Here is a 109219-nt window from a genome sequence, read left to right as displayed (position 1 = left end):
CGCCGATCTGCCGCTGCGCCCGGGTTCAGCTCGGAACGACGACCGCGCGCCCTCGCACCGTGCCCTCGTGGAGCCTCCGGTAGGCGGCGACAGCGTCGTCGATGCCGTAGCGCTCGACGTGCACCGAGACCTCGCCGACCCGGGCGAGGTCGAACACCTCCTGCAGCTCCGACCGTGTTCCCCAGTACGGCGCCCGGACGGCCGCGCCGAACGGTGTGGAGAAGAACCCCGTGGGGAGCACCCCGCCGCCGATCCCGACGATGTGGATGTACCCGTCGATCGCGACGACCTCACGCGACATGTCCAGCGTCGGCTGCGCACCGACGAAGTCGAAGACCGCCTCCGCTCCGCGTCCGCCGGTCAGCTCGCGGATGCGCACCGCCGTGTCCGGCCCCGACACCAGCGTCTCGTGCGCGCCGACCTCGGCGGCCAGGGCGAGCTTGTCGTCGTTGAGGTCGACGGCGATGACGCGAGCGGCCGAGATCGCACGGAGGATCTGGATGCCCACGTGCCCGAGACCGCCTGCCCCGATCACCACCGCCGTGGCGCCCGGGTAGAGCTTGTGCTGTGCGGCTCGGATCGCGTGGTACGGCGTCAGGCCGGCATCCGTCAGCGACACGAACTCGACCGGATCGAGATCGCCGAGCGGCACCAGGTGACGCGGATCGTCGACGATCATGTACTCGGCCATGGCGCCGGGGGCCCCGAGCCCGGGAGGGGCGATGCCGAGGTCGGCGGCGTTCGGGCAGTAGTTCTCCGCGCCCTGCGCGCAGGCGTGGCAGAGGCCGCATCCCCAGGGGCCGTACACCGCGTACGCGCCGCCGACCTCGACTCCCGAGACACCGTCGCCGAGCTTGTCGACGATGCCGGCGCCCTCGTGACCGAGCGTGAGCGGAAGGCCGTAGATGTACTGCTCCTCGGGCAGATCCATGAGGAACCAGTCGGAGTGGCAGAGCCCGGCCGCCGTCACCTTCAGCCGGATCTCGCCGGGCCCCGGCTCGGGAACGTCGATCTCGACGACCTCGGGCCCCCTTCCGATCTCGCGATACTGCACGGCCTTCATGGCGCCTCCTTGCTCGAGGTGGTCTCTTCACCCCCACTCTCCGCCGTCGCGGGACTCCCCACCACCCCTTCTCCCGCTGAGTGCACCCGAGAACGGGAGAAGGTGGACACCCGCGGGTCAGCGGAAGAACAGGCCGAGGAATCCCGTCTGACCGATGAGCCAGAACAGCCCGATCACGCCGAAGACGATGATCGCGACCCACGGCACCCCGCGCTTCAGGCGCCGCCCGGGGGCGGCGACCCCGGGCGGAGGACGCAGCGCCGCCGGGGGAACCGCGAACGGGACGGCGGTCGCGGCGGGTGCCGACGATCCGGACGGGGGGAGAGCGGATGCTGCGGCCGCAGCGTGGGCAGCATGCGCGGCCGCGTCGCCGAGTCTCTCGTCGCGCCAGCGCGCCCACTGGGCGAGTTTGTCGAGCAGTGCACCGACGACGGAGAACAGCCAGGCCCAGGTGGCGGGGTCGAGGGTGGAGAAGTCGCGTTTGGCGTAGAGGAAGAGCCAGTCGTCGACGATCTCGACGTCGAGAGCGGCGGCGTTGTCGATGAACCGGGCCATGATGTCGGGAGTGAACAGGTAGAGGGCGTCGCGCTCGTAGCCGGCCGGGCAGAAGAGGGAGAAGTAGCGGTCGAAGTCGCCCTCGAGACCGAGACGCTGATCTCGGTCGAAGGTGAGCGGCAGGTTCGATCCGAACAGTCCGTTGTTGCCGGTGGCGTCGAGGACGATGTGCGGCAGCGGCACGTCGAGCTTCACGGCCACGTAGCCCCACTTGTGGGTGGTCTGGTTCTTTCCCGACCCGGTGACGTAGCGGTAGTTCGCGAACTCCACGAACCGGGGCCGGTCGCCGCGCACCAGGTCGGTCGACTGGCGCGACCGTCCCTGGGAGAAGATCATGCCGGGAAGGCCGGGCGAGCCGAACTGCGGCACGTAGGTCATGCCGTTCGCCCGGGCGAACCCGTCGAGGCGGTACCAGCGCTCGGCGGAGCCCTGCACCGCACGGATGATGAGCACGATCGCCAGCGCGATCGCTCCGATCACGAACACCGTCGGCACGAGCGCGGCGACCGCAGCCGCGAGGCCGTTGCTCTGCGCCAGCGCGAACACGATCCCCGCGATCACACTGAGGAACGACGACCCCACGATCAGCAGCACCACGCCGGCGACGACGAATCCGATGATCGCCTGCGGCGAGCCGAACATGCTGGTGACGCGGCCCTCTGCGCGAAGGCGCCTCGCGAACTCCCGCACCGCTCGCCCGTCGACCGGCTGCACGAGCGGGCCGGCGTCGAACGGGTACGACGTTCTCATCACCCCATCCCGCGGTGCCGTCATCGGTTCACCTCATCGCCGCCCCACGACAGGTCGGCGCCTTCGTCGATCGACCATGCTTCCAGGCACGCGTCGGTGCACACCGCGCGGATCGCCGCAGCCGAGCCTGCGATCACCGTGGAGTCGGCGTCGACCTCGGTCGCGAGGACCCAGGCATGGTCGGCCGGCCACACAAGACTCGGCGACAGAGCGGATGCCGCGCCGCCGGGCGCCTCCAGCGCGGTGTCGCGCCACGGCACCTGCCACGGCCACGCCGGGTCGGCCAGCAGGGTCAGGTCGGCGTGGAACAGCACGTGGTCGCGGTTCGGCAGACGCAGGCGTGCGCCGCGAGACACCTCGTCGTCGAGGATGCCCGGCTGCCACGAGGGCTTCCGGAACACGTCGTTGAACTGGTCGCGCGCGGATGTCGCGAGGAAGTTCGCGTGCCGATCGGTCGTCGGATCGATGGCCTCGCCGGCGGCGGTGAAGAGCACGCGCGATGGACCGTATCCGAGGTGTCCGACGAGCCCACCCCATCCCTCCCACAGCGCGACGAACCCGTCGGCCGGGGTGGTGGTGTGTGCGAGCAGCGTCCGGGTCGCGGCGGCGACGAGGTCGCTGGGAAGCTCACCCGTCGGCGGATCGGAGTAGCGCCAGCCCGCGGCATCCCTCGGCCCGTCCTCACCCTCGACCTCACGGGAGCCGACGACGCCGTGCCACTGCGCCTGGGCGTGCATGGTGGTGCCGAAGGCCTCGGCCACGGTGGCCCAGCTCACCCGCTCGGCGTCGATCTGCGGTGCGTCGGCCTGGAAGGCCGCCCACTCCCGGTGGTGGCGACCGTAGGGAAGCGGCGGCCAGGAGCGCCCGACGGGGCGATCACGGTCAGCCGGGTGGAAGATGCGCGCATAGGCCTCGTACCCGCGCGGGACCCAGGCGTGCATGGTCTGGCCCCACTCCGGGCCGTCTGCGTCGAGGCGCTCGCGCAGCCAGGCTCCCGCCACGACATCCCCGGTCCATTCCATCGGTGTCCGCGCCACGGCGCCAGGCTACCCGGCGCTCGCGGACATCTCGGCGCGCACGGCGCGCTCCGCCCACCTCAGGTAGGCCTCGTGGGTCCAGCCCGACTGACCGACGAGTTGCTGATACCCCTCGGGGGAGAGGAGGAACGACACGGCGGCCGCGCGGCCCGGTGGATCGGCGGATGAGGGGACGAGGCGGCGTGCGATCAATTCGTCGACGAGCCGACGGTAGTCGGCGGCGCGACGGTCGAGGATGCCCTGCAGCGCTGCCCCGACCACGGGATCGGATGCGGCGGCGCCGAGCAGCACCGTCCACAGGGCGTACCCGCGGGCATTGGCACTTCCGATCTGACGGATCACCGTGGTGAGGAACACCTCGTCCGGAAGGCCGAGCACGTCGGCGGCGACCTCGGTCTCGGCCAGTGACGGTGCGGCCTCGGTGCCGGCGAACGTGACCTCGAAGGCGGCGATGAGCAGCTCCGCCTTCGACGCCGCGGCCTTGACGGTCTCGGCCGAGACGCCGGCGCGCCGCGCGATCGCGGCGAGGGTCGTGGCCTGATAGCCCTGCGTGGCGAAGAGATCGGCGGCGGCGGCGACGATCTTCCGTCGCGTCTGCATCGCCTGCTGCGCGCGAAGCTCCGAGCGGTAGCTGCGGCCGGCGGTCGAGGGGGGAGACATCTATTGACTAACCTCACGGGGTAGTGAATACTTCCTGGGGTTATCGATTCTACGGGGGAGTCCGCTCATGTCCACCTTTCTCATCACCTGCACACCCGCCCACGGCCACGTCATGCCGCTGCTGCGCATCGCCCGTCACCTCGTTGACCGGGGTGACACCGTGCGCTTCCTCACCAGCCGGCGGTACGCGGCGCAGGTGCAGGCGGCGGGTGCCGAACTCGTCGCGATGACCGACGACGCCGATGTCGATCTCGACCACGCCGACGAGGCCTTCCCCGACCGGGTCGGACTGACGGGGCCCGCTGCGCTGCGCTTCGACATGAGCACCCTCTTCCTCCGGCCCGCACCGGCGCAGCTCGCGATGGTGCGCGCGGAACTCGCCGCACACCCGATCGACGCCGTGCTCACCGAACCGCTCTTCCTCGGGTCGGCGCTCGCCCTCCACCTCCCCGACCGTGAGCGGGTGCCGGTGATCGTGCTCGGGATCTTCCCACTCGGGGTTCCCAGCCGCGACACGGCGCCCTTCGGCCTCGGCGTCACGCCGCGAGCGGGGTGGATGGGCCGGGCGCGCAACGCCGCACTGCGCGTGGCCGCGCGGCACGTCATCTTCGGCGGCGTCCAGCGCGAGGCCGACGCGCTCAGCCGGCGCGAGGTGGGCGCGACGTTCGGCGGTCTCTTCCTCGACTGGCCGCGCCACGCGGACGCGATCGCGCAGTTCAGCGTCTCGGCCTTCGAGTACCCGCGCTCGGATCTCGCCCCGAACGTGCACTTCGTGGGGCCGCTGACGCCCGCGGCATCCGACTCCTCTGTTCCCGCCTGGTGGGACGACCTCGACACCGATCGCCCCGTGGTCCACGTCACGCAGGGCACGATCGCCAACAGCGACTTCGATCAGCTCGTCGGGCCGACGCTCGAGGCGCTCGCCGAGCGGGATGTGCTCGTCGTCGTGTCGACGGGCGGTCGTCCGGTCGAGGCGCTCGGGGCCCGGGTGCCGGCGAACGCCCGGGTCGCGCGGTACCTCCCCTACGACCGTTTGCTCCCTCGGGTCGATGTCATGGTGACCAACGGCGGGTACGGCGGTGTGCAACAGGCCCTCGCCGCGGGGGTGCCGCTGGTGGTCGCCGGTCAGACCGAGGACAAGGTCGAGGTGAGCGCCCGAGTCGGGTGGACGGGGGCCGGGGTCAACCTGCGCACCTCGACGCCGTCGACCGTGGCGGTCGGTCAGGCGGTGGAGCGGGTGCTGGGTGAGCCCTCGTTCCGCGAGCGGGCGCGCTCGCTCGCCGCGGCGTACGCGCGCGCGGACGGACTGGCGGGACTCACCGCGCTGCTGCAGACCGTCGTCAGCCGCCCTGGCGCGCCCGCGTCGACGGGGGCGGCGTCGACGGGGTCGTCGGGATCGTGACACCCGCGCGATCTACACTGTCGCCGTGCCGACACTCGCCGAGGCCCTGACGCGAGGAATCGTCGTGCTCGACGGCGGCCTCGGCACGCTCCTCGAAGCCCACGGTCATGACCTCTCGTCGCACCTGTGGACGGCGCGGCTGCTGCGGGATGACCCCGTCGCCGTACGCCGCGCGCACGAGGCGTACTTCGCCGCCGGCGCGCGGGTGGCGATCTCGGGGTCGTATCAGGTCAGCTACGAGGGCCTCGCGGCGGTGGGGCTGGACCGGAGCGAGGTCGACGCCCTCCTCTCCCGCAGTGTCGAGATCGCTCGGGAGGCACGCGCCGCGGCGGGACTCGATTCCGGGGAGGCCTGGGTCGCCGCGTCGGTCGGACCATACGGTGCCGCTCGCGCCGACGGCAGCGAGTACACCGGCGACTACGGGATGACGGTGGCCGAGCTGCGGGCCTGGCACCGCCCGCGCCTCGCGGCGCTGGCCGCGGCGGGTGCCGACGTGCTCGCGGTCGAGACGATTCCCTCTCTGGCCGAGGTGGAGGCGATCTGCGCCGAGCTCGCCGACCTCGACGTGCCGGCCTGGGTGAGCGTCACGATCGGCGACGACGGGCTGCTGCGCACCGGCGAGTCACTCGCCGAGGCGGCCGGAATCGCGGCATCCCTCCCCCGACTGGTCGCCGTCGGACTCAACTGCTGCGACCCGCGCGGTGTCGCGGATGCCCTCGGTGTGCTGGGTGCGGCGACGGATGCTCCGCTGCTGGTGTACCCCAACAGCGGAGAGGCGTGGCGGGCGGACGAGCGGCGGTGGTCGGGTGCCGGGCGCTCACTCGCTGACGACGCTACGGCGTGGCGCGACGCCGGCGCGAGCGGCATCGGCGGGTGCTGCCGCGTCGGCCCTGAGGAGATCCGCGCGATCGCGAACGCCCTCGGCTGACCCGCGGAATCGCGCCGCGACCGACCATCCGGTAGCATGGGAGGGTTGTCCGGCTGGGCCTGTGCGCCTGTGAGCCCGTGACGACGTGCACACACCCTCCTGCTACCGGGAAATGCCCGGCAGCCGTTCTAGTCCGAAGGAGGTGGGTAAGTGACGCACACGCACCAGTACGAGCTCATGGTCATCCTGAACCCTGAGATCGACGAGCGCCAGGTCGCCCCGAACCTCGACAAGTTCCTGAAGGTCATCACCAACGCTGATGGCTCGATCGACAACGTCGACATCTGGGGTCGCCGCCGTCTCGCCTACGAGATCCAGAAGAAGACCGAGGGCATCTACGCCGTCGTGAACTTCACCTCGACCAGCGAGGCCGCTCAGGAGCTCGACCGTCAGCTGAAGCTCAACGAGAGCATCATGCGCACCAAGGTCCTGCGCGCCGAAGAGGCACAGGCCATGGTCGCCGCCGAGAAGAAGCGCGCCGACGAGAAGGCCGCCCGCAAGGCTGCCGCTCCCGCCCGGGCCCCGCGCCGCGAGTCGGCTGAAGCGAAGGCGTAACGACGATGGCCGGCGAAACGATCATCACCGTCGTGGGAAACCTCACGGCAGATCCCGAACTGCGCTACACGCAGAACGGCCTGCCCGTCGCGAACTTCACGATCGCATCGACGCCGCGTACCTTCGACCGTCAGGCGAACGAGTGGAAGGACGGCGACGCGCTGTTCCTCCGCGCGAGCGTGTGGCGAGAGTTCGCCGAGCATGTCGCCGGTTCGCTGACGAAGGGCTCCCGCGTCATCGCGACCGGTCGCCTGAAGCAGCGCAACTACCAGGACCGCGAGGGCAACAACCGCACCTCCATCGAGCTCGAGGTCGACGAGATCGGTCCGTCGCTGCGTTATGCGACGGCCCAGGTCACGCGCGCATCGAGCGGTGGCGGCGGAGGCGGCGGCGGAGGCCGTCAGCAGGCGCAGGTGGCGGATGAGCCGTGGGCGACCCCCGGCTCGTCGAACGCCGGCGGCGCCGACGCCTGGAGCACCCCCGGGTCCGCCGCCTACGGCGACGACACGCCCTTCTAAGAGATCTCAAGAAACGTAAAGGAACACCATGGCTGGAAAGTCGAGCGGCGACCGCCGCAAGCCGCGGAAGGGCGCGAAGAACGCCGCTCCCGCGAAGGCGATCCGCGTCGGCGTCATTGACTACAAGGACGTCGCCACGCTTCGTAAGTTCATCTCGGAGCGCGGCAAGATCCGCGCCCGTCGTATCACCGGTGTCTCGGTTCAGGAGCAGCGTCTGATCGCCCGCGCGATCAAGAACGCCCGCGAAATGGCGCTCCTGCCCTACTCCGGCGCTGGCCGCTAAGGAGCACCCATGTCGAAGCTGATTCTCACGAACGAGGTCGCCGGCCTCGGTTCGGCCGGTGACGTCGTCGATGTCAAGGACGGGTACGCCCGTAACTACCTCATCCCGCAGGGCTTCGCCGTGCAGTGGACCCGCGGTGGCGAGAAGCAGGTGGCGTCGATTCGCGCCGCCCGCGAGGCCCGCGCGTTCCACGACCACGAAGAAGCTGTGGCGCTGAAGAACCGTCTCGAGTCCAACACCGTCAAGCTGATCGTCAAGGCCGGCGCCGAGGGGCGTCTGTTCGGCTCGGTCAAGACCGGTGACGTGGCCGACGCGGTCAAGGCCGCCGGCCTCGGCGAGCTGGACAAGCGCACCATCCACATCACCTCGCCGATCAAGGCCGTGGGCGAGCACGAGGCGACCGTTCGCCTGCGTGACGACCTCACCGCCGTCATCACGCTGCAGGTCGTCGCCGCGAAATAACGCGTCGACCCGCAGAGCGGGTTCCGGATGCCGCGGAGCGGCCCTCTTCCCAGGGGGCGGCTCCGCGGCATCCGTCGTTCTCTCCTTCGCCCGCGCCGAAACACCACATCCTCGCCGAGACACCACGCGTCGCTGGGCGTTTCGGCGGGAAGGTGGTGTCTCGGCGAGACTCAGGCGTCGATGCCGCACGAGCCGCCGCGGACCGGGTGGCTCGGTGCGGGACGCCCGAGATGAAGAGCCGGATGCCGCGAAGCAGCCCATCCCCCAGGGGCTATCGCCCCGCGGCATCCGTCGTAGCGGCGTGACGATCACAGTGCGCATCCCTCGCGATGCGCGTCCGTGACCGTGTGGATTCACGCCGTACGGTGACGCACCTTCCGCAGGCCCACGCCCAGGACGATGAGTCCGAGCGCCAGCAGCAGAGCCGCGGGACCTGTTGCCGTGCCGCCGGTGGCGGCGAGGGGTGCGGTGGCGGTTGCCGTGCTTCCCATCACGCGCTCGGCGGCGAGCGACGGAACAGCGGATGCGCCCATTGCGCCAGGGGTTCCCGGCTCACCAGGGGTTCCCGGCGTTCCGGGGGTGCCGGGCGTGCCGGGCTGGCCGGGCTGACCGGGCTGACCGGGGGTTCCCGGGGTTCCGGGCGTTCCGGGCTGGCCGGGCTGGCCCGGGGTGCCGGGGGTGCCGGGGGTTCCGGGCTGGCCGGGCGTGCCGGGCTGGCCGGGCTGGCCCGGGGTGCCGGGGGTGCCGGGGGTTCCGGGCTGGCCGGGCGTACCGGGTGTTCCCGGGGTCCCCGGCGTTCCGGGCTGACCGGGCGTACCCGGGGTGCCGGGCTCGCCCGGATTCCCAGGCGTGCCGGGGGTGCCCGGAACAACCGTGGTCGACCCGGTCTCGCTGTCACCGATGACGGAGATGGCGTTGCCGCCGATGGTGACAGGTGCGGTGATCGGCGCCAGGATCTGGGTTCCGCCGAGGATGCTGTCCTCGCCGGAGGTCACGCCGGTGATCCCGCCGCCGCTGCCGCCGTTCCCGCCGCTGCCGCCGTTCCCGCCGGTGGTGATGGCGGTGTCGGAGGAGCTGTTGCTGTCTCCGATGCCGGAGATGGCGTTCCCGGCGACGGTGACGGGTGCGGTGATCGGAGCGATGACCTGGGTTCCGCCGAGGATGCTGTCCTCGCCGGAGGTCACGCCGGTGATCCCGCCGCCGCTGCCGCCGTTCCCACCGCCGGTCGTCCCGGTCTCAGTGGTCGACGAGCTGTCGCTGTCGCCGATGACCGACACGGCGTTACCCGAGACGGTGATCGGAACATCGACCGACACGATCCCCTGTGTTCCGCCGAGGATGCTGTCCTCGCCGGAGGTCTCGGCTGCGACCGGAGCCGTGACCGGCGCCGTGGTCGTCGTCGACGATTCCGACGTGCTGTCACCGAGCACCGAGATGGCGTTGCCGGCGACGGTGACAGGGGCCTCGATGCCGAGCACGGCCTGCGAGCCCGATCCGGCGCCGTCGGAGCCGTCGGTGGTCAGGGTCGGCTGCGAGGCCGCCGACCCTGCCGGCTGCGCCGCAGACGGCTGCGCCGTCGCGGACTCCGACCTCGATTCGCTGTCACCGATCGCGGAGACGGCGTTGCCGACGACCGAGACCGGCACGTTCAGATCGACGACGGCTTGGGTGCCGGAGAGGAGCCCGTCCTCTCCCGTGGTTTCGGCCGCGGAGGCGACCGTCGCGCCGAACAGCGTGAGACCGCCGGCGATCACCGTGCCCCAGAGGGCACGCTTGACGAACGTGTGCATGGAAGTTTCTCCCTTGAACTGATGGATGTCGCGCGAACGCGGATGACTCGGGCAGCGCCGCAAAGCGGCGCGGAGTCCATCAGTCGGGGGAGGCGTCTGTCTCGAAGATCGGCGCCCCCGGCAGGCGATCGTCTTCAGGACCCGAACGTCGCATCCAGGCACGGTATGCGAAGAGCGGTCCGAAGGCGATCAGCCCCCAGGCGCCGAGGCTGGCGCCACCGGGCCCTGCCGCGGTGGCGTCGACGGGGAGGGATCCCCCGGTCGTGTGGAAAGGTCGGTTGCCGCCGACGGCGTCGGCGGTCCCGGCCGCCTCGTCGGCGGTCGGAGCGGGGTTGGGAAGATCGGACGACGCGGTCGCCGGTGACTGCCGGAAACGCTCGTCCATGAGCCGCTGGGTGCGTTCGAGAAGATCGGATGCCGCGGACGACGCCGCGCCGGTGGCATCCGATTCCCGCACCGCGTGGTCGACAGGCGCGTCCACCGTTACCGGCGCCGGGGACCCTCCCGTCGCGAGAGGCCCGCCGGGGAGCGGCGGCCGAACGCTCGGAAGGGAACCGGCGGGGGCGGCGGGGGCGAGGTTCTCACCGGAGCCGCTCACGACACCGCCGACGGTGCCGACGCCGTCGTCGACGGATCCGCCGAGCTGTTCCGCCGCGTCGGTAACGCCCAGGTCATCGGCGATATCGCCCACGACCGGCGTCTGCTCGACGACGTCGGTCACGACGCCGACGACCTGCGACACCGGGCGCTGCTCGCCGACGGTTTCGATCAGCGCGCCGACACCATCGACGGCGGTGGAGGCGAGTCCCGCGACCGGGCGCACGACGGGCTGCAGCGGAGCGGCATCCAGAAGATCGCCGGCTCCGTCGGTGACGCCATCGACGAGACCCGCGGCGGTGCCGGTGACCGCACCCGTCGCGTCATCGACGATGCGGGTTCCACTGGTGACGACCCCGCGGACGGGCTCTGTGACCGGTCGGGTGGTGTCGCTGACCGTATCGCCCACGTCGCCCGCGACGTCGGTGACGGCACCGACGACCGGCGCCGCGATTCCCTGAACCGTGCTCGGTTCCTCCGTCGCGACACTCGAGACGGTGTCGGTCACAGGGGCGGCGACCGCCGCGAGCGGCGCTGCCGCCTCCTGGACGGTGTCCGTGCCACCCGCGGTGGTGGCCGCCCCGTCAGCGGGCTGCTCAGAGCCGCCAGACAGGAGTGAGGTCGCCGTGCTGGTCACGGGCTCGGCGGTCTCTTGAACGGCGGAGACGCCGCCCCCGACCACTGCGCCCGCGGTATCGGTGACGGGCTCGGCCACCGTCTCGACGGCCTCGGCCCCACCGTCGACGACCGTGCCGACAGTGCTCAACAGTCCCCCAGAGTCCTGAGACTCATCCGCGAGGGCGCTCGAGGACGACAGCCCGAGCACGAAGGACAGCAGCATCCAGCCGATCGCCATTCCCAACCCCGCCAGCACAAGCTGCACGAGTCGTGGGCTCCGACCGGGGACCGCCGCGTCCATCCTTCACCTCCGCACGCGAATGATTCGCTCCGCGCGCCATCGCGCGGATCTGGGGTGCCTGGATTTCCGACCCTATGACTGGCCTATGACACTGTCAAGGGGCTCGGGCCAAGCCGCAGCTCGAAGCACAGCGAGTTCGGCATGGTCGCGCGGTAGGGCTCGTACACCGGCATCGGGGTGAATCCGAGGCTGGTGTACAGCGCGATCGACTCGGGCTGCGGAGCACCTGTCTGCAGGATGACCCGGCGCGCATCCCCGGCACGCGCCCGGTCGATGACCCGTTCCGTGAGGGCGCGTCCGATCCCGCGGCCACGGGCGGCGGCTGTGACGATGAGGCGCTTCAGCTCCCACTCGGATCCCAGGCGCCGAAGCATGACGTGCCCGACGGGCGCGTCATCGGTGACCGCGATCCAGGTCGACACGACCTCCTCCGGCGCGACGCGCAGCGCCTCGATCCGTGCTGCCTTGATGTGTGCCGGCTCATCCCCGTTCAGGGGTCCGTAGCGTCGTTCGAGGTCCTCGTCGAGTGCAGCGCGCAGCGCCGCGGCGCGCGGATCGTCCACGGGAACCTCGAGAATCTGGTAGGTCACCCCTCCATCCTCGCGGTGCCGCGGCATCCGAATGACCGCCACCTGACCGCGCACGTTGTCCACATCTGTTTGTCAAGTCGGCAAACCTTCAACGAGTACTTCAAGCACATCGTTATCCACATTGTGTGAGCGAAAAAAGTCCAGATCATAAGCTTAATCCGTCACCGCATCGGTGATCATTCCCAGAGTTGTCCACAACCGTTGTTCACAGGCCAGACGGCGTTTCGCGCAGAGTTTGCACAGAGTTATCCACAGGCCGTCTTGCGAGTGTCCGACCCCCTCCTTACCGTGAGTGGAGCTCAGAACGAGCCGCACGCACAGCGTCGACGCGGACGCTGCGGGAACATCGGGTCCCGGGGCCGGCGTGACGGGTCGTCGCTTCCGCGCGCGCACGAAGGATGGGGAGAACACATCGCCTATGTCGATCGCAGACATCTCTGATGAACGCATGGGCGGTCGGCGCGAGCCGGAGCGCACACCGCCGCACGACATGGCGGCCGAGCAGAGCACGCTGGGCGGGATGCTGCTGTCGAAGGACGCCGTCGCCGACGTCATCGAGACGCTGCGCGGCGCGGATTTCTACATCCCGAAGCACGAGATCATCTACGAGGCGATCCTTTCTCTGTATTCGCACGGTGAGCCGACGGATGTCATCGCGGTCACGGATGAGCTCATCAAGACCGGTGACCTGCAGCGAGCGGGTGGGGCGGACTACCTGCACACCCTGACCTCGATCGTGCCGACCGCGGCGAACGCGGGCTACTACGCATCCATCGTCGCCGAGCGGGCGCTGCTGCGGCGCCTCGTCGAGGCCGGGACCCGCATCGTGCAGATGGGCTACAAGGGCGAGGGCGACGCGATCGAGCTCGTCAACAACGCTCAGGCCGAGATCTACTCCGTCAACAGCGGGCAGGAGACCGAGGATTACGTCCCGCTGACCATTGCCGTCGACGCCGCGGTGGACGAGATCGAGGCCGCGCGCGGGCGCGATGGTCAGATGACCGGCATCCCGACCGGCTTCTCGGGGCTCGACCAGCTCACGAACGGTCTGCACCCCGGGCAGATGATCGTCGTGGCAGCGAGGCCGGCTATGGGCAAGGCCCTGGCACTGGACACGCCGCTTCCCACTCCCACCGGTTGGACCACGATGGGCGAGGTCAAGGTCGGCGACGAACTGTTCGATGCCGACGGACGGCCGACGAAGGTCGTCGCGGCCACCGAGGTCATGACCGACCGGCCCTGCTACGAGGTCGAGTTCTCTGACGGGTCACGCATCATCGCCGATGCCGAGCACCAGTGGCTGACGGAGACTCGCGCCGCGCGTCGCGGTGGCCGTGCGGCCGCCAGCGTCATCACGACCGAGAAGATGGCGGCGACGCTGACGGTGGGTGCCGAGAAGCGGGCGAATCACTCCGTGCGCAATGGTCGACCGCTTCAGGCTCCTCATGCTGACCTTCCGGTGGCGCCGTACGCCCTCGGCGCGTGGCTGGGCGACGGTCACACCGCGGGCAATCGCATCACAAGCGAGACCGACGAGATTCCCGGTTTCATCCGCCGCAACGGACTTCGGGTCGAGGCGCGAGGCGGCATGCTCTACTCCGTTCAGCTTCTTCAGCGGGAGGAGCTGACGCGGGTCTGCGAGATCTGCGGCGCCGGCTTCCGCGCGCGCCACCCACACGTCCGCACGTGCGGGCGCACCTGTGGACCGAAGAACAAGGGCGCCCACCCCGAGCGTCTATCCTGCCCGGACTGCGGTCAGCCTTTCTCGGGGGAGGCACAGCGCTGCGCCGCCTGCCATCGCGACCACGGCTCGTTCACGGCCCTCCTGCGAAAAGCGGGCGTGCTCGGTGACAAGCACGTGCCGCTCGCGTACCTGCGAGCGTCCGAGGCGCAGCGCCGCGAATTGCTAGCGGGGCTTCTCGACACCGACGGCACGGTCGTGCGGGGCGTCGGATCGTGCCAGTTCGCCGTGACGAACAAGAAGCTGGCCGACTCCGTCTACGAGTTGATCGTCAGTCTCGGTTACCGGTGCGGACGCACGACCAAGCGCGTGAACGGGCGATCGGCGGAGTCGTCCACCTGTTACATCCTGAACTTCTCGACGACGGACGACGTGTTCTGGCTCGAGCGCAAGCGCGTCCTCCACGAGCAGGAGCGTCCCGTCGATGTGACGAGAACGGGTCGCCGCTATGTCACGGCGGTCCGGCCGATCCCGAGCGTCCCCGTCCGCTGCGTGCAGGTCGACAACGACGACCACCTTTACCTCGCCGGGGAGTCGATGATCCCGACGCACAACTCAACGCTGGCTCTGGATTTTGCGCGCGCGGCCGCGATCAAGAACAACATGCCCACCATCGTCTTCTCCCTCGAGATGGGCCGGAGCGAGATCGCCATGCGCCTCATGAGCGCCGAGGCGGCCGTACCGCTGCAGAACATGCGCAAGGGCACGCTCGACTCGCGCGACTGGACGACGATCGCCTCCACCCGCGGACGCATCAACGATGCTCCCCTCTACATCGACGACAGCCCCAACATGACCCTGGTCGAGATCCGCGCGAAATGCCGCCGTCTGAAGCAGCGGGTGGGTCTGAAGATGGTCATCATCGACTACCTGCAGCTCATGACGAGCGGCAAGCGCGTCGAGTCGCGTCAGCAGGAGGTCTCGGAGTTCTCCCGTGCCCTGAAGCTTCTCGCCAAGGAGCTCCAGGTGCCGGTGATCGCCCTGTCGCAGCTGAACCGTGGTCCCGAGCAGCGGGCGGACAAGAAGCCGGCCCTGTCCGACCTCCGTGAGTCGGGTTCGATCGAGCAGGATGCCGACATGGTCGTCCTGCTCCACCGTGAGGCGGCGTACGAGCGCGACAGCCCACGCGCCGGCGAGGCCGACCTCATCGTGGCGAAGCACCGTAACGGCCCGACCGACACCGTGGTCGTGGCGTTCCAGGGCCACTTCTCCCGGTTCACAGACATGGCCGTGGGGATGTAGCGCGGTCTTCTGTGAATTCCCACTGCACGTGTCGATCCCGCCGTAGCTGGCACGACATCTGCATCTGGCCCTTCCCATGCTGGGGTACCGACCGACCACCCGGTCGGTTAGCATCATCAGCATGCGATCGCAGATTCTGCACACAGCCCGCCGCCTGACGCTCGAGGGGGGTGCGGTCCCGTCTCTGAATGCCGTCGTGGAGGCCGCGGGGGTGTCCAAAGGCGGCTTGATGCACCACTTCCCCACCCGGTCTGCTCTGGTGGTGGGACTGGCTCGACAGGCACTCGATGAGGTCGATGCCGCCATGGTCGAAGCAGCTGCGGTGGGCGCCGCGGCGCGAACGTGGCTGGAACTGTCTCTCCCTGACGACAACGACAGGGCGCTGTTGCAGGCCCTCGCCTCGAGCTTTCGGCCGACCGATGACGAATTCGGCCCCCTCCTCAGAGACTCCGTCATCGCCATCGACCGGTGGGAGGCGCTGATCGCCTCCGAGGTGGGAGACGAGATCCAGGCGCACGCCATCCGCCTCGTCGGCGATGCACTCGTGGCCAACTCACTGGTCGGCCTCAATCGTGTCCAGGAGAACGTTGACGCGCTCCTGCGCTTCCTGACCTTCGAGCGCGCCTCCCCGGATGATGCTCGATGACGGGTGTACTGATCGCCGGCATCGCGGGGCTGGCGCTGCTCGATTCGCTGAACCCGGCGACGATCGTGGCGGTCACCCTCGTCCTGCTGGCCGCTCCTCGCCGGCCGGCGCTCGTCGCCGGCGCCGCCGTCCTCGGCGCTGCCTTGACGGTCTTCACCGTCGGGGCCGCGTTGTTCCTCACCGCTGGCGCCGCGGCCGGAGCGGTAGAAGGGATCGTCATCGGACTTCGGTTCGTGGCATTCGGCGCAGCGGGCATCGCGCTCATCGTCGCCGGCATGCGCCGATTGCGAGATCGCCCGCGACGCGCCATCGAAGTTCCGGGCTGGTTCAGCCCCTGGACCGCCCTGCCGTTCGGGATGCTCCTCACCGCCGCTGACCTCCCGAATGCGTTCCCGTACTTCATTGCCATCGAGAGGATGGTCTCGACCGGAGTGACGCCAGGCACGGGCTTGGCGATCCTCGCCGGATACACGGTGATCTACTGCCTGCCGTGTCTCCTCCTGCTCGTCGTCGGCATCATCAGTGGGAAGCGGGTCCGTGAACGGTTGCAGCGACTCGTCGACACGCTCGGCAACGGAACCGCAAAACGGTCGGTCCCGATCGCAGTCGTCCTCTGCCTGCTGGGGCTCACTGTCGCGTCCGTACCGTTCTTGCTGCTCTAGAGATCGCTTCTTTCGCCACTGCGACGCGGGTGAGACATCTTTCACCGGAATTCGGCGTGGTGGTCTTGGGACTTCTCCCCCCGAGGGCCGCTCGAACCGGGCATCTGTCGGCGGAATCTACAGCGGTTCCCACCGAGTTCATCGGCTCAGGATCCGGCCCGACCGGTTCCGTAGACAGGCCAGGATCTAGGTATGGCAGCGGACGTGACGGTGGTCGGTGGCGGAATCTCCGGGCTCGCGTGCGCCCGAGCGGTCACGGTCGGAGGCCTGTCGGTCCGCGTTCTCGATCGCGGCCGCCGCGTCGGCGGGCGTCTGTCGAGCCGAACGCTCTGGGGGCGCCCGGTCGATCTCGGTGCCTCCTACTTCGTCTCGGACGATTCCGACTTCGACAGCGTCGTTCGCGCATGGGCGGACCGTGGCCTCGCCCGCCCCTGGACCGACACCTTCGCCGTGATCGACGCCGACGGTGAACAGACGCGCAAGAAGGGACCGATGCGCTGGGCTGCGCCGCGAGGGCTGCGATCGCTCGCTGTAGATCTCGCGGAAGGCCTCGATGTGCGCACCGAACACACCGTCGAGCGCGTCGAGCCGCACCGCATCGACGGGGACGAGGCCGGCGAGGTCGTTCTCGCCATGCCCGGCCCCCAGGCTGCGCGCCTCATCGACGTTGCTCCCGGCGGTGAGCTCGCGTGGGAGCCCGTCATCGCCGTGGCGCTGCGATGGGACAGCAGGCAATGGCCGATCGATTTTCACGGCGCCTTCGTCGACGCCGACCCGGACGTGTCGTTCATCGCCGACGACGGCGACCGCCGGGGCGACGCCGCGCCCGTGCTCGTCGTGCACACGACAGCCGAGCGCGCCCGTAGGCACCTCCACGATCCTGCGACGGCGATCCCGCCCGTGCTCGACGCCGTGCGACGGCTCCTGCGGATCGACGCCGAACCCGCCGTGACGTTCGCCCATCGCTGGACGTTCGCCCGCCCCGTGGAAACGACCGGTGCGCCGTTCTTCCGGACTCCGGGGCTGTCCGCCTGCGGCGATGCCTGGGGTGATCGGGCCGCTGTCCGCACGGCGTGGGGCTCCGGTCACGCCCTCGGAAGAGCACTCGCCGAGACGTGAGGCAGCGCTGTGCGGGGGATCGCATCGAGGAGGCATGATCGACGGATGACGTCATCACGACTGGTCGACCTGTGGCCGGCTGCCGGACTTCGGATTCGCGCGGGGGATCTCGAGCTGCGGTGGATAGATGACGAGCTCGCTGTTGACCTGGCCCTGCTCGCGGGTAGAGGGATCCACGACGAGAGCCTGATGCCCTTCGCCCACCCCTGGACGCGAGGCAGCGCGCGGGATGTGGCTCGCAACGTCCTCACTTTCCAGTGGGCGGCGCGTTCCCAGATCGGTGTCGACCGGTTGGTGCTCGAGTTCGGCGTGCTGGTGGGAGGGGAGCCGGTCGGCATCCAGAGCGCTTCAGGCCAGCATTGGTCTGTGCTTCGCGAGGTCGAGACTGGATCCTGGCTGGGACGAGCTCATCAAGGCCTCGGCGTCGGAAGCCGGATGCGCGCGCTCATGCTCCACTTCTGTTTCGAAGCACTCGGCGCGCAGAGCGTGATCTCCGCCGCGTTCGCTGACAATCCGGCGTCGCACGCGGTCTCGCGCCGTACCGGCTACGTCGTCGACGGTGTCCAGCGGGTCGTTCGCGACGGCGCCGCGACGACCCAGACGCGCTATCGCCTCGATCGTGATCGCTGGCAGGTCGTTCGTGATCAGAACCGCGAGCTCCTTGGCGCCGACGTTGAAATCGTGGGCGTCGAGGCGTTGCTCGCGGACCTCGACCCGTCTCAGCGCGCAACGGACGATCGATCAGCCGGCGAACGCCCTGACACGCGGAAGACATGAGAGCGACGATTCGAGCGCCGCGACCGGCGGACGCGGCAGCGATCGCCGAGGTGCACGTCGCAGCCTGGCGGGAGACCTACTCGCACCTTCTCGCCGCAGACTTCTTCTCCCCGTCGTACCTGGCCGGTCGCCAGCGGCTCTGGAGACACGTGCTCGCTGAGCCACGGGACGACATGACGATTCGCGTCGCGGAGATCGGCGGTGACATCATCGGGTTCGCCTGGCTTGGGCCCGGTGAAGGACGGGACGCCGAGGCACCGCCGCGCGACCGGCTCCTCTACGCGATCTACGTCCTCGCTGACCATCACGGAACGGGCGCCGGGCAGGCCTTGCTCGATGAGACCGTCGGTGAGGGGCCGGCGATGCTCTGGGTCGCGAAGGAGAATCCCCGGGCGGTCGCCTTCTACCTGCGCAACGGGTTCCGCTTCGACGGCGTCGAGCAGAACGACCCGCATGCCCCGCTGATCACCGACGCGCGAATGGTGCGGTGACGTCGATGCGCGGCCATCCGTCCGCCCTGTCCGCCCCGTTCGTTCGTCGAAGATGTACGCGTCCGGCGAGTCTGGGCGTACATGTGCGACGGACGAACTCCCAGATGCGCCGCCTCTCCTGACCTCCTCGTGCAACGACGAAACCCCCGCTCGATCACATCGGGCGGGGGTTCGTTTTGGTACTTCAGCGTACGTAGGCTCTCATGATCGACATCCTTCCGTCGGGGGACCTCGAGAGTACCCAGCGATCCGCGATCAGGCAAGGGGTGGGGTGCCCCCAGGTCAGCTGCCCGCGCCACGCCATTCGTCGGAAGTGAGGTGAGATCCGGCCTGAGGACCCATCTGCAGCATCCCGCCGTCGACGACCCAGCTGGCCCCCGTGACGTAGGACGCCGCAGGCGAAGCGAGGAACGCCGCCACAGCAGCGATCTCGTCAGGCCTTCCCGGACGACCGAGCGGGATGCCGGGGCGATGCGTGTTCTCGGCCTCGTCGGCGTCCATGTCGTTCAGGGGTGTGGCGATCTCTCCCGGACCGAGGGCGTTGACGGTGATTCCGTACTCGCCGAGCTCCTGCGCCATGGTCTTCACCAGACCGCCCAGCCCGTGCTTCGACGCGACGTACGCGGCACTTCCCACCCGGGGCTGGTGCTCGTGCACGCTCGTGACGGCGATGATGCGTCCACCGCGACCCGCGGCGACCATCCGGCGCGCCGCAGCCTGCATCCCCACGAACGCGCCGTCGAGGTTGAGGAGCACATCCTTCCGCCAGGCTTCGACGTCGAGATCGAGGAACGGACCCCCCGACCCGCCGCCGGCGTTGTTGACGAACACGTCGACGCCGCCGAGTTCGTCGGCCAACGCGTCGATGACCTTTGCGGCTCCCTCGAGATCGGTCGCGTCGAACTGCGTCACCACCGCCCGGGAGCCGCGGGCACGCACCTCTTCGGCGGTCTTCTCGGCGCCGTCCTTGTCGGAGTGCCAGGTGATGCCCACGTCCAGCCCGGCCTCGGCGAGAGCGATGGCGGTCGCTGCACCGATTCCGGAATCGGAGGCGGTGACGATGGCATGCCGGGGAGTGAAGGTGTCGGTCATGGTCCGACGGTATGCCGGAATGGGTCCACCCGCGTGGGCCTTGCGGTGCGTGACGGCGCTCGCTACGCATTGACCGGGCCGGCCGCGGATGTCGCCGAGCTCATCCCGCTCCGGTTACGGTCGAACATGCCCACTGCGACCACCACGCCTGGCCCACGCGTCGGAACGGGGTGGCGCGTCACGGTGGTCCTGGCAGGGACCATCGTGATCTGGGGTCTCATGGTCTGGCTCTCCACTGCCGTCTGGGGGGATGAGGTGGGCCCGGCCAGACGCATCTCCAGCGCCCTCTTCGTCCTCGCCCTCACGGTGCCGATGATCGTGGTCGTCCGACGCTTTCTCGATCGCCGGCCGTGGTCGACACTGCGGCTCGAGATGGGGCCGAGCCTGTGGCGGCCCCTTCTCATCGGGGTGGGCTCGTTCGTGGTCCCCTCGGCGATCGGGCTGGGGGTCGCGAATGCGGCGGGGTGGGTCCGGATCACGACAGACCTCCCACCAGCCACGTTGGTCGGCGCTGTCGCCTTCACTGTGCTGACGGTCCTCCTGCTGGAGGCCATTCCCGAAGAGGTGATCTTCCGGGGCTACGTCTACCGCACTCTGTCGGCATCGGTCGCGCCCGTGCGGGCCGTGCTCATCCAAGCCGTCCTCTTCGCGCTCCTCGGCACGACACTGTGGGTCACGACGACCGGTTGGGGCGTGATCGCGGAGAGGGGCTCGCTCTTCCTCGTCATGGGTGTCGTCCTCGGCATCCAGCGACTGGTGTCAGACAGCGTCTGGACGCCGATAGGTTTCCATCTCGGCTTCCAGGTCGTCGCCCAGTCACTTCTGACGAATCCCGCCGTTCAGACGAGCAGCGCCCTGGTGGTCACCGTTGCCGGCATCGTGCCCGGTTTCGTTTTCTCCGTCGCCATCACGCGATTCTTCATCCGCCGGAAGACGAACTGGACACTCCCCGAGCCCGACGCGTCGCTCTGAGGCCGTCGGCGTCCGTCAGTTGCCGGCGGGGTCGTCCGCGGAGTCGCGGCGTGCCGCGGGCTTGCGGGCCGGTGCCGGAGCAGCCGCAGCCGCCGGCGCCGCGGCCCCCGCCATCCCCGTCCCGATTCCCCGGCCGACCGCCTGGCCCTGGATGATCGAGGCCAGGTCGAGTCCGGTGGCCGACTCGACGCTGTCGAAGACCGATCGCAGCGCTTTCGCGCTGTCGCCGCCCACGACATCCGACGCGCCGTCGTCGCCCGAGCTGCCGATGATCGAGACGTTGCCGATCGTGGAGTAGCCCTTGGCGAACTCGGCCATGATCGAGGGCAGCACGTCGAGCACCCGCTGCGACAGGAAGGCTTCCTGGTTCGAGGCGATGGCCTGGGCCTCGGCCTGCACCGCCGCAGCGCGCGCCTCACCCTCGGCGCGGATCGCGTCGGCCTCGGCCTGGGCGCGCAGGCGGCGCGCCGTGGCCTCGGCATCGGCGAGGGAGCGCAGCGCGTTCGCCTCACCGGTCGCCTTGGCCTCTGCCGCCGCGGCCTCACCGGCCGCGCGGGCGCGGTCGGCTTCGGCCTGCTGCTCGGCGATACGCGTGCGTGCCTCGGCCTGCTTCACCTGCTCGATCGCCGCGGCCTCGGCCGCCCGCTCGCGCGTGTAGAGCTCCGCCTGCGCGCGGGTCTCGGCCTCGTAGCGCTGCGCGTCGGCGACACGCTTGACGTCGGCATCGAGCTGGGCCTGCTTGTTCTCCGCCTGCTGCTGCAGCACTGCCTGCTCGGCCTGGGCGCGGGCCAGGTACTCGGCCTGCTCGGCCTCGGCGCGGGCCCGACCGACACCGGCATCAGCGTTGGCGGTGTTGGTGTCGAGGGCGGTCTGCTCGACGAGATTCGCTTCCTTGTTCGTGATGATCTTCTGGTTGATCGCACGATCGGCGTTGGTCTGAGCGATCTCGGCGGCCTGGCGCTTCGCCTGGATCTCGGGAGCACCGAGCGACTGGATGTAGCCCACGGCATCGGTGATGCCCTTGATCTGGAACGAGTCGAGGATGAGACCCTGCTCGGCGAGTTCGTGCGAGACGTCGGCGGCGATCTGGTCGGAGAACTTCTTGCGCTCGCGCATCAGTTCCACGACCGACAGGGTCGCGACGATGCCGCGCAGTGCACCTTCGAGCTGCTCGGTGGTGAACTGCTCGATCGCGGCGTCCTGCGAGGCGAAGCGCTCCGCGGCGCGGCGCACGAACAGCGGGTCGGAGCCGATCTTCACGATCGCCACTCCATCGACGTTCAGCGTGACGTTGTCGAGCGACTGCGCCTCGGCGTTCAGCGACACCTGGCGCGACCGCAGGGAGATGATCTCGTGGCGCTGCGTGATCGGGTTCACGAGCGACTTGCCGTTGACGATCACCGTGACCGGCGACTCCGACATCTCCGATGAGCTCGTGCCGTCGGCGGCCAGCACCGTGCTCTGCACCTTCTGCTTGCGGCCCGAGATCACCAACGCCTCGTCGGCGCGGGCGACCTTGATCCAGCTCCGTGCGAACAGCAGTGCGATCAGACCGATGACGACCGCGGCGACGACCGCGATACCGACGATGATCAGGATGCCGACGACTCCGGCGATCTCCATGTATGACTCCCCTTGTCACGCAAAACGGCGGCGGCCCACCCGACACCCCCACCCACCCTGCCAGACCGGCCGTGTGCTGACCGTATTCGGTGGAAGAGATGTGGAAACCGTTGACCAGCGAAACCGCCGAGGGTCACGACGGGTAGAGAGCGACCAGTTCACGCGCGCGCCTCGCGACGGCCTCGCAGAGCGCATCGGGTGCGAGGACGCGCGCGTCGAGCTCGAGCTGCCACACCGCCCACACGGCGTGGCGAAGGTCGTCGAATGCGACGTCCAGCCGCAGCCATCCGGGTTCGGCCGGCCGTTCCGCACGGAGGGCCCGCACCGTTCCGAGCAGTTCGTCTCGGCGCGAGGCCCTGACCTCGAGGGTCACGGACAGGTGATCATCGGCGAGGAAACGCGCGCTGCGCTCGGCCCAGACACGGTCCAGGTCGACCCGAGCCGGGCGGTCGGCCGGTTCGGCGAGCTCCTCGGCGGAGAGCATCCGTGACAGCCGATACGTGCGGTCCTCCCCCGCGGCGAGGGCGAGCAGATAGGTTCGGTCGCGCACGGTCACCAGGCCGATCGGGTCGACGAGGTGCGATCGAGGCGTTCCGGTGGGGGCCGCGTAGTCGAATCGCAGCTTGTGTCCGGCCAGCACCGCGCGGCGGACCTCGCTCATGACCCCGGCCACCAGTTCCTCGGGGGCCGTTCGCCGGGACAACAGATCGCTCTCCGGTTCGACCAGCAAACGCCGGGCGGCATCGTCCACGTTGGCGCGGTGTCTGTCGGGCAGCGCGTCGATCACCTTCCGCATCGCCGATGCGAGCGGGGCGCTCAGGCCGAAGATGCTCCCACCCCGCGTGGAACCGGCCGTGAGCATCGCGAGCGCTTCGTCCTGATTGAGGCCGGTCAGTTCTGTGCGGAATCCGGGAAGCAGGGAAAAGCCCCCGTGCCGACCGCGGTCGACATACACCGGCACGCCGGCAGAAGACAGCGCCTCGATGTCGCGCAGCACCGTGCGGGGTGACACCTCGAGCTCGCCGGCCAGCTCGCGGGCCGTCATCCGCCCCCGCTGGCGCAGCAGCAGCACCAGCGAGACCAACCGATCCGCACGCATTTTCTCATTCTCGTGCAGAAACACGACACAAGGTGTCATGTTTCGTTGCCAGGCTCCTAAGAGCGGGCAATGACGGCTCCCGGCCGCCGGCTCCCGCGCACACAGAGATCGGAGTGGAAATGGATCGAACAGCAGTCAATCCGGTGACGTGGTCGCAGGCGATGGGCTTCAATCAGGGTGAGGTCGTCTCAGGAGAGACCCGCACCCTCTACATCTCGGGACAGACCGCCATGAGTGCCGACGGCCGGCCAGAGCATGACGGTGATCTCGCGGCTCAGCTCGCCTTGGCGGTGGACAACCTCGAGGCGGTACTCACCGCTGCGGGGATGTCACTGAAGAATCTCGTCCGGCTCAACGTCTACACCACGGATGTGGACGCGCTGTTGCCGCACTACGGCGTGCTCGCTGCCCGGCTCGGCGCCGCCGGGGTCGCCCCGACGACGACGATGCTCGGGGTGGGCCGGTTGGCGATCCCCGGCCAGATGGTCGAGCTCGAGGGGACGGCGGTCGCGTAGCGGGCATGCCCTCCTCTCCACGACGGTCGGCGGGAGCCCCGCCGACCGTCGTGACGAACTCCGCGGGCACCTCCCGCCACGTCACCCCTGACGCACCCCCGCGAAGCATCCCGGGTCTGGTCCTCGCGCAGGAACACCGGCACGATGGCGGTGACCCCGCCGTCGTCATCCTCGCCGCGTGTCTCGCGCACCGACGGTTCCTTCAGGAGGAAGCAGTGCTGCACAACCGGAAGTCACGCCGAGACGAACTGCTGGATGAGATCTTCGCCTCGCCCTATGCCGCGAGCACCTTGCCGAAGTACCGCATCCCCGACGACGAGCACCTGCCCGATCGAGCGCACCAGATCGTGGTCGACGAGCTGATGCTCGACGGAAACTCCCGGCAGAACCTGGCGACTTTCTGTCAGACCTGGCTCGAGCCGCAGATCCAGGACATCATGGCGCGCTCGATCGACAAGAACATGGTCGACAAGGACGAGTATCCCCAGACGGCGGCGATCGAGGAGCGCTGCGTGCACATCATCGCCGACCTGTGGAACTCGCCCGACGCCGCCGACACCATGGGGACGTCCACGACGGGTTCGAGCGAGGCGGCGATGCTCGGCGGGATGGCGCTGCTGTGGAAGTGGCGCGAACGACGCCGCGCGGCAGGCCGGCCGACTGACCGGCCGAACCTCGTCACCGGGCCCGTGCAGGTCTGCTGGCACAAGTTCGCGCGCTACTGGGACGTCGAGCTCCGGGAAGTCCCGATGGCGCAGGACCGCCTGCTGATGACCCCTGCGGAGGCGCTGGCCCGGGTCGACGAGAACACGATCGGTGTCGTGCCGACGCTCGGGGTGACCTTCACCGGCGCGTACGAGCCGGTCAGCGCCATCAGCGATGCGCTCGATCAGCTTCAGCGCGACACCGGGCTGGATGTGCCGATGCACGTCGACGCCGCCAGCGGCGGGTTCCTCGCCCCCTTCGTCACGCCCGACCTGGTGTGGGACTTCCGACTGCCGAGGGTGAAGTCGATCAACGCCAGCGGCCACAAGTTCGGGCTCGCGCCGCTGGGTGTCGGATGGATCATCTGGCGCGACGCCGCCGACCTGCCGAAGGACCTCATCTTCGACGTGAACTACCTCGGCGGCAACATGCCGAGCTTCGCCCTGAATTTCTCCCGGCCGGCCGGGCAGGTCATCGCCCAGTACTATCTGCTGCTCCGCCTCGGACGCGAGGGTTACCGCCGGGTGCAGCAGTCCTGCTACGACACTGCGCAGCACATCGCCGCGGAGATCGCCCAGCTCGGCCCGTTCGAGATCATCCATGACGGGGCGCCGGCAAGTGGCATCCCTGCGATCTCCTGGCGGCTGAAACCCGGGCAGGAGGCGCCCTTCACCCTCTTCGATCTGGCCGACCGGCTGCGCACGCGGGGATGGCTCGTGCCGGCCTACTCGCTCCCGGCCGACTGCGAGAACACGGTGGTGCAGCGCATCCTCGTCCGCCACGGCTTCGGTCGCGACGAGGCGTCACTGCTGATGGACGATTACCGCTCGGCCATCGCCCACTTCGACAACCACCCGATCACGGTGCCGATGTCAGAGGAGGAGGCGGGCAGCTTCCATCACTAGGGACGCCGGACGAGCGCGACCGAGCGCTCCTCGGCGACGAAACCCAGGCCCGAATAGAGCGTGTTCGCGCCGGTCGGGCTCTCGGTGTCGACGTCGAGGATCGCCTCGTCGATGTCGGCGTCGGCGATGGCGCGCAGCGCGTGGGAGATGACGAGTGGCGCGAGCCCTTCACGGCGCCGGTCACGCACCACGCCGATGAGGTCGATGTAGGCATTGCTGCGCCCCCGGGCCTCCCAGTCGTCATGGTTCACGGTGACGAGGCAGAAGGCGATGATCCGTCCGTCGGCGTCGACGACGAGTCGGGAGAGGTCGCCGCGGAAGAATTCGCTGCCGACGAACTTCCCCCACCCCTGCGGGGTCGAAGGGAGACTGCCCCAGTGGTCGCGGAACGCGTCGTTGCGCGCCGTGCGGGCGTCGTCTTCCCGATCGCTCGAGTGTGCGACGACCTCGACACCGTCGGGCTTCGTCACGTCGGGCACGGCGGATCGCTGCCGCACCATCGTGGCGAACCACCGCTCGGGGGTGAAGCCGAACGACGCGGCAAGGGCCTGATGACCGACGTTGATCGCCTCGGCGTACGTCTTCAGCTCCGCGGGCAGCTCCACCGTCGCCCCCGCAGCGGCCTCGGCGACCTGCTGCTCCGCCCGGGCGTTCTGCCACGCGAACAGCTCGCGACCGATGCCGCGCCGGCGCCACGCGGGATGCACGGAACCTGCGAGGTGCACGCTGAACTTCTCATCCCGCGAAGGGTGAAGGAACGAGCTGCCCGCGGCGACCGCCGTCCCATCCTCGGCGAACCCGATCAGGGTGTCGCGCGTGTGGTCGATGTGGGGAAGGTCGAACGTGTCGGCCACCTCCTCGCGAGGAGTGACCCAGGAGGGGTGATCGACGGCATCCGCCGCAGCGAAGACGCCGTGGATGGCGTCGATGTCGTCGCGCGTGGCGGTTCGCCACAGCGCGACATCCGGATGCTGCGGCGACACCGGCTCCCCGTGATCGCCGAATCGGGTTCCGACCGTGCTGTCCTCGCTCACGGGCCCACCCTACTCAGGGCCGCAGGAGTCGATCCGGCCCGGGCGCGGGCGCCTAGCGGTGACCGTCCTGATCGACGTCGGTGTACTCGCCGGGTGTTCCCTCGGGGTGGGTGCGGGTGCCGTCGCGCCCTTCGGCATCCTCGTACTCGCCTGGGGCTCCGCGGTGATCCGCGGTGCGCGTGCCATCTGCCCGCTCGGCGTCTTCGTACTGCCCCGGCACTTCGTCGTCCTGATGGGTGAAACGGCCGCTGCGCGTTTCTTCGTCGGTGTACTCGCCCTCATCGGGGGTGGACCTGTCGCTCACGATCGTCTCCTTCGTCGTCGTACCCCACACGCTACGCCCGAGGGCCGCCCCGCGGCATCAGGTTGACAGCGGATATCACCCCAGCTCGAGGCTCGTGATCCCGAAGAGGCCGTCGGTGTCGATCCGCGGCGGCTCTCCCGTGTACATGCGGGCCGTCTCGAACGACGGCGCCCACCTCTGCGCCTGCGCCCATGCCACGGCGCGCGCATTGACGCCCGGCACGTCGACGGCCACCGAGGTCGCTCTCCGGTCCTCCGCGAGCGCGCTGGCGAGCGCCGAGGCGATCGCAGCGTCGTCGGTGAAGACGGGCCCGAGCCGCGAGGCGGCAGGGGCATCGCGCAGCACCGAGAACCCGACGATCTCGTCGTCGCGCAGGGCGACCCGGGCGCTGCGCGCGGGCAGGCTCACCCACGCCGCGAGGAACGCGTCGCGGGGCGCCCCGAAGAAGCGCCGGTCGTACGCCGCCAGGCGGTCGAACGGGATGTCTCGGGCATCGACGAGGCGCACACCCGCGGGCGGCGACGCGGGCGCCGGAGCGCCCTCATACCGGATGTTCGTCCACGCCGGGCCGAACCCCGACCGACGGTAGTTCTCCTGCTGCGCGACGACCCCGTCCAGGGCGACGACGCGTCCCGTCATCCGTTCCATTCCGGCCCGCCACGTCTGGAAACCGAGGCCCTTCCCCCGCACATCGGGGCGGGCGATGTACATGCCGAGGAACCCGAACGCGTCGCCGTAGCCGATGACCGAGATGGATGTCACGGGCTCGCCGTCGAGCCGGCCGATGAGGAACCCGCGGGGGTCGGCGACGGCGAACGCCTGCGCGTCGGTGACGCCCGGGTTCCACCCCTCGGCCGCAGCCCACTCGGCCATCATCGTCACTTCGGCGGCGCTCGCCGTGCCGATCTCGAATCCCATGGTCAGACCGTAGCGCGCGGTGCCCGGGCGGTCAGCGCCGGGCAGTCCGGTTCGTGCCGGGTGGCCCAGCGCTCAGTCGTTCTCGCCGAAGCCGTCCTTCACCAGATCCCGCAGGGCGGCGACCGCCTGCTCGGCGTCGGGCCCGTCGGCTTCGATGCGCAGAACGTCGCCCTTGGACGCTCCCAACGACAGCAGGCCGACCATACTGTTGGCCTTCACCGGTCCGGCTCCCGAGGTGGCGTTCGAGATCCGGATGTCGGCGGTGAACGTCCGCACGGCGCGGACGAGCGTCGCCGCCGGGCGCGAGTGCAGTCCGACCTTGTTGACCAGCGGCTCCTCGGCGGTGATCCCGTCGACAGGCGCCGGTGCAGAATCCGCCGGTTCCGGAGCTTCGTCCGCCTCGTCCCGCCGCTTCGCGGCCAGGGCGCCCCGGGCTTCAGCGGCGACCTCGTCGAGGGTGCTGCCCGAGAGGGCCCGCACGATGCCTGCGGTCAAGCCCTCCACGAACGGCCCGTCGCTGATCCGCACCGGCTGCGACGACTCGCGCAGGTCGAGGGCCAGCTCAGCGCTCAGCACCGCCGAGCCGAGGTCGGTCATGATCAGCACCCCGTCGGCGTCGGCGAGCTCGTCGATCGCGTCGGCGATCGCGGCCGCGTCGGTGCCGAATCCGCCCTGGGCGCCCGAAGCGATCCGCACCGGCGGGGGTTCGTCGTGCACCATCTGCATCGCGAGGTCGAGCGCTGCCTCGGCCAGGGGACGGCTGTGCGAGACGACGACGAAGCCGATCACCCCGCAGACTCCGTCAGCGCCTCGCTCATCGTCCGCAGCAGAATCGTCGCCGACACCGAACCGGGGTCGATGTGCCCGGCGCTGCGCTCGCCGAGGTACGAGGCTCGGCCTTTGCGCGCGACGAGCGGCTCGGTGGCATCCGATCCCTTCTGCGCCGCCTCCGCTGCCGCCGTCACCGCGTCGGCCGCCGACGCGCCCGAGGCGACCGACGCCGACAGGGCATCGATCGCCGGGTCGAGCGCGTCGACCATCGTCTTGTCACCCACCTCGGCGTGACCCCGCGCGACGATGCCCGCCACCCCGGCACGCAGCGCCTTTTCGAGGTCGGCTGCGCTCATCTCACCGTCTGCGGGAGAGTTCTTGCCCATCTCGAGGAAAAGGGTGCCGTACAGGGGTCCGCTCGCGCCGCCGACGGACGAGATCAGCGTCATCCCGACGGTTTTGAACAGGGCGGGGATGTCGGCGGGCGAGCCTGCATCGAGCTTGGCGGTGATGGCGGTGAACCCACGGTTCATGTTCGTGCCGTGGTCGGCATCGCCGATCGCCGAGTCGAGCTGGGTGAGGTAGTCGGCGTTCTCGCTGAGCGCCGCGGCGGCGCGGCGGAGCCAGTCCTGCAGCGTGGCGGTGGTGACGGCATCCGCCATCTCAGGCGCCCCATCGCAGGCCGCTGGTGTTGACGGGGGCATCCCAGAGGCGCAGCACCTCGTCATCCGCCTGGGTGAGGGTGAGCGAGCACCCGGCCATGTCGAGGCTCGTGATGTAGTCGCCCACCAGGGAGCGGGCGACCTCGATGCCGCGCTGCTTCAGCGCCGCGGCCACTTCAGCGTAGACGACGTACAGCTCGATCAGCGGAGTGCCGCCGAGGCCCGTCAGCATGGCGATCACCGGCCCGCCCGTGAAGTCCAGGTCGGCGGTGATCGACGAGACGAGCTCCTCGGCGATGTCGTGCGCGCTCGCGAGCGGCACGCGCGTGCGACCGGGCTCGCCGTGGATGCCGACGCCCATCTCGATCTCGTCCTCGGGCAGGTCGAAGCTGGGCTTGCCGGCGGAGGGCACCGTGCAGCTGGTGAGGGCGACGCCCATCGACCGGCTCGCCTTCGAGACCTTCTCGGCCACGGCGGCCACCTCGGCGAGGGGGCGGCCTTCGGCGGCGGCGGCCCCGGCGACCTTCTCGACGATGACGGTGCCGCCGATGCCCCGGCGCCCGGCCGTCCAGGTCGAGTCCTCGACCGCGACGTCGTCGGCCACCAGGACCGACGCCGTCTCGATCCCCTCATCCTTGGCGAGGTCGGCGGCCATCTCGAAGTTCAGCACGTCGCCGGTGTAGTTCTTCACGATGAAGAGCACGCCGGCGCCGGTGTTCACCTTCGTCGCAGCAGCGAGCATCTGGTCAGGGGTGGGCGAGGTGAAGATCTCGCCCGCGCAGGCCGCGGCGAGCATGCCCGGGCCGACGAAACCGCTGTGCAACGGCTCGTGCCCCGAGCCGCCACCCGAGACGAGCGCGACCTGGCCTTCGTTGCCGGCGGTCGGGCGCAGCACCAGACGGTTCTCGTGGTCGACCTCGAGTTCGGGATGGGCGGCCTCCACCCCTCGCAGCGCGTCAGCGAGCACCGTTGCGGGGGCATTGATGAGCTTCTTCATGCGGGTCTCCTCTTCATCGAGTGCCTCGGTGGCCGGCGCGAGACCGGGATCTGCGCACCTGAGATGACAGTAGACACATCCGGTGGGGTTTCGGTATGGGTTCTTGGGGAGTTCGAAGGAGCGGGCGCCGCCGCGCGTCGCGGAATGCCGAATTCGCTGTCGAGGTTGGACAGGACATGGATGCCACGGGCCAGACCTCTTCCCGGCTCGCCGACGCCACGGCGATGGGCCCGGTGACCCTTCTCGTCGGCGATCTCGACGCGATGACGCGGTTCTACCGCGATGTCGTCACCCTCGAGGTGCTGGGGGCCGAGGGCGACACCGTCACTCTCGGGCGTGCGGGGCGAGCCATCGTCATCCTCGTCCACGCGCCCGAGCTCCGTCATGCGCCGCAGGGCGCAGCCGGGCTCTACCACACGGCCATCCTGTTCGAATCGCAGGCGGCGCTCGCCGCCGCGGTGTACTCGGTGGCGCGTCAGGCGCCGCAGACCTTCACCGGCAGCGCCGATCACCTGGTCAGCCAGGCGTTCTACTTCACCGACCCCGAGGGAAACGGCATCGAGCTGTACTGGGATCGGGAGCGCACCGAGTGGTCGTGGACGCACGGGCGCGTCGAGATGGGGACGCTCTTCCTCGACCCCAACGCGTTCCTCCGCGAGCACCTGACGGAGGATGCCGCGGCGGGAGCCACCGCCCGTGACACCGCAGGCGTGGGCCACGTGCATCTGTCGGTGGGCGACATCGCCAGCGCGCGGGCGTTCTACGTCGACGGCCTCGGCTTCGCCGAGACCGCCGATCTCCGGGGTTCGGCCCTCTTCGTCAGTGCGGGCGGATACCACCACCACATGGCGATGAACGTCTGGAACTCGAGGGGCGCGGGCCCCCGCATGCCGGCGCTCGGGCTCGGTCGCGTCGACCTGGTGCTCCCCGATGCCGACGACCTCGGCGAGCTCGGTGAGCGTCTGCAGCACCACGGCGTCGCGGTGCGCGACGACGGCCGGGGACTCTCCTTCGACGACCCCTGGCGGAACGCGGTCTTCGCCACCGTCGCCTGATGTCCCGTCTCGTGTCAGACGACGGTGCGGCGCAGGCGGTGGCGACGGTCAGGCGTGCCGACGACACGTACGCGCCGCGATGGTGGTCGCCGGCGTCGCCCGACGATCACGGCGTCGACATCGCGTCCTGGACCGACACCTTCGACTGACCGCGCGTGCGTCCCGGCCAGGCGGGATGACGACGGATGATGGCGGCAAGCGCCACGCCGACCACGGCGCCCAGCCCGTTCGCGACGAGGTCCCGCGGGTGGGAGATACGGTCGAGGGGGATCTGCGCCAGCTCGATCCCGAGGGTGAGCAGCAGGGGCAGCGCGAGCGCGAGTACGCCCCGCAGGAGCAGGCCGGTGGCAACCCCGATCGGCACGAACATCAGGACGTTCAGCAGGATCTCAAGGCTCCGCCCGTCGGTCCACGCCGCCTCATCGGTCCACGCGGCGGGGTTGAGGATGCCCCAGCGCGCCTCCGACCCCTCGGTCGCCCACGGCAGCGGGCGAAGCGTCACCCAGAGGACGAGGCTCGTGTAGAGCGCGCCCAGCAGGAACACGGCGGCCGACACCGTCCGTCGAACGGCGGGCGGGGCGGTGCTGCTCATGGTTCGATCGAACCGGGCGTGCGCCGGCACGTCAACGCGATACGGCAACCCCAGCACCTCTGCACCGCGGTTTCCCAGGCGTCGCGTGGCGGCGGAGCGCGCTCATCGGCGGGCGAGCGCCTCCCAGTCGGCGTCGATCATCCGGGGCTTGCGACGCGAGATGCGCGCCCGCAGGACGGTTCCCACCTCGGGCCAGTACCGCTTGTCGAGCACGACCTCGGTCTGCAGGGTCTCGCTCTCGAGTCCGGGCGCTTCGAGCGCCACGTCCATCGTGCAGGTCTGGTAGCGCCGGCGGAGGGTGGGCGGCGTGAGGGAGAGGATCCGGATGGTGCCCACGTACGCATCCGCCATCTTCGATCCGCTCAGGCGCTCGAGGGTCGCCGCCGCGTCGTCTTCCCACTCCTCCATGGTGCGAGCGTAGTGGGCAGGGCGCGCCTGGCCCGCGCGCGTCACGACCCGTCACCTTTCGCGGTCTCGGTCTCCGCCGAGCCGCCGTTCTCGACGGATCGCCGCCGGCAGATGCGCGGACGACGAGGCCCGGGGCCGCCCGGGCTGTGCTTCGATGAAGACATGACGCTGCAGGGGAGAACGCGATGAAGGCCACCATCATGTACGGCGCCGGCGACGTGCGCGTCGAAGAGGTCGCCGATCCCGTCATCCAGCAGCCGACCGACGCGATCGTCCGCACCGTCCGCACGTGCATCTGCGGCTCCGACCTGCATCCCTATCACTCGATGAAGCCCTCCTCGCGCGGCCAGAGCATGGGGCACGAGCTGCTCGGCGTCGTCGAGGAGACCGGTTCCGCGGTGACGACGGTGAAGAAGGGCGATCTCGTCATCGCCCCGTTCGCCTGGTCGGACAACACCTGCCCCACCTGCCGCGACGGCTTCCAGACGGCCTGCCCGCACGGCGGCTTCTACGCCACGCGCCAGACCGCGGGCCTCCAGGCCGAGCTCTCCCGCATCCCTCTCGCCGACGGCAGCCTCGTCCCCGTGCCGGGGGTGACCGAGGATGACACCGCGGTGCTCCCGTCGCTCCTCACCCTGTCGGATGTGTACCTCACCGGTTATCACGCCGCGTTCATGGCCCGGGTGCGTCCCGGCCAGACCGTCACCGTCGTCGGGGATGGCGCGGTGGGTCTGTCGGCGGTGCTCGCGGCGAAGCAGCTGGGCGCCGAGACCATCATCCTGATGGGCCGTCACCGCGCGCGCACCGACCTCGGCGTCGAGTGGGGCGCGACCCACGTCGTGCCCGAGCGCGGCGATGAGGGCGTCCAGCGCGTGCTCGAGATCACCGACGGCCTGGGAACCCACGCCGTGCTCGAAGCCGTCGGACACATGCCCGCCTACGAGCAGTCGTATCGTGTCGCGCGGACGGGAGGAGTGATCTCCCGGGTCGGCGTGCCGCAGTACGAGGAGGCGGGGGTGGGCTTCCGCTCCCTCTTCGGGCGGAACCTCACGCTCACCGGCGGCCCCGCACCGGTGCGCGCCTACATCGAGGAAGCCATCCCGCAGGTGCTCGACGGCACCATCGAGCCCGGTCGCGTCTTCGACGTCACGATGCCGATCGACGAGGTGCCGGCCGGGTATGCCGCGATGGACGCGCGCGAAGCACTCAAAGTGCTCGTCACGGTCTGAGGGTGGCAGCTCCCCGCACGGCAGCGCGCCCCGTCGGCACGCCGGCGGTGCTCGTCGCCCAGTTCCTCCTGCGCACCGCGTCGGCCGCCGGCGCGCTGGCGCTCGGGGCCTACTTCGTCGACCTCGCTCGCGCCGGAGCACCCGTCGGCGCCCTCATCCTGGGGGTGCTCTCGGGGCTGAGCTTCCTCGCCGAGCTCGTCCTCGCCCCGATCGCGGGATCGGCGAGCGACCGGCGGGGGCGTCGCGTCTTCCTCATCGCGGCGCCCTTGCTCGCCGCCGCCGGCATCCTCATCACCCCCGGCGCGTCGCTGATCGCCGTGGCGCCGTCCGCCGCCCTCGTGATCGCGGTCGTCGCGGCATCCCGCCTCCTCGACGGGGCGGGAGCCGCGATCGCCGCCCCCGCGACCCTCGGCCTTCTCGCCGACGCCAGCGACGACGACCGGATGCGACGGGGACGCGTGACGAGCATCTACGAGCTGTCGTCCTCCGGCGGCATCGCGCTCGGAGCGGTGACCGGTCCGCTCCTGTACGGAGCGTGGGGACTGTGGTCGTTCGTCGCCCTCGCGGCCGTCTATGTCGCGGCATCCCTGCTGGTGGTCGTCTTCGTGCGACCGGATGCCGCGGGCGCGACGCCCCGGCGGACGCGTGGCGTCCGTGAGCGCATCCGGATCATCGGCCAGCCGCGCCTCGTGGCGTTCCTGCCGGCGTGGATCGCGGTCAACGCCATCCTCGGCACGTGGGTCACCTCGCAGATCACCTTCGTGCTCGCCGGCGACCGCACCGCCGAGGGCCAGCTGCTCCCCGGCGCCTTCGCCGACAACGAGGCGGGCCTCTCCGCCGTCCTCGGCGTCTACGTGCTCGTCTTCAGCCTGTGCATCGTGGCGTGGGCGTTCTTCATCGGCCGCCTGCCGACGATCCCCACCCTCTTCGTCACCGTGGCGGGCGCGGTCGTCGCGTCGATCGGACTGCTGCTGCTCAATCGCGGCGCACCGCTGGCGGTCGCGATCCCGATCGTGATCGCGGGGATGTTCCTCGAAGCGGGGTTCACCCCCGCCGCCCTCACCCACCTCAGCGACATCTCGTCCGAGTTCCGCGAGGACCGCGGTCTGATCATGGGGGTGTACTCGGTGGTCGTGGGCGCGGGCTACCTGCTCGGCAACGTCCTGGGCGGCGTCTTCGCCGAGTGGCTGCTCTTCGACGGGCTGGCGATCCTCACGATCGGGCTCGCGATCGTCGCGATGGCGTCGATCCTGGTGATGGCGGTCGTCGAGCGGCGGATGGTTCCCCGCGCCTCCGGTGTCACACGGTCGAGCTGAAGTACAGCAGTCCGATCGGCACCAGCATCATGACACCCAGCACGATGCCGGTGATCGAGAGGCCGTAGCGGCGCTTGCGCGTGACACCGACGATGAGACCGGCGATCGCCAGCAGCAGCACGAGCGCTCCGCCGATGCCGAGCGCCGGGATCATGACGATCAGCAGCCACCAGATGGCGTTCATCTCGGGGATGAGCCCGATGAGGAAGACGAAGAGTGTCGGCACCAGCCCGACCATCGCGATGATGACGGCGATGAGCCCGAGGATGTCGAAGCCCTTCTTCCGCGCCGGCTGCGGCGCCGGCATCGCCGCGTACCCGGGCCCGTAGCCCTGGCCGTACCCCGGTTCATACCCAGCCGTCATCGGCGTCCCCCTCCGTCGGAGCGATCCTAGGGGAGCACGAGGTGCGGGTCGATCATCGTCATCCCCGCGGGCGCGGCGGTGTCGAAGCGGGGGAGGAGCGCGGATGCCTCGTCGAGCCCGATCACGCGCTCGATGAGGTCCTGCGGGCGGAGCCTGCCCGCCGCGACGAGCTCCATCATCCCGGGGTAGTCCGCCGCCGCCATCCCATGGCTGCCGAGGATGTCGAGCTCCCAGGCGATCGCGCGCGCCATGGCGACGGGGGAGCGGCCGTCGTCCGTCGGCAGCAGTCCGATCTGCACGTGCCGTCCGCGGCGGCGGAGGCTCAGCACCGCATCCGCGGCGGTCTGAGCGCTGCCGACCGCGTCGACCGAGACGTGCGAACCGCCGCCGGTCAGCTCGCGGACGACATCGGGGACGGGCGGTGCGTCCGCGCCCCCGACGACGACGTGCGCCGCACCGAGGCGGCTCGCCACCGCGAGCGCGCGGGGGTTGGTGTCGATGGCGATCACCCTCGCGCCGAGGGCGACCGCGATCATCACGATGCTGAGGCCCACGCCGCCCGCCCCCACCACGGTCACCCATTCGCCGGGCGCGACGCGGGCCCGGGCGGTCAGCGCCCGAAAGGCCGTCGCGAACCGGCAGCCGAGCGCAGCGGCGGCCTCGAACGACACCGCGTCGGGGAGGGCGACGAGATTCGTGTCGGCGGCGTGGAGGGCCACCCTCTCCGCGAAGGATCCCCAGTGGGTGAACCCCGGCTGCTGCTGGTCGGGGCACACCTGGGCATCGCCCGCCCGGCACCACTCGCACACTCCGCACCCGCAGACGAAGGGCACCGTGACGCGGTCGCCGACACGGAAACAGGCGACGCCGGATCCGACCTCGGAGACGACGCCCGCCAGTTCGTGGCCGGGCACGTGCGGGAAGGCGATCTCGTCGTGGCCGGCCCACGCGTGCCAGTCGCTGCGGCACAGGCCCGTCGCGCGGACGTCGACGACGACGCCTCCCTCTGGCGCCGCGGGCTCGGCGACGTCGGTCACGGTGGGCATGCCGCGGACGGCATGGATGAGGACGGCGCGCACAGGGCGAATCTACCCGCCCCGACCGCCGTCTAGGGTGGGGGCGTGCCCGAGCCTCGCGTCACCCCTTCCGCCCCGACCGGCCTGCCCGACACCGACACCGTCGTGACGTACCCCCAGGGCGCCACCTCGAGCACCGGACGGGTGCTGCACGTCGAGGAACTCGGCGACGGGCGTTCCGCTGTCCTGCTCGACGTCACGTGCGTGCATCCCGTCACCGCGGCCTGGCCCGATCAGCCCGCCGACCGCGCGACCCTCGAGGCCGCAGGGCAGACGTTCCCCGTCGTCGACGCGGTGGTCGGTGGCATCCAGGACGGTCGCCTCTTCCTCGGGTCCGACCTGCCCGTGCGGATCGGGACGGAGGGCTGGGTCTTCGTCGTCGCGCACATCGTCGAGGGCTCGGCGCCCGCGGTGGGCGCCGAGGTGGACGCGGTCGTCGATGCCGATCATCGCGCCGCACTCTCGTCCGGACACACCGTCTGCCACCTCGCCTCCCTCGCCCTGAATGCCGCCCTCGCGGGGGCGTGGACGAAAGACGTCATGAGGGATGCGCTCGGCCACCCCAACTTCGACGCACTGGCGATCCAGACGAGCCGCATCCATCCCGAGGGTTCGGTGGACGTCTACCGGGTCGGCAAGTCGTTGCGGCGGAAGGGTTTCTCCGCCGCCGGGCTCGATGACCTCCCCGCGATCGAATCGCACGCGAACATGCTGCTCGCGGAATGGGTAGTCTCGGACGCCGCCGTCCGCATCGAGCGCGACGGAGACGGACTGTCGTCGCGCCGCGCCTGGGTGTGCGAGCTCCCGGACGCCACGGTCGAGATCCCCTGCGGCGGCACCCACGCGTCGCGCCTCGGCGCCTTCTCGTCGGTGTCGGTGGCCCTCGAAGCCCGCGACGTCGAGGGAGCCCGCGAGATCACGATGACGACGACGGGTCGTCCGGCCCTCTGACCCTCTCTCGCGCGGCACCATGGAGACATGGGTCGCACACGGAGAGGTTCGGATGCCGCCGAGCCGCGGCATCCGAAGATCTGCGCGTCCTGCGGCCGCACCATGGAGTACCGCGCCCGATGGGCGGCGAACTGGGACGCGGTGAAGTACTGCTCCGATGCGTGCCGCCGCCGCGGTGTGACGCCCATCGACCGTGAGCTCGAGGCGTCGATCCGGCAGACCCTCGCGTCGCGTGCGGCGAGCTCGTCGATGTGTCCGTCCGAAGCGGCGAAGGCCGTCGGCGGCGAGGAATGGCGTGAGCTGATGGAGCCCGCGCGGCGGGCCGCGCGGCGCCTCGTCGCGGCAGGTGAAGTGGAGATCACCCAGGGCGGCCGTGTGGTCGACCCGTCGACGGCGAAGGGGCCGATCCGCATCCGGCGCAGCCCCGCCTCCGGTGCGACGATGGAGGCATGAGCACCTCGATCTCTCCCCGCCGTCTCGATTGGTCCGAGGGGCGTTGGACCCACGCGCCCGTCTCCGCCGAACGGCGCGGTGACGACCTGGTCGTCACGGCCGTCGAAGGCAGCGACGCCTGGCTGCGCACCGCGTACGGCTTCGAGCACGCCTCCGAGCACGGGCTCATCGCCCCGTTCCCCGTCGGCTCGGCGATGGAAGTCGAATTCACGGCCGATTTCACCGAGCAGTTCGATCAGGCCGGGATCTTCGTGCGGATCGACGAGGAGCGCTGGATCAAGAGCGGTGTGGAGTTCTGCGATGGTGAGCTCGGTGCGGGCGCCGTCGTCACCGACCGGCGTTCGGACTGGTCGGTCGGTGCCGTGCCCGGGTGGAGCGGCCATCGCCTGGTCATCCGGGTGAGCCGGGGTGACGACGCGATCACGGTGCGCGGCGGTGTGGCCGGCGAGCCGATGCGGCTGCTGCGGCTGGCGCCGTTCGACGGCGCCGCCGAGGCATCGGCGGGTCCGCTCGTCGCCGCGCCGTCTCGCGCCGGACTGACCGTGGTGTTCCACTCCTGGCGGCTGACCGAAGCGGACGCGTCGATCCACTGATCCGGCCCTCCCGCCCGCCGCGCGGGCGTACGCTCTGAGCATGATCGAGCTGTTGGCACTCGGAGGCATCGCCGCCGGTGTCACGGCGGTGGCGTTGTGGGTCACCCGGCCTCGACGCAAGACGTCGACGCCGCATGACGACACGCTCCGGGTCGGGCAGGCCGCGACTCCGTCTCCGTACGAAGCGGCCCGTCGCGCAGAGGGAAAGGCCGCCTGGACCCGCATCTCGGGCGCCTGAAAGGGATGTCGTCCCCCCTGATCGGACCCGTGGCGCCGCCCGCCCTGCACGTCATGACCTTCAACATCCGCCGTCGGCTTTCTCCGACGCTGCGGCGCGTGGACCGGTGGAGTCACCGGCGAGCCGCGGTCGCCGCACTGCTGGGAGCGGAACGGCCCCACGTCCTGGGTGTGCAGGAGGCTCTCCCCGACCAGGCGCGCGACGTCCATGCCGCGCTCGGCCCGGGTTACGTGGCGATCGGTCACGGACGACGCCGGGATGGCGGGGGAGAAGCCTGCCCGCTCTTCTTCGACGCCGACCGCCTCGAGCTCGAGAGCTGGCGGCAGATCGCCCTGTCGGACCATCCGGATGAGCCCGGATCGCGTTCGTGGGGCAACAGGGTGCCCCGCGTCGCGGTCATCGCGCGGCTGCGCAACCGGGCGACATCCGCGGGGTTCGTCGTGGTGAACACGCACTTCGACCACATCTCCCGGACGGCGAGGCGTCGCTCGGCCGAGGCCGTGCGCCTCCTCGTTGCCGAGACGGCGCTCCCGGGCGTGGTGGTGGGCGACCTCAACTCCGGGGAGGGGACGGTGCCGATCAGGGAGCTGCTGCGGGATGCGGCGCTACGAGACGCCTGGGCGGTCGCCGGCGAGCGGGTCACGCCCGAATGGGGCACCTTCCCGAACTACGGTGATCCCCGCGTGGGCCGGAAGCGCATCGACTGGATCGTCGTCACACGCGACATCGAGGTGGAGCGCGTCGCGATCAACCCGTCGGCCCCGCAGGGCCGCCGGCCCTCGGACCACCTGCCGGTCCAGGCTGTGCTGCGACTTCCCGAGCGACGCGCCGATCACGCCCTGGACTGAGCGGCGGCGTCGTCGCCGGACTGCGGGACGCGAGCGGGTGGGTCACCCGGCCGGATGCCGCTCCGCGTCGTCAGGCGCACGGCGCAGACCGCAACCTCCGGCGATGAGCAGCGAGGGGACGTCGCCGGTGCGCATCAGCGTCCACAGGGTGTGCGTGCACGACCGGCACCGCACGATGAACGCGTCGCGGTCGGCCTCGACCTGCCATTCCGCGAGCGGCGCCGCGGTGTGACAGCCGCCGCACTCGACGATCAGCATGCTGAGGTCACCCGCGAGGAGATCCTCCAGGGCGCCTACTACGGCGTTTCCGTCGACGACGTGCGCCGTGTGAGGGTCGTCCCGGCCGGGGTGTGTGGCGTGGGAGACGCGGGTGGGGTCGTCGGACATCGTCATCCTCCGAATCGTTCGGTGCGCACGCGCGTCGGCTCATGACCGGCGGCGACCATCGCGTCCGCCGCGGCTTCCACGAAGCGGGTCGGTCCGCAGATGAAGGTGAGCGGATGCCGCGCGGGCGGCCATGTCGCCGCAGCGACCCGGTCGGGCGTCAACCGGCCGACGGGCTCCGGCCAGCCCTCGGGGGCGGCGCGGGTGTACGCCCACGTGAGGTCCAGGGAGCGACCGGCGAGGTCGAGGATCTCGTCGCGGTAGAGCGCGTCGTCGGGGCTGCGCACCGAGTAGAGCAGGCGGAAGGGCACGGGGCTTTCCGACCGGTCGTGCGCTCGCGCCATCGCGAGGAGGGGCACGATCCCCGATCCGCCCGCAACGAGCTGCACCGGGTCGGGGTCGGACTCATGCCACACGAAGTATGCGCCGAGTGGGCCTTTCACCTCGAGCATGTCGCCGACCTCGGCCACGTCGACCAGGTAGGGCGAGACCTCGCCGTCGGGCACGGTGTCCACCGCGAGTTCGACGCGTTCGCCCGGCCCTGACGAGGCGATCGAGTACGACCGCTCGGCCTGGTAGCCGTCTTCCGCGGTGAGGCGGATGTCGAGGTGCTGGCCCGGATCGTTGCCGGGCCAACCGGGGACGTCGAGGGTGAGGACGCGCGCGTGGCTCGTGGTCGGCCGGACCGCGGCGATGCGCGCGGCGAGCCACCCGGTCGTCCTCACCAGTACCGCTCCTCCAGCCAGGGGTCGCCGCGCAGGTGGTAGCCGTTCTGCTCCCAGAACCCGGGATCGTCGTGCTGCTGCATGACGAGGCCCCGCACCCACTTGGCGCTCTTCCAGAAGTAGAGGTGCGGTACCAGGAGGCGGGCGGGGCCTCCGTGTTCGGGGTCGAGCGGCTCACCGTCGAACTCGTACGCGATCCAGGCCTTGCCGTCGAGCAGGTCCTCGAGCGGCACGTTCGTGGTGTACCCGCCGTAGGAGTGGGCCATGACGTAGTCGAAGCTCGTCTCGACGTCTTCGAAGAGCGTGTCGAGGGCGACGCCCCGCCACGAGGTGCCGAGCTTCGACCATCGCGTGACGCAGTGGATGTCGGTCGACACCTCCTCCGACGGCAGAGCGGTGAAGTCGTCCCAGCTCCACCGCGCCGTCTCACCGGTCTCGGTGCGAATGGAGAACGACCATTCCGAAAGCGGAATGCGCGGTGTGGGGCCCGCGGAGAGGACGGGGAAGTCGGTGGTGAGGTACTGGCCGGGCGGGAGATCCGGGTCGGCGTCACGCCGACGCGAGCCGAATCCGCGGGTGAACTGGGCCATCGGAACCTGCTTTCGCGAGGGTGGTGCCGAATCGGGGTGTGACGCTCTGCCGCGAGCCTAGGGCGCGCGTGCCCGCCGCTCAACCCGCGTCGGCGCGTCCGCCGACGCGGCGGAGTGTCCTCAACTCCTGCAGAATCGAGCGCAGGGCGCGCAGCAAGTGTTTTCCCCGCCTTTCGCCTCGGGATTGCAGGAGTGCGGGACGACGCGGATCACCCACCGACCGCGGCGGCCTTCGCCCGCAGCACCTCGGCCTCGCGCTCGTTGCCCGTCAGCGCCGCCGCGGCCAGGAGCTCGGCGCGGGCCTCCTCCGCCCGGCCGAGCTGAGCGAGCAGCTCGCCGCGCACACTCGGGATGAGGTGCGAGCCGCGCAGCGCGCCCCGCGCGACGAGCCGGTCGACCATCGCCAGCGCCGTGCCCGGTCCGACGGACATCGAGACCGCGACCGCGTGGTTGAGGTCGACGACCGGGCTCGGGGCGATCCGGCCCAGCGCCTCGTACAGCACGACGATCTGCTCCCAGTCGGTGTCGGCGAAGGTCGCGGCGACCGCGTGCTGCTCGGCGATCGCCGCCTGCAACGCGTACGCGCCCCGTCCGCGCCCGACGGCGTCGGCTCGCGCGAGCGCGGCGCGCCCCCGCGCGATCTGGGCACGGTCCCACCGGGCGCGGTCCTGATCCGCCAGCAGCACGGGCTGCCCCGCGGCATCCGTCCGCGCCCCGAACCGTGAGGCCTGCAGCTCCATCACTGCCAGCAGCGCCCACGCGTCAGCCTCGCGCGGCATCAACCCGGCGAGCATGCGACCGAGCCGCAACGCCTCGTCGGCCAGGTCGGCGCGCACCCACCGGTCACCGCTCGTGGCGGCATACCCCTCGGTGAAGATCAGATACACCACGCTCAGAACGGTCTGCAGCCGAGCCGGCCACTCCGCAGGATCAGGCGTCTCGAACGGTACCTTCGCGGCCTGGAGGGTCTTCTTCGCCCGAGTGATGCGCGCCTGCACCGTCGGCACGGGCACCAGCAGCATCCGCGCGATCTCAACGGTCGTGAGCCCTCCGACGACCCGCAGGGTGAGGGCGACCTGCGATTCCCGGGACAGTGCCGGGTGACACGCGGTGAACACCAGCCGCAGAACATCGTCGTCGATCGGTTCCCACGCGTCCTCGGCCAATTCCGAGAGGTCGTGCGCCATGGCGCGGTGGCGCTCATCGAGCGCCGACCGGCGTCGCCAGGCGTCCACCGCTCGCCGCTTCGCGACCGCCGTCAGCCACGCACCCGGGTTGTCGGGCACGCCGTGCTCGCGCCACGAGCCCAGGGCCTCGACGATCGCTTCCTGCGCGACATCCTCGGCGAGGACGACGTCGCCGGTCGCCTTCGCCACCGCGGCGACGATACGCGCACCCTCCATGCGCCACACGGCCTCCAGAACGCGGCGCGGATCGGCGCTCATTCGGTGCCGAGCTCCTCGCGCCAGCCCTTCTCCTTCTGGATGTACTCGTTGTCGGCATAGTCCGCGAAGTCGGACTCGTCGGTCATCCGGCGCACCTCGATCTTGTTGCCGGGGCCGAGGGGGGCCTTCTTCGCCCACTCGACGGCCTCCTCCTGCGACCCGACCTGGATCGTCCAGAAGCCGTTGAAAAGCTCGTGCACCTCGCCGTAGGGCCCGTCGGTCACGATGGGCGCTTCGCCGGTGAACTCCACCACCGACCCCTGCGCCGCATCGGTCAGACCGTCGCCGCCGAGAAGCACCCCGGCCTTCATCATCGACTCGTTGTAGGCGCCCATCGCGTTGATGATCGCCTCGAAGTCCATGTCTTCGTAGTTCTCCACAGAACCGCTGTTGCGCATGATGAGCATGTACTTGGCCATGTAAATCTCCGTTTTGTTCGGGGAGGAGGGCCCTCCCACTATCGCGTCGAACCGGGCGGAGCGGAATCGACATCGCCGGCGAGAAAGATTTCGGATGCCGCGACGGCGAGCCGCGGCATCCGCTTCCCGTGCGCCGGACCCACCTGCGGGCACAATGCCATTCATGTGGCTCTACCAGCTGCCGGTCGGGGTCGCGCTGCCCGGTTTCGTCATCCTCTTCGTCGCGGCGTCGCTGCTGATCGTCATCGCGCTGCGTCGCTGGGTGCCGGGCGACAAGAAGCAGATGCGCGAGTGGGACCGGATCCTCGCCTACGTGATGGCGACCTTCGGCGTGCTCTACGGCGTGACCCTCGCGCTCATCGCCGCCGCCTCGTACGAGAACTACCGCGGTGTCGAGGAGATCGTGAGGGATGAGGCATCGGCGGTCGCGGTGCTCTATCGCGACACGGCCGGATTCCCCGAGCCCGAGCGAGGGGAGCTCCAGGCGCTGATCGTCTCCTACGTCGACCACGTCCGGGAGGTGGATTGGGAGGCGCAGCGCGAGGGACGCATCCCCTCGCAGTCCGTGGCGGAGGTCGCCGCGATCGAAGAGGTTCTCTTCTCGTTCGAGCCCGAGGGTGAGGGGGAGGCGAACGTCCATGCGGCGGCGATCTGGTCGTTCAACGAGTTCATGTCGGCGCGCAGCGCGCGGATCGGGGTGATCGGGCTGGAGCTCCCCGGCATCCTGTGGTTCGTCCTGTACTCGGGCGCGGCGATCACGGCGGTGCTGATCGGGATGATCCAGATGGGACGGCTGCGTACTCACCTCGTCATGGCGGCGGTGCTCGCGTCGTACGTGGCCATCGTCATCTTCACCATCGCGAGCTTCGATCACCCCTACATGGGGCCGGTCGCGGTCGACACGGAGTACTTCGAGGAGGTGCAGGAGTGGCTCTTCGATCGCGCGGATTGATCGCTGTCGGAGATCTCCTCGGGCGCCGATCTGTCGTGATCGCACCGTTGTGCGACATGCTGACGTGATGAGCGAGGATGCCCAGGCCGCGACCGAAGACGGTGCCGTCGAAAGCGTCGCGGTCGAGAACACCGTGGAGACGCTGGTCCGCCAGATCAAGGCCGCGCGTCACACCCTCCAGCGCCGTGCGAACGCGGAGGTGATCGGCCTGTACTGGCAGATCGGCGCGACGATCCTCTCGCAGGAGAATGCCGCCGAAGACCAGGATGCTGCGCTGGAGGCGCTCGCGCACCGGCTCCGTCACACCTACCCGACCATGACGAGCCTCACGGTCGAGGCCCTTCGTCGCATGCGCGACTTCGCCGCCTCGTGGCCCCCGCGCGGCGGGATCGTTCAGCAGCCGGTCGGACAGCTGCCGTGGGGCCATGTCGTCGAGCTGCTCACCCGCCTCGAAGATCAGCGTCTTCGCGAGTGGTACGCCGGAAAGGCCGTGCAGCACACCTGGAGCCGCACCGAGCTGATCGGCCACATCGACGCGGCCCGGCACGAGCACGACACCGACGCGCCGCAGAACTTCGCCGCGGCGCTCCGTCGCGTCGACTCCGCCCTCGCCGAGCAGCTGAGCGCCGACCCCGACACCGTCGGCTTCCTCGCCGTGGGGATCGACCTCGATCGCGCAGCCCGCCTCCCCGTGGCGGAGTGAGCCGTCAGTCGCCGGCGCGTCCGGTGAAGGCGTCCATCGACGAATAGACGCGGAACACCCGGCCCGCGATGGCATCCCAGGCCCTCGTCGGCAGCACGCCGCGGAGGGCCATCGCGAGCTTCACCGTCCAGGGGCGCAGCACCATCGGCGTGCCGCGGCGCATTCCACGCCAGGCGGCCGCGGTCGCCTGGACCGGGGTCATGATGGGGGTCAGCAGGGGCCCGCGGGCGCCGGCGAACATCCCGGTGGAGACATAACTCGGGCAGAACGTCGTCACCGCGATGTGGCGGTGACCGGCGGCGGCGAGCTCCAGCCGCACCGACTCGCTCCACCCGATCATCGCCCACTTCGACGCGGCGTACACGCTCATGCGCGGGTTGGCGAGGGTCCCGGCGGCCGAGGCGATGTTGAGGATGCGCTTCGGCCGCGAGCGGTCGGCGATCATGTGGGGGAGCACCTCCCGGGTGAGCCACATCGCCGCGAGCGTGTTGACCCGCATCGTCGCCTCGATGTCACGGACGGGATCGTGCTCCCAGAACGGCGCCCCACGGACGATGCCGGCGTTGTTGATCAGGATGTCGGGTGCCCCGACGTCGTCGCGCACACGTGCGACCCCGTCGCGGATCGACTCCGGCTGCGAGACGTCGACGGCGTAGGCGCGCACGTCCACGCCCGACCGACCGAGGTCGGCCGCCAGTGCGGTCGCCCGCTCCTCATCGATGTCCCACAGCGCCACGGAGCGGGCGCCGGCGGCGACCGCTCGCCGCGCGTACAACTCACCCATCCCCCGCGCGCCGCCGGTGATGAGCACGACGGCGCCGCGCGCGGGGTCGTCTTGGCTGGTCCGCTCCATCGCGTCCTCTCCTCGGCTGTGCCACCAGGCACGATTCCCGGTCGTCGTCCAGGCCTGGAGCCGCACCTGGCCTGCGTGCCATCATCGCGCAACGCCAGCGGTGAGGAGACATCATGTCCACGTATCAGGTCGGCTCCTTCTTCGGCAGCCGGGGCGCCAGTCGGGTTCCCCGCTGACATCCGCTGCCTCCGAAGCACTCGACGCGCCGAGCCGACCGGCAGGACCTCGTCGAGTCGCTACGGTCGGAGTGACGAAGGAGCCGCAGATCATGTCGACCACCCCGCCCGCACGACCCGCCCCCCGGCGGAAGGACGCGATCGAGAAGACCCGCGCCATCGAGCGTGCGGCGACGGATCTCGTCCTCGAGCGCGGCTACGAGGCGGTCACGGTCGACATGATCTGCGAGCTCGCCGGAGTGAGCCAGCGCACCTTCTTCAACCATTTCAAGACGAAGGATGCGGCTCTGCTGGGCGTGGATCCGCCGACGGTCGACGAGCGCGCGGCGCGCGAATTCATCGTCTCCACCGGGCCGCTGCTGGCGGGCGCGGCGCAGCTCATCCGGGTCGACCCCGGCGGGCTCGACGCCGACCCCGAGCAGCTGGCCCGGCGCATCCGCGCGATCGGGAGCAACCCGATGCTGATCACCCGCCAGCTGGAGCGTATCGAGGCCGTCGAGTCGGAGGTCCGCGAGATCCTGGTGCTGCGGTTGAAGAACCAGTACCCCGATGAAGACCCCGCGGAGCGCGAGCGCCAGGCGGGGCTCATCGTGTCGCTCGTCGCCGGGTTGATGCGCTACATCGGCCGCAGCTGGGCGGCCGAGGCCGCTGACGGCCGCATCCCCGACATCGATCCCGCCGCGATCGAGAGGCTGCTGCACCGGGTTCTCCCCAAGCTCGGCTGACCGGACGCCCGCGATGCGCGAGCGTAGGGTGAGGGGTATGTCCCCCTCCGAGCCCCGCCCCGCGCGAAAGCCCCTCAAGGAGCGGATGCGCGAGGAGGGCGGTTGGTTCAACTGGATGAACGCCGTGCTCATCCGCAAGGCCGGGCCCGCCGCGGTCGGGCCTTATGACACCGAGCCCGAGCCCGAACGCGCCGAGCGACCCTGCCCCCTCTGCGGCGCGCCCATGTCGCAGCACACGTTCGACCGCACCGGCGCCCGGCCGCGCATGTTCTGCCCGCAGCAGTGACCGGGGAGCATCCGATCGGCGACATCGATGCATCGCGAATCGACGAAGATCTCGTCCGGTCGTTGATCGCCGAGCAGTTCCCCGCATGGGTCGACCTGCCGGTGCGCGGGGTGCCGTACGGCGGGAACGACCACCGCATGTTCCGCCTCGGAGGTGCGCTCTCGGTCCGCCTGCCCTCGGCGCCCGGATACGTACCGCAGGTGGCGAAGGAGCAACGGTGGCTGCCGCACCTCTCGCGGTCGTTGCCGCTTCCGATCCCGACCCTGCACGGCATCGGACGCCCCTCTCGCGCCTTTCCGGGCCCGTGGTCGATCTACGGCTGGATCGAGGGCGACCCGGCAGCTGTCGTCGAGATCGATGACACCCGGGAGTTCGCTGCCGACCTCGCCGCCTTTCTCGTCGCCCTCCGCGCCGTGGACGCCGCCGATGGCCCGGCCCCGGGTCTGCACAGCGGTTACCGCGGTGGTCCCCTGGCGCACTACCACGACGAGACGGTGGCGATCGTCGATCGTGTCTCCGGCCGGGAGCGCGACCTCGCCGAGGGGATCTGGCGAGACGCCCTCGCCGCAGCCTTCGACGGGCCGCCGGTGTGGGTGCACGGTGATATGTCCATCAACAACCTGCTGGTCCGCGACGGACGGCTCGGCGCGGTGGTGGACTTCGGATGCAGCGCCGTCGGCGATCCCGCCTGCGACACCGTCATCGTGTGGACCTTCTTCGACGGACCCGCGGCGGCGGTCTTCCGCCGTGATCTCGCCGTCGACGACGGAACATGGGCTCGCGGACGCGGCTGGGCGCTGTGGAAGGCGCTTCTCATGATCGACAGCCCGCATCGTGCGCACGTGTCGGAGGCGCGGCGCGTGCTGGACCGGCTGTTCGAGGGGGCGTGAGCCCGCGGCATCCGCTTCTCTCGCCGGTGAAGCATCGCCGAATCCGCCAGGCGCCCACGGCCTACACTGGAAACGCCCCGATCCCCGTCTGAAACGCCGTCATGCCTGCTGCTGCCACGCCCCGCGCCTTCCGTGCGCGCGACCTGCAGCTGGCGCGTGCCCTCTTCGCGGCGATCGTCGCGGTGATGATCACCTTCTCGCCCGATCATTCGGCCTCGATCGGACTGTCGGTCTTCAGCGGATTCGCGATCGCGACCGGTCTGGTCTTCCTCCTCGCCGCCTGGCTCGTCTATCCCGCCGGCGCGCGGTGGCAGGCCATTGTGATGGGCATCCTCAGCATCGTCGCCGGAATGGCGGGAGGCATCCCGGCGTGGCGATCGGAGGTCACGTTCGTGGTCATCGTCGCCACCTGGGCCCTCGCGACCGGACTCACCGAGGCGCTGTCGTCGTGGCGTGAGGTGCGCCTCTCCCGCGGCGCGCCCGAGCTCGCCGTGGCCGCCCGGGAAGCCCGCGACGGTCTGGCCGTGGGCCTCATCACCCTCGTGCTGAGCGTCGCTCTCATCTCGGTGCCGGTGTCGTACGCGCTGGAGTACACCATCGACGAGGCGGGCACCTTCACCCTCACCGGCACGACGATCGGTGTCGGCATCCTGGGCGGCTATGCCGCCATCATCGCGGTGTGGCTGGCGATCGCCGGCTTCTCGCCGCGCCCCGAGGTGGATTCCCCGTCCGCCGCACCCATCGATGACACCGCTGAGGTGTCGTCCCCGGAGGATTCCCGATGACCGACAAGCTCACCCGACGCGATCTGCTCAAGCCCGTTCAGCTGCTGGGCCTCGCCTTCGGGGCCGCGCTCTTCGCGGGATTCGTCACCCTCATGTCGATGGGGTTCTTCCAGCAGGGCGGCGGCGAGCAGGCCTCACGAGCGCTCGTGGTCGCCGGCATCGTCGCGGGTGTGACGTTCATCGTCACCCTGCTGATCCTCTCGCTGCTGCTCCTTGCCGTCGACCCCGCGACCGTGCAGAAGCCGATGGATCGCCCGGTGCTCTACGACGACCCCGCCGACGCGCCCGACGCACCCACCGGCGGGTCGACCACCCCGTAGCGGCTCAGACGCGGAGGGCGCGGCTGAAGCGGGTGTGAAACCCCGGATGCTGCGCCGGCGTCGCCAGCACGGAATCCGGCGTCCGGCCGGCCAGGCGAGGAAATCCGGCGTCGGACACCAGGGCGTCGTCGAGCGCGCGCACCCGCGCCTCGACGAGCGGCCACGGCACGTGCTCGTTGGCCGCCCAGATCGTCTGCCCGAGGTGGGTCTCGTGGAACCCCCACCGCGCCGTGAGGAAGCGCGACAGCGCGGTGTCGACGGCTTCGGTGTCGCGTTCGACGGCGATGCGGGTTCCCGGGCCGACGGCGCGGCCGTCGAGGCGGCGGCGCCGGGAGCGGTACTCGATGAGCGGGCCGGTGTCGCGCATCCCGATCCGCGCCCACCGGTAGGGAAGCCCGAAGATCGCCCGCGCCGCGAGCACCGGCGCCACATGCTCGGCCTCGAGGGTGCGGAAGACGACGCCGCGCCGCCCGGCGGCGTCGACGCCGTAGGTGCGGACGTTGATCTCGCGGAACGTGCCGACGAACGGCACCGGAGGAAGCGGCAGGAATCGGAACTCGCTCAGAACGAACGGGACGAGCCCGACCCACGCCGATCCGTCGAAGACGTCGGGCTCGACCCCGCGGGGGAGGAGCGGCGCGACCGCGTCGGGCTCGACCCGCCAGTGCAGGAAGACCGCGTCGCTCCAGCGCTGGGAGATGACGGCGCGCCGCGACAGCGGCGGGGCACCGCGCTCGAGGGTCACCCTTCGATTCTCCCGCGCCCCGTGGCATCCCGGCTCCCGCTCTTCCGCCCCGTCCCCGCCACCGTCGCGCGCCGAAGGGCGAGAGGGCTGCGGGGCAGGGAGGCGGGGGAACAGGGAGGTGGGCGGCGTGCGGAGGTCAGCGCGCGGGCGGCACGAGGTCGGCGGCGAGACCCACGTACCCGGCCGGCGTAAGGGCGAGCAGCCGCTTCTTCGCCTCGTCGCCGATGTCGAGCCCGCGCACGAACTCCGCCAGCTCGGGCCCGCCCACGCGGCGCCCGCGGGTGAGGTCCTTCAGCAGCGCGTACGGGTCGGTGATCTGCGAGCGGCCCGCGGCGATCTCGGCGCGCACGACGGTCTGGATCGCCTCGGCGAGAACCTCCCAGTTCGCGTCGAGATCGGCCAGCAGCACGTCGCGGCGCAGCGAGATCTCGCCGAGACCGCGCAGCAGGTTGTCGAGCGCGAGGAGGGAGTGGCCGAAGGCCACACCGATGTTGCGCTGCGTGGTCGAGTCGGTGAGGTCGCGCTGCAGGCGCGAGGTCACGAGCGTCGAGGCGAGCGTGGCGAACAGGCCCCCCGCGATCTCGAGATTCGCCTCGGCGTTCTCGAAGCGGATCGGGTTGATCTTGTGCGGCATGGTCGACGACCCGGTCGCGCCGGCGACGGGGATCTGCGCGAAGTACCCGAGGGAGATGTAGGTCCAGACATCCGTCGCGAGATTGTGCAGGATGCCGCCGGCGTGACGCGCACGGTCGTAGAGCTCGACCTGCCAGTCGTGCGACTCGATCTGGGTCGTGAGGGGGTTGAAGTCGAGCCCCAGGCCCTCGATGAACTCACGCGAGAGCGTCGGCCAGTTCACCTGCGGGTCGGCGGCGAGATGCGCCGACCACGTGCCGGTCGCTCCCGAGAACTTCGCGAGGTACTCAGACCCCTGGATGCCGCGGGCCACCCGCTCCAGACGCCCGGCGAACACCGCCAGCTCCTTCCCCATGGTCGTGGGGGTCGCGGGCTGTCCATGCGTGCGCGCCAGCATCGCGGCATCCCGGTGCTCGTCGGCCAGATGCCAGAGCGCGGCGATCACCTCGCGGAGCTTCGGCAGCCAGACCTCGTGCACCGCGCGCTTGACGGTGAGGGCGTAGGCGGTGGAGTTGATGTCCTCGCTCGTGCACGCGAAGTGCGTGAGCTCGGCGATGCCGTCGAGCCCGAGGGAGGTCAGGCGATCGCGCACGAGGTATTCGACGGCCTTGACGTCGTGGCGGGTGACCGCCTCCTTCTCGGCGAGCCAGTCGATCTCGGTCTGCCCGAAGTCGAGATAGAGCACGCGCAGGCGGTCCTTGTCCGCCGGAGACAGCGGCCGGGTGCCGAAGAGCGAGGATTCGGTCAGGGTGATCAGCCATTCGACCTCGACCTCGACGCGGGCGCGGTTCAGCCCCGCCTCGGAGAGGTAGTCGGCCAGCGGTGCGACCGCGGCACGGTAGCGCCCGTCGAGCGGGCTGAGCGGCTGAGGGGGAAGAGAGGGCACGATGCTCCCGTGACGACGCGGCCCCGCGTCAGCACCTCACGGAGACGTGGTCGCGGGACGGATGGCGGGTTCCAGCTGCCGGAAGAGCGCCCGGCTCGCGTTCTCGATCATAGCGAGCACCTGATCGAACATCGCGGGCCCCGCGTAGTAGGGGTCGGGCACGTCCACGCCGTCGGCCGCGGAGTCGAAGGAGCGGAGCAGAGCGATCTTGTCGGCGTCGGTGTCGGAGGGCGCCCAACCGCGGAGGATCCGTTCGTGGCTGCGGTCGAGGGCCACGATGAGGTCGGTGCGCTCGAAATCCGACTGCGTGAACTGGCGCGCCCGGTGGCGGGAACCGTCGTAGCCGCGACGCTCCAGTGCCGCCAGCGTCCGCTCGTCGGCGCGTTCGCCCACGTGCCAGTCGCCGGTGCCCGCGCTCGTGGAGACGACCCGCGAAGCGAGCCCGGCGTGGTCGGCGAAAGCCCGGAACACCACGTCGGCCATGGGGGAACGGCAGATGTTCCCGGTGCACACGAACACGACGCGGAACGGCGCGGGAGGCGAGGCGCTCGCGGACATGGATTCCATTCTGGGGGTGAAGACGCGGCGTGCAAGGGCGTCGACCATTCCTGCACAGCCCGGCGTTCGGCGCCATCCCCTCACAGATCGCCGCACCCGCCCCCGCGGGGACAGCCGGACCTCGATCATCGTCCCATGCTCTCCACCGCCACCTGCTCTCCTGGTGCCGAGGCGAGTGCGGTCGCGCTCGCCGCCGTCGTCCGCGAGCTGCGCTCCGTCGCGTTCGCGCTCGCCGACGCGGCGATGACCGCCCGCTCCCTCGATCACGCCACCGGCTGGCGCGCCCGGGCCGCCGAAGCCTTCCACGACAAGGCCGCACGGTGGGCGGGCGATGTCTCGGGCCTCACCTGCCAGCTCGAGACGGTCATCTTCGAGGCGCAGTGCGCCGGTGACCGGGCGGCATCGATGGCGGAGGGATGCTGGTGAGCGATGGCCTCGAGATCCGCGGAGGCGGCGCGGTCTCGGTCGACACCGAATCGCTCCTCGAGGCGGCGGGGCGCTTCGATCGGATGATCGACGACCTCGACGTGCTGCAGCGCCGCTTCGGGGCCGCTCGTGCCGAACTCGCCGACGAACGGCGGTTCGGGTGGGCGGCGGCCGGGGCGGCGAGCGTCTTCGCGCGCGATCTCGACGCCACGATCGTGCAGGCGGTGCAGATCGCCGGTGACCTCCGCCACGCCGCTGCCGTCTACGAGCTGGTCGAGCTGGACGCCGAGCACGCCGCCCTGTCGGCGCGCGGCGACGGTGCCGGGGTGACCGCCGTCGAACGCCGACGCGCCGAGCTGCTGCGGCTGTTCCCCGGCGCCGAGGGCGAGGCGTTCATCGCCCGCTTCGATCGGGCGGTGATGTGGCCGAGCTACCTCGTGCGTCAGGCGACCGAGACCGGAAGCGAACTCGGGGGCATCTTCAGCGAGCTCGGCGCGGCGATCGGGGGCGTCGCGCTCGGTGGTGCCACGCTCGGCACCGCCGCGATCTTCGGTGTCGGCGGGTGGGGACGCCTCTCGCGCGACGCGCGCCTCGACGGTGAGCCGTCGGCGGTGGTGCTGTGGTCGACGCCTCCGCCGCCGCGGATGACCACGGCGCCCCCCGACCTGGCGTCAGCCGCAGCTCGGATGCCGGGAGCGGGTGAGGCGCGGGTTCGCGTGGAGAAGTACACGATGCCCGACGGCACCGAGCAGTTCGCGGTGTACGTCGCCGGCACGCAGTCGCTCGGTGTCGGGGGCGAGGATCCCTGGGATGTGCAGTCCAACGCCGAGCTGTACACCGGCAACCGCTCGGCGTCGTACGAGGCGACCCTCGCCGCCCTGGAGGCGGCGGGCGCGAAGCCAGGCGACACCGTCCACGCCTTCGGCCATTCGCAGGGGGCGATGATCGCGGCGCACCTGGCGTTGGAAGGGCCGTACGACATGGCCACGATGGTCTCGTTCGGATCGCCCGTCGAGGCCGACGTGGGCGCCGACACGTTGGCCGTCGCGATCCGTCACTCCGACGACCCCGTCGCGGTGCTCGCCGGGGGCGGACATGAAACCGCGGTCGGGGCGCCGGGCAGCTTCACCGCCGAGCGCGAGGCCCACGCCGACTCCGGAGTGGTGGATGCGACGGTGCCGGCGCACTCGATGCGCAGCTATGCCGAGAGCGCGGCCCTGGTCGACGCGTCGGGCGATCCGAGGGTCGCCACCGTGCACGAGGTGTTCGCACGGCTCGGTCAGGCGGAAGGTGTCGCCGTCACCGAGTACGCGGCGGCGCGCCCGCAGCCGCCGGCTGCCGGGCGGCTCAGTCCTCGCGGCGGCGAGGACGCAGGATGATGCCGGCGATCCAGTTGATCACCGAGATGATGAGCGCGGCGATGATGCCGCCCCACCAGAACTCCTCGACGCGCAGCCCGAAGCTCCACCACTGGGTGAACCACGCGGTCAGCCACAGCAGGAACGCGTTGATGAGCAGCCCGATCAGGCCGAGGGTGAGGATGTACAGCGGAAAGGCCAGCACCTTGATGACCGTTCCGATGACCGTGTTCACCAGCGCGAAGATGGCCGCCACGAGCAGCAGGGTGAGGACCAGCTGCAGCGTCTCTCCCGGCGCGAACGGGATGACGAAGACCTGGAGTGCGGGGATGAGGGTGACGACCCAGATCGCGAACGCGTTCACGACCACGCGGATGAGGAAGCCCATGCGGTGAGTGTGCCACGCCGCACCGGCGCCCGCGAGACCTTGACGCGCGTCGCGATGCCCTTCGTCCGCCGGGATCAGCCTGCCCGTGGCCCGGGGGTCATCCCGCCGTAGACTCGGTGCCGTGAGCGACGCTGCAGACATCCCGGTTCGCGTGCGCCCCGGCATCGCCTCCCTGCCGCCGTACAAGCAGGGCACGCAGGCGGGGCCCGACGCCTTCAAGCTCTCGAGCAACGAGAACCCGTTCGACCCGCTGCCGGGTGTGCTCGAGGCGGTGCGGTCGGCCAGCGCCTTCAACCGGTATCCGGATGCCACGGCCACGCGCCTCCGTGAGCGCCTGGCCGCACGGTTCGGCGTGACCGTCGACGAGGTGCACGTGGGTGCGGGGAGCGTCTCGATCCTCGCTCAGCTCGTGCTGGCCACGTCCGGACCCGGTGATGAGGTCGTCTACGCCTGGCGCTCGTTCGAGGCCTACCCGTGGCTTGCGGTGCTCGCCGGCGCCACCCCTGTGCAGGTGCCGCTGACCGCCGATTCCCGTCACGACCTCGGTGCGATGGCCGACGCGATCACCGACCGCACCCGCGCGATCCTCGTCTGCAGCCCGAACAACCCCACCGGACCGGTGGTCGGTCAGGACGAGTTCGACGCCTTCATGCGACGTGTGCCCTCCGACATCCTCGTGATCCTCGATGAGGCGTATGCCGAGTTCGTCACCGCCCCCGGTGCCGTCGATGGACTCACCGTGCTCGGCAACCGCACGCGCGGCGGGGCGGAGCTGCCCAACGTCGTGGTGCTCCGCACCTTCTCCAAGGCGTTCGGTCTCGCCGCTCTCCGCGTCGGATACGCCATCGGGCACCCGCGCATCCTCGATGCCGCGCGCACGACGGCGATCCCGCTGTCGGTCACGGCGCATGCCGAGGCGGCAGCACTGGCGAGCCTCGACGCCGAGGACGAGCTCCTCGATCGCGTCCGGCACATCGCCGCCCGCCGCGACCGGCTGGCCGAGGCTCTCCGCGATGCCGGCTGGGCCGTTCCCGAGGCGCAGGGAAACTTCGTGTGGCTTCCCGCGCACGAGAACACCGTGGCCATCGCCGAGACGTTCGACAAGGCCGGACTCATCGTCCGTCCGTTCGCCGGCGACGGCATCCGGATCTCGGTCGGTGAGGAAGAGTCTGTGGATCACGTCCTACGAATCGCGGCCTCCGTTGTGAGAGACCTCCCAGAAGCCCATCCGGGCCGGCGGCTAGCGTAGAACGGTGACTCTGCACGCAGGCCCCGCCTCGTCTGACCCCGCCGCTTCGGGAGACCCGGTTCCCGACGCCCGTTTCGTCCGCATCCTCGATGCCGACGGCACGCTGTCACCGACGCCCGCGGCCGAGCCGTATCTCGCTGTCATCGACGCGCTGAGCGACGCCGAGCTCGAGGGGCTGTACCGCGACATGGCCGAGATCCGCGCCTTCGACGTGCAGGCGACGAACCTGCAGCGCCAGGGTCAGCTCGCCCTGTGGCCGCCGAGCTTCGGGCAGGAGGCCGCCCAGGTCGGCTCCGCCCGCGCCGCGCGCGCCCAGGACCATGTCTTCCCGTCCTACCGTGAGCACGTGGTCGCCCGCATCCGCGGCGTCGACCCGGTCGACATCATCCGCCTCATGCGCGGACTCACCCACGGCGGCTGGGATCCGACCGATCCACGCAACGGCAACACGCACATCTACACGCTGGTGCTCGGCGCGCAGACGCTGCACGCCACCGGACTCGCGATGGGACTCGTCTTCGATGGTCGCAGCGGCACCGGCGATCTCGAGCGCGACGAGGCGGTGATCGTCTACTACGGCGACGGGGCCTCCAGTCAGGGGGATGTGCACGAGGCGATGGTCTTCGCCGCCAGCTACCAGACGCCCGAGGTGTTCTTCCTGCAGAACAACCAGTGGGCCATCTCCGTGCCGGTCTCGACGCAGTCGCGCTCGCCGCTGTACCGCCGCGGCGACGGCTACGGCATCCCCGCCATCCCGATCGACGGCAACGACGTGCTCGCCGGCTACGCCGTGAGCCGCGTCGCGCTCGACGAGGCGCGCACGGGTGAGGGACCCCGCGCGATCGAGGCGATCACCTACCGGATGGGCGCCCACACCACCAGCGACGACCCGACGAAGTACCGCACCTCCGACGAGGAGCAGTCCTGGGCTCGGCGCGACCCGATCGCCCGCATGGCGACCTACCTGCGCTCGCGCGGCGCCTCCGATGCGTTCTTCGCCGATGTCGAAGCCTCGGCCCGGGCCCTCGCCGACGACACGCGCGTGCGCACGAACGCCCTCGGCGGCGTCCCGACCGACCTCATGTTCGACCACGTGTACTCCGAGCCTCACCCGCTCATCGACGAGCAGCAGCGCTGGCTCGCCGACTACGAGGCGTCGTTCGAGGAGGGGACGTCATGACCACCGCTCAGCCGATCTCGACCCCCGCGCCCGAGCCCGCGGGCGACCCGGCCGACGCCGGCGTCATCCGCTCCCTTCCCCTGTCGAAGGCCCTCAATCTCGGGCTCCGCGCCGCCCTGGCCGGCAGTGACCGCGTGCTGCTGATGGGCGAGGACATCGGGCGCCTCGGCGGCGTCTTCCGGGTCACCGAGGGGCTGCAGGCCGAGTTCGGCGACCGCAGGGTGATCGACACGCCGCTGGCCGAGTCGGGCATCGTCGGCACGGCGATCGGACTCGCGATGGCGGGATTCCGCCCCGTGCTCGAGATCCAGTTCGACGGATTCGTCTTCCCCGCCTTCGACCAGATCACCTCGCAGCTGGCCAAGATCACGAATCGGCACGAGGGGGCTGTGCGGATGCCCATCGTCATCCGCATCCCCTACGGCGGTCACATCGGTGCGGTCGAGCACCATCAGGAGAGCCCCGAGGCCTACTTCACGCACACCCCCGGTCTGCGTGTGGTGAGCCCCTCGACCCCCAACGACGCCTACTGGATGATGCAGGAGGCGATCGCGTCGGACGACCCGGTCATCTTCCTCGAGCCCAAGAGCCGCTACTGGCAGAAGGGCGAGGTCGACACGCGCGCGCCCGCGCTGCCGCTCCACGCGTCGCGCCTCGTGCGCCGGGGAACCGACGTCACGCTCGTCGGCCATGGCGCGATGGTGCACACGCTGCTGCAGGCCGCTGCGCTCGCCGAGTCGGAGGGCACCAGCTGCGAGGTCATCGACCTGCGGTCGCTCTCGCCCGTCGACTACGGCCCGGTGCTCGACTCGGTGCGCCGCACCGGCCGGATGGTCTACGCGCAGGAGGCGCCCGGGTTCACCTCGCTCGGCAGCGAGGTCGCCGCCACCGTCATGGAGAAGGCGTTCTTCGCGTTGGAGTCGCCCGTCCTCCGGGTGTCGGGCTTCGACACCCCCTTCCCCCCGGCCAAGCTCGAGGGCACCTACCTCCCCGACGCCGACCGCATCCTCGAGGCCGTCGACCGCGCCCTCGCCTACTGAGGAGTCCCATGAGCACCCAGACGTTCCTCCTCCCCGACGTCGGGGAGGGTCTGACCGAGGCCGAGATCGTGACGTGGCGGGTCGCCCCGGGCGACTCCGTTGCGGTCAACGACGTCATCGTCGAGATCGAGACCGCCAAGTCGCTCGTCGAGCTGCCCTCCCCGTTCGCGGGGCGCGTGGGCGAGCTCCTCGCGGACGAGGGGGCGACGGTGAACGTCGGCGCGCCGATCATCACGATCGACCCGGCGGATGCGGGGGCCCCGCCGGTGCCCCCCGTCACCGTCGGACAGAGCGAGCACGGCGAGCAGCGCGCGGAGTCGGAGGAGTCGGGCTCGGTGCTCGTCGGATACGGCTCCGCGGGCGCCGTGCAGTCACGGCGCCGGAAGCCCGCCGAGCGTCCGGTCACCCAGTCGGTCGGCGTCGTCGCCAAGCCCCCGATCCGCAAGCTTGCACGCGACCTCGGCGTCGACCTCGCCGCGGTGACACCGAGCGGGGCGGCGGGGGAGGTCACCCGCGACGACGTGATGCGCCACGCCTCGCAGGCGAGTGTCTTCCGCAACATCCAGACCCCGGAGTGGGGGGATGTCCGCGAGGAGACCATCCCGGTCGGCGGTGCGGGCTCGCGCGCCCCCGAGCCGGCCGCAGCAGCGGCATCCGATCCTTCGTCGTCCGGTCCGGCACGATCGGCGACGGAGGACGACGGACGCGAGGAGTCGATCCCCGTCCGGGGTGTGCGCAAGGCCGTGGCGAACAGCATGGTGCGCACCGCCTACTCGGCGCCGCACGTGTCGGTCTGGACCGACGTCGACGCCACGCGCACGATGGAGCTCGTCAAGCGGCTGAAGGCCTCGCCCGACTTCGCCGACATCAAGGTCTCGCCGCTGCTCATCATGGCCCGCGCGGTGATCTGGGCGGTGCGGCGGACGCCGATGGTCAACGCCTCGTGGATCGACGGCGATGGCGGCGCGCAGATCCGGCTGCACCACTACGTCAACCTCGGAATCGCCGCGGCGACCCCGCGCGGACTCCTCGTCCCGAACATCAAGGACGCGCAGGACCTGTCGATGCGCGACCTCGCTCGCGCGCTCGAGCGGCTGACCCTCACCGCGCGCGACGGGAAGACCACCCCCGCCGACCAGCAGGGGGGCACGATCACGATCACCAACATCGGGGTGTTCGGGATGGATGCCGGCACCCCGATCATCAACGGCGGTGAAGCCGGCATCGTGGCGCTCGGCACGATCCGCCAGAAGCCGTGGGTCGTCGACGGCGAGGTGCGCCCGCGCTGGGTGACCACCGTCGCCGGGTCGTTCGACCATCGCGTGATCGACGGCGACGGGATGTCGCGCTTCATCGCCGACGTCGCCTCGATCCTCGAAGAGCCCGCGCTCCTGCTCGACTGACCCGCCCCGCCTCCCCTTCTCTCCGCGAGAGTGCATCGGCGCGCCGAGAATGCGGGTGGACCCCGCACCCTCGGCGGCCAGATGCACTCTCGCCGGGTAGCAGGGTCGTCGAGAGGTGGGAAACCCCCGGGAAGCGTCGGGTCTCCCCGGTGCCGGCGAAGGGCGCGGTCCGCGAGCGTGGAGACATGTCCGCCCTTCCTCCTCGCCCCGACAGCCCCGACCGCCCTGCCCGCCCCCGCCTCCGCCGCCCGAAGGTCGTCATCGGCATCGTCGCCACCCTCGTCGTCTCGGCCGCAGGCGTGGGGGCCGCCTACGCCACCGGCATCGGCAACGCCCCGGCCGTCGACACGGTCGGCGCCGTCGACTTCGACACCCCCCTGGCGATCCCCGAGCTCCTCGAGCCCGTCATCGATCCCGACGGCACCAAGGTGTTCGCGCTCGATGCCCGAGCCGGCTCCACGGCGTTCGTCAAGGGGCTCGAGACTCCCACGTGGGGCTTCAACGGGATCTACCTCGGGCCCACCATCCGTGCCGCGCAGAACGACCGCGTGCGCATCGACGTCACGAACGGGCTGGATGAGACGACGAGCGTCCACTGGCACGGGATGCGGCTGTCGGGTGAGATGGACGGAGGCGTGCACCAGCCGATCGACCCCGGCGGCACCTGGTCTCCGCAGTGGACGATCGACCAGGAGGCCGCCACGCTCTGGTACCACCCGCATCCGCACGGAGCCACCGAGGAGCATGTGCGACGGGGGCTCGCCGGGCTGTTCCTGATCGACGACGCGCTCTCCGCGGGTCTGCCCCTCCCGGCCGAGTACGGGGTCGACGACATCCCCGTCATCATGCAAGACGTCGCGCTCGACGCCGAAACCGGCGCGCTCGGTCAGCGCGACGGCGGATCATCCGGACACCTCGGCGACGAGATCCTCGTGAACGGGACGCTCGCGCCGTACCTGACAGTGGCGACGGACGTCGTGCGGCTGCGCCTGGTCAACGCGTCGACCGCGCGCGTCTACGCCTTCGGATTCGATGACGCACGAGCCTTCTCGCACATCGCCACCGACGGCGGACTGCTGCCCGCGCCCCGGGAGACCGAGAGCCTGCAGCTCTCGCCCGGGGAGCGGGCGGAGATCCTCGTCCGGATGACGCCGGGCGAGACCACCGTGCTGCGCAGCGAGAGCCCCGACCTCGGTGGCGTCCTCCCGGTCTTCGGGGGCGGCAACGGCGGCGCCGACCGCTTCGACGTTCTGCAGCTCCGCGCCGCCGACGACCTCGAGAGCCGCGGGACGATTCCGCCGGTGCTCGCACCGGCTGACCCGCTCGACGCCGCCGATGCGGTCATGACGCGGGAGTGGGTGCTCGACGGCACCGAGATCAACGGTCAGGCGATGTCGATGGAGCGGGTCGATGCGGTCGTGGAGCGCGGCACGATCGAACGCTGGCGGGTGCGGAACGACATGCCCTACCCCCACAACTTCCACGTGCACGGTGTCCACTTCGAGGTCACGCGGTACGGCGGCGACGATCCTCCGGCAGCCGTTGCGGGACCGAAAGACACCCTGTACCTCCCGCCCGGGGTCGAGGTGGAGATGGTGCTCCGTTTCGATCACGCCGACGCGAGTCATCCGCTCATGCTCCACTGCCATCTGCTGCGGCACGAAGACGCGGGCATGATGGCGCAGTTCCTGGTGGTGGAGCCGGGTTCCGACACCGCGGTCACGACCCTTCCGCCTGACGCGACCGCCGGACACCGCCACTGACCCGACCGGTCGTGCGAACGCGCACGCCCCCCGCCGAGGCGACGGGGGGCGTGCGCGTTCGTCGATGTCAGCCGGCAGCGACGGCGAACTCGTTCGGAACGGCGTCGAGCTCGGTCGTCGCGACGACCTCGCCGGTGGTGAGATCCACGGCGTGGACCGCGTTCGCGGCGGGCTCGGTCACGTAGGCGATGTCGCCGGACACGAGGATGGCGGGGTGCGGGTCCTGCCACTCCGCCGGGCCCTCCCAAGCCTGGATCACCGGGAACTCGTCGACGAACTCACCCGAGGTCGGGTCGAGGACGTGGATCGAGCCGTCGGAGGCGAGGATGTACCCGAGGTCGCCGGGCCCCCGCGCGAGGTCGCGGAAGGTGTACTGCGCCCCCTCCGGCATCTCGATGACCTCGAGGGTGCGCGCGTCGGTGTCGACGAGGGTGACCGCGCTGAGCAGGACCCCCTCTGCGTCGGGATCGTTCTTGTAGTCCATCAGCACGATGGGGCTGGTTTCGGTCGTGAACGCGTTCCCGATACGGCCGTAGGGCTGATCCGGCGAATCGAGCTTGACGATCTCGCCGCCGTCGTAGATCAGCGCGCCGTTCTCGCACCCGAACACGACGACCTCATCTTTCGCGGTCCCTTCGCCGTGCACGCCCGGGCACTGATCGGTCTCGGCGATGACCGCTCCACCTGCGTCCTGGGCGGTGATGCCGCTGCGGCCGTCGGCGTTGCCGACGGTGGTGAGGAAGGTCCCGTCCTCGAGGACGATCGACACACCGTGATGCGCTTCCACACCCTCGATCGTCTCCACGTCGGGAAGACCCTCGGATGCCGCGAGGTCGGCGGTGTCGAAGATGGTGGTGTCGCTCGTGCCGTCGGCGTACAAGATCGTCTTGCCGGCGTGCCGGACGACGTGGCCGGGTTTGTCGGCCTCGAACACGAGATCGGTGAGCTCGGGCTCCTCCGCTGTCCCCGCGGCGGTGTCGAGCACCTGGAAGCCCTCGCTCATCGTCACCATCACGTGCCGGTCGTCGCCGGCCGGGTTCAGGCGGATGAACTCCTCGGAGTCGAATTCGGCGACCGGCTCGAGAGTGTCACCGTCGAGGACGACGACCCCGCCCTCATAACCGACCGCGACACGAGGACCGGGGGAGGCGGACGGGGAGTCGGGCGTCGCCGGTGCGGCGGAACCGGTTGCGGCGCCCGACGAGCACGCGGCCAGGGTCACGACCGCTCCGATGGTGAGCGCGGTGATGCCCGCGCGGCGCAAAGGGGAAGTGCGCATGATGCCTTTCTTCTTGATGGGGGTGGACCCTCAGCGGGAGAGTCCGGTGGAGATGCGCTCGGTGTTGACGCGCATCATGGTCAGGTAGTCCGGAGCGCCGCCCTCGGGGTCGGTGAGCGACTCGGTGAAGAGCTCCACGACATCGACATGGACGTCGGCCTCCTCGGCGAGCGCGCGGACGAGTCGATCCGGCGAGGACGACTCGGCGAAGATCGCCGGCACGCCTGTTCTCTCGACCGCCGTGACGAGATCGGCCAGATCGGACGCGGACGGGGCGGCGAGGGTCGTGCCCCCCGGGATGACCGCACCCACGACCTCGAAGTCGAAGCGGTCGGCGAGGTAGCCGAACACATGGTGGTTGGTCACCAGAGCCCTCCGTTCGGCGGGGATCGCCGCGAAGGCCCGCGTCATCTCGGCGTCGAGCTCGTCGATCGCGGACCGGTATTCCGCGCTGCGTGCGGTCACCTCGGGCGACGCGACTCCGTCGAGGTCGGACAGCACCGGCTCCAGCGCATCCACCACGTCACGCATCCGCGCGGGATCGGTCCAGAAGTGCGAGTCGGGGGTGCCGGCCGCGTCGCCGTCGCGGTAGGCGAGGACGTCGATCACGTCGCCGGCGACGAAAGCGGCGACGCCGTCGGCCGCTGCCGCATCGAGGTGCTGCTGCAGACCCTCCTCGAGGCCGAGTCCGTTCGAGACGATCAGGTCGGCGCTGCGCAGCCGCGCCGCCTCCTGCGCCGAGATCTCGAACGAGTGCGGATCGGCGTTGGGCTTCATCAGTGTGAGGACCTCCGCCTCGCCTCCGACGAGCTCTTCGACGACGTCGCCGAGGATGTTGGTGGTCACCACGACGAGCGGACGCTCGTCACCGACCGCTGCGCACCCGACGAGCATCGACGCCGTCAACCCCGCAACGAGGAGTGCCGCCACGAGCCGCCCTCGCGGCGTCCGACGCGCGCTCATCGCCCGGTCCCCGCGGTGAACTCGAACGGCGCAGCCGTGTCGAAGGTGCGCGCGATGCGCGCATCGTCGGCGAAGTCGATCTCGAAGAGCTTCTGCTCCCGGGGTCCGGACACGTACGCCCGTTGCGCGTCGGCGACGATCGCCGGAACCTGTGCGCCGGCGTCGTCGATCGAGGCTGCGACGAGCGGCTCGGTCCGAGCCCGCACGGCGCCGTCGGTGCCGTCGATCACGATCAGACGCCCGTCCCCGGTCAGGCCGAGCACGGTGTCGGCGTCGTCGTCGACCGCGGTGACGGTGACCAACGGCTCGGGTGCGGGCAGGAGCGTCCAGGTCTGCGCGCGGGTGTTCAGCAGCCAGATCCCGTCCGCGCCCAACTCTCCAGCGAGAGCCGCCACGGTCGGGCGCCCCTCCCGGTTGTGGAACGACTCCGCGGGGGCTGCTGTCGTACCGGGCGGATACGGGATCCGCGAGAGCGTGAGCTCGCCGGCGACGACCTCCGCGAGGAGGGCCGCGTCGCGGCATCCGATGACGGCGCCGACGCGGGTCGTGATCGTGCCGCGCGCGTCAGGGCACGCCGCCTGCATCCCCACCGGGGCGCCGTCGCCCGTGTACGCGGCGACCTGCTCGACTCGGCCGTCCGGCCCCGCCTCGGTGACCAGCGCGAACGATCCGACGGGGACCACCAGGCCGTCGTGCGGCGTGACCTCGAGCCGGAACCGCTCGGTCAGCATGCCGCGTGAGAGAGCCTCGGTGTCCAGGAGCACCGCTTCACCCGAGCCCTCGAAGAAGAACCCGGTGCTCCCCGACATCGACTGGTTCGTCGTCGCCACGCGCACCGGACCCTGCCCCTCGACCGTCCCGAGGATCTCGGGGGAGGCGCGGTAGTAATGGAAGTGGTCGACGTGGTCCCAGGTCCACACGCCCGAGTCGACGATCTCGACTCCGGTGGGGGTCTCGGCGAAGAGGTAGCGCCCGTCGCTCGCGACGCTCCGGGGCGGGGCGATCGCACCGAGGTCGGAGACGTTCTCGTCCCACAGGTCGAGGTGGGTCACGGTGCCGGCCGCGTCGATCATCGTCAGTCCCAGCGGGGCTTCGGTGAGCTCGGTGGCGCCCGCGCGCTCGCCGTGATCGTCGTCGGCGGCGGAGGCTTCGGACGAGGGGGCGGTCGCCGGGGTGCCGGCGCACGCGGTGAGACCGACGGCGAGGACGGCGACGGTGAGGGCGAAGACGCGGGAACGCATGGATTCTCTCCGAGAGGGGGATGGACGGGTCAGGCGACGGCGGGCGCGGGCGTGCGCCCCTCAGGCGCTCCGCGCCGCCGACGTCCGCGAGCGCCGACAGCGGCGCGGATCAGGGTCGACCCCCCGGCCAGGGCGATGGCCGCCGCGGCGACCGACGCTCCGGCAGCGGAGGCGAAGTGCCACGAGGCGAGAAGGCCCGTGAACACGGCCGCGATTCCGAAGGCGGCGGCCAGCAGCATCCGGCTCGGAATCCGCGCTGTCCACCCGCCGGCGGCCACCGCAGGCGCGAGCAGGAGACCGACGACCAGCAGCGATCCGACAGCCTGGTACGAGGCGACGACGGCGAGGGTGACGAGCCCCACGAGGACCGCCTGGGCGAGACGGGGACGATAGCCCAGCACGGTCGCGATCCGTGTGTCGAGCGCGAGGGCCACGAACCGGCGATGGGCGAGGGCGGCCACCAGGACGCCGATCCCGCACGCGGCGGCGAGCACGACGAGGTCGCCGGCGGAGATGGCAAGGATGTCTCCGAAGAGGATGGCGGTGGCGTCGGTGGCGACGTTTCCCGAGAACGAGATGACGATGACACCCAGCGACAGCATCGCGACGAACAGCAGGCCGATGCTGGTGTCGTACGACAGGCGTCCCCGACGCTGCAGGGCCGCCACGCCGACGCTCATGGCGGTCGCGCCGATGGCCCCGCCCACGAGCACGGGGATGCCGAGAACGGTGGCGAGGGCGACCCCGGGAAGCATCCCGTGCCCCAGCGCTTCGCCGAGGAAGGCCATGCCGCGGATGACGACCCAGGTGCCCACGACTCCGCAGAGCACCGCGACGAGCGCTCCGCCGAGGAAGGCCCGCTGCACGAACTCGAGCGCGAAGGGCGCGAAGAGGGCGTCGATCAGAGCGGGCACGAGCCCACCGTAGGCTTGATGAGAATGATTCTCAAAATCGAAAGGATGCCGGATGCTGAACCTCGTGACGCGCCGCGCTCGCCCGCGAGGCGCCCCCGCCTCGCCGTCTCCGATTGTTCGCCTGAGTCGGATCGGCGTCGAGTTCGCGGGCCGCTCCGCCCTGTCCGACGTCAGCATCGAGGTCGTGCGCGGCGAGATCATGACCATCGCGGGACCGAACGGCGCGGGCAAGTCGACGCTCCTGGAGGTGCTCGCGGGTGTGCGGCAGCCGACGCGGGGAACGCGGGAGGTGACGGCCTCGCTGGCCTACGTCCCCCAGCTGGTCGCGGTGTCGCCCCTGCTTCCGATCACCGTCGGAGACGTGGTCTCTCTGGGTGTGCCGAGCCGGACAGCGCGAGCCCCCCGCCGCTGGAGGGTTGCGGCAGTGCTCGACCAGCTGGGTATCGCCGATCTCGCGACCCGGTCCTTCGCAGAGGTGTCGGGGGGCCAGCGTCAGCGGGCGCTGCTGGCCCAGGCGCTGGTGCGCACACCGGAGCTCCTGCTCCTGGATGAGCCGACCACGGGGCTCGACGCCGACAGCGCCGCGTGCATCCGTGCGACCCTCCGGGAGTCGGCGCGTTCCGGTGTCGCCGTCGTCTGCGTGTCGCATGAGCACTCCGTGCTCGCGCTCGCCGATCGAACGCTTCGGCTCGATGCGGGTCGCCTGAGGGCGATGGGGCGAACGCCCGCATCCTGACCGCAGCGAGAATCATTCCCGATTGCATAAATGCATTGCAATCTTCTTATGTATCCGATGAGCTCGAGTTCGTGGAGACGGATGCCGGTCTTGAGGCCACCGCAGCGCTGTTCAAGGTGCTGGGGTCGACGTCGAGGCTGCGCCTGCTGCGCCTGCTGGCTGCCGAGGCGACGGGCGTGACCGAACTCGCGTCGCGCAGCGGGCTGACGCAGCCGCTGGTCTCGCAACACCTGCGCACGCTTCGACAGGCGGGCATCGTGACGGTGTCGCGCGCCGGCCGCGAGGCGACGTACCAGCTCGCCGATCACCACATCGCGAACGTCGTCGACGACGCGATCGCCCACGCTCTCGAAGAGAGCCCCCGGGAGAAATCACCACGATAAGGAGCGATCCATGAGCACGGAAACCCACGCCGAGCACTCCCTGGCCGAGCACGAGCACGGTTCCGACTGTGGACACGAGGCCGTGCCGCACGGCGACCACGTGGATTTCGTCCACGACGGCCACAAGCACGCGCTGCACGGCGACCACTACGACGAGCACTGATCGCCGCCGCGCGGCGGCGAGGGTCAGCCCTGACGGCCCTTGAACCGCGGATTGAGCTTGTTGATCACGAACACGCGGCCTCGCCGGCGCACCACCTGTGCACCGGGCTGACTCTTCAGAGACTTCAGAGATGCGCGAACCTTCACGGGCCCTCCTCTTATTGAGAATAGTTATCAATAACAGGCTAGGCTCACCGCGGGTCGATCGTCAAAGCGACGGCGGCCGGCGGAGAGGGGTCCGAGGTGGCGGATGTGGATTCGGGTTCGATTCTGGTCGTCGGAGTGTGCGCTCCAGAGCGTCGTCGATATGCGCAGCGCCTGGCTGAGCTCATCGAGCGGCGCGTCGTCGGCGCGACCGGCGGGCGCCGGCATGGGCAGGGTCTCGTTCTCGATCACGCCACGGCCGATGCGCCGCGGGGGCGTGCGGTCGTCATCGATGCGGCGACCGATGTGGACGCGGCCCACCTGGCGGGCGCCGAGATCGACGGCGTTCCCCTGTTCGGCATCATCTGCGTCGTCGACGCCGCCCACCTCCTCAATGACCTCGCCAGTGACGAGGCTCTGGTCGCCGGTGCGGCGGACGGCGACGATCGGGGTGACACCGGCGCGTGGGCGCGGCAGGCCGCCGCTCTCATCGAGCTCGCCGACGTGGTCGCGTTCGTCGGGTGGGAGGTGTGCGACACCCCCACCCTTTCGCTGCTGATGTCGCTTGCCTCGCACCTGAGCCCGATGGCGCGCATCCGGCTCAGTCGTCAGCTCTCCGACGATCTTCGAGCACTCGGCGACGCGGTGTCCGACGGGGCGGGCCGGTACGAGCGAGCGGGATGGGTGCGCGCGCTCGACCGGAAGCACGACCCGTACATGACCGACCGGCGGGTCACGACGTTCCGGTACGAGCAGTTGCGCCCGTTCCACCCGCGACGGCTGGTGCGGTCGCTCGACGAGATCGATTCGAGGCGCTGGGGCACCGTCATCCGGTCGATGGGCTTCTGTCGTCTCGCCACCCGGCCGACGCTCTTGGCCCGGTGGGAGCAGGCGGGCTCGGCGATGTGGATGGATCCGATCCCTCCGGATGACAGCCTGTCGGCAATCGGCCAGGAGATCGCCATCACGGGCTGGGATCTCGATGTGCGCGCCGTCGTGGCACTGCTCGACGATGCGGCGCTGACCGATGACGAGTTCGCGGCGGGACCGGAGGCATGGCGGGCCTACGACGATCCTCTGCCGCAGTGGGTGGCCTGGGAGGCGAAGGAGCGTGACTGATAACGATTATCACTCCGCTACAATGGGGGGCATGCGTGCGACCCGAACCATCACCGCCCTCGCCTTCACCGCAGCATCCGCTCTGGCACTCGCCGGCTGCGCCACCACCTCCGCGTCCTCATCCTCGAGCGGCGCCGATGCCACACCCGCCGGCGATGCCCTCCAGGTCGTTGCATCGACCAATGTCTACGGGCAGATCGTCGAACAGCTCGGCGGCGACGCGGTCGAGGTGACCTCGATCGTCACCTCGGCGGCTCAGGATCCGCACTCCTACGAGCCGAGCGCTCAGGACACGCTCGCCATCTCGAATGCCGAGCTCATCGTCGAGAACGGCGGCGGCTACGACTCGTTCATCGACGCGCTCATCGAGTCCAGCGGCAGCGAGGCCCACGTGATCACGGCCGTCGAGTTCTCACACGACTACCCCGGCGGGGAAGAGCACAGCGACGAAGAACACTCCGAGGACGCGACGGCCGGTGAGGATGCAGCGGTGGCCGCGGAGGAGGAACACGCGCACGCCGAGGGCGAAGCCCACGCCGAGGGTGAAGCCCACGCCGAGGGCGACGAGCACAGCCACGGCCACGACCACATCGAGGGCTTCAATGAGCACGTGTGGTACGACCCGCACACCATCGCCTACGTCGCCGAGACGATCGCCGACGAGCTCACCGAGCTCCGCCCCGACGACGCCGACGTCTTCGCCGCGAACCTCGACGCTTTCACCGCCGAGATCGACGCCCTGGAAGACTCGCTCAGCGAGCTCGCTTCCGCGAACGACGGCGTGCGGGTGTTCGTGACCGAGCCGGTGCCGGTCTACCTCGCGGCCGAAGCGGGTCTCGAGAATGTCACCCCCGATGCTTTCAGCGAGGCGGTGGAAGAGGGACAGGATGTTCCGCCCGCCACACTCCTCGAGTCGCTCGACCTGCTCCGCGCCGACGATGTGCGCGTCGTCATCACCAACACCCAGACGGGCGGAGCCGAGACCGAGCAGGTCGTCGGAGAAGCCGAGACTCTCGGCATCCCGGTCATCGCGTTTTCGGAAACGCTCCCTGAGGGGGAGACTTACATCTCGTGGATGCAGGCGAACATCGCAGCGCTCAGCGACGCTCTGGCGGAGTGACGGCCACCGCGCCTGCGCTCGAGATCCGGGATGCCGCGCTGCGGCGATCGGGCCGCGAGCTGTGGGCGGGGCTCGACCTCTCCGTCGCGCCCGGTGAGCTCATCGCCGTGCTCGGCCCGAGCGGGTCGGGGAAGACGACTTTGCTGCAGGCGATCCTGGGCCTGCAGTCGCTGAGCTCGGGCGCGATCTCGGTGCTCGGTGAGCCGGTGCGCCCCGGGGGCAACCGCCGTATCGGCTACATCCCGCAGTCGCGGCCGCTGCCGCGCGACGTCGCCCTGCGGGGCCGCGACGTCGTCGCCCTCGGAGTCAACGGCCACCGCTTCGGACTGCCGATCCCGCGACGCCGCGACGCCGCGCGGGTGGAGAAGTTGATCGACGAGGTGGGGGCGCGAGCGTTCGCCGATCGCCCGGTCGGAGTGCTCTCCGGGGGGGAGCAGCAGCGCCTCCGCATCGGGCAGGCCCTCGCCGACGAGCCGAAGCTTCTCCTCTGCGACGAGCCGCTGACGAGTCTCGACCTGGCGAACCAGAGAGCCGTCGTTGATCTGATCGACCGGCATCGCCGCGAGCGCAACGCCGCGGTGCTCCTCGTCACGCACGACGTCAACCCGCTGCTGGGCAAGGTCGACCGGATCCTCTACATCGCCGGCGGACGGTTCACCCTGGGCAGCCCCGACGAGGTGCTGCGCTCCGACGTCCTCACCGAGCTGTACGGCACGCCCGTCTTCGTCCTGCGGGCGGGCGACCGGCTCGTCGTGGTCGGCGCGCCGGACGCGGAGGAAACCCACCATCACCACCACGACGAGGACCACTCGTGAGCTGGGACGCCATCTGGGAGGCCATGTTCGGTGGCCTTCCGGTCTACGGCCAGCTGCTCGGACTCGTCTCCAACGCCGTCTGGGCGGGTGCCGCGCTGGGCCTGGTCGGCGGTCTCGTCGGCGTCTTCGTCATGCAGCGCGACATGGCCTTCGCCGTGCACGGCATCAGCGAGCTCTCCTTCGCCGGCGCCGCAGCGGCGCTCCTCATCGGCGTCGACGTCGTGACCGGCTCGATCTTCGGATCTCTCATCGCCGCTGCCCTGATCGGTTGGCTCGGCGCTCGCGCCCGAGACCGCAACTCGATCATCGGCGTCCTGATGCCGTTCGGCCTCGGCCTGGGCATCCTGTTCCTCTCCCTCTACGACGGGCGCAGTGCCAACCGCTTCAGCCTGCTGACCGGGCAGATCGTGTCGGTGCAGACCGGCCAGCTCGGCTGGCTGATCGGCATCAGCGCAGTCGTGCTGCTCGGGATGCTGGTGATCTGGCGGCCTCTGCGGTTCGACTCCCTCGACCCGCAGTCAGCAGCGGCGCGCGGCGTGCCCACGACCGCAGTGTCGCTGCTGTTCATGCTCCTGCTCGGCCTCATCGTCGCCGTCGCCGTGCACATCATCGGCGCCCTCCTGGTCATGGCGCTGCTGGTGACACCGGCCGCCGCGGCGATGCGCGTGGCCCACGGGCCCCTCTCGGTGCCGCTGCTGGCGGCGACCTTCGGCTTCGTGTCCGCGGTGGGCGGCATCCTTCTCGCCATCGCCGGCACGCTTCCGGTGAGCCCCTACATCACCACGATCTCGTTCGTGATCTATCTGGTGTGCCGTGCGATCAGTGCGCGCCAGGGCCGGGTGACCCGTGAGCGCGGGGGAGAGGGGCGTCCAGCGGTGGTTCAGGGCGGCTCGGTAAACTCCTGACCATGGCCCAGCGGAACACGTGGCAGCGCGAACGCGTGCGCGAAGCCCTCGCCGACGCCCGCGGCTTCGTCAGCGCTCAGTCGCTGCACGCCACCCTCCGCGACGAGAACACCGGTATCGGGCTGGCGACGGTGTATCGGGCACTGGCCGGGCTCGCCGCGAATGGCCAGGCCGATTCGCTGCAGAGCCCCGAAGGCGAGAGCCTCTACCGGGCCTGCGTGTCGACCGGTCACCACCACCACCTGATCTGCCGCAACTGCGGCGTGACCGTCGAGATCGAAGCGACGGATGTCGAGGACTGGGCGCGGCGCACCGCGGCCGCCCACGGGTTCAGTCAGGCCGAGCACATCGTCGACATCTTCGGATACTGCTCCGCCTGCACGGCCGGAGCCGGTGAGCGTGACACGGACTGATGCGGCCCCCCGCGTCGCCCCCGGGCGCCGCGATCGCACCGTGACCCCGGAGGGGCCGCGGCCGTCGTCGTCCGCACGTGCGCTGGTCGCCCTCGGCATCGGTGCCGCGGTCATCGTCGGGCTCTTCCTCATCGACGCTCTCGCCCCTGCGATCTTCCCCGACCCGCTGCCCACCCGCGCGCAGGACGGGCTCACGCTCGCCGTCAGCGTGCTGATCGAGTCGCTTCCCTTCGTCGTCCTCGGCGTCGTGCTCTCGATCGCGGTGCAGGTGTGGGTGCCGCCGGGACTGATCGAAAGATGGATGCCGCGGCGAGCCTGGGCGCGTCGGGCCGTCCTCTCCCTCCTCGGCATGCTGATCCCGGTCTGCGAATGCGGCAACGTCCCGTTCGCCCGGGGTCTCTTGATGCGCGGGTTCAGCGTGTCCGAGACGATGACGTTCCTCATCGCCGCGCCGATCGTGAACCCGATCGTCATCATCACCACCCACGCCGCGTTCGGCTTCGACGACGGGATCCTGATCGTCCGACTCATCGGCGGGTATCTCATCGCGAACCTCATCGGGTGGCTCTACAGCCGTCATCCCGACCCCGACGCGCTCCTCACCGACCGCTTCCGCGACACCTGCGCGCTGCAGCTGGCGCGCGGTCCGGTCGAGGCCGGGTCGGCCGGTGCCCTCAACGAGCGCGGGCGTCGCAGTCTCGCGCAGTTCGTGATCGAGCTGCGGGCCGTGATGCCGGCACTCATCATCGGGTCGGCAATCGCCGGAGCCGTGCAGGTGCTGATCCCGCGAGACGTCCTGTTGGCGATCGGGTCGAACCCGGCGCTGTCGATCGTCGCGATGATCGCCTTGGCGATGGTGGTGTCGATCTGCTCGAACGTCGACTCGTTCTTCGCGCTGTCGTTCGCCTCGACGTTCACGCCAGGGTCATTGGTGGCGTTCCTCCTCGTCGGACCCCTCGTCGACGTCAAGATGCTCGCCCTCATGCGCACCACCTTCACCACCCGAGCGCTGGCAGGTGTCGTCGTCGTGGTGCTCCTCGCCGCCTTCGCGATCGGGACGGGGGTGAACCTGTTTGCCTGAGCGTTCCGCCCTCCTCACGCGCTGGCTCGGTGTGGGCCTTGCCGCGATCCTCGCCGTCATCACCGTCTCGCTCGCCCTCACCGGGCGGCTGGGTCTCTACATCAACCCCGAATCGTCGTGGTTCGCGGTGTCGATGTCGGTTCTCGTGCTGATCGGCGCGGTGTTGAGCTTCCTTCTCCCGGTCGGCGCCGAAGACGACCACGGGCACGATCACGGTGACGGTGGTGAGGGACACCACCAGGGGCACGAGCACGGGAACGGGCATGCGACCGATCCCGACGTCCGCCACTCCCTCGACCACGGGGCGCACGTCGTCACCCGGGTCGCGACGCGTGCGCAGGCGCGTACCGCGGCATCCCGTCCTCGTCCCTCCCGTGCATCGCGCGCGTCCCGCCGTCGCTCCCTCGGGATGATCGCGACCGGGACCGGGGCGGTCCTCGCGACGGCGGTCGTGCTGCTGACACTCGTCCTCCCCCCGCGCTCCCTGTCGGCCGAACTCGCGATCTCGCGCGACGTCGGGGCGCCGCCCCTCTTCGGCGGAACCGATGTGGTCACCCTCGCCCGGACCGGCGACACCGCCTCGTTCGGCGTCGGGGAGTGGTCGGCGGTCTTCGCCACCGCGACGAACCCCGAGGCGTTCGACGGCGATCCGGTGACGCTGACCGGATTCGTCACGCCCGGGGACGGCGGCGGATTCGCGCTGTCGCGCCTGGTGATCACCCACTGCGTCATCGACGCCCAGTCGGCCAGCATCCCTGTCGCGGTCGGCGAGAACGAGGCCTCCGCCGACGCCGAGACCGGGCAGTGGGTCACGGTCGACGGCATGGTGCGCGCCAACTCCGATGGACGACTGTTCATCGATGCGGCGACGGTCGAGCTGATCGACGAGCCCGAGGACCCGTATGAGTACTGACCGCGCGCGCTCGTCGGCGCGTGCGCGGCCCACGCCTCGTCGCGCGTTCGTGCTGCCCTTCCTCATCGTCGCCGCGCTTCTGGGCGCCCTGGGTCTCGCGGGTGCCGCTGTGAGCACTCTCCAGGGGCCACGGGTGACGGCGGTCGATGTCGACCCCGAGGCTGCCGCTGCGGCCTCCGGAGGTCGGTTGATCGTCTCGACCTCGCTGCCGCTGGCCGAGGTGACAGCCGACCAGGTCAGCATCACCCCCGAGGTCCCCTTCGCGGTCGACACCTCGGGGCGGAACCTCGGCGTGCGCTTCGGGCTGCCGCTGCGGGATGACACCGAGTACACGATCACCATCGAGGGGCTGGCCGCGGCAGGCGGAGGACCCGCCACCGAGGTCACCGAGACGTTCCGCACGCCGCGCGCGGAGGTCTTCCTGCTGCAGCGCGGGAATGGCGGCGACACGGTGTTCCGCACCGATCTCACCGGCGACGATGCCGAGGCGGTGTTCACCCACCCGCACATCGAGGACTTCCGCGCGACCTCGCGGCACCTGGTGATGTCGGTGCTCGACGACGACGGATCGGCCGAGCTGATCGTGACGGATCTGGACGGCGGCGACGAACGCAGCCTTCCGCTGCCCGGCGACGGGTTCGTCACGAATCTGCAGAGCGCCGACCGCGGCGAAGTGGTCGGTTACCTGTACACCGATGAGGATGTCAGCGCCGAAGGCGCCCAGGAGAGCCGCCTGTACACGGCATCGCTCGCCCGGGGCGCCGCCGAGGTCGAACCCACCGAGATCGCGATCGAGGGCGCCGACCCCCGCATCGCGGAGTGGCGGTTCGTGCCCGACACCGACAGCATCCTGCTCCTCTCGTTTGATGGGCAGCTTCTCCTGACGGGCGCCGACGGTGCGGATTCGACGGCGCTCGGGACGGCGTTGTCGATCAGCGGGATCGCGCGCGGCTCGTCAGAAGCGGTTGTCGAGCGCGCGGACGGGCCGGCGGTGATCGATCTGACGGATGCCTCGGAAGAGCCGCTCGGTGTTCCCGATACCGACCTCGGGACGGTCACCACGATCACGCCCATGCCGGATGGCGGGACGATCCGCTCCGCCGCGGTGTTCGGCAGCGACGGCAGTCCGACCGGATCGACCGCCGTCGTGCGGGTCGGAGCTGACGGGGCCACCAGCGCCCTGACCGAGATCGGCGCGGAGGACGCCGTCGTGCAGACCTGCGTATCGCCGAGCGCGCGCTACCTCGCGGTGCTCGTCGCACCGGCCGCGGCGCAGAACGCGTACGACGACTACCGCTTGCCGCTTCCCGAACGGCTGCAGACCCGCATCATCGAGATCGACGACGGTACGCAGGTCGTCTCGCTGCAGGGCTTCGACATCTCGTGGTGTCAGGTGCCCCCGCGGTGAGTTCGATCCCCGATCAGCCTGTCGGGGCCGGCTCGGGGCTCCGCCCGGCCTCCCGCGCCGACGTGACGGGTCTGCCCGTCGACGTCGCGCCGCGGCTGCTCGGAGGAATCCTCGAGGTGAGCGTCGACGGAGAGACCGTCGCCGTCCGCCTCACCGAGGTCGAGGCCTACCACGGTCGGGGCACGGGCCCGGTGCCCGATCCCGGGTCGCACGCCCGGATGGGGCCGACCGCGCGCAACGCCACCATGTGGGGCGAGCCCGGCCACCTCTACGTCTACCTCAGTCACGGGATCCATTCGTGCGTGAACGTCGTGTGCGGCCCCGAGGGCATCGCCGGTGGAATCCTCCTCCGCGCGGGAGAGGTCGTGAGCGGGAAGGATGCCGCGGCCCGCCGTCGCACCGCCACCCGCGTGCCGCTTCCCACCGGCGGTGATTCTCCTCGTCTCACCCTCCCGGATCGTGACCTCGCTCGCGGGCCCGGCCGATTGGGGCAGGCGGTCGGCCTGCGCCATCCGATTCACGATGGAATCGACGCGATCACCTCCGAGCCGCGCGCGGGAGCGGTGGCGAGACTCCTCCTCTCTGATGAACCTCTTCCGGAGACGGTCGCGGGGCCGCGGGTCGGTGTCGCAGGAGTTGCGGGAACCGCCGTGTTCCCGTGGCGTTTCTGGATCGACGGCGACCCGACGGTGTCGGCCTTCCGGTGGGGACGGGGTGCCCGCGAGGCCGGCAGCCGCGACATCTGAGCGGCACGACGACCGACGGCGGTATCCCGTGCGCTCGGCTGTCGCGGTGTTCATCCTCCAACTCGACCTCAGACCTCGACCTCGACCTCGAATTCGAACTCGAACTCGAACTCACACCTCAGACCTCGGCCTCGAACTCAGACCTCGAACTCAGACCTCGAACTCAGACCTCGAACTCAGGCCTCGACCTCGACCTCAGACCTCGAACTCAGGCCTCGACCTCGACCTCAGACCTCGAACTCAGACCTGGAGCGACCTCCGAAGCCGAACGCGACCTCAGAACCCTTCGGGCTTGGTCGCGATGCCGTCGAGCCAGAGACGGTCGCCCGCGTCGGCGTGCGTGCCACCCGAACCGACGTGCTTCGGGTCGATTCGATCGCCCTTGGTGATGACGTGGACCATCGCCATGGCATGACCGCGCCCCAGGTCGTAATCGGACTTCAGCCACTCGATGATCTCGGTCGCCTTCACGCCGGGTGCATCGAGTCCTCGCTCGCGGGCGATGTCGACGAGTTGTCGAGGGGTGAGACCCGTCTTGCGTTCGATGGTGTCGAGATAGGCCTGGAAGGACATTCTGCTCTCCTTGCCGTTCATTCTGTCGATGCGCCGCCGTGTGCGACAACATCAGCATATCGAAGAAAACTTCGCAATCAAGTCTTGCAACACTCGTACATCTGTACTAACATCGGGCCATGACGTCACCACTTGCGGGGATCGCCCAGGCGCTCGAGGCGCTGGCGCTCGCGGGTGGCGACCGCATGCCATCGGCGCTCACTCCGTCGGAGTTGATCGCGGTGACCAACGCTTTCGGGTCGTTGAAGAGGCACGTCGACGCGGTATACGCCGGCGTCGCGGCGGAGGTCGCTCGGCAATCGCGCGCCGAGCTCGGGAGAGACTCGTTGGCGAAGAGGCAGGGCTTCTCGTCACCCGCGGTCCTCATCTCGACGACGACCGGCACGAGCGTCGGTGAGTCCCTGCGGATGATCCAGGTCGGCGAGGCGACGGCACCCCGTGCCACCCTGGGCGGTGAGCAGCTCCCGGCCAGGCATCCGCACGTGGCAGCTGCGGTATCCGCCGGACGGATGGGGATGACGGCCGCCGCGTCGATCGTGACCCTGTTGACGAAGCTGGCGCTGCGGGTCGACTCCGCACGGCTCGAGGACGCCGAGCGGCAGCTCTGCGACCTGGCGCCGGGGCTGCGCCCCGACGAGTTGACCAAGCTGCTCGCGCGCGTGGAGGCGCACCTCGATCCCGACGGTGTCGCCCCGCGTCATGAGGAGCTGCGGGGCGCACGGACGCTCGTGATCCAGGAGCGCGACGGGATGCTGGTCATCTCGGCGAAGCTCGACGTCGAGACCGGAGCGCCGGTGAAGGCAGCGATCGAGTCGCTCGTGGGCGCGAGTCTCCGGCGGAACGAGCACTCCCCCGACGATGACCGCGACACCCGGTCGGTGAAACAGATGAACGCCGATGCCCTCGCCGACATCTGCCGGCACGCCATCGGATGCGACCGGGTTCCGACCGCTCCGTCGGCGACCGTCGTGATCCGCATGGATCTCGAGGCGCTCGAAAACCGCCTCGGCACGGCGACGATCGACGGAATCGCGCAGCCCGTGCCCGCAGGGATGATCCGCCGACTGGCCGCCGATCAGCAGGTCATCCCCTGCGTGCTCGGCGGTGAAAGCGAGATCCTCGACTGGGGTCGCGCCCGCCGACTGTTCACCACGGCCCAGAAGCTCGCCATCGCCGAGCGCGATGGAGGATGCATCGACTGCGGTGCCCCGCCGATGTGGTGCCATGTGCACCACATATCCTGGTGGGACAGGGACGGGGGCAGGACGGATCTGGCCAACGGGGCCCTCCTGTGCACCGGCTGTCACCATCGGCTGCACTCCGACGGGTGGGAGATCACCGTCGACGGTGCGGGGATCGATGGTCGCGTGCACCTCGTGCCCCCACCCTGGATCGATCCACAGCGAAGGCCGAGACTGGCCGGGCGAGCCCGCTACCGCCTGACCGCCTGACCCCTCGAGCACCCCGATTAGGCCGGGCCCGCCGCATCCGGTACCATCGAGGTTTGTCTGCGCGCACTCCAGCGTGCAGTTCGTACCCCTCCTTCGATGCCGGCCCACGGTCGCGCCCGAAACGGGGTGCAGACAAGGGATCTTGGGTGGCACCGTCCGGTGTCACGGTACAGAAGGAGACATCACCATGGCAGCAGTGTGCCAGGTGACTGGAGCGGTTCCCGGCTTCGGTCACAACATCTCGCACTCGCACCGCCGGACGAAGCGCCGCTTCGACCCGAACGTGCAGAAGAAGACCTACTATGTTCCCTCGCTCGGTCGGAAGATCACGCTGAACGTGTCGGCCAAGGGCATCAAGGTCATTGACGTCCGCGGCATCGAGTCGGTCGTGAAGGACCTCATCGCGAAGGGTGTGAAGCTCTAATGGCGAAGAAGGCTCAGGACGTTCGTCCGATCATCAAGCTGCGCTCGACCGCCGGCACGGGGTACACCTACGTGACGCGCAAGAACCGCCGCAACAACCCCGACCGCATCGTGCTGAAGAAGTACGACCCGGTCATCCGCAAGCACGTCGAATTCCGAGAGGAGCGCTGATCTCATGGCCAAGAAGAGCAAGATCGCGCGCAACAACCAGCGCAAGGAGATCGTCGAGCGCTACGCGGCCAAGCGGGCCGAGCTGAAGAAGGCCCTCGTCAGCCCCACCAGCACCGACGAAGAGCGCGAAGCCGCCCGCCTGGGCCTGCAGAAGCTGCCCCGCAACGCGTCGCCGGTTCGCCTGCGTCAGCGCGACGCGATCGACGGCCGTCCCCGCGGAAACCTCCGCAAGTTCGGCATCTCGCGTGTGCGCTTCCGCGACATGGCTCACCGTGGCGAGCTGCCCGGTGTGACGAAGTCGTCCTGGTAACAGACGCCAGCCGCTGAAGGGCGGGAGTTCTCCGGAGCTCCCGCCCTTCGCCGTTCCTCAGCGGGCGAGCCGGCGGTGTGCCACCGCGACATCGGTGACCACCTCATCGGTCGACTCCCCGCGCACGTGCGGGTACTGGGCCTTCAACAGATCGGCGAGCTCGTCCACGATCACGGCGAGGGCGCGACCCGCACTGCGCACCGCTGCGCGCGGAGACCCTTCCGCCACGTCACGCAGCTCGAGCACGTACTCCATCGCCTGCGGCGCCGACAGCCGGCGCGACTCGTCGGCGAAGTAGAAGATCTCGGAGTTCTGCACCAGATCGGCCGTGAGCACCGCGAGGGACTCGGTCACCCGATCGATGATCGACGCCGCGCGCTCATCGCTGAACGTCTCCATCTCCTCGGCGGTCCGCGAACGACGAAGGCTCTCGATCTGCAGCCCGAAGGCGCGCCTGCGCGCAAGCGCCGGATACAGCTGCATGAACCACGAGACCGATGCCGACAGCAGCGCGAATCCCATCAGGGCCTCCAGGGGAGACACCAGCCGCAACACCGGCTGAGCGGGCACGACGTCACCCAGCCCGAGGGTGGTGAGCGCGACGAGCGACATCGTCACCGACTCGGCGAACGGGTCGAACTCCGCCGGTTCCAGACTCTGGTAGGCGAATCCGTGCGGCATATGCGGCAGGTAGACCAGCGCCCAGCCGAAAGTGATGAGCACGACCCAGACCCCGATGACGACGAGGATGGTCAGCGGCGCGGATGCCGGAAAACGGCGACTCGGCACGATCGCCCACGACAGTCGGAAGATGAGGTGCGTCAGCCGGCCGGTCTCGCTCGGCCGGAGCAGCGTCTGGAAGACGTCGTAGAGCGCGGTGACGATCAGGATGATCCCGACGAGGGTGGCGACGATACCGGGGAAGGTCATGCGGGTCACGGTAGGCGATGCCCGCCGATCCGGCACCGACCGAGGTCCCACCGGATCCGTCGCTCGTAGACTCAGGTGTCCCTGGGAAAGGAACGCCGTGCCACTCGACCCGGTCTTCGCCGACCGCCTTCGCGTCCACCGGAAGTACCTTTTCGGGCAGGCCGTCTCTCGGCTGAAGACGCGCCTGGCCGCGATCTGGCGCTTCGGGCCGCCCTCCAGCGCGCCCGCGCCTCGGAAGCGCGCCGAGGCGTCGCCCGGCCCGCGCGCCCGCGCGCGGGCGAAGCACCGCCGCGCGGCCCTGAAATGGGACCGCACCGAGCTCGAGACCGTCGGAACCCCGGGCCCCGACATCCGCACCGTCGAGCACACCGTCGAGGTTCCGGGCCGGCCCGCCGTGCGCGTGCGTGTCTACGACCCGCGCTCATCCGATGCGGATGCCGCCGTGGCGCCGCTCCCCGCAGTGCTGGCGTTCTTCGGCGGTGCCTTCCGCATCGGCGGCGTCGACTACCCGACCACCGACGCCGGGTTCCGCCGCCGCGCCGCCGACGCCGACGTCGTCATCGTCGCCGTCGACTACGCCCTCGCCCCCGAGCACCGCTATCCCGTCGCCGTCGAGCAGGGCGCCGCGGTGCTGCGCTGGCTGTTCGCCCACGCGGCCGCGCTCGGCGTCGACGAGGACCGCGTCGGTATCCTCGGCACATCCGCGGGAGCGAACCTCGCTGCAGCCGTCACCCTCATCAACCGCGACGGCGACAATCCGCTGCCCCTCCGACTCCAGGTGCTCGAGGTCCCGGTCCTCGACCTCACGGGCCGGCACCTCGACCTCCGGGCGACGCGGGCGCTGGGTGTTCCGACCGTCATCGCCCTGCGCGAGCTCCGGTCGGTCGCGCGGACCTACCTCCCCCACCGGCGGACGGCGCGCGAGCCCCTCGCCTCGCCCCTTCTCGCCGCCTCGCATGCAGGACTGCCGCCCGCGGTCATCCTCACCGCCGAATTCGATCCGCTCCGGGGTGATGGTGCCGCCTACGCCGCAGCGCTCCGCGAGTCCGGCGTCGACGCCAGCGCGGTGCAGTATCTCGGCGTCACCCACGACACCGCCATCTTCACCGGCGTGCTTCCCGCCGCTCGGCGATGGCACGGCGACGTGGTGGCGGCCCTCCGCCGACTCCACGGGCAGTGACCGTGGCGGGCGCCCGGCGTGCCCGCGAAAGGCCCCCGAAGACCGCCTCAGGCGTCACAACAGCACCACAGTTCCGACGACACGCCGCCCATTCCGTCCGCCAGGAGCCGAAATCCGCGAAATTCCGCGGTTCCGTGGGTATATTCGACCCCGGTCGGTCCGACCAGCCGGCGGCGAACCCCGCCCCGGTCCACGTAGCAGAAGGCGACCTGTGGTCGCCCTGGAGGACAATCCACATGGCTGACAAGTCCATCACCAAGACCGAACTCGTCGCGAGCATCGCGAGCGCCACGGGTCAGAGCCAGTCCGCCGTGTCCGGCGTGCTCGACTCGCTCTTCTCCACGGTGTCGGAGGCGGTGGCCAAGGGCAGCAAGGTCTCCATCCCCGGATGGATCTCCTTCGAGCAGGTCGAGACCTCGGCTCGCACCGGCCGCAACCCCCAGACGGGTGAAGAGATCAAGATCCCCGCCGGCAAGCGCGTCAAGGTGACCGCCGGCTCCAAGCTCAAGGCTGCGGTCAAGTAATCACCGTCGCACGCTGATCGGAAGGGGGATGTCGCACACCGCGGCATCCCCCTTCCGCATTCCCGCACCCAGCCCGCGCCCACCGCCCGCCCGTAGGCTGGTGGGGTGAACTCCCGCGCGCTGCGGGCCACCGGGCCCGTGATCCTGGTCGCCGCGGCGCTCGTCACCCTGGTCGCGGGACTCGCCCTCGGCGGGGGAGCGGCCCCGCTGCTGATCGGTGATCCCGGCCCCGTCGCGCGCTGGGGCCTCCCCATCGCCAAGCTCCTCGTCAACCTCTCCGCCGCCGGCATGGTCGGCGCCCTCGTCCTGGCGCTCTTCGCCCTGCGCGCGGGTGAACGCGAGTTCGATGTCGCCCTCGACACCGCATCGGTCTCGGCGGCGATCTTCACCGTCTCGGCCGCCGCCACCGGCTTCCTCACGTTCGTCGACGCGTTCAACCCGGCCATCAACGCCGGCGCCGAGTTCGGCGCGCAGCTCGGTCGCTTCCTCATCGACACCGAACCCGGCCGGGCGTGGCTGATCACCACCATCGCCGGCGCCGCTCTGACGGTCCTGACCTTCGCGGTGCGCTCCTGGCTCGCCACGATGCTCGTCGCCGTCGCGGCGATCGCGGCGCTCATCCCGATGGCCACGCAGGGGCACTCCGGCGAAGAGGCGAACCACAACTCCGCCGTCGTCGCCCTCGCGCTCCACATCATCGCCGCGGCGGCCTGGCTCGGCGGCCTTCTGCTTCTCGTCATCCTCCGACCGGTCCTCGAGCGCTCCCGCCTCACCGTCGTCCTCAGCCGCTACTCGAGCATCGCCCTGGCCGCGTTCCTCGTGGTGGCCCTCTCGGGCACCGTCCGCGCGGCCATCGGCGTGGTCACCCCCGAAGCCCTCTTCAGCCCCTACGGCGCGATCCTGGGGGTGAAGGTCATCGCCCTCATCGCCATCGGGGTCTTCGGCGCCTGGTACCGCCGTGGCGCCATCTCACGGCTGGATCGGACTCCGGATGCCGCGCACCGTCGCTTCTGGGGGATCATCGCCGTCGAACTGGCGTTCATGGGCATCGCCAGCGGCGCCGCCGCCGCGCTCGCCCGCACGCCCCCTCCGGTCGACACCGCCCTCCCGACCGTGCGCACCCCGGCGGAAGTCCTCACGGGTGCTCCGCTGCCGCCCGAGTTCACCCTCGATCGATGGCTGACCGCGTGGGACCTCGACCTGCTCTGGGCGACCGCGGCCGGCTTCGGACTGTTCTTCTACCTCGCGGGTGTGTGGCGCCTCACCCGCCGCGGTGACCGGTGGCCGGTGTACCGCACGGTGCTGTGGGTGCTCGGGATCGTACTGCTCTTCTGGGTGACGAGCGGTCCGATCAACGCCTACCAGGACTACATGTTCAGCGTGCACATGCTCGGCCACATGCTGCTGTCGATGGCCATTCCCGCCCTCCTCGTCGCCGGTGCCCCCGTGACCCTGGCGGCGCGGGCGATCCACAAGCGCGACGACGGTACGCGCGGCGGCCGCGAGTGGATCCTCTGGGCGGTGCACACGCCGTTCTCCCGCGTGCTGACGAATCCGTTCGTGGCCGCCGGGCTCTTCATCGGGTCGCTCTGGGCGTTCTACTACACCGACCTCTTCCGCTGGTCGCTCTACGACCACCTCGGCCACGAGTGGATGATCGCCCACTTCCTCATCACCGGATACCTCTTCGCCCTCACCCTCATCGGCATCGACCCCGTGCCCTGGCGCCTCCCGTACGCGGGCCGGCTGCTGCTGCTCATCGGCGTCATGGCGATGCACGCGTTCTTCGGGGTGGCCATGATGATGCAGTCGGGCCTCATGGTCGCCGAGTGGTTCGGCTCGATGGGTCGCACCTGGGGGCCCACACCGCTGGAGGACCAGTACATCGGCGGCGGACTCGCCTGGTCGGTCGGCGAGCTCCCGACGCTCATCCTCGCCATCACGGTCGCGATCCAGTGGAGCCGCAGCGACGCCCGCGACCAGAAGCGCAGCGACCGCCACGCCGATCGCACGGGCGATGCCGAACTCGACGCCTACAACGCCCAGCTCGCCGCCCTCGCCCAGCGCGACGCCGAGCGCGCCGAACGCGGAGCCCGCGTCAGTCGCTGACCGTTCCGCCGGGGATCACTGCGTCTCCGAGCTCGTGATCGAGATCGAGGCGCGCCCCTCGGGATCGACCGTGATGCTGCCCGCGAGCGTGAACGGCACGTCTTCCTCGGTGCTCTCCACGCGTCCGTCGAAGAGCGAGCGGATGTCGACGGCGATCCGCGCCACGGCCGGGGTCGGCGGAATCATCCAGTTCGCCCCGTCCGGCTCCAGGCGAATGGCGGGCTGCTGCGCGATCGACCAGGTCGGGGGCGAGACGATGCGGTCTTGCACGCGGTAGCCGAAAGGACATCCGGTCGGCTGGAGCACCTCCTGGGTGGCGCACCCGGTGAGGAACTCCTCCACACGGTCCTGCACCACCGAGACGAACTCCTCGGTCGGCTGGGCCTGCAGCGACACCGGCACCGAGGAGAACGGGCTGTCCGACACCACGGCCACCCCGGGCGTGCTCGAGATCGCCGTGTCCACCGAGACGGAGTAGATGCCGGGGGAGAACACCAGCAGCGACACCGGCGCCGAAGGGTCGGCCTCCGCGCCGTCGGGCGAGACCTGTCGCTTGTCCAGCGAGAATCCGTTGACGTCGAAGGTCATCGACCCCTGAACGGCCACCTGCATCACCGCGAGGGGACTCGTGGCGAATCGCCAGGTGGGGAGCGGACCCACCGATCCATCGCGTTCGACCTCGAAGGTCGTCGTCCCCTCGAACTGACCGGCGCGGTAGGCGGCGGTCACGCGGGTGACGCTGCGGTCGGTCTCCTCGCCGACGATCTCCACGCCGCCGAGGGCGGCGAGGGCGTCGCGACGCAGCAGCGCCTGCGACGCAGTGGGAGGCAGTCCCGCCGCCTCGAGGGCCTCGATGTCGACCGAGACCCCCGGGGTGGCGAGAGCCTCGGCGGCATGCCCGTCGGCGAGAAGTCCCAGGTAGCGCTCGACGAAGGCGGCGGGGCTGTAGAACTCGCGGTACAGGGTCGCGCCGGCCGCGACGAAGGCGGCGATCAGGAGCGCGCCGATGACCCCCAGCACAGCCAGATCAGTGGCCAGGCGCGAGCGCGAGCGACGCCTGCCCCCCGCCGCCGCCCCCTGCTGCATGGGCCCAGTCTAGGAAACCGTTCCCCGCTCCGCGTCGATCTCGCGGGCGACGAGCTGGTGAACGGCCGCTGCGGCGGCCAGCTGGCCGGCGGCGATCGCCACGGCGAGCGAGGCCATCGGGCCGGGCATCGCCGCGGTATGCGCCATGTCGCCCGCAGCGAACACCCCTGACACGCTCGTGCCGCCCAGGGCATCGACCTCGACGCCCCCCGAGGGCAGCGTCGCAAGCCCCAGCTGCGCCGCGAACGGCGACCGCTGGGTCGACGTCGGCGCGACGAAGAGTCCGCCGACGTCGACGGCGTCGCCCTCGCGCCGCCGCAGCACCAGCCCGTCGGCGGTCCGCTCGACGCCGGCCACCTCGCCCGGGTCGATCACGACGACCTCCGACCCGATCGGCGAGAGCATCGCCCGGTGCGTGGCCGCGTGGGCCCCCGATCCGAGGATGCCGATGCGCTTGCCGCTGAGCTCATGTCCATGGCAGAACGGGCAGTGCGCGACCTCGCGCCCCCACGCCTCGGCGAGCCCCGGAATCGGCGGCAGCTCGTCGCGCAGGCCGGTCGCGAGGATCAGGACGGATGCGACGAAGACGCCGTCCTCGGTCATCGCGGCGAATCCGCCGTCATCCCGAGCCTCGACCGCGTGCACCGTCGCCTCGACGACCTGCACCGTCGCGTAGCCCGCGAGCTCCTCACGCGCGAGCCGGCGGATCTCCGCGGGCGCTTGGCCGTCGTGCGTGATGAGGTTCTGTGCGTGGTCGACCGTGCCGTTGCGGTACTCGCCCGAGTCGAACAGCAGCACCTCACGATGCATCCGACCCAGCGTCAAAGCTGCCTGCAGGCCGGCGGGTCCGCCGCCGATCACGATCGCGTCGATCATGGTTCCTCCTCAGATGGGGTTGCGTCAGACCTCATCGTGTGACTTCATGTCGACATGAAGTCAAGCGGTCTGGCCATCGGCGACGCGGCGGCGCGCTTTTCGCTGCCCACCCACGTCCTGCGGCACTGGGAGGACGCCGGTCTCCTCGCACCGGCACGCGACAGCGGCGGCCGCCGTCGCTACAGCGACGACGATCTGGTGCGCATCGCCGTGATCCTGCGCGGCAAGTGGGCGGGGATGTCGCTGGAGCAGATCCGGGTGCTCCTGGACGATCGGGCGCCCGAGCGCCACCGCGTCCTCGAGGCGCACCTCGCCGATCTCGCCGCGCGGATGGCCGAGATGGAGCGGTCGCGCCTCATGACCGAGCACGCCTTGCGCTGTCAAGCGCACGACATCTCCACGTGTCCGCGCTTCCGCGAGATCGTCACGGGTGTGGTGGCCGGCACGAAGCGCTGGCCGAGCGTCGCCGACGTCATGGAGCCGCGGCATCCGTCTACCATGAACCGGTGACCACGCCCGCGCTCTCCGCCGAGCAGGAGGCGCTGTTCCGGCTCATCGAGGACTCCCGCGACCACGTCTTCGTCACCGGCCGCGCCGGGACGGGCAAGTCCACGCTGCTGCAGCACCTGGCGTGGAACACCGCCAAGCAGATCGCGGTCTGCGCGCCGACCGGAGTCGCCGCGCTGAACGTCGAGGGTCAGACGATCCACTCGCTGTTCCGGCTTCCGATCGGGCTCATCGCGAACACCGACCTCGACCAGTCCGATGCGACCAGGCGCATCCTCAACGCCATCGACACCCTGGTCATCGACGAGATCTCGATGGTCAACGCCGACCTCATGGACGGCATCGATCGCGCCCTCCGTCAGGCGCGGGGTCGACGCGCCGAGCCCTTCGGGGGCGTGCAGATCGTCATGTTCGGCGACCCGTATCAGCTCGCTCCCGTGCCGCCCCGCGGCGACGAGATGCGCTACATCCGCGACCACTACCGCTCGTTCTGGTTCTTCGACGCCAAGGTGTGGACCGGCGAGGTCGCCGGTGACGGACTCATGGAGCTCGGCGCGTACGGCGCCTCTCTGCATGTGCGCGAGCTCGCCGAGATCCACCGGCAGGCCGACCCCGCGTTCAAGGCGATGCTGAACGCCGTCCGTCACGGACGTGTCACCGCCGACATCGCCCAGGTGCTCAACGACACCGGTGCCCGAACGCCCCCGCACCCCGACGACGGCGAGCACCCCATCATCACGCTCGCCACACGGAACGACATCGTCAACAACATCAACCGCCGGCACCTCACCGAGCTCGTCGGCCGCGAGCAGACCGCGGTCGCCGAGATCAACGGCGACTTCGGGCGGGGCGAGGCTAATTACCCCGCCGACACCGAGCTGAAGCTCAAGGTGGGGGCGCAGGTGATGTTCCTGCGCAACGACACCCAGGGCTACGGCGACCCGCCGCGCTGGGTCAACGGCACGATCGGCACGGTCACCCGCATCGCCGGCGGCACCGTGCGCGTCGAGGTCGACGGTCAGGAGTTCGATGTCGAACCCGCGGTGTGGGAGAGGTTCCGCTACGCCTACAACGCCGGGTCCCGTACGCTCACCCGCGAGGTGGTCGCCGAGTTCACGCAGTTCCCGCTGCGGCTGGCGTGGGCGGTGACGATCCACAAGTCGCAGGGCAAGACCTACGACCGCGCGGTGATCGATCTCGGCTCGGGCGCGTTCGCACCCGGCCAGACCTACGTTGCCCTGTCGAGACTCACCTCTCTCGACGGGCTCTACCTGTCGCGACCTCTCCGGCCGAGCGACATCCGCGTGGACCCGGATGTCGCCCGGTGGATGCACGAGCACGTCCGCCGCCCCGCGGCATCCTGACCCTCAGGCGACGGCTTCCGCCTTCGCGGCGGCGAGGTCGTCGAACAGCTCGGTGTTGTAGCGATACGCGCGCAGCACTTCGTCGATGACGCGCTCCTGTTCGTTGGCATCCCAGGGGGCGGCATCGAGCTGCTCGCGGTAGACCTCCTTGAACCCGCGGGGGTCGGCGATCTCGTCGAAGAGGTAGAAGCCGATGCCGTTGGTCTCGAAGCCGAAGCGCCGCGCCATGAGGCGCCCGATGAAGAGACCCCCCGACAGGTCGCCGAGGTAGCGCGTGTAGTGATGCGCCACGAAACCGCCCGGCCAGGTGGCCCCGACCTGCCGGATGCGCTCCACGTAGGCCCGCGTCGTCGGCAGCGGGCTGATGCGGTCTCGCCAGTCGGCGCCGAGCAGGAAGGCGAGGTCTGATTCGAGGGCGGGGAGCCTGGTCAGTTTGTCGGAGATGAAGACGGATGCCACGGGGTCGCGGCGCATCCGCTCGGCGGCCGATTCCAGCGCTTCGTAGATGAACCAGTGCTGGGCCACCAGTGCGACGTAGTCCTCGCGGGTTCCGGCGCCCTCGATGAGGTCGGCCATGAAACCGGAGCGCTCGCTCGAGGAGTGCGCGCTGCTGGAGCGCTCGCGCAGCGCCGCCGAGAACGGGATGGGGTCGGCCATGCGCCTCATCATAGGCGACTTAGGGTCACCTAACCAGCGCCGATCGGCGCTTTGCAACGCTCCTCGCTCAGTGCGGTCGAGGCGTGACGCCGAGGCGACGGCACGCCTCGTCGTACAGCGCCACGATCTCGCGCCGCACCTCGGGGCGCTCGGTGATCGCGCCGCCGGGCCAGTCCACGCGCACCGCGACCTCGTCGCCCGCGTCGGTCTGCGCCATCCACTCGCCTCCGGCGCCGTCGAGCCCGGTCATCCGTGCCGTCCGGTACGCGCCCGACGGGCCGAACGCGCGCACGATCAGCAGATTGTCGTCACGGTGGTCGTCGTTCATATGGCGGAGGATCGCCGCGACGGTGGCGTCGTCGAACCGGTGGGTCACAGCTGACCACCCTACGACGCGGGGCGATCACACAGCCCTCGTGTGCTTAGATTCTCGAGGACGACGATGCTCCTGGGGGGTGACATGCGGCTGCGTTCGGATCGATCGCGCGCTCTTCGTGGCGCCCTCGCGACGGTTGTGGCAGGTGCGGTCGCCATCGGCGTGACGGCCTGCTCCCCCGACGACACGGTGCCGATCGACGTGCCCGCCCAGGTCGAAGGCTCCCTTCCTGACGAGATGGTCACCCAGCTGCAGGACGCGGTGACCTTCGCGATGGCCGCCACCGGGTCATCCGGCGCCGTCGTGGGCGTCTGGGCGCCCTGGAGCGGATCGTGGGTGTCAGGCGTCGGAACCACCGCACCCGGGGGCGCGGAGACCTCCGCCGACAGCGCCTTCCGTGCCGGACAGGTGACCCGTGCCATGACCTGCGACGCGGTCTACCTCGTCGCCGAGCGGGGACTGATCGACCTCGACGCGCCCATCACCGACTACGTCTCGGGCTTCGCCGGCCTCGCCGACATCACCGTCGAGCAGCTGTGCGACGGCACCTCGGGCCTGGGAGATTACGCACCGCGCCTGCAGAGCAGTTTCCTCACCACGCCAGACCGCGTCTGGAACCCGCGGGAGCTCGCCGGATACGGTGTCGGCACGACCGCCGACGTGACGCCCGGCGCCGCGTTCCGCGATTCCGACTCGGGGTACCTGCTCGCCGGGCTCGTTCTCGAACGGGTGACCGGTCGCTCCGCGGCCGAGGTGCTGCAGGACGAGGTCTTCGATCCGCTCGACCTGGCCGGCACCCGCCTGCCGGGCGCGTCGGCCTCTGCACCCGCAGCCGAGGGTCCCGTGCTCGACGGGCTCTGGTCGCCCGATGTCGAAGGCGGCGTCAACTGCGCGGAGCCGCTGAACATCACCGAGGCCTCGGCGAGTTTCGGCTGGACCGACGCCGGCGTCGTCACGACCATCGACGATCTCGGTCGTTACGCGCAGGGACTGGCCGCCAACGCCCTCGGAATCGACACCGATGAGCGCTATGACGCCCCGCTGCCGCCGTACGACGGGGCACCGTCGTGGCAGACCACCGCCGGCGGCGTCGTCCAGGCGGGGTCGATGATCGGCCAGTACGGCTCGACCCCCGGGTACATCACCGCCACCTTCGCCGACCCGCAGACCGGACTCACCGTCGCCGTCTCGCTGAACAACTCGCGCGCCGCCGACGGGATCGGGGCGTTCCTGGCCTGGCAGCTCGCGGCGATCGCGTCGAAGGCGCCCGCCGCGTCGGGGCAGACTGCACCCGAGGCGGGTCTGCCCTGGACTCCCGAGCAGCAGCGCGACGCCATCGCCCAGAACGCGATCTGCCCCCTCCCGTGACCGCGCCGGTCTCGTGAGCACCCGGGCTCCGAGCCCCGCCGTCCTCCTCGTGGTGGCGGGCCTGGCCTGCCAGGAGGTGGGTGCCTCGATCGCGGTGCTGCTGTTCCCGCAGGTCGGGCCCCTCGGCATGGTGCTGCTGCGACTGGCCTTCTCGGCGGTGCTGCTGCTGGCGATCGCCCGCCCCGCGCTCCGCGGGCATTCGCGCGCGGCGTGGCGCGCCGTCATCCTGTTCGGTCTGGTGCTGGCCCTCATGAACGGGCTGTTCTACCTCGCGCTCGAACGCCTCGCCCTCGGGGTGACGGTCACGATCGAGGTGCTCGGCCCCCTGATCCTGTCGATCGTCGCCTCCCAGCGCGCCTCGGCATGGCTGTGGGCGGTGCTGGCCTTCGCGGGGGTGGTCGCGCTCGGCGGCGGGGGATGGGACCGGCTCGATCCCATCGGGGTGCTCTACGCGCTGGGCGCCGCAGCGAGCTGGGCGTTCTACATCCTCGCGTCGGCACGCGTCGGGCGCGAGTTCCGAGGGCTCGACGGGCTGGCGATCGCCATGGCCGTCGGCGCAATCGTGATGCTGCCGCTCGGGATCTGGGATGCCGGGTCGGCGCTCCTCCGGTGGGATCTCCTGGCGCTCGGAGCGGCGGTGGCGGTGCTGTCGTCGACGATCCCCTACGCGCTCGAGCTCATCGCCCTCCGCCGGCTCCCGGCGGCGGCCTTCGCCATCCTCATGAGCCTTGCCCCGGCCACCGCCGCCCTGGCAGGCTTCCTCCTGCTCGGTCAGGAGCTCGCCTGGCTCGAGCTCGTCGGCATCGCCCTCGTGATCGCGGCGAGCATCGGGGCGGTGCGGTCGTCGGCACGCGCTGCGCGCAAGACAGCCGAGCCGTTGCCCTAGCAGCAGGCCGACGCACGGGAGGGACGCGGTTGCGGCCAGGCCGCACACTGTGTGCAATATGTCAGGTGCCGATCCCTCCCGCCTCCTCGTCGCTTCCGCGCAGCCTGCTCCGCGATGACGTCTACCGGCGCCTCCGTGACGCCATCGTCGACGGCACCTTCGAACCCGGCGAGCAGCTGAAGGACGGCGACCTCGCCGCGTGGCTCGGCGTGAGCCGCACCCCGGTGCGCGAAGCGCTGCTGCGACTCAGCGGCAGCGGACTGGTCGTGTCGCAGCCGGGTCGCTCGACCACCGTGAGTCCCATCGAGCAGTCCGCGCTCCGCGATGCGCGCGACGTCGTCGCCGCCATGCACGAACTCGCCGTCCGCGAGACGGTGGGGCGGCTCACTCCGGCCGACATCGCCCGCATGCGCGACGCCAATCGCCGTTTCACCGCCGCGGCGGAGCGCGGCGACGTCTCGGCAGCCCTCGACGCCGACGACGAGCTGCACGCCGTTCCCATCGAGGTGCTCGGGAATGCCGCCGTCGTGACCGTGCTCGAGCAGTTCGGTCCGATCGTCCGCCGCGCCGAGCGCCTGCGCTTCGGCAGTGACGCGCCGGCGGCTGCGGAGCGCCACGAGCGCTTCATCGCGCTGTGCGAGAAGCAGGATGCCGCCGCCGCGGCCGCGATGGCCTACGAGACCTGGCATACGCTGCCGGTCAGTGCCGAGGCGCGCCCGCCGACGCCGAGAGATGGGGATCGGTGACGCCGTCGACGCACCGGTAGCGCTCGATGTCCCAGCCCGCCAGCCTCGCGCCGGCGAGGTAGGCCGTCTCGAAGAAGTCCAGGGCCGCAGCCCGGGGATCCCCTGTCGCGCGGGCTGCGCGCAGCGGGTAGATCGCAAGATGCGAGGAGCCTCGCGACGCCCACTCCGCGCCCGCCGGCAGCGGTGTCGCCGCCAAACCCTCGGGTTCGGGCGAGGTGTAGGCGTAGAACGCGGGGTAGGGCACCTGCGCGTCCCCGAACCAGAAGCCGAAACTGGTCACCTCACGGGAGTACGCCTCCCGCGTGACGGGGTCGGTCTCGGCGCCGTGCTCGACCGAGACATCGGCGAAGCGGGTGAGGGCGATGTCGAAGGTGTGCCAGAAGTGGTGGACCGGGCTGGTCTTGCCCGAGAACCGCGCCGCGAACTCCTCCAGCGTGAGTCCGGCGTCGCTCAGCGTGCGGAAGTACCGGGTTGCGGCTGCCGGGTCGTAGACGTCGTGCTCCGTGTCATCGGCGAAGCGGCGGTCGGCGTCGGGGAGATCGAAGGGCGCGGCCTCGCGGATGGCCGAGGTGTCGATGCCGAAGCCGTCGAGCACTCGCACGAACTCGGCATGGAACGTCGCCACGCTCCGGCCCGCGAGCCCGAAGGAGGCGCGATCTCCGGAGGTGGTCGTGACGAGGGCCCGGTGGTCGAGGAAGTCGAGATCGACGGCGAAGGTGGGCTCCGTGCCCATCGGGCGGGTGGTGATGCCTGAGGCCGTGAGGTGGAAGGGGACGTTCCACCAGTGATTGCGTCGGACGCTCAGCGACAGGCGGAGCTTGCCCACGATCTGGGCGAACCGATGGACGGTCTCTTTGGTCGCAAGCCAGTCCTCGTACGGGAGGTCACTGTCGAACATGTCGAGCCTTCGGTGGAGGGGGTGACGGGAATCGAACCCGCGCTCTCAGCTTGGGAAGCTGATGTTCTGCCATTGAACTACACCCCCGGAGGGTGCGCCCGAAGCGCCTCGCAAGGATAACACCAGCGGCAGCGATAGTCTGATCCGCGTGCTGCTGAGCGACCGCGACATCCGCTCCGAGATCGACGCCGAACGCATCGGTCTGGCGCCGTGGGATCCCGCGATGGTGCAGCCCTCGAGCGTCGACGTGCGGCTGGACCGTTACTTCCGGCTCTTCGACAACCACAAGTACCCCTTCATCGACCCGGCACTGGACCAGCCCGACCTCACCCACCTCATCGAGGTCGACCCCGCTGAGCCGTTCATCCTGCACCCGGGTGAGTTCGCGCTCGGCGCGACCTTCGAACAGGTGAGCCTGCCCGACGACATCGCCGCGCGCCTGGAGGGGAAGTCGTCGCTGGGGCGGTTGGGTCTGCTCACGCATTCCACCGCCGGCTTCATCGACCCGGGATTCACCGGGCATGTGACCCTCGAGCTGTCGAACGTCGCGACCCTGCCGATCAAGCTGTGGCCGGGCATGAAGATCGGGCAGCTCTGCTTCTTCCGGCTCTCCTCGCCCACCGAGACCCCCTACGGGTCGGGCCCCTACGGCAACCGCTATCAGGGTCAGAGGGGCCCGACGGCGTCGCGCTCGCACCTGAACTTCCACGTGACCGACGTCGGCGCCACCGACGCCGGAGCCCGCGGCGCCTGAACGCCACGGGACCCGCTGTCAACCCTTTGCCGCCGGGAGGCAGGCGGGTCACGCTGGACGTATGCCCGCACTCGCACTCATCCTCCTTATCGTCGGAATCGTCCTGCTGCTCCTCGGAGTGTTCGTCGAGGCGGTGAAGTTCCTGCTCTGGCTCGGAATCGTCCTGCTCGTGCTGGGCGTCATCGCCTACCTGATGCGCTTCATCCGCCGACAGACCTGATCCGGCGTCGGTCAGACCGCGTCTGCGTCGGGTCGGGGCCCGGCACCGCGGAAGCCGTGGTGGGGATTGCCGCCGAAGCGCGGCCCGGGGCCGCCTCCCTCGCCGGGGCGCGGTTCGCCGGGAACGAACGGGCGCAGGCCGAAGCGGTGACGCGGATGCCGCGGCGTGCCGCGCCACGGACGAGGGTCGTCCTCGGAGAATCCGAGCTCGCGCGCGATCGCCTCGAGGGAGGCGATCGTCGTCCGGTAGTCCTCGGCGGAGACGGCGCCGGCGACGCGGGCCCGGATCCCGGCGACGGTCTCGGCCAGCAGGTCGCGTCGTGCGCGACCCTCGGCCGTCAAGGCCCAGTCATCGCCCTCGCGCGCGACGAGCCCGCGGTCGGCGAGATGGCGGAGCATCTTCGGCTTGCGGGCGAGACGGTCGCGGAATCCGCGTGCGTCGATCTCTCCTGCGAGCACGTTCAGCACCATCCATTCGCGCCGGTCGGCGTCATGGGCCGCGAGCGCGGCGTCGACCTCTTGGGAGATCAGGGCATCGGTCGCGCGCAGCCAGAAGCCGAGCGGCCGGTCGGGTGTGTCGGGGGTGTCGGGTGATTCGGTGTTCATGGGGTGTCCTCTCACAGCGTCGCCGACGGCGACGCGATTTTGTATGTCATTTGGCATGTACATGCAGTGTGACATGTATCCCGAATACATGTCAAGAGGCATGTATTCTGACCGGGTGAGCGATCCGCCCCCCGACACGTCGCCCGACCCCGCGGACCGGATCGCCGCCGCCGATCAGATCGCCGCAGCCCTCGCCCGGCTCCGCCCCCGGCGTGGCGGACCGCCCTGGGCAGGGCGCGGCGACACCGAAGGCGCCGGCCCGCGGCATCCCTGGTCGGAGCGGGGACCGCACGGCCACCGGCGCCCGGCGGCGCCCGGCCCCGAGGGCGCCTCCCCGCACTTCGGCGGACCTGCGCGCCTGCGCCTGCTCGAGGCGCTCGTCGCGGCGACGCATCCGCTGAGCGTCGGAGAGATCGGCGAGGCGATCGACGTCGACCAGCCCCGCGCGTCGCGCCTGGTGCAGCAGTGCGTGCAGCTCGATCTGGTGCGACGCGAGGCCGACCCCGACGACGCCCGGCGCACCCGCGTCGCCGTGACCGATGCCGGGCGACGGGTCGTGCGGGGATTCCGCGGCGAGCGGCGCGAGGCGATCGCCCAGGCCCTCGAGAGCTTCACCGAGGCCGAGCGCACCGAGCTTGCGCGCCTTCTCGCGAAACTCGCTGACAACCTCAACGGCTGAGTCCCGCCCGCCTGTCAGCGCGGGGCGCGCACGGGAAGGAGCAGCAGGAGCCCGACGAGCAGGACGAGCACGATTCCGAGGATGCCGAACGCGGTCACGCCTCCGATGATGATGAACACCGACCACATCGCCGACGCCATCCAGCTCGCCGCGCGTCCGGTCGTGGCGTAGAGCCCGAAGATCTCGCCCTCTCGGCCCGCCGGAGTGACGCGCGAGAGGAAGGACCGCGCGGCCGCCTGCGCGGGGCCGACGAATGCGCAGAGCACGAGTCCGCCGATCCAGAACACCGTGGTTCCGGCGTCGACGAGGAAGAAGACGGCGAGCCCCGCGACCACCATGCCGCTCAGCGAGAAGACGATCACCGACTTGGGCCCGAATCGGTCGTCGAAACGCCCGGCGATGATGGTCGACACCCCCGCGATGAGGTTCGCGGCGACGCCGAAGATGACGAGGTCGAGGAACTCGAACCCGAACACCTGGGCGGCGATGACGGCCCCGAATGCGAAGACGCCGCCCAGGCCGTCGCGGAAGACGGCGCTGGCGAGGAGGAACCAGAACGTCTGGCGTGTTCCCGGGTTCCGGTACAGGCCGATGACGTCTCGGATGAGCAGACCGTACGCGGCGAAGAACCCCACCTTCCGCTCGGGGCGCCCCGCGGAGGGCTCGGGGACGGCGAGGAAGATCGGGATCGAGAAGACGATCGCCCAGATCGCGCACCCCACGGCGATGATCCGGAACGGCAGGCCGTCGGCGTCGGAGATGCCGAACCAGTCGGCGCTGTAGAACACGACCACCAGCACCAGGGCGATGATGCCGCCGAGGTAGCCGAAGCCCCATCCGAGTCCCGACACCCGGCCGATCGTCTTGCGGCTGGCGATGCCGATGAGCATCGCGTTGGAGTTCACCGCCGCGATCTCGCCGAACACGGTGCCGGCGGAGATGAGCGCGACACCCAGCCAGAAGTACGCCGGCGCAGGTTCGACGAACCACAGCCCGAACATGCAGAGGATGAGCGCGCCGGTGCCGATTCCGAGCCACAGCTTCTGTCGCCCGCGGGCATCGGCCTGCTGCCCGAGGATCGGTGCGATCGCGAGGATGAGCAGACCCGCGATCGTCCCGCCCCACCCCAGGCCCACCGCCAGGTCGGCGAGGGCGGCCTCCTTGGCCGGCGCATCGTCGGGGAGGGCGGCGACGTCGGCCGGCAGGAACGCGTCGGTCGTGAGATACAGGGCGGTGAAGATGAAGGTGAGGATGACCGTGTTGAACGGCTGTGTCGCCCAGTCCCACAGCGCCCACGCGTAGATCTGACGCCGCGGCGCGGAGGTGTCCTCCCGCAGATCCAGCCCCATCACAGGGATGGCGGCACTGTCGGCGGTGGCGGGCGGCACGCCCTCGGCGGGTGCGGTCATGTCCGTCACGCTAGGGCCCTTCGGTGAACGGGGGAAGAAGCGAAACCGCCGCACCGCGACATTCGAAGTTGAGCCATCACATATCAACTTCATTTGACGCCGATCGCCCCGCCGCGTAGTCTTGAGTCATCGCGGCTCAACCCCTCAGCACGTTGGGGGACCGCCCGCGAGAAGACTTCATGACAACGCCCCGGGTCGAGGCTCTCGGCCCCGTGAAAAGGAGAAACACACATGGCACGTGCTGTTGGTATCGACCTCGGAACGACGAACTCCGTCGTCGCGGTGCTGGAGGGCGGCGAGCCCAAGGTGATCGCGAACGCCGAGGGCTTCCGCACCACCCCCTCGGTGGTCGCTTACACCAAGGACGGCGAGATCCTCGTCGGCGAGACCGCCAAGCGTCAGGCGGTCACCAACGTCGACCGCACCGTCTCGAGCGTCAAGCGCCACATGGGCACGAACTGGACCTTCGAGGTCGACGGCAAGAAGTGGACGCCGCAGGAGATCTCGGCCCGCATCCTGCAGAAGCTCAAGCGCGACGCCGAGCAGTACCTGGGCGACACCGTGACCGACGCGGTCATCACGGTGCCGGCGTACTTCAACGACGCCGAGCGTCAGGCCACCAAGGAGGCCGGCGAGATCGCGGGTCTGAACGTCCTGCGCATCATCAACGAGCCCACCGCCGCCGCCCTCGCGTACGGCCTGGACAAGGGCAAGGAGGACGAGCTCATCCTCGTCTTCGACCTCGGTGGCGGTACCTTCGACGTCTCGCTCCTCGAGGTGGGCAAGGACGACGACTTCTCCACCATCCAGGTGCGCTCCACCGCCGGTGACAACCGTCTCGGCGGTGACGACTGGGACCAGCGTCTGGTCGAGTACTTCATCAAGCAGTTCAAGGACACCACCGGTGTCGACGTCTCGGGCGACAAGATCGCCCTGCAGCGACTGAAGGAGGCCGCCGAGCAGGCGAAGAAGGAGCTGTCCTCCTCGACCAGCACCTCGGTCAACCTCCCCTACCTGTCGCTGACCGACTCGGGCCCCGTCTCGCTGTCGGAGACGATCACCCGCGCGAAGTTCGAGGACCTCACCAAGGACCTCCTCGACCGCACCAAGAAGCCGTTCGAGGATGTCATCCGCGAGGCCGGCATCAAGGTCGCCGACATCGCCCACGTCGTGCTCGTCGGCGGTTCGACCCGTATGCCCGCCGTGTCGGAGCTCGTCCAGCGCGAGGCCGGCAAGGAGCCCAACAAGGGTGTGAACCCCGATGAGGTCGTCGCCGTGGGCGCAGCCCTGCAGGCCGGTGTGCTGAAGGGCGAGCGCAAGGACGTCCTGCTCATCGACGTCACCCCGCTGAGCCTCGGCATCGAGACCAAGGGTGGCATCATGACCAAGCTCATCGAGCGCAACACCGCCATCCCGACCAAGCGGAGCGAGACCTTCACGACCGCCGACGACAACCAGCCGTCGGTCGCGATCCAGGTCTTCCAGGGCGAGCGCGAGTTCACCCGCGACAACAAGCCGCTCGGCACGTTCGAGCTCACCGGCATCGCGCCGGCTCCCCGGGGCATCCCGCAGATCGAGGTCACCTTCGACATCGACGCCAACGGCATCGTGCACGTCTCGGCGAAGGACAAGGGAACCGGCAAGGAGCAGTCGATGACGATCACCGGCGGCTCGTCGCTGCCGAAGGACGACATCGAGCGCATGGTGCGCGAGGCCGAGGAGCACGCGGCGGAGGACAAGAAGCGCCGTGAGGCCGCGGAGGTCCGAAACCAGGCCGAGACGCTCGCCTACTCGGTCGACAAGCTGATCAAGGACAACGACGACAAGCTGCCCGCCGACGTCAAGGAGTCGGTCCAGGCCGACGTCGATGCGCTGAAGACCGCGCTCGCCGGTGACGACGACGACGCGGTGAAGTCGGCGTTCGAGAAGCTGTCGCAGTCGCAGGGCAAGATCGGCGAGGCGATCTACTCGGCGAACCAGGCCGCGCCGCAGGCCGACGGTGCCGCCGCCGGTGGCGAGGGTGCGCCCGCGGGCGACCAGCCGTCGAACGATGAGGACGTGGTCGACGCCGAGGTCATCGACGACGAGGAAGACAAGAAGTAACCATGGCGAAAGACAAGGACGACCCCACGGTTCCCGGGCCTGACCCCGAGGACGGTTCGGCGCCCGAGTCGGCAGACGCCTCACCGAACGCGTCGGCGGACGCAGCGAGCGCAGAGGACGGCGACTTCACCGTCGACGACATCCTCAGCGCCGCCCAGTCCGCCGATGCGGCGGCAGCGGATGACACCGACGCCGTCGCCGACCGCGTCGAGGCTCTGGAGTCGCAGCTTCTCACCGACCTGAAGCGCCTGCAGGCGGAGTACGCCAACTACCGCCGCCGCACCGAGGACCAGCGCGAGATCGAGATCGAGCGTGCCAAGGGGGCCGCCGCCAAAGGCCTGATCCCCGTGCTCGACGACCTCGACCGTGCCGCCAAGCACGGCGATCTCGTCGAGGGCACGCCCTTCGCCGCCATCGCCGACAAGGTGCGGGCTGTCGTCGAGCGCATGGGCGTGGAGGCGTACGGCGCCGCCGGCGAGGCCTTCGACCCCCAGCACCACGAGGCGATCTTCCAGCAGCCGACCCCCGGCGCGACCGAGGCGACCATCCTCGAGGTGGTCGAGACGGGTTACCGGCTGGGCTCGACCGAGCTGCGTCCGGCGAAGGTCGTCGTCGCGGTGCCGGCAGAGTAGGCCGGAGACGCCATGGCCAGCCAGGACTGGTTCGAGAAGGACTTCTACAAGGTGCTGGGGGTCTCCAAGGAGGTCTCCGACGCCGATCTGAAGAAGACCTATCGCAAGCTCGCGCGGCAGTATCACCCCGACTCCAAGCCGGGGGATGCTGCGGCCGAGGCGAAGTTCAAAGAGATCAGCGAAGCGTACGCGGTGCTCTCCGACCCCGAGCAGCGTGCCGAGTACGACCAGATCCGGGCCATGGGCTCGGGCGCGCGCTTCACTGCGGGCGGCCCGGGCGCCGGCGGGTTCGAAGACGTCTTCAGCGCGTTCGGTCAGAGCCGCGGGGGTGGGCGCTACGAGTCGGCCGACTTCGACGACATCTTCGCGATGTTCAACCAGCAGCAGGGAGGCAGCTTCGGCTCGGGTCGGTTCGGGCAGCCCACCGGCGGCTTCCGCGGCTTCGGCGGCCCGACCCGCGGGTCGGATGTCACGGCGCGCACGACCATCGACTTCGTCACCGCCACGAAGGGCGAGACCATCACCCTCCAGGGCGAGGACGGCAAGCCGTTCAAGGTGAAGATCCCCGCCGGCGTCGCCGACGGGCAGCGCATCCGCCTCCGCGGTCGCGGACGTCCCTCTCCCGACGGCGGCGAAAGCGGCGACATCGTCGTGCAGGTGACGGTGCGCCCCCACCCGGTGTTCACCCGTGAGGGACTGAACCTGCGCGTGGTGGTTCCGGTGACCTTCACCGAGGCGGCTCTGGGCGCCACGATCGAGGTCCCGACGCTCGGTGGCGACCCGGTGAAGCTGCGTGTCGCGCCGGGCACCCCCTCGGGACGCGTGCTGCGCGTCAAGGGACGCGGTGTCTCGACGCAGAAGGGCACCGGCGACCTGCTCGCCGAGGTGCAGGTGGTCGTGCCCTCCCACCTCGAGGGCGCCGCGCGCGAAGCGCTCGAACGCTTCCACGAGGTGGAGCCGAAGGAGAACCCGCGGGCGGACCTCATGGCCAAGGCGCGCGGCTGACACGGGAGGGACGGATGACGGACCACGTCGACATCGACGGTGACGCGCCGATCTTCGCCATCGCCGCGGCGGCGGAGCTGTCGGGCATGCACCCGCAGACGCTGCGCCAGTACGACCGGCTCGGTCTCGTCGTCCCCGCCCGCACGCAGGGCGGTTCCCGCCGCTACTCGCTCCGCCACGTCGAGCAGCTGCGCGAGGTCGCGCGGCTGTCCGCCGACGGTATGAGCCTCCCCGCGATCGCGCGGCTCATCTCCCTCGAACAGCGCGTGCACGACCTCACCCGGCGCGTCCGAGACCTCGAGCAGCAACTCGAGATCGAGCGCCAGTCACGCCCGGGGGCGCGGGTCTTCGCGGCGGGCGCGACCGGCTCGGTCGTCACCCTGCGCCATGGCACGCGCGTGCGCCGCGCCACCGAGCTGGTGGTCTGGCGCCCGCGTCATCCGCTCTCTCCGGGCGCTCAGGACGAATCGGCCTAGCCGACACGCGCGGGGGTGCCGCCGACTCGCGGGCGTGAGCGCGCGCCTTCTAGGCTGAGGCCCGCGCCGAGATCGATCTCGGCGTTCGTCCTGTCCTCACACGTCCCCGAAAGTTCCATGCATACCTCACGCCTCATCCACCGTCTTCTCGCCGCGGGTGCCGTCGGCACCCTCGCCGTCGCTCTCTCCGGATGCGTGAGCTTCACCGCTCCCTCCACCGTGGAGCGGGACGAGGAGTCGCAGGAGGTCGTCGAAGGCGGGAACGCCGACGTGTTCGCCATCGCGGTGGGGGACTGCTTCACCGAGGTGACCGAGACCGAGATCAATCAGCTGCCGGTGGTCCCCTGCGGCGAGTCGCACGACTACGAGGTCTTCCATCTCTTCGACATGCCCGACGGAGAGTGGCCGGGCGCCGAGGCCGTCGACGCGGCTGCGGAGGAAGGGTGTCTGTCTGCTTTCGAGCCGTTCGTCGGGATCTCCTACGAGGAATCGGTGTTCATCGCAGACTCGATCGACCCGTCCGAGCAGTCGTGGGGAGACGGCGATCGCGAGATCATCTGCATCCTGTCCGACCCGTCGGGTCCGACCGAGGGATCGGCCGAGGGCACCGCGCGCTGATCGCGCGGGCTGCGCCCACTCACTCCTCGGTGCCGCGGTGGCGGCGGAACTCCTCCCAGTCCTCGTACGACAGATCGGCGTAGGCGTACGCCCACTCCACCACGGCGTCCTCGAACCGCCGCCCGCCCCCGACGTAGCCGGCGGCGGTGGCCCCCGTCGGTGATTGCCCGTGGGCGCGCGCCAGTGTCGCCGCGCACGCCATGGCGTACCAGCGGAACGGCTTGTCCTCCATCGCCTCGGCGTCGAAGCCGCCCTTCATGTCGTGGAACTGCCGCACGTAGAAGTCGCGCCGCGCGCCGGACGGCGATCGGCGGATATGACCGAGGAAAGGATCGGACACCGCCTGCAGGATGCGCTGGAGCGCGACCACCCGCCCTCCGTTGCCATAGGTGTCGATGAAGGTCGTGACCGCCTCGGGCTGCGTCACGCGCCCGTACTGCACGAGCACGCTCTCGCCGGCCTCCTTCCCCTGAAGGAGGAGCACATCGCCGTCGCCGTCTTGGAGCGCGATCAGCAGACAGCGCGTGCCGACGCTGCCGACGCCGACCACCCGAGCCGACACGTCGGCCATCGCGTACTTCTGCAGCAGGAGCCGGATGTCGACATTGACCGACAGCCGGTACTCGTCGAGGACCCGCCATGCCCGTTCCTCGTCGCCGGCGGTGAGATGGGTCATCACCGGGGGATCGTCGAGGAGCGTCACGCGGCCGTGTTCATCGGTCGTCGTCAGCTTGCGCGCGGCACGGGAACCGGTGCGTTTCTGCGCCGATCGCACCGCGCGCTCGACGACCGCCGCCGTCTCCGGATCGGTCGAAAGGCGAGCACCGAGCGCGTCGAAGCGGTCGAAGTACCGCTCGAGCGGAGACCGCTTGGCGGCGGTGCGGAGCCCCCGCTGATACGTGCGGACGGCCTGCCGCGCCGCATCCTCGACGACGGCGTCGTCGCGCGAGGTCGCGCGGCCGGCGATGACGACGCTGGTGGCGAGGCGCTTGAGATCCCACTCGAAGGGAGCCCAGGCCGACTCGTCGAAATCGTTCAGATCGAACACGAGCGTGCGCTGGGGCGACCCGTAGAGGCCGAAGTTCGACAGGTGCGCGTCGCCGCAGGAGGCGACGAGGATGCTCGTGCTCGGGCAGCGCGACAGGTCGTCGGCCATGATCGCTGCGCTTCCCCGGTAGAACGCGAAAGGACTCGCCCCCATGCGGGCGGTGCGCAGCGGCACGAGCTCCGGCACGCGATCGACGTCTTGGGCATCGAGGACGGCCATCGGGTCTCGGCCGGTGGCCACGAGCTGGGAGAGCGCGCCACGGGGCGTCCGACCCCGCTCGATCTTGCCCTCCGCCGTGTGGGCGGACAGGCCCGGGGGTGGCATCCACGGATCTCGAGGCACGGCGCCTCCTCTCACCCGGCGGCATCACCGCCTGATCAGACGGTACGGGATGGGAGCGCACGCCGCCAGCACCGGCGTGCGCTCCCGGCCGAGGCCGATCGCCGCCGTTACTGTCGTGCCGTGAGCGTCACATCGACCGGCGGACCCGCGACCCGGGCGTTGACCGCCGATCAATGGCAGAGACTCACCTATTGGCCGCTGATCATCACGTCGCTGGTCTTCATCGTCGTGTACTCGTGGCAGGTGATCGCCGACGTGCAGGGGCCGGCCTACGCCGTCGCACGGGTCGTCATCGGGGTCACATGGGTCGTCTTCGCGGTCGACTACGTCGTGCGGTTGGCCCTGGCGGATCCGCGCGGGAAGTGGTTCCGAGGTCACCTGTTCGACCTCGCGGTCGTCGTGATCCCGGCGCTTCGGCCGCTGCGGCTCCTTCGCGCGCTGACCGTCGTCAAGGCGCTCCAGCGCACGGCGGGATCCGCCATCCGCAACCGTGTGGCGATCTACGGCGCCGGAGCGGCCGCGATCCTCATCTGGATCGCCGCGCTCGCCGTCCTGGAGGCCGAGCGCGGAGCCCCCGGCGCCAACATCGAGAACTTCGGCGACGCGGTCTGGTGGGCCTTCGTCACCATCACCACCGTCGGCTACGGCGACTTCTATCCCGTCACCTGGTGGGGCCGCGTCGTGGCGGTGCTGCTGATGTGCGGCGGGATCGCGGTGGTCGGCGTCGTGACGGCGACGGTGTCGTCGTGGGTGATCGAGCGCGCGGCGGCGACCGTCGGCGACGACACCGAGCCGGCCACGCGTGGGCAGGTGCGCGAGCTCGCCCAGCAGTTGGCCGCGGTGAGCGCCAAGCTCGGCGACCCGCCCGCGCGATGACCCCGCGCACCTAGGCTGGGTCGATGGCCCCGGTCCTCGTCCTCATCGACATCCAGCGCGACTACTTCCCCGGCGGACGCTTCCCCCTGGTGGATCCGGATGCCGCAGCCGAGCGCGCCGCGGAGCTTCTGACGGCCTTCCGCGAGGCCGGGCTTCCGATCGTGCACGTGCGCCACGAGTCATCCGGTTCGGGGAGCTTCCTCGAAGCCGGGACTCCGGGAGCCGAGATCGACCCGCGGGTCGCCCCCGAGGGCGACGAGACGGTCGTCGTCAAGCATCACCCGAACGCGTTCCACGGCGCGTCCTCCCACGGCGGCCCGCTCGGCGAGGCGCTCACCGCTCACGTCGGCGCCCCGATCGTCATCGCCGGGATGATGACGAGCATGTGCGTGGACGCCAGTGTGCGCGCGGCATCCGATCTGGGCTGGAAGGTGACGGTCGCCGCCGATGCCTGCGCCGCGCCCGACCTGGCCTTCGGCGGAGTCGCCGTCGGCGGAGCCGACGTGCACGCGGCGTTCCTCGCCGCGCTCGCGAGCGCGTACGCGCGGGTCGAGCCGGTCGCCGAGGTGGTCGCGGCGCTTCGCACCCCCGCCTGACCGCCCGGGCGTCCGCGCCCCCGCGTCCGCGCGTCCCCGCGTCCGCGCCACACCCGCATCTCGCGACCCCGCCCACACCTCCCCCTCCTCGCGACCCGTCGATTCCTGCGGGTGCTGCGCTCATCGGGCCGCACTTCTTGACGGGTCGCGTTCGCACCGCGCGGCCGATGCCCGCGCGGCCGCTCATCTTCCCTGAGCACCCCGCGCGGGCGACCCGTCGATTTCTGCGGCCTGCTTGGTGGCTCAGCGGCAGAAGGTGACGGGTCACGCAGCGCCGCCAGGTGCTCGTCGACTCCTGCACAGAGAGGCGAATCGGCGGGTTGTCCACCGGCACGATTCGACGCGTCATCCGGCTTCCAGGCAGCGGGATGCTGGGGCGATGCCGCATCCGAAGCCTCTACCCTCAGCCCTTGTCGGCAAACCGTTCTCGGTGGCCGAGGCGCTTCGTGAGGGAGCGTCGCCGGGTCGACTTCGTGCGCGCGACCTCGACGCGCCGTTCCAGGGCGTGCGTACCTTCACGCGCGGAGCATCGTCGTTCGTCGAGCGCGTGCGCGCGGTGGCACCGAGGCTTCGCGACGGTGACGCGGTGAGCCACCTCGCTGCGCTCGCACTCGTCGGAGCCGACGCGATCGGCGGCGCGTCCGCGATGGTGGACGTCTGCTCTCGTGCACCCCTCGCCCGTATGCGGGCCCGTGGCGTGCGCGGACATCAGATCACCGATCGTTCCGTCCGCATCGGCGCCGCGGCCGGAGTGCCCGCGGTGCACCCCGTCGACGCCTGGTGTCAGCTCGCCTCGGACCACTCCGTCCGAGAGCTCGTCATCGTCGGCGATGCGCTGGTCCGACGCCAGAACCCGGTCGCTGATCGGGAGGAACTTCGGCGTGCCACTGCGCAGTGGAGCGGCCGCCGCGGTGCGAAGCGGCTGAGGGAGGCGGAGGCGCTGGTGCGCCATGGCACCGACTCTCCGCGCGAGACCCGGCTGCGCCTCGACGCCGCGGGGCACGGACTGCCGGAACCGGTGGTGAACCACCCCGTCTACGACGAAACCGGCCGGCTCGTCGCGATCCTCGATCTGGCTTACCCGGAGTACCGCGTCGGGCTGGAGTACGACGGCGACCACCACCGCACCGATGACGGGCAGTACTACCGCGACATCGAGCGACTCGACGCCCTCGCGCGGCTCGGTTGGCGTCACATCCGCGTGACGAGAGAGCACCGTGGCATCCGGCTGAGCCTCGTGCTGAGCCGAGTGTCCGACGCTCTCCGGGATCGCGGATGGCGGCCCGGATGACCGGCTGCGCGACCGGTCAGGAATCGTCGGTCCGGCGGGGGGTGGCCCGCAGGAATCGACGGGTCGCGAGCGCGGGGGTTGGTGGGCGCGGAGACGGGTAGACACGACCCGTCAAGAATCGTGGGCCCGCGCGCGCGTGGGCCGCAGGAATCGACGGGTCGCGCGTGCGTGGGGCGGGGGCCGGAGCGCGGCCCGTCAGGCGCGCGGCTCGATGCGCAGGACCTCGGGAGAGCCGTCGATCGTCAGGTCATCGATGACACGGATGCTGCGGGCCACCTCATCCACGAAGGGGATCACCGTCCCCACGCGCTCCCGGTCGGAGCACACCGCCGTCAGCGTGACGAGGTGGGTGCCGGTGTCCCACGTGTAGGTGGCGAACGGGGGAGTGCGAGGCTCGGGCGGAAGCGCCATCACCAGGCGCTCGCCGACACCCAGATGGGGGTTCGAGAACGACTCGGTGTCGTCGTACTCGATCGGCATCATCGCCCGCGCGGTGCGCAGCTGCGGGGTGAGCTCCTGCAGCTGAGCCATGAGGACGACGAGCTCGGGATCGGCCTTCCACACCCAGATCAGAAGCCGGCCGTCTGCGCGACGCATCAGCAGCGGTGCCGCCTGACTCATCATCCAGGCCATCCCGCGGCTTCCGGGGCGCTCCTCGGCGCCCATCGCCCGATTGGCCTGGCCCAGCAGCATCCGGATCGCCGCCTTGCGATGGCGACGCCCGCGGAATCCGAGCGAACCGGTGACGGGAACCCAGCGGTCGGGGGAGGCATCGGCCTGGAGTCGAGGCATGCCCCCAGGGTAGGCGCGCGGCCTGCGCAAATCCTCGACGCACGCACCGCCCGAGCCCCACTCCTCGGGGGAATGCCCCGCCTCGATTAGAGTGGGACCGCCGCGCGACCCTGCGCGGCGCCATCTTCCGCCGCAGAGAACAGGCACACCTCCCGTGACCACCCCCGCGACGCCCGATGACCCCACACGCTCCGACGCCGAGAAGCGACCGCTCCGGGTCCTCATCGGCTGCGACACCTTCGCTCCCGACATCAACGGTGCCGCCCGGTTCGCCGAGCGCCTGGCCGCCGGCCTCGTGGCCCGCGGCCACGACGTGCACGTGATCGCCCCCAACAGCGCCTACCGCAAGAGCCCCGCCCACACCGAGGTGATCGAGGGTGAGCCGATGACGGTGCATCGCCTGCCCTCGGTGCGCTGGCCTCCGCACGACTGGCTGCGCTTCGTCTGGCCCTGGCGGTCGAAGCACTACGCCCGACAGGTGCTCGACGAGGTCAAGCCCGACGTGGTGCACATCCAGTCGCACATCGTGATCGGTCGCGGACTGTCGCGCGAGGCGCGCAAGCGCGGCATCCCGATCATCGCCACCAACCATGTGATGGCCGAGAACATCCTCGACTTCACCACGCTCCCCGACGCCATGAACAAGGTGGTGCTGAAGCTCGCGTGGGCCGATGCGCGGCGCACGTTCCAGATGACCCGTGCGGTCACGACACCCACCCGCCGCGCCGCCGATTTCCTCGAGTCGACGATCGAGATCCAGAACGTCATCCCCATCAGCTGCGGCATCGACCGGTCGAATTACGCCCCCGACCTCACGCCGCGCGACCGCAATCGTGTGCTCTTCGTCGGTCGCCTCACGAGCGAGAAGCACATCGACGTGCTGCTGAACGCGGTCGCGACGCTCGATCCGGCCCTCGACGTCTCGGTCGACATCGTCGGCGGCGGCGATCAGCGCAAGAACCTCGAGAACCTCACCGCCCAGCTGGGGCTGGCCGATCGCGTCACCTTCCACGGGCATGCGTCGGAGGAGGATCTTCGGGCGATCTACTCGCGGGCGAGCGTCTTCGCGATCGCCTCGATCGCCGAGCTGCAGTCGATCGCCACGATGGAGGCGATGGCCTCGGGCCTGCCGGTCGTCGCGGCCAACGCCGTCGCGCTCCCTCACCTCGTGCACGACGGCGAGAACGGCTACCTGTTCGAGCCGGGGAACGTCGCCGAGATGGCCGACCGGCTCACGGCCGTCCTCACCGCCACCCCCGAGGAGCGGCAGCGCATGCAGCAGGCCTCGCTCGACGGGGTGGTCGTCCACGACATCGGCCGCACCCTCGACACCTTCGAGGCCCTGTACCGCGGCGAGCCCATCCCCCAGTGAGGCGCCCCGCGTGCACATCGTGATGTTCGGCGACCAGCACGTCGAGTCCTCCGGGGGTGCGCAGGTGTCGATGAGGCTGCAGCGACGATTCCTCGAGCGCGCCGGGCACACGGTGACCATCGTGCAGCCGCGCCTGCATGCCCGCAGGGTCGACGACCCCGGCTTCCTCGACCTGCCGTCGGTGCCGGTCACCCTCGATCGCGAGTACGGCATGACACTTCCCACGCGTGCCGCCGACCACGCCATCGATGCCGGGATGGCCGCACGCCCGCCGGTCGACGTCGTGCACGTGCAGGGCGACTTCTGGGGTGCGATCCTCGGCCACCGGTTCGCCGCCCGTCACGCGCTGCCGCTCGTGCACACCATGCACAACCGGGTCGACGTGGGGATCGCGGCGACGACGCCGTTCCCCCGTCTGGCGCTGCGTGCGCTCAACGTGTGGGCCAGTGGGGCGATCCTCCCGCGCGAGCCGAGGGAGCCCGGAACGGACGGGTGGGCCTATCTCCGCCGGTTCGCCGCACGCGCCGCGGCGGTGACCGCTCCGTCGTCGCACTTCGCCCATCGCCTCATGGCCCATCACGTCCGTCCCGGTGGTGCACCCCAGCGCCATGTCGACGTCGTGTGGAACGGCATCGATGACGAGATGCTGGATGCCGCAGGCGCCGCCGGCCCGCCTCGCCCGGCGCATCTGCGACCCCGCCTGGTGTGGGTCGGCCGGATGAGTCCGGAGAAACGCCTGCTGCCCTTCCTCGACGCGCTCGCCGACTCCGGCGTCGCCGCCGACGTGACCGTGATCGGCGGCGGCGGTCAGGCCCGCGCGGCGCGACGACTCGTGTCGCGGCGCCGGCCGGCGGCACGTGTGACCTTCGCCGGGCGGCTGCCCTACGCCGAGACCCTCCGTCGCCTCGCCGCCGCCGACGCGGTGGTGCAGAGCTCGATCGGCTTCGAGACGCAGGGGATGACGGTGTTCGAAGCCGCGTCGCTGGGCACCCCGGCGATCGTGGCAGACCCCGACATCGCCGACGAGCTCGGCGAGGGGGTGTGGCGCGTCGGCGCCGAGCCGAACGCGTTCGCGCTGACCCTTCGCGATGCCGTCTCCGACATCGCCGCCGGGCGCGCGCCGCGCCCGCAGCCCGAGATCGCCGAGACGTTCCGGCAATCGTCTCGGACCGCGGCGATGGTGGCGGTGTACGACCGGGTCAGGCGGCGCTGAGGATGAGCGGGTAGAGCACGTTCCACAGCACCGCGCTCAGCAGGGCGAAGCCGCCGGCGCCGAGGGCGATCGCCGCGAGCACGGGCGATCGGTCGCGCCGGAAGAGGCCGACCAGACCCAGGACGACGGTGACGAGGGCCACAAGCCCCTCGACGATTCCGAGGATGCCCGTGATCGGGCCGAACAGGTCGTAGGTCTGCGACAGCAGTATGCCCACCTGCACGAACAACTGCAGCACGAGGAGCAGCACCAGGGCGGCGGCGGAGATGATCGCGGCAAGCCCCCACGGATTCCTGCCGCCGCGAGTGCCGCCGGGTGCCGGGGCCGCGCCGGCGGGTGCGTAGCCGGGCGGTGGGGCGAAGGCGCCGGCAGACGCCGCGGGTGAGGTGCTCGGCGCAGGTGTGGGCTCGGAGGGAGTGGGGTAGGACACGGCGACCTCATCTCATCGAGGTACCGAGTCTAGGGTCAGGGCAGTCGGGAGCCGTCGGTCGGCACGCGGCGGTAGCCGTCGCGGTGCACGGCGATCGCGGAGGCGACGATGCCCCACACCGAGGCGGCGGCGAGAAGGATCAGGAGTGTCATGGCAGAAAAGCTACGCTTGGTGTGATCCTGCCAATAGTGGCAGAATGGACACCATCCGAATGATTTCTGCCATACCGTGAGGGTGGTACGGGAGGGACCTGCAATGAAGACCGTTGCCTGCATCGTCACCGACGGGTTCGCCCCGTTCGAGTTCGGCGTCGCCTGCGAGGCCTTCGGGCTGGATCGCTCGGCGGACGGCGTGCCGAACTTCGACTTCCGCGTCGTGACGCCCGAACCGGGCCCCGTCCCGTCGAAGCTCGGCTTCTCGATCAATGTCGACGCCGACCTGGGTTTCGCCGACGAGGCCGATCTCGTGGTGGTCTCGCCCACGCCGCACGAGTACTGGGGTGACCCCGACCCGCGCGTGATCGAGGTCATATGCCGCGCGGTCGATCGCGGCGCATGGGTCCTGAGCGTCTGCAGCGGCTCGTTCGTGCTCGGCGCCGCCGGCGTGCTCGATGGACGACGGGCGACGACGCATTGGATGTACGCAGCGACGATGGCCGAGATGTTCCCCGCCGTCGAGGTCGACCCCGACGTGCTGTACGTGCAGGACGGCCGCATCATCACCAGCGCCGGCACAGCCGCCGGTATCGACGCGTGCCTGCACCTCCTCCGGCAGGAACTCGGCGCGGAGCTGACCAACAAGATCGCCCGGCGCATGGTCGTTCCGCCGCAGCGCGACGGCGGTCAGGCCCAGTTCATCGACAAGCCGCTGCCGATCTCGACGTCGCAGTCGCTCGCACCCGTGACCGACTGGATGCTCGACAACCTCCGCAGTGACCTCACCGTCGAGCAGCTCGCCGCGAAGGCCCACATGTCACCGCGTACGTTCGCGCGGCGCTTCAAGGCCGACCACGGCGCCACCCCGGCGGCGTGGCTCGCCCGGCAGCGCCTCATCCACGCCCAGCGGCTGCTGGAGACCACCGACCTCGGCCTGGACCGCATCGCCTGGGAGAGCGGCTTCGGATCGGCCGCTGTCCTGCGACAGAACTTCGCCCGCACCCTGGGGATCACCCCGACCGCCTACCGTGATCGGTTCTGCTGCATTCGAGAGAGCTCGACCACGAAAGAGACGGATGCCGCGGCGCACGTCGTCGCCGCGGCATCCGTCCTTCAGCCCGTGGGCTGAGGCGTCAGCGCGCTGCCGCCTCGGTGTGGTGGCCGTGGTCGTGGAGGAATCCGCCTCCCGGCGTCGACGGACCGCCCGTGGTCCCCTGAGACCCGTCGCCGCCGGTGAGGATTGAGGTGTCGAACGCGAACGTGACGATCGCGGATGCCAGCGCGTCGGAGTTCACATCCAGCGCAGTGCGGTTGACGTTGCCCGTCAGGCGATTCTTCACCGAGCGGGCGAGGTCTTTGTAGAGCACCTCGTCCTGGCCCTCGCCGGTGAGGTTGTCGCACAGCTGGTGGTAGCACGGGTCGTACGCCACGCCGGCG

Annotated in this window: 125 protein-coding genes and 1 tRNA gene (1 of these 126 only partly in view); 76 read left to right on the top strand and 50 right to left on the bottom strand. The window is 70.3% G+C overall.

Annotated features, from left to right (window positions below; genetic code table 11):
- Positions 1-25: 25 nt before the first annotated feature.
- The 4 genes from V6S02_RS11320 to V6S02_RS11305 all read right to left on the bottom strand — a co-directional run bounded on the left by V6S02_RS11320 (position 26) and on the right by V6S02_RS11305 (position 4065).
- A complete protein-coding gene (locus V6S02_RS11320; RefSeq protein WP_336400963.1) occupies positions 26-1063 on the bottom strand; it encodes an NAD(P)-dependent alcohol dehydrogenase in 1038 nt (345 codons plus the stop codon).
- Positions 1064-1180: 117 nt separating this feature from the next.
- Positions 1181-2368, bottom strand: coding sequence for a hypothetical protein (locus V6S02_RS11315; RefSeq protein WP_336400962.1), 1188 nt, complete (start codon positions 2366-2368; stop codon positions 1181-1183).
- Between the two features lie 20 nt (positions 2369-2388).
- Positions 2389-3405, bottom strand: coding sequence for a hypothetical protein (locus tag V6S02_RS11310; protein WP_336400961.1), 1017 nt, complete (start codon positions 3403-3405; stop codon positions 2389-2391).
- Positions 3406-3414: 9 nt separating this feature from the next.
- Entirely contained in the window at positions 3415-4065 is a 651-nt protein-coding gene (locus V6S02_RS11305; protein ID WP_336400959.1) for a TetR/AcrR family transcriptional regulator, read from the bottom strand.
- A 67-nt stretch (positions 4066-4132) separates the two neighbouring features.
- On the opposite strand from V6S02_RS11305, the gene V6S02_RS11300 reads away from it, so the two are divergent.
- From V6S02_RS11300 to rplI, 6 genes are all read left to right on the top strand, one after another.
- Positions 4133-5467: a glycosyltransferase gene (locus tag V6S02_RS11300; protein ID WP_336400958.1), complete on the top strand. Its 1335-nt coding sequence runs from the start codon at positions 4133-4135 to the stop codon at positions 5465-5467.
- Between the two features lie 25 nt (positions 5468-5492).
- Entirely contained in the window at positions 5493-6395 is a 903-nt protein-coding gene (mmuM, locus tag V6S02_RS11295) for a homocysteine S-methyltransferase (RefSeq protein ID WP_336400957.1), read from the top strand.
- A 177-nt stretch (positions 6396-6572) separates the two neighbouring features.
- Positions 6573-6950, top strand: coding sequence for a 30S ribosomal protein S6 (gene rpsF / locus V6S02_RS11290; RefSeq protein ID WP_235015035.1), 378 nt, complete (start codon positions 6573-6575; stop codon positions 6948-6950).
- 5 nt (positions 6951-6955) lie between these two features.
- On the top strand, positions 6956-7468 hold the full coding sequence (locus V6S02_RS11285) for a single-stranded DNA-binding protein (protein WP_141936222.1): 513 nt from the start codon (positions 6956-6958) through the stop codon (positions 7466-7468).
- Positions 7469-7496: 28 nt separating this feature from the next.
- Entirely contained in the window at positions 7497-7751 is a 255-nt protein-coding gene (rpsR, locus tag V6S02_RS11280; RefSeq protein ID WP_124291977.1) for a 30S ribosomal protein S18, read from the top strand.
- Positions 7752-7760: 9 nt separating this feature from the next.
- Positions 7761-8213, top strand: a complete 453-nt coding sequence (gene rplI, locus V6S02_RS11275; RefSeq protein WP_336400956.1) for a 50S ribosomal protein L9 — start codon at positions 7761-7763, stop codon at positions 8211-8213.
- A 353-nt stretch (positions 8214-8566) separates the two neighbouring features.
- Here rplI and V6S02_RS11270 read toward each other — a convergent pair whose 3' ends face one another.
- The 3 genes from V6S02_RS11270 to V6S02_RS11260 all read right to left on the bottom strand — a co-directional run bounded on the left by V6S02_RS11270 (position 8567) and on the right by V6S02_RS11260 (position 12109).
- Positions 8567-10003 (bottom strand): chaplin family protein, encoded by a 1437-nt coding sequence (locus tag V6S02_RS11270; protein WP_336400954.1) that lies wholly within the window; start codon positions 10001-10003, stop codon positions 8567-8569.
- A 79-nt stretch (positions 10004-10082) separates the two neighbouring features.
- Positions 10083-11519 carry a hypothetical protein gene (locus tag V6S02_RS11265; protein WP_336400953.1) on the bottom strand — a complete coding sequence of 479 codons (1437 nt, stop codon included), beginning with the start codon at positions 11517-11519 and terminating at the stop codon, positions 10083-10085.
- A gap of 83 nt (positions 11520-11602) precedes the next feature.
- The gene (locus V6S02_RS11260; protein ID WP_336400952.1) at positions 11603-12109 is read right to left on the bottom strand and encodes a GNAT family N-acetyltransferase; all 507 of its coding nucleotides are present in this window, start codon (positions 12107-12109) and stop codon (positions 11603-11605) included.
- 418 nt (positions 12110-12527) lie between these two features.
- On the opposite strand from V6S02_RS11260, the gene dnaB reads away from it, so the two are divergent.
- The 4 genes from dnaB to V6S02_RS11240 all read left to right on the top strand — a co-directional run bounded on the left by dnaB (position 12528) and on the right by V6S02_RS11240 (position 17519).
- Positions 12528-15092: a replicative DNA helicase gene (dnaB, locus tag V6S02_RS11255; RefSeq protein WP_336400950.1), complete on the top strand. Its 2565-nt coding sequence runs from the start codon at positions 12528-12530 to the stop codon at positions 15090-15092.
- A 121-nt stretch (positions 15093-15213) separates the two neighbouring features.
- The gene (locus V6S02_RS11250) at positions 15214-15738 is read left to right on the top strand and encodes a TetR/AcrR family transcriptional regulator (RefSeq protein WP_336400949.1); all 525 of its coding nucleotides are present in this window, start codon (positions 15214-15216) and stop codon (positions 15736-15738) included.
- Entirely contained in the window at positions 15735-16400 is a 666-nt protein-coding gene (locus V6S02_RS11245; protein WP_336400948.1) for a GAP family protein, read from the top strand. The genes V6S02_RS11250 and V6S02_RS11245 overlap by 4 nt, the downstream gene beginning before the upstream one ends.
- 192 nt (positions 16401-16592) lie before the next feature.
- On the top strand, positions 16593-17519 hold the full coding sequence (locus V6S02_RS11240; RefSeq protein WP_336400947.1) for an NAD(P)/FAD-dependent oxidoreductase: 927 nt from the start codon (positions 16593-16595) through the stop codon (positions 17517-17519).
- A 54-nt stretch (positions 17520-17573) separates the two neighbouring features.
- On the opposite strand, the gene V6S02_RS11235 is transcribed toward V6S02_RS11240, so the two are convergent.
- Positions 17574-17696, bottom strand: a complete 123-nt coding sequence (locus V6S02_RS11235; protein WP_336401683.1) for a hypothetical protein — start codon at positions 17694-17696, stop codon at positions 17574-17576.
- On the opposite strand from V6S02_RS11235, the gene V6S02_RS11230 reads away from it, so the two are divergent.
- Both V6S02_RS11230 and V6S02_RS11225 read left to right on the top strand, forming a co-directional pair.
- Positions 17643-18296 (top strand): GNAT family N-acetyltransferase, encoded by a 654-nt coding sequence (locus V6S02_RS11230; protein WP_336401654.1) that lies wholly within the window; start codon positions 17643-17645, stop codon positions 18294-18296. The two genes, V6S02_RS11235 and V6S02_RS11230, sit on opposite strands and share 54 nt — an antisense overlap.
- On the top strand, positions 18293-18787 hold the full coding sequence (locus tag V6S02_RS11225) for a GNAT family N-acetyltransferase (RefSeq protein WP_336400946.1): 495 nt from the start codon (positions 18293-18295) through the stop codon (positions 18785-18787). Before V6S02_RS11230 ends, V6S02_RS11225 begins: the two co-directional genes overlap by 4 nt.
- Positions 18788-19069: 282 nt before the next feature.
- Here the strand turns inward: V6S02_RS11225 and V6S02_RS11220 are convergent, their stop codons facing one another.
- Complete coding sequence (locus V6S02_RS11220; protein ID WP_336400945.1) at positions 19070-19879, bottom strand: SDR family oxidoreductase; 810 nt, start codon at positions 19877-19879, stop codon at positions 19070-19072.
- Positions 19880-20005: 126 nt separating this feature from the next.
- On the opposite strand from V6S02_RS11220, the gene V6S02_RS11215 reads away from it, so the two are divergent.
- On the top strand, positions 20006-20851 hold the full coding sequence (locus V6S02_RS11215) for a CPBP family intramembrane glutamic endopeptidase (RefSeq protein ID WP_336400944.1): 846 nt from the start codon (positions 20006-20008) through the stop codon (positions 20849-20851).
- Positions 20852-20866: 15 nt separating this feature from the next.
- Here the strand turns inward: V6S02_RS11215 and V6S02_RS11210 are convergent, their stop codons facing one another.
- Together V6S02_RS11210 and V6S02_RS11205 are read right to left on the bottom strand one after the other, a co-directional pair.
- Complete coding sequence (locus V6S02_RS11210) at positions 20867-22474, bottom strand: SPFH domain-containing protein (protein ID WP_336400943.1); 1608 nt, start codon at positions 22472-22474, stop codon at positions 20867-20869.
- 133 nt (positions 22475-22607) lie between these two features.
- Positions 22608-23573 (bottom strand): helix-turn-helix transcriptional regulator, encoded by a 966-nt coding sequence (locus V6S02_RS11205; RefSeq protein ID WP_336400942.1) that lies wholly within the window; start codon positions 23571-23573, stop codon positions 22608-22610.
- Positions 23574-23692: 119 nt separating this feature from the next.
- Here V6S02_RS11205 and V6S02_RS11200 point away from each other — a divergent pair, with 119 nt between their 5' ends.
- Both V6S02_RS11200 and V6S02_RS11195 read left to right on the top strand, forming a co-directional pair.
- Positions 23693-24088, top strand: coding sequence for a RidA family protein (locus V6S02_RS11200; protein WP_336400941.1), 396 nt, complete (start codon positions 23693-23695; stop codon positions 24086-24088).
- A gap of 5 nt (positions 24089-24093) precedes the next feature.
- Positions 24094-25698 (top strand): glutamate decarboxylase, encoded by a 1605-nt coding sequence (locus V6S02_RS11195; RefSeq protein WP_336400940.1) that lies wholly within the window; start codon positions 24094-24096, stop codon positions 25696-25698.
- On the opposite strand, the gene V6S02_RS11190 is transcribed toward V6S02_RS11195, so the two are convergent.
- The 6 genes from V6S02_RS11190 to dhaK form a co-directional block, all read right to left on the bottom strand.
- Entirely contained in the window at positions 25695-26732 is a 1038-nt protein-coding gene (locus tag V6S02_RS11190; RefSeq protein ID WP_336400939.1) for a GNAT family N-acetyltransferase, read from the bottom strand. The two genes, V6S02_RS11195 and V6S02_RS11190, sit on opposite strands and share 4 nt — an antisense overlap.
- A 52-nt stretch (positions 26733-26784) precedes the next feature.
- A complete protein-coding gene (locus V6S02_RS11185; protein WP_336400938.1) occupies positions 26785-27036 on the bottom strand; it encodes a hypothetical protein in 252 nt (83 codons plus the stop codon).
- A 75-nt stretch (positions 27037-27111) separates the two neighbouring features.
- A complete protein-coding gene (locus tag V6S02_RS11180) occupies positions 27112-27954 on the bottom strand; it encodes a GNAT family N-acetyltransferase (protein ID WP_336400937.1) in 843 nt (280 codons plus the stop codon).
- A gap of 72 nt (positions 27955-28026) precedes the next feature.
- Complete coding sequence (locus tag V6S02_RS11175) at positions 28027-28743, bottom strand: HPr family phosphocarrier protein (protein WP_336400936.1); 717 nt, start codon at positions 28741-28743, stop codon at positions 28027-28029.
- Positions 28740-29387 carry a dihydroxyacetone kinase subunit DhaL gene (gene dhaL / locus V6S02_RS11170; protein ID WP_336400935.1) on the bottom strand — a complete coding sequence of 216 codons (648 nt, stop codon included), beginning with the start codon at positions 29385-29387 and terminating at the stop codon, positions 28740-28742. Before dhaL ends, V6S02_RS11175 begins: the two co-directional genes overlap by 4 nt.
- Before the next feature lies 1 nt (position 29388).
- A complete protein-coding gene (gene dhaK / locus V6S02_RS11165) occupies positions 29389-30384 on the bottom strand; it encodes a dihydroxyacetone kinase subunit DhaK (RefSeq protein ID WP_336400934.1) in 996 nt (331 codons plus the stop codon).
- Positions 30385-30560: 176 nt separating this feature from the next.
- On the opposite strand from dhaK, the gene V6S02_RS11160 reads away from it, so the two are divergent.
- Together V6S02_RS11160 and V6S02_RS11155 are read left to right on the top strand one after the other, a co-directional pair.
- A complete protein-coding gene (locus tag V6S02_RS11160) occupies positions 30561-31439 on the top strand; it encodes a VOC family protein (RefSeq protein ID WP_124291954.1) in 879 nt (292 codons plus the stop codon).
- Complete coding sequence (locus V6S02_RS11155; RefSeq protein ID WP_164478097.1) at positions 31439-31588, top strand: hypothetical protein; 150 nt, start codon at positions 31439-31441, stop codon at positions 31586-31588. Before V6S02_RS11160 ends, V6S02_RS11155 begins: the two co-directional genes overlap by 1 nt.
- Here the strand turns inward: V6S02_RS11155 and V6S02_RS11150 are convergent.
- Both V6S02_RS11150 and V6S02_RS11145 read right to left on the bottom strand, forming a co-directional pair.
- Positions 31546-32031: a VanZ family protein gene (locus tag V6S02_RS11150; protein WP_336400933.1), complete on the bottom strand. Its 486-nt coding sequence runs from the start codon at positions 32029-32031 to the stop codon at positions 31546-31548. The two genes, V6S02_RS11155 and V6S02_RS11150, sit on opposite strands and share 43 nt — an antisense overlap.
- Positions 32032-32133: 102 nt before the next feature.
- On the bottom strand, positions 32134-32484 hold the full coding sequence (locus V6S02_RS11145) for a hypothetical protein (RefSeq protein WP_336400932.1): 351 nt from the start codon (positions 32482-32484) through the stop codon (positions 32134-32136).
- Positions 32485-32624: 140 nt separating this feature from the next.
- On the opposite strand from V6S02_RS11145, the gene V6S02_RS11140 reads away from it, so the two are divergent.
- Together V6S02_RS11140 and V6S02_RS11135 are read left to right on the top strand one after the other, a co-directional pair.
- Entirely contained in the window at positions 32625-33668 is a 1044-nt protein-coding gene (locus tag V6S02_RS11140; RefSeq protein ID WP_205782991.1) for a zinc-binding dehydrogenase, read from the top strand.
- A gap of 2 nt (positions 33669-33670) precedes the next feature.
- A complete protein-coding gene (locus tag V6S02_RS11135; RefSeq protein ID WP_336400931.1) occupies positions 33671-34984 on the top strand; it encodes an MFS transporter in 1314 nt (437 codons plus the stop codon).
- Here V6S02_RS11135 and V6S02_RS11130 read toward each other — a convergent pair.
- Entirely contained in the window at positions 34968-35348 is a 381-nt protein-coding gene (locus V6S02_RS11130; protein WP_336400930.1) for a hypothetical protein, read from the bottom strand. The two genes, V6S02_RS11135 and V6S02_RS11130, sit on opposite strands and share 17 nt — an antisense overlap.
- 26 nt (positions 35349-35374) lie before the next feature.
- Entirely contained in the window at positions 35375-36427 is a 1053-nt protein-coding gene (locus V6S02_RS11125) for an alcohol dehydrogenase catalytic domain-containing protein (protein WP_336400929.1), read from the bottom strand.
- Positions 36428-36469: 42 nt separating this feature from the next.
- Here V6S02_RS11125 and V6S02_RS11120 point away from each other — a divergent pair, with 42 nt between their 5' ends.
- Genes V6S02_RS11120 through V6S02_RS11100 form a run of 5 tightly spaced genes read left to right on the top strand, consistent with a single transcriptional unit; the run spans position 36470 to position 39507 of the window.
- Positions 36470-37375 carry a metal-dependent hydrolase gene (locus V6S02_RS11120; protein ID WP_336400928.1) on the top strand — a complete coding sequence of 302 codons (906 nt, stop codon included), beginning with the start codon at positions 36470-36472 and terminating at the stop codon, positions 37373-37375.
- 27 nt (positions 37376-37402) lie between these two features.
- A complete protein-coding gene (locus tag V6S02_RS11115; protein ID WP_336400927.1) occupies positions 37403-37828 on the top strand; it encodes a DUF2256 and DUF3253 domain-containing protein in 426 nt (141 codons plus the stop codon).
- Positions 37825-38421 carry a DUF1349 domain-containing protein gene (locus tag V6S02_RS11110; RefSeq protein ID WP_336400926.1) on the top strand — a complete coding sequence of 199 codons (597 nt, stop codon included), beginning with the start codon at positions 37825-37827 and terminating at the stop codon, positions 38419-38421. The genes V6S02_RS11115 and V6S02_RS11110 overlap by 4 nt, the downstream gene beginning before the upstream one ends.
- A gap of 40 nt (positions 38422-38461) precedes the next feature.
- A complete protein-coding gene (locus V6S02_RS11105) occupies positions 38462-38659 on the top strand; it encodes a hypothetical protein (RefSeq protein WP_124291946.1) in 198 nt (65 codons plus the stop codon).
- A gap of 5 nt (positions 38660-38664) precedes the next feature.
- Complete coding sequence (locus tag V6S02_RS11100; protein ID WP_336400925.1) at positions 38665-39507, top strand: endonuclease/exonuclease/phosphatase family protein; 843 nt, start codon at positions 38665-38667, stop codon at positions 39505-39507.
- Positions 39508-39549: 42 nt separating this feature from the next.
- On the opposite strand, the gene V6S02_RS11095 is transcribed toward V6S02_RS11100, so the two are convergent.
- The 5 genes from V6S02_RS11095 to V6S02_RS11075 all read right to left on the bottom strand — a co-directional run bounded on the left by V6S02_RS11095 (position 39550) and on the right by V6S02_RS11075 (position 43070).
- The gene (locus V6S02_RS11095; RefSeq protein WP_124291944.1) at positions 39550-39900 is read right to left on the bottom strand and encodes a DUF6510 family protein; all 351 of its coding nucleotides are present in this window, start codon (positions 39898-39900) and stop codon (positions 39550-39552) included.
- On the bottom strand, positions 39897-40616 hold the full coding sequence (locus V6S02_RS11090) for a ferredoxin reductase (RefSeq protein ID WP_336400924.1): 720 nt from the start codon (positions 40614-40616) through the stop codon (positions 39897-39899). The genes V6S02_RS11095 and V6S02_RS11090 overlap by 4 nt, the downstream gene beginning before the upstream one ends.
- A complete protein-coding gene (locus V6S02_RS11085) occupies positions 40613-41206 on the bottom strand; it encodes a sulfite oxidase-like oxidoreductase (RefSeq protein ID WP_124291942.1) in 594 nt (197 codons plus the stop codon). The genes V6S02_RS11090 and V6S02_RS11085 overlap by 4 nt, the downstream gene beginning before the upstream one ends.
- A 209-nt stretch (positions 41207-41415) precedes the next feature.
- On the bottom strand, positions 41416-42651 hold the full coding sequence (locus tag V6S02_RS11080) for an RNA polymerase sigma factor (RefSeq protein ID WP_336400923.1): 1236 nt from the start codon (positions 42649-42651) through the stop codon (positions 41416-41418).
- Positions 42648-43070, bottom strand: coding sequence for a YciI family protein (locus V6S02_RS11075; RefSeq protein ID WP_124291940.1), 423 nt, complete (start codon positions 43068-43070; stop codon positions 42648-42650). The genes V6S02_RS11080 and V6S02_RS11075 overlap by 4 nt, the downstream gene beginning before the upstream one ends.
- A gap of 163 nt (positions 43071-43233) precedes the next feature.
- Here V6S02_RS11075 and V6S02_RS11070 point away from each other — a divergent pair, with 163 nt between their 5' ends.
- Positions 43234-44022, top strand: a complete 789-nt coding sequence (locus tag V6S02_RS11070; protein ID WP_336400921.1) for a bestrophin-like domain — start codon at positions 43234-43236, stop codon at positions 44020-44022.
- A gap of 67 nt (positions 44023-44089) precedes the next feature.
- Positions 44090-44725, top strand: coding sequence for a DUF1016 N-terminal domain-containing protein (locus V6S02_RS11065; protein ID WP_336400920.1), 636 nt, complete (start codon positions 44090-44092; stop codon positions 44723-44725).
- A gap of 4 nt (positions 44726-44729) precedes the next feature.
- Here V6S02_RS11065 and V6S02_RS11060 read toward each other — a convergent pair whose 3' ends face one another.
- Positions 44730-45644, bottom strand: coding sequence for an SDR family NAD(P)-dependent oxidoreductase (locus tag V6S02_RS11060; RefSeq protein WP_336400919.1), 915 nt, complete (start codon positions 45642-45644; stop codon positions 44730-44732).
- 202 nt (positions 45645-45846) lie between these two features.
- Here V6S02_RS11060 and V6S02_RS11055 point away from each other — a divergent pair, with 202 nt between their 5' ends.
- From V6S02_RS11055 to V6S02_RS11035, 5 genes are all read left to right on the top strand, one after another.
- On the top strand, positions 45847-46479 hold the full coding sequence (locus V6S02_RS11055) for a TetR/AcrR family transcriptional regulator (protein WP_124291936.1): 633 nt from the start codon (positions 45847-45849) through the stop codon (positions 46477-46479).
- A gap of 37 nt (positions 46480-46516) precedes the next feature.
- Positions 46517-46765 (top strand): hypothetical protein, encoded by a 249-nt coding sequence (locus V6S02_RS11050; protein ID WP_336400918.1) that lies wholly within the window; start codon positions 46517-46519, stop codon positions 46763-46765.
- Positions 46762-47655, top strand: coding sequence for an aminoglycoside phosphotransferase family protein (locus V6S02_RS11045; RefSeq protein WP_336400917.1), 894 nt, complete (start codon positions 46762-46764; stop codon positions 47653-47655). Before V6S02_RS11050 ends, V6S02_RS11045 begins: the two co-directional genes overlap by 4 nt.
- 101 nt (positions 47656-47756) lie before the next feature.
- Complete coding sequence (locus V6S02_RS11040; protein WP_336400916.1) at positions 47757-48440, top strand: acyl-CoA synthetase; 684 nt, start codon at positions 47757-47759, stop codon at positions 48438-48440.
- The gene (locus V6S02_RS11035) at positions 48437-48760 is read left to right on the top strand and encodes an amino acid transporter (protein ID WP_124291932.1); all 324 of its coding nucleotides are present in this window, start codon (positions 48437-48439) and stop codon (positions 48758-48760) included. The genes V6S02_RS11040 and V6S02_RS11035 overlap by 4 nt, the downstream gene beginning before the upstream one ends.
- 4 nt (positions 48761-48764) lie before the next feature.
- Here the strand turns inward: V6S02_RS11035 and V6S02_RS11030 are convergent, their stop codons facing one another.
- The 3 genes from V6S02_RS11030 to V6S02_RS11020 all read right to left on the bottom strand — a co-directional run bounded on the left by V6S02_RS11030 (position 48765) and on the right by V6S02_RS11020 (position 51582).
- Complete coding sequence (locus tag V6S02_RS11030) at positions 48765-49505, bottom strand: YqjF family protein (RefSeq protein ID WP_124291931.1); 741 nt, start codon at positions 49503-49505, stop codon at positions 48765-48767.
- Between the two features lie 136 nt (positions 49506-49641).
- On the bottom strand, positions 49642-51024 hold the full coding sequence (purB, locus tag V6S02_RS11025; protein ID WP_336400914.1) for an adenylosuccinate lyase: 1383 nt from the start codon (positions 51022-51024) through the stop codon (positions 49642-49644).
- Positions 51025-51060: 36 nt separating this feature from the next.
- Positions 51061-51582: a low molecular weight protein-tyrosine-phosphatase gene (locus tag V6S02_RS11020; RefSeq protein WP_124291929.1), complete on the bottom strand. Its 522-nt coding sequence runs from the start codon at positions 51580-51582 to the stop codon at positions 51061-51063.
- Between the two features lie 135 nt (positions 51583-51717).
- On the opposite strand from V6S02_RS11020, the gene V6S02_RS11015 reads away from it, so the two are divergent.
- Both V6S02_RS11015 and V6S02_RS11010 read left to right on the top strand, forming a co-directional pair.
- On the top strand, positions 51718-52008 hold the full coding sequence (locus tag V6S02_RS11015) for a hypothetical protein (RefSeq protein ID WP_124291928.1): 291 nt from the start codon (positions 51718-51720) through the stop codon (positions 52006-52008).
- Positions 52005-53387, top strand: a complete 1383-nt coding sequence (locus tag V6S02_RS11010) for a hypothetical protein (protein ID WP_336400913.1) — start codon at positions 52005-52007, stop codon at positions 53385-53387. Before V6S02_RS11015 ends, V6S02_RS11010 begins: the two co-directional genes overlap by 4 nt.
- On the opposite strand, the gene V6S02_RS11005 is transcribed toward V6S02_RS11010, so the two are convergent.
- The gene (locus V6S02_RS11005) at positions 53356-53754 is read right to left on the bottom strand and encodes a phage holin family protein (RefSeq protein WP_124291926.1); all 399 of its coding nucleotides are present in this window, start codon (positions 53752-53754) and stop codon (positions 53356-53358) included. The genes V6S02_RS11010 and V6S02_RS11005 overlap by 32 nt on opposite strands.
- Before the next feature lie 121 nt (positions 53755-53875).
- On the opposite strand from V6S02_RS11005, the gene V6S02_RS11000 reads away from it, so the two are divergent.
- From V6S02_RS11000 to V6S02_RS10980, 5 genes are all read left to right on the top strand, one after another.
- Complete coding sequence (locus V6S02_RS11000; protein WP_336400912.1) at positions 53876-55003, top strand: histidinol-phosphate transaminase; 1128 nt, start codon at positions 53876-53878, stop codon at positions 55001-55003.
- A gap of 82 nt (positions 55004-55085) precedes the next feature.
- Positions 55086-56183, top strand: a complete 1098-nt coding sequence (locus V6S02_RS10995; RefSeq protein WP_336401653.1) for a thiamine pyrophosphate-dependent dehydrogenase E1 component subunit alpha — start codon at positions 55086-55088, stop codon at positions 56181-56183.
- Complete coding sequence (locus V6S02_RS10990) at positions 56180-57223, top strand: alpha-ketoacid dehydrogenase subunit beta (protein ID WP_124291924.1); 1044 nt, start codon at positions 56180-56182, stop codon at positions 57221-57223. The genes V6S02_RS10995 and V6S02_RS10990 overlap by 4 nt, the downstream gene beginning before the upstream one ends.
- 8 nt (positions 57224-57231) lie before the next feature.
- Positions 57232-58626, top strand: coding sequence for a dihydrolipoamide acetyltransferase family protein (locus V6S02_RS10985; protein ID WP_336400911.1), 1395 nt, complete (start codon positions 57232-57234; stop codon positions 58624-58626).
- A 185-nt stretch (positions 58627-58811) separates the two neighbouring features.
- Positions 58812-60389 (top strand): multicopper oxidase family protein, encoded by a 1578-nt coding sequence (locus V6S02_RS10980; RefSeq protein ID WP_336400910.1) that lies wholly within the window; start codon positions 58812-58814, stop codon positions 60387-60389.
- Positions 60390-60456: 67 nt separating this feature from the next.
- Here the strand turns inward: V6S02_RS10980 and aztD are convergent, their stop codons facing one another.
- Genes aztD through aztB form a run of 4 tightly spaced genes read right to left on the bottom strand, consistent with a single transcriptional unit; the run spans position 60457 to position 64786 of the window.
- Positions 60457-61668: a zinc metallochaperone AztD gene (aztD, locus tag V6S02_RS10975; RefSeq protein WP_336400909.1), complete on the bottom strand. Its 1212-nt coding sequence runs from the start codon at positions 61666-61668 to the stop codon at positions 60457-60459.
- Positions 61669-61698: 30 nt separating this feature from the next.
- Positions 61699-62631, bottom strand: coding sequence for a zinc ABC transporter substrate-binding protein AztC (aztC, locus tag V6S02_RS10970; RefSeq protein WP_336400908.1), 933 nt, complete (start codon positions 62629-62631; stop codon positions 61699-61701).
- On the bottom strand, positions 62628-63872 hold the full coding sequence (locus tag V6S02_RS10965; protein WP_336400907.1) for an ABC transporter: 1245 nt from the start codon (positions 63870-63872) through the stop codon (positions 62628-62630). Before V6S02_RS10965 ends, aztC begins: the two co-directional genes overlap by 4 nt.
- Positions 63873-63901: 29 nt before the next feature.
- On the bottom strand, positions 63902-64786 hold the full coding sequence (aztB, locus tag V6S02_RS10960) for a zinc ABC transporter permease AztB (protein WP_336400906.1): 885 nt from the start codon (positions 64784-64786) through the stop codon (positions 63902-63904).
- 52 nt (positions 64787-64838) lie between these two features.
- On the opposite strand from aztB, the gene V6S02_RS10955 reads away from it, so the two are divergent.
- Genes V6S02_RS10955 through V6S02_RS10945 form a run of 3 tightly spaced genes read left to right on the top strand, consistent with a single transcriptional unit; the run spans position 64839 to position 66068 of the window.
- On the top strand, positions 64839-65522 hold the full coding sequence (locus V6S02_RS10955) for a metal ABC transporter ATP-binding protein (protein ID WP_336400904.1): 684 nt from the start codon (positions 64839-64841) through the stop codon (positions 65520-65522).
- Positions 65523-65557: 35 nt separating this feature from the next.
- Positions 65558-65905, top strand: a complete 348-nt coding sequence (locus V6S02_RS10950) for an ArsR/SmtB family transcription factor (protein WP_336400903.1) — start codon at positions 65558-65560, stop codon at positions 65903-65905.
- Between the two features lie 10 nt (positions 65906-65915).
- Complete coding sequence (locus V6S02_RS10945; RefSeq protein ID WP_124291917.1) at positions 65916-66068, top strand: zinc transporter permease; 153 nt, start codon at positions 65916-65918, stop codon at positions 66066-66068.
- 23 nt (positions 66069-66091) lie between these two features.
- Here the strand turns inward: V6S02_RS10945 and ykgO are convergent, their stop codons facing one another.
- Entirely contained in the window at positions 66092-66214 is a 123-nt protein-coding gene (gene ykgO, locus V6S02_RS10940; protein ID WP_124291916.1) for a type B 50S ribosomal protein L36, read from the bottom strand.
- A gap of 96 nt (positions 66215-66310) precedes the next feature.
- On the opposite strand from ykgO, the gene V6S02_RS10935 reads away from it, so the two are divergent.
- From V6S02_RS10935 to V6S02_RS10895, 9 genes are read left to right on the top strand one after another with little or no spacing between them, the layout of a single operon-like run.
- Positions 66311-67330: a GTP-binding protein gene (locus V6S02_RS10935; RefSeq protein ID WP_336400902.1), complete on the top strand. Its 1020-nt coding sequence runs from the start codon at positions 66311-66313 to the stop codon at positions 67328-67330.
- Positions 67331-67361: 31 nt separating this feature from the next.
- The gene (locus tag V6S02_RS10930) at positions 67362-68450 is read left to right on the top strand and encodes a metal ABC transporter solute-binding protein, Zn/Mn family (protein ID WP_336400901.1); all 1089 of its coding nucleotides are present in this window, start codon (positions 67362-67364) and stop codon (positions 68448-68450) included.
- Positions 68447-69265: a metal ABC transporter ATP-binding protein gene (locus V6S02_RS10925; RefSeq protein ID WP_336400900.1), complete on the top strand. Its 819-nt coding sequence runs from the start codon at positions 68447-68449 to the stop codon at positions 69263-69265. Before V6S02_RS10930 ends, V6S02_RS10925 begins: the two co-directional genes overlap by 4 nt.
- Positions 69262-70170 carry a metal ABC transporter permease gene (locus V6S02_RS10920; RefSeq protein ID WP_336400898.1) on the top strand — a complete coding sequence of 303 codons (909 nt, stop codon included), beginning with the start codon at positions 69262-69264 and terminating at the stop codon, positions 70168-70170. The genes V6S02_RS10925 and V6S02_RS10920 overlap by 4 nt, the downstream gene beginning before the upstream one ends.
- Positions 70171-70172: 2 nt before the next feature.
- Positions 70173-70583 carry a Fur family transcriptional regulator gene (locus tag V6S02_RS10915; protein ID WP_124291912.1) on the top strand — a complete coding sequence of 137 codons (411 nt, stop codon included), beginning with the start codon at positions 70173-70175 and terminating at the stop codon, positions 70581-70583.
- 40 nt (positions 70584-70623) lie between these two features.
- Positions 70624-71664, top strand: a complete 1041-nt coding sequence (locus V6S02_RS10910) for a permease (RefSeq protein ID WP_336400897.1) — start codon at positions 70624-70626, stop codon at positions 71662-71664.
- Positions 71657-72577, top strand: a complete 921-nt coding sequence (locus V6S02_RS10905) for a TIGR03943 family putative permease subunit (RefSeq protein ID WP_336400896.1) — start codon at positions 71657-71659, stop codon at positions 72575-72577. Before V6S02_RS10910 ends, V6S02_RS10905 begins: the two co-directional genes overlap by 8 nt.
- A complete protein-coding gene (locus tag V6S02_RS10900; RefSeq protein WP_336400895.1) occupies positions 72567-73985 on the top strand; it encodes a hypothetical protein in 1419 nt (472 codons plus the stop codon). Before V6S02_RS10905 ends, V6S02_RS10900 begins: the two co-directional genes overlap by 11 nt.
- Entirely contained in the window at positions 73982-74731 is a 750-nt protein-coding gene (locus V6S02_RS10895; RefSeq protein ID WP_336400894.1) for a DNA-3-methyladenine glycosylase, read from the top strand. The genes V6S02_RS10900 and V6S02_RS10895 overlap by 4 nt, the downstream gene beginning before the upstream one ends.
- 276 nt (positions 74732-75007) lie before the next feature.
- Here V6S02_RS10895 and V6S02_RS10890 read toward each other — a convergent pair whose 3' ends face one another.
- Entirely contained in the window at positions 75008-75304 is a 297-nt protein-coding gene (locus V6S02_RS10890; protein WP_124291908.1) for a DUF4287 domain-containing protein, read from the bottom strand.
- A 119-nt stretch (positions 75305-75423) separates the two neighbouring features.
- Here V6S02_RS10890 and V6S02_RS10885 point away from each other — a divergent pair, with 119 nt between their 5' ends.
- From V6S02_RS10885 to rpsN, 4 genes are all read left to right on the top strand, one after another.
- The gene (locus V6S02_RS10885; RefSeq protein WP_336400893.1) at positions 75424-76755 is read left to right on the top strand and encodes an HNH endonuclease; all 1332 of its coding nucleotides are present in this window, start codon (positions 75424-75426) and stop codon (positions 76753-76755) included.
- A gap of 187 nt (positions 76756-76942) precedes the next feature.
- The gene (gene rpmB, locus V6S02_RS10880) at positions 76943-77179 is read left to right on the top strand and encodes a 50S ribosomal protein L28 (RefSeq protein ID WP_124291907.1); all 237 of its coding nucleotides are present in this window, start codon (positions 76943-76945) and stop codon (positions 77177-77179) included.
- Positions 77179-77349, top strand: coding sequence for a 50S ribosomal protein L33 (gene rpmG, locus V6S02_RS10875; protein WP_005051772.1), 171 nt, complete (start codon positions 77179-77181; stop codon positions 77347-77349). Before rpmB ends, rpmG begins: the two co-directional genes overlap by 1 nt.
- 4 nt (positions 77350-77353) lie before the next feature.
- Complete coding sequence (rpsN, locus tag V6S02_RS10870) at positions 77354-77659, top strand: 30S ribosomal protein S14 (protein WP_124291906.1); 306 nt, start codon at positions 77354-77356, stop codon at positions 77657-77659.
- Positions 77660-77716: 57 nt separating this feature from the next.
- Here rpsN and V6S02_RS10865 read toward each other — a convergent pair whose 3' ends face one another.
- Entirely contained in the window at positions 77717-78589 is an 873-nt protein-coding gene (locus V6S02_RS10865; RefSeq protein ID WP_336400890.1) for a potassium channel family protein, read from the bottom strand.
- A 97-nt stretch (positions 78590-78686) separates the two neighbouring features.
- Here V6S02_RS10865 and V6S02_RS10860 point away from each other — a divergent pair, with 97 nt between their 5' ends.
- The 3 genes from V6S02_RS10860 to V6S02_RS10850 all read left to right on the top strand — a co-directional run bounded on the left by V6S02_RS10860 (position 78687) and on the right by V6S02_RS10850 (position 82402).
- Entirely contained in the window at positions 78687-79769 is a 1083-nt protein-coding gene (locus V6S02_RS10860; RefSeq protein WP_336400889.1) for an alpha/beta hydrolase, read from the top strand.
- A gap of 236 nt (positions 79770-80005) precedes the next feature.
- A complete protein-coding gene (locus V6S02_RS10855) occupies positions 80006-80293 on the top strand; it encodes an HU family DNA-binding protein (protein WP_124291903.1) in 288 nt (95 codons plus the stop codon).
- Between the two features lie 105 nt (positions 80294-80398).
- The gene (locus tag V6S02_RS10850) at positions 80399-82402 is read left to right on the top strand and encodes a cytochrome c oxidase assembly protein (protein ID WP_336400888.1); all 2004 of its coding nucleotides are present in this window, start codon (positions 80399-80401) and stop codon (positions 82400-82402) included.
- A 15-nt stretch (positions 82403-82417) separates the two neighbouring features.
- Here the strand turns inward: V6S02_RS10850 and V6S02_RS10845 are convergent, their stop codons facing one another.
- Together V6S02_RS10845 and V6S02_RS10840 are read right to left on the bottom strand one after the other, a co-directional pair.
- Positions 82418-83488, bottom strand: a complete 1071-nt coding sequence (locus tag V6S02_RS10845) for a hypothetical protein (protein WP_336400887.1) — start codon at positions 83486-83488, stop codon at positions 82418-82420.
- Positions 83489-83497: 9 nt separating this feature from the next.
- Entirely contained in the window at positions 83498-84364 is an 867-nt protein-coding gene (locus V6S02_RS10840) for an NAD(P)/FAD-dependent oxidoreductase (RefSeq protein ID WP_124291900.1), read from the bottom strand.
- A gap of 54 nt (positions 84365-84418) precedes the next feature.
- On the opposite strand from V6S02_RS10840, the gene V6S02_RS10835 reads away from it, so the two are divergent.
- Positions 84419-84874, top strand: coding sequence for a helix-turn-helix domain-containing protein (locus V6S02_RS10835; protein ID WP_124291899.1), 456 nt, complete (start codon positions 84419-84421; stop codon positions 84872-84874).
- Positions 84871-86235 carry an ATP-dependent DNA helicase gene (locus V6S02_RS10830; protein WP_336400886.1) on the top strand — a complete coding sequence of 455 codons (1365 nt, stop codon included), beginning with the start codon at positions 84871-84873 and terminating at the stop codon, positions 86233-86235. Before V6S02_RS10835 ends, V6S02_RS10830 begins: the two co-directional genes overlap by 4 nt.
- A gap of 3 nt (positions 86236-86238) precedes the next feature.
- Here the strand turns inward: V6S02_RS10830 and V6S02_RS10825 are convergent, their stop codons facing one another.
- Both V6S02_RS10825 and V6S02_RS10820 read right to left on the bottom strand, forming a co-directional pair.
- The gene (locus V6S02_RS10825; RefSeq protein WP_336400885.1) at positions 86239-86892 is read right to left on the bottom strand and encodes a biliverdin-producing heme oxygenase; all 654 of its coding nucleotides are present in this window, start codon (positions 86890-86892) and stop codon (positions 86239-86241) included.
- Positions 86893-86959: 67 nt separating this feature from the next.
- Complete coding sequence (locus V6S02_RS10820; protein WP_336400883.1) at positions 86960-87268, bottom strand: DUF2470 domain-containing protein; 309 nt, start codon at positions 87266-87268, stop codon at positions 86960-86962.
- A gap of 66 nt (positions 87269-87334) precedes the next feature.
- Here V6S02_RS10820 and V6S02_RS10815 point away from each other — a divergent pair, with 66 nt between their 5' ends.
- The 3 genes from V6S02_RS10815 (at position 87335) to V6S02_RS10805 (ending at position 90268) form a co-directional block, all read left to right on the top strand.
- Entirely contained in the window at positions 87335-88636 is a 1302-nt protein-coding gene (locus V6S02_RS10815) for a serine hydrolase domain-containing protein (protein WP_336400882.1), read from the top strand.
- A gap of 13 nt (positions 88637-88649) precedes the next feature.
- Positions 88650-89522: an EamA family transporter gene (locus V6S02_RS10810; protein WP_336400881.1), complete on the top strand. Its 873-nt coding sequence runs from the start codon at positions 88650-88652 to the stop codon at positions 89520-89522.
- 65 nt (positions 89523-89587) lie between these two features.
- The gene (locus V6S02_RS10805) at positions 89588-90268 is read left to right on the top strand and encodes a GntR family transcriptional regulator (RefSeq protein WP_336400880.1); all 681 of its coding nucleotides are present in this window, start codon (positions 89588-89590) and stop codon (positions 90266-90268) included.
- On the opposite strand, the gene V6S02_RS10800 is transcribed toward V6S02_RS10805, so the two are convergent.
- Positions 90222-91166 carry a DUF5996 family protein gene (locus tag V6S02_RS10800; protein ID WP_336400879.1) on the bottom strand — a complete coding sequence of 315 codons (945 nt, stop codon included), beginning with the start codon at positions 91164-91166 and terminating at the stop codon, positions 90222-90224. The two genes, V6S02_RS10805 and V6S02_RS10800, sit on opposite strands and share 47 nt — an antisense overlap.
- A gap of 13 nt (positions 91167-91179) precedes the next feature.
- Positions 91180-91253, bottom strand: a tRNA-Gly gene (locus V6S02_RS10795).
- A 61-nt stretch (positions 91254-91314) separates the two neighbouring features.
- Here V6S02_RS10795 and dcd point away from each other — a divergent pair.
- Both dcd and V6S02_RS10785 read left to right on the top strand, forming a co-directional pair.
- Positions 91315-91920 carry a dCTP deaminase gene (dcd, locus tag V6S02_RS10790; protein WP_124291891.1) on the top strand — a complete coding sequence of 202 codons (606 nt, stop codon included), beginning with the start codon at positions 91315-91317 and terminating at the stop codon, positions 91918-91920.
- 61 nt (positions 91921-91981) lie between these two features.
- Complete coding sequence (locus V6S02_RS10785; RefSeq protein ID WP_336400877.1) at positions 91982-92140, top strand: hypothetical protein; 159 nt, start codon at positions 91982-91984, stop codon at positions 92138-92140.
- Between the two features lie 11 nt (positions 92141-92151).
- Here V6S02_RS10785 and V6S02_RS10780 read toward each other — a convergent pair whose 3' ends face one another.
- Positions 92152-92745, bottom strand: coding sequence for a hypothetical protein (locus tag V6S02_RS10780; RefSeq protein WP_336400876.1), 594 nt, complete (start codon positions 92743-92745; stop codon positions 92152-92154).
- 115 nt (positions 92746-92860) lie between these two features.
- On the opposite strand from V6S02_RS10780, the gene V6S02_RS10775 reads away from it, so the two are divergent.
- Positions 92861-93424 carry a MarR family winged helix-turn-helix transcriptional regulator gene (locus V6S02_RS10775; protein ID WP_240638692.1) on the top strand — a complete coding sequence of 188 codons (564 nt, stop codon included), beginning with the start codon at positions 92861-92863 and terminating at the stop codon, positions 93422-93424.
- Between the two features lie 14 nt (positions 93425-93438).
- Here V6S02_RS10775 and V6S02_RS10770 read toward each other — a convergent pair whose 3' ends face one another.
- On the bottom strand, positions 93439-94833 hold the full coding sequence (locus V6S02_RS10770) for an MFS transporter (RefSeq protein WP_124291889.1): 1395 nt from the start codon (positions 94831-94833) through the stop codon (positions 93439-93441).
- Positions 94834-95064: 231 nt separating this feature from the next.
- On the opposite strand from V6S02_RS10770, the gene dnaK reads away from it, so the two are divergent.
- The 5 genes from dnaK (at position 95065) to V6S02_RS10745 (ending at position 99667) form a co-directional block, all read left to right on the top strand.
- A complete protein-coding gene (gene dnaK / locus V6S02_RS10765) occupies positions 95065-96936 on the top strand; it encodes a molecular chaperone DnaK (RefSeq protein WP_124291865.1) in 1872 nt (623 codons plus the stop codon).
- Between the two features lie 2 nt (positions 96937-96938).
- A complete protein-coding gene (locus V6S02_RS10760; RefSeq protein ID WP_336400875.1) occupies positions 96939-97568 on the top strand; it encodes a nucleotide exchange factor GrpE in 630 nt (209 codons plus the stop codon).
- Positions 97569-97580: 12 nt separating this feature from the next.
- Complete coding sequence (locus tag V6S02_RS10755; protein WP_124291863.1) at positions 97581-98573, top strand: DnaJ C-terminal domain-containing protein; 993 nt, start codon at positions 97581-97583, stop codon at positions 98571-98573.
- A 14-nt stretch (positions 98574-98587) separates the two neighbouring features.
- The gene (locus tag V6S02_RS10750; RefSeq protein ID WP_141936367.1) at positions 98588-99049 is read left to right on the top strand and encodes a heat shock protein transcriptional repressor HspR; all 462 of its coding nucleotides are present in this window, start codon (positions 98588-98590) and stop codon (positions 99047-99049) included.
- A 117-nt stretch (positions 99050-99166) separates the two neighbouring features.
- Positions 99167-99667 (top strand): septum formation family protein, encoded by a 501-nt coding sequence (locus V6S02_RS10745; RefSeq protein WP_336400874.1) that lies wholly within the window; start codon positions 99167-99169, stop codon positions 99665-99667.
- Positions 99668-99686: 19 nt separating this feature from the next.
- Here the strand turns inward: V6S02_RS10745 and V6S02_RS10740 are convergent, their stop codons facing one another.
- Positions 99687-101057 (bottom strand): DUF2252 domain-containing protein, encoded by a 1371-nt coding sequence (locus V6S02_RS10740; protein WP_240638689.1) that lies wholly within the window; start codon positions 101055-101057, stop codon positions 99687-99689.
- A gap of 120 nt (positions 101058-101177) precedes the next feature.
- Between V6S02_RS10740 and V6S02_RS10735 the strand changes: the two genes are divergently transcribed.
- The 3 genes from V6S02_RS10735 (at position 101178) to V6S02_RS10725 (ending at position 103820) form a co-directional block, all read left to right on the top strand.
- Complete coding sequence (locus tag V6S02_RS10735; protein ID WP_336400873.1) at positions 101178-101933, top strand: potassium channel family protein; 756 nt, start codon at positions 101178-101180, stop codon at positions 101931-101933.
- Positions 101934-101956: 23 nt separating this feature from the next.
- On the top strand, positions 101957-102529 hold the full coding sequence (locus tag V6S02_RS10730) for a cysteine hydrolase family protein (RefSeq protein WP_336400872.1): 573 nt from the start codon (positions 101957-101959) through the stop codon (positions 102527-102529).
- Positions 102530-102959: 430 nt separating this feature from the next.
- Positions 102960-103820 carry a hypothetical protein gene (locus V6S02_RS10725; RefSeq protein WP_336400871.1) on the top strand — a complete coding sequence of 287 codons (861 nt, stop codon included), beginning with the start codon at positions 102960-102962 and terminating at the stop codon, positions 103818-103820.
- A gap of 195 nt (positions 103821-104015) precedes the next feature.
- Here the strand turns inward: V6S02_RS10725 and V6S02_RS10720 are convergent, their stop codons facing one another.
- Positions 104016-104612 carry a hypothetical protein gene (locus V6S02_RS10720; RefSeq protein WP_124291857.1) on the bottom strand — a complete coding sequence of 199 codons (597 nt, stop codon included), beginning with the start codon at positions 104610-104612 and terminating at the stop codon, positions 104016-104018.
- Between the two features lie 154 nt (positions 104613-104766).
- On the opposite strand from V6S02_RS10720, the gene V6S02_RS10715 reads away from it, so the two are divergent.
- Positions 104767-105984, top strand: coding sequence for a glycosyltransferase (locus tag V6S02_RS10715; protein ID WP_336400870.1), 1218 nt, complete (start codon positions 104767-104769; stop codon positions 105982-105984).
- A 10-nt stretch (positions 105985-105994) separates the two neighbouring features.
- Positions 105995-107197, top strand: a complete 1203-nt coding sequence (locus V6S02_RS10710) for a glycosyltransferase (protein ID WP_336400869.1) — start codon at positions 105995-105997, stop codon at positions 107195-107197.
- Here the strand turns inward: V6S02_RS10710 and V6S02_RS10705 are convergent.
- A complete protein-coding gene (locus V6S02_RS10705; RefSeq protein WP_336400868.1) occupies positions 107184-107627 on the bottom strand; it encodes a hypothetical protein in 444 nt (147 codons plus the stop codon). The two genes, V6S02_RS10710 and V6S02_RS10705, sit on opposite strands and share 14 nt — an antisense overlap.
- 255 nt (positions 107628-107882) lie before the next feature.
- Between V6S02_RS10705 and V6S02_RS10700 the strand changes: the two genes are divergently transcribed.
- Entirely contained in the window at positions 107883-108911 is a 1029-nt protein-coding gene (locus tag V6S02_RS10700; protein ID WP_336400866.1) for a GlxA family transcriptional regulator, read from the top strand.
- Positions 108912-108915: 4 nt separating this feature from the next.
- Here V6S02_RS10700 and V6S02_RS10695 read toward each other — a convergent pair whose 3' ends face one another.
- Positions 108916-109219 carry the end of a M28 family peptidase gene (locus V6S02_RS10695; RefSeq protein ID WP_336400865.1) on the bottom strand. The gene runs 1313 nt beyond the window's last position, so the window shows 304 of its 1617 coding nt (coding positions 1314-1617); the start codon falls outside the window, past its right edge; it ends in the stop codon at positions 108916-108918.

The sequence above is a fragment of the Microbacterium sp. CCNWLW134 genome, from assembly GCF_037083565.1.
Classification (GTDB): Bacteria; Actinomycetota; Actinomycetes; order Actinomycetales; family Microbacteriaceae; genus Microbacterium.
This window is presented reverse-complemented; position numbering and strand designations above follow the sequence as displayed.

Excerpts from the sequence above, each read along its gene's own strand:
- V6S02_RS11320 (WP_336400963.1), bottom strand. The coding sequence starts at position 1,063 with ATGAAGGCCGTGCAGTATCGCGAGATCGGAAGGGGGCCCGAGGTCGTC.
- V6S02_RS11315 (WP_336400962.1), bottom strand. The coding sequence starts at position 2,368 with ATGAGAACGTCGTACCCGTTCGACGCCGGCCCGCTCGTGCAGCCGGTC.
- V6S02_RS11305 (WP_336400959.1), bottom strand. The coding sequence starts at position 4,065 with ATGTCTCCCCCCTCGACCGCCGGCCGCAGCTACCGCTCGGAGCTTCGC.
- V6S02_RS11300 (WP_336400958.1), top strand. The coding sequence starts at position 4,133 with ATGTCCACCTTTCTCATCACCTGCACACCCGCCCACGGCCACGTCATG.
- rpsF (WP_235015035.1), top strand. The coding sequence starts at position 6,573 with ATGGTCATCCTGAACCCTGAGATCGACGAGCGCCAGGTCGCCCCGAAC.
- V6S02_RS11285 (WP_141936222.1), top strand. The coding sequence starts at position 6,956 with ATGGCCGGCGAAACGATCATCACCGTCGTGGGAAACCTCACGGCAGAT.
- rpsR (WP_124291977.1), top strand. The coding sequence starts at position 7,497 with ATGGCTGGAAAGTCGAGCGGCGACCGCCGCAAGCCGCGGAAGGGCGCG.
- rplI (WP_336400956.1), top strand. The coding sequence starts at position 7,761 with ATGTCGAAGCTGATTCTCACGAACGAGGTCGCCGGCCTCGGTTCGGCC.
- V6S02_RS11270 (WP_336400954.1), bottom strand. The coding sequence starts at position 10,003 with ATGCACACGTTCGTCAAGCGTGCCCTCTGGGGCACGGTGATCGCCGGC.
- V6S02_RS11265 (WP_336400953.1), bottom strand. The coding sequence starts at position 11,519 with ATGGACGCGGCGGTCCCCGGTCGGAGCCCACGACTCGTGCAGCTTGTG.
- dnaB (WP_336400950.1), top strand. The coding sequence starts at position 12,528 with ATGTCGATCGCAGACATCTCTGATGAACGCATGGGCGGTCGGCGCGAG.
- V6S02_RS11250 (WP_336400949.1), top strand. The coding sequence starts at position 15,214 with ATGCGATCGCAGATTCTGCACACAGCCCGCCGCCTGACGCTCGAGGGG.
- V6S02_RS11245 (WP_336400948.1), top strand. The coding sequence starts at position 15,735 with ATGACGGGTGTACTGATCGCCGGCATCGCGGGGCTGGCGCTGCTCGAT.
- V6S02_RS11240 (WP_336400947.1), top strand. The coding sequence starts at position 16,593 with ATGGCAGCGGACGTGACGGTGGTCGGTGGCGGAATCTCCGGGCTCGCG.
- V6S02_RS11225 (WP_336400946.1), top strand. The coding sequence starts at position 18,293 with ATGAGAGCGACGATTCGAGCGCCGCGACCGGCGGACGCGGCAGCGATC.
- V6S02_RS11220 (WP_336400945.1), bottom strand. The coding sequence starts at position 19,879 with ATGACCGACACCTTCACTCCCCGGCATGCCATCGTCACCGCCTCCGAT.
- V6S02_RS11215 (WP_336400944.1), top strand. The coding sequence starts at position 20,006 with ATGCCCACTGCGACCACCACGCCTGGCCCACGCGTCGGAACGGGGTGG.
- V6S02_RS11210 (WP_336400943.1), bottom strand. The coding sequence starts at position 22,474 with ATGGAGATCGCCGGAGTCGTCGGCATCCTGATCATCGTCGGTATCGCG.
- V6S02_RS11205 (WP_336400942.1), bottom strand. The coding sequence starts at position 23,573 with ATGCGTGCGGATCGGTTGGTCTCGCTGGTGCTGCTGCTGCGCCAGCGG.
- V6S02_RS11200 (WP_336400941.1), top strand. The coding sequence starts at position 23,693 with ATGGATCGAACAGCAGTCAATCCGGTGACGTGGTCGCAGGCGATGGGC.
- V6S02_RS11195 (WP_336400940.1), top strand. The coding sequence starts at position 24,094 with ATGCCCTCCTCTCCACGACGGTCGGCGGGAGCCCCGCCGACCGTCGTG.
- V6S02_RS11180 (WP_336400937.1), bottom strand. The coding sequence starts at position 27,954 with ATGGGATTCGAGATCGGCACGGCGAGCGCCGCCGAAGTGACGATGATG.
- dhaL (WP_336400935.1), bottom strand. The coding sequence starts at position 29,387 with ATGGCGGATGCCGTCACCACCGCCACGCTGCAGGACTGGCTCCGCCGC.
- dhaK (WP_336400934.1), bottom strand. The coding sequence starts at position 30,384 with ATGAAGAAGCTCATCAATGCCCCCGCAACGGTGCTCGCTGACGCGCTG.
- V6S02_RS11160 (WP_124291954.1), top strand. The coding sequence starts at position 30,561 with ATGGATGCCACGGGCCAGACCTCTTCCCGGCTCGCCGACGCCACGGCG.
- V6S02_RS11155 (WP_164478097.1), top strand. The coding sequence starts at position 31,439 with ATGTCCCGTCTCGTGTCAGACGACGGTGCGGCGCAGGCGGTGGCGACG.
- V6S02_RS11150 (WP_336400933.1), bottom strand. The coding sequence starts at position 32,031 with ATGAGCAGCACCGCCCCGCCCGCCGTTCGACGGACGGTGTCGGCCGCC.
- V6S02_RS11140 (WP_205782991.1), top strand. The coding sequence starts at position 32,625 with ATGAAGGCCACCATCATGTACGGCGCCGGCGACGTGCGCGTCGAAGAG.
- V6S02_RS11130 (WP_336400930.1), bottom strand. The coding sequence starts at position 35,348 with ATGACGGCTGGGTATGAACCGGGGTACGGCCAGGGCTACGGGCCCGGG.
- V6S02_RS11115 (WP_336400927.1), top strand. The coding sequence starts at position 37,403 with ATGGGTCGCACACGGAGAGGTTCGGATGCCGCCGAGCCGCGGCATCCG.
- V6S02_RS11110 (WP_336400926.1), top strand. The coding sequence starts at position 37,825 with ATGAGCACCTCGATCTCTCCCCGCCGTCTCGATTGGTCCGAGGGGCGT.
- V6S02_RS11105 (WP_124291946.1), top strand. The coding sequence starts at position 38,462 with ATGATCGAGCTGTTGGCACTCGGAGGCATCGCCGCCGGTGTCACGGCG.
- V6S02_RS11100 (WP_336400925.1), top strand. The coding sequence starts at position 38,665 with ATGTCGTCCCCCCTGATCGGACCCGTGGCGCCGCCCGCCCTGCACGTC.
- V6S02_RS11095 (WP_124291944.1), bottom strand. The coding sequence starts at position 39,900 with ATGACGATGTCCGACGACCCCACCCGCGTCTCCCACGCCACACACCCC.
- V6S02_RS11085 (WP_124291942.1), bottom strand. The coding sequence starts at position 41,206 with ATGGCCCAGTTCACCCGCGGATTCGGCTCGCGTCGGCGTGACGCCGAC.
- V6S02_RS11080 (WP_336400923.1), bottom strand. The coding sequence starts at position 42,651 with ATGAGCGCCGATCCGCGCCGCGTTCTGGAGGCCGTGTGGCGCATGGAG.
- V6S02_RS11075 (WP_124291940.1), bottom strand. The coding sequence starts at position 43,070 with ATGGCCAAGTACATGCTCATCATGCGCAACAGCGGTTCTGTGGAGAAC.
- V6S02_RS11070 (WP_336400921.1), top strand. The coding sequence starts at position 43,234 with ATGTGGCTCTACCAGCTGCCGGTCGGGGTCGCGCTGCCCGGTTTCGTC.
- V6S02_RS11065 (WP_336400920.1), top strand. The coding sequence starts at position 44,090 with ATGAGCGAGGATGCCCAGGCCGCGACCGAAGACGGTGCCGTCGAAAGC.
- V6S02_RS11055 (WP_124291936.1), top strand. The coding sequence starts at position 45,847 with ATGTCGACCACCCCGCCCGCACGACCCGCCCCCCGGCGGAAGGACGCG.
- V6S02_RS11050 (WP_336400918.1), top strand. The coding sequence starts at position 46,517 with ATGTCCCCCTCCGAGCCCCGCCCCGCGCGAAAGCCCCTCAAGGAGCGG.
- V6S02_RS11040 (WP_336400916.1), top strand. The coding sequence starts at position 47,757 with ATGCCTGCTGCTGCCACGCCCCGCGCCTTCCGTGCGCGCGACCTGCAG.
- V6S02_RS11035 (WP_124291932.1), top strand. The coding sequence starts at position 48,437 with ATGACCGACAAGCTCACCCGACGCGATCTGCTCAAGCCCGTTCAGCTG.
- V6S02_RS11020 (WP_124291929.1), bottom strand. The coding sequence starts at position 51,582 with ATGTCCGCGAGCGCCTCGCCTCCCGCGCCGTTCCGCGTCGTGTTCGTG.
- V6S02_RS11015 (WP_124291928.1), top strand. The coding sequence starts at position 51,718 with ATGCTCTCCACCGCCACCTGCTCTCCTGGTGCCGAGGCGAGTGCGGTC.
- V6S02_RS11005 (WP_124291926.1), bottom strand. The coding sequence starts at position 53,754 with ATGGGCTTCCTCATCCGCGTGGTCGTGAACGCGTTCGCGATCTGGGTC.
- V6S02_RS10990 (WP_124291924.1), top strand. The coding sequence starts at position 56,180 with ATGACCACCGCTCAGCCGATCTCGACCCCCGCGCCCGAGCCCGCGGGC.
- V6S02_RS10985 (WP_336400911.1), top strand. The coding sequence starts at position 57,232 with ATGAGCACCCAGACGTTCCTCCTCCCCGACGTCGGGGAGGGTCTGACC.
- V6S02_RS10980 (WP_336400910.1), top strand. The coding sequence starts at position 58,812 with ATGTCCGCCCTTCCTCCTCGCCCCGACAGCCCCGACCGCCCTGCCCGC.
- aztD (WP_336400909.1), bottom strand. The coding sequence starts at position 61,668 with ATGCGCACTTCCCCTTTGCGCCGCGCGGGCATCACCGCGCTCACCATC.
- aztC (WP_336400908.1), bottom strand. The coding sequence starts at position 62,631 with ATGAGCGCGCGTCGGACGCCGCGAGGGCGGCTCGTGGCGGCACTCCTC.
- V6S02_RS10965 (WP_336400907.1), bottom strand. The coding sequence starts at position 63,872 with ATGCGTTCCCGCGTCTTCGCCCTCACCGTCGCCGTCCTCGCCGTCGGT.
- V6S02_RS10955 (WP_336400904.1), top strand. The coding sequence starts at position 64,839 with ATGCTGAACCTCGTGACGCGCCGCGCTCGCCCGCGAGGCGCCCCCGCC.
- V6S02_RS10945 (WP_124291917.1), top strand. The coding sequence starts at position 65,916 with ATGAGCACGGAAACCCACGCCGAGCACTCCCTGGCCGAGCACGAGCAC.
- V6S02_RS10930 (WP_336400901.1), top strand. The coding sequence starts at position 67,362 with ATGCGTGCGACCCGAACCATCACCGCCCTCGCCTTCACCGCAGCATCC.
- V6S02_RS10915 (WP_124291912.1), top strand. The coding sequence starts at position 70,173 with ATGGCCCAGCGGAACACGTGGCAGCGCGAACGCGTGCGCGAAGCCCTC.
- V6S02_RS10900 (WP_336400895.1), top strand. The coding sequence starts at position 72,567 with ATGAGTACTGACCGCGCGCGCTCGTCGGCGCGTGCGCGGCCCACGCCT.
- V6S02_RS10890 (WP_124291908.1), bottom strand. The coding sequence starts at position 75,304 with ATGTCCTTCCAGGCCTATCTCGACACCATCGAACGCAAGACGGGTCTC.
- V6S02_RS10885 (WP_336400893.1), top strand. The coding sequence starts at position 75,424 with ATGACGTCACCACTTGCGGGGATCGCCCAGGCGCTCGAGGCGCTGGCG.
- rpmB (WP_124291907.1), top strand. The coding sequence starts at position 76,943 with ATGGCAGCAGTGTGCCAGGTGACTGGAGCGGTTCCCGGCTTCGGTCAC.
- rpmG (WP_005051772.1), top strand. The coding sequence starts at position 77,179 with ATGGCGAAGAAGGCTCAGGACGTTCGTCCGATCATCAAGCTGCGCTCG.
- rpsN (WP_124291906.1), top strand. The coding sequence starts at position 77,354 with ATGGCCAAGAAGAGCAAGATCGCGCGCAACAACCAGCGCAAGGAGATC.
- V6S02_RS10865 (WP_336400890.1), bottom strand. The coding sequence starts at position 78,589 with ATGACCTTCCCCGGTATCGTCGCCACCCTCGTCGGGATCATCCTGATC.
- V6S02_RS10855 (WP_124291903.1), top strand. The coding sequence starts at position 80,006 with ATGGCTGACAAGTCCATCACCAAGACCGAACTCGTCGCGAGCATCGCG.
- V6S02_RS10845 (WP_336400887.1), bottom strand. The coding sequence starts at position 83,488 with ATGCAGCAGGGGGCGGCGGCGGGGGGCAGGCGTCGCTCGCGCTCGCGC.
- V6S02_RS10840 (WP_124291900.1), bottom strand. The coding sequence starts at position 84,364 with ATGATCGACGCGATCGTGATCGGCGGCGGACCCGCCGGCCTGCAGGCA.
- V6S02_RS10835 (WP_124291899.1), top strand. The coding sequence starts at position 84,419 with ATGAAGTCAAGCGGTCTGGCCATCGGCGACGCGGCGGCGCGCTTTTCG.
- V6S02_RS10825 (WP_336400885.1), bottom strand. The coding sequence starts at position 86,892 with ATGGCCGACCCCATCCCGTTCTCGGCGGCGCTGCGCGAGCGCTCCAGC.
- V6S02_RS10815 (WP_336400882.1), top strand. The coding sequence starts at position 87,335 with ATGCTCCTGGGGGGTGACATGCGGCTGCGTTCGGATCGATCGCGCGCT.
- V6S02_RS10800 (WP_336400879.1), bottom strand. The coding sequence starts at position 91,166 with ATGTTCGACAGTGACCTCCCGTACGAGGACTGGCTTGCGACCAAAGAG.
- V6S02_RS10785 (WP_336400877.1), top strand. The coding sequence starts at position 91,982 with ATGCCCGCACTCGCACTCATCCTCCTTATCGTCGGAATCGTCCTGCTG.
- V6S02_RS10780 (WP_336400876.1), bottom strand. The coding sequence starts at position 92,745 with ATGAACACCGAATCACCCGACACCCCCGACACACCCGACCGGCCGCTC.
- V6S02_RS10770 (WP_124291889.1), bottom strand. The coding sequence starts at position 94,833 with ATGACCGCACCCGCCGAGGGCGTGCCGCCCGCCACCGCCGACAGTGCC.
- dnaK (WP_124291865.1), top strand. The coding sequence starts at position 95,065 with ATGGCACGTGCTGTTGGTATCGACCTCGGAACGACGAACTCCGTCGTC.
- V6S02_RS10760 (WP_336400875.1), top strand. The coding sequence starts at position 96,939 with ATGGCGAAAGACAAGGACGACCCCACGGTTCCCGGGCCTGACCCCGAG.
- V6S02_RS10755 (WP_124291863.1), top strand. The coding sequence starts at position 97,581 with ATGGCCAGCCAGGACTGGTTCGAGAAGGACTTCTACAAGGTGCTGGGG.
- V6S02_RS10750 (WP_141936367.1), top strand. The coding sequence starts at position 98,588 with ATGACGGACCACGTCGACATCGACGGTGACGCGCCGATCTTCGCCATC.
- V6S02_RS10745 (WP_336400874.1), top strand. The coding sequence starts at position 99,167 with ATGCATACCTCACGCCTCATCCACCGTCTTCTCGCCGCGGGTGCCGTC.
- V6S02_RS10730 (WP_336400872.1), top strand. The coding sequence starts at position 101,957 with ATGGCCCCGGTCCTCGTCCTCATCGACATCCAGCGCGACTACTTCCCC.
- V6S02_RS10720 (WP_124291857.1), bottom strand. The coding sequence starts at position 104,612 with ATGCCTCGACTCCAGGCCGATGCCTCCCCCGACCGCTGGGTTCCCGTC.
- V6S02_RS10700 (WP_336400866.1), top strand. The coding sequence starts at position 107,883 with ATGAAGACCGTTGCCTGCATCGTCACCGACGGGTTCGCCCCGTTCGAG.